The 115343-nt window shown below is 71.2% G+C and carries 93 protein-coding genes, 3 tRNA genes and 1 riboswitch (1 of these 97 running past the window's edge); of the genes, 61 read left to right on the forward strand and 35 right to left on the reverse strand.

Translation table 11 applies throughout. The features are described from left to right. Positions 1-593 precede the first annotated feature (593 nt). On the forward strand, positions 594-2597 hold the full coding sequence (locus HMPREF2833_RS00015; protein WP_070636111.1) for an acetoacetate--CoA ligase: 2004 nt from the start codon (positions 594-596) through the stop codon (positions 2595-2597). Between the two features lie 27 nt (positions 2598-2624). Here the strand turns inward: HMPREF2833_RS00015 and HMPREF2833_RS00020 are convergent, their stop codons facing one another. Both HMPREF2833_RS00020 and HMPREF2833_RS00025 read right to left on the reverse strand, forming a co-directional pair. Next, positions 2625-3458, reverse strand: a complete 834-nt coding sequence (locus tag HMPREF2833_RS00020; RefSeq protein ID WP_083310870.1) for a lysophospholipid acyltransferase family protein — start codon at positions 3456-3458, stop codon at positions 2625-2627. A 4-nt stretch (positions 3459-3462) separates the two neighbouring features. Then, positions 3463-4245 carry an SDR family NAD(P)-dependent oxidoreductase gene (locus HMPREF2833_RS00025; protein WP_070636113.1) on the reverse strand — a complete coding sequence of 261 codons (783 nt, stop codon included), beginning with the start codon at positions 4243-4245 and terminating at the stop codon, positions 3463-3465. 414 nt (positions 4246-4659) lie between these two features. On the opposite strand from HMPREF2833_RS00025, the gene HMPREF2833_RS00030 reads away from it, so the two are divergent. Continuing rightward, positions 4660-5295: a TetR/AcrR family transcriptional regulator gene (locus tag HMPREF2833_RS00030; RefSeq protein ID WP_070636114.1), complete on the forward strand. Its 636-nt coding sequence runs from the start codon at positions 4660-4662 to the stop codon at positions 5293-5295. On the opposite strand, the gene HMPREF2833_RS00035 is transcribed toward HMPREF2833_RS00030, so the two are convergent. From HMPREF2833_RS00035 to HMPREF2833_RS00045, 3 genes are read right to left on the reverse strand one after another with little or no spacing between them, the layout of a single operon-like run. After that, a complete protein-coding gene (locus tag HMPREF2833_RS00035) occupies positions 5292-6566 on the reverse strand; it encodes a DUF4032 domain-containing protein (protein WP_070636404.1) in 1275 nt (424 codons plus the stop codon). The two genes, HMPREF2833_RS00030 and HMPREF2833_RS00035, sit on opposite strands and share 4 nt — an antisense overlap. Before the next feature lies 1 nt (position 6567). Then, entirely contained in the window at positions 6568-7365 is a 798-nt protein-coding gene (gene otsB, locus HMPREF2833_RS00040) for a trehalose-phosphatase (RefSeq protein WP_070636116.1), read from the reverse strand. Next, entirely contained in the window at positions 7358-8881 is a 1524-nt protein-coding gene (locus HMPREF2833_RS00045; protein ID WP_070636118.1) for an alpha,alpha-trehalose-phosphate synthase (UDP-forming), read from the reverse strand. The genes otsB and HMPREF2833_RS00045 overlap by 8 nt, the downstream gene beginning before the upstream one ends. A 189-nt stretch (positions 8882-9070) precedes the next feature. On the opposite strand from HMPREF2833_RS00045, the gene HMPREF2833_RS00050 reads away from it, so the two are divergent. Beyond that, the gene (locus tag HMPREF2833_RS00050) at positions 9071-9943 is read left to right on the forward strand and encodes a DsbA family protein (RefSeq protein ID WP_070636120.1); all 873 of its coding nucleotides are present in this window, start codon (positions 9071-9073) and stop codon (positions 9941-9943) included. Between the two features lie 316 nt (positions 9944-10259). On the opposite strand, the gene HMPREF2833_RS00055 is transcribed toward HMPREF2833_RS00050, so the two are convergent. The 4 genes from HMPREF2833_RS00055 to HMPREF2833_RS00070 all read right to left on the reverse strand — a co-directional run bounded on the left by HMPREF2833_RS00055 (position 10260) and on the right by HMPREF2833_RS00070 (position 14937). Further along, positions 10260-10336: transfer RNA gene (locus HMPREF2833_RS00055), tRNA-Thr, on the reverse strand. A 130-nt stretch (positions 10337-10466) separates the two neighbouring features. Further along, entirely contained in the window at positions 10467-11069 is a 603-nt protein-coding gene (locus tag HMPREF2833_RS00060; RefSeq protein WP_070636122.1) for a TIGR03085 family metal-binding protein, read from the reverse strand. 188 nt (positions 11070-11257) lie between these two features. Continuing rightward, complete coding sequence (locus tag HMPREF2833_RS00065; RefSeq protein ID WP_070636124.1) at positions 11258-13195, reverse strand: ABC transporter ATP-binding protein; 1938 nt, start codon at positions 13193-13195, stop codon at positions 11258-11260. Beyond that, complete coding sequence (locus HMPREF2833_RS00070) at positions 13192-14937, reverse strand: ABC transporter ATP-binding protein (protein ID WP_070636126.1); 1746 nt, start codon at positions 14935-14937, stop codon at positions 13192-13194. The genes HMPREF2833_RS00065 and HMPREF2833_RS00070 overlap by 4 nt, the downstream gene beginning before the upstream one ends. Before the next feature lie 188 nt (positions 14938-15125). Here HMPREF2833_RS00070 and HMPREF2833_RS00075 point away from each other — a divergent pair, with 188 nt between their 5' ends. The 8 genes from HMPREF2833_RS00075 (at position 15126) to HMPREF2833_RS00110 (ending at position 26780) form a co-directional block, all read left to right on the forward strand. Beyond that, positions 15126-15917, forward strand: coding sequence for a DeoR/GlpR family DNA-binding transcription regulator (locus HMPREF2833_RS00075; RefSeq protein WP_070636128.1), 792 nt, complete (start codon positions 15126-15128; stop codon positions 15915-15917). Further along, on the forward strand, positions 15914-17101 hold the full coding sequence (locus HMPREF2833_RS00080) for a 1-phosphofructokinase family hexose kinase (protein ID WP_070636130.1): 1188 nt from the start codon (positions 15914-15916) through the stop codon (positions 17099-17101). Before HMPREF2833_RS00075 ends, HMPREF2833_RS00080 begins: the two co-directional genes overlap by 4 nt. Positions 17102-17147: 46 nt before the next feature. Next, complete coding sequence (locus tag HMPREF2833_RS00085) at positions 17148-19277, forward strand: PTS fructose transporter subunit IIABC (protein ID WP_070636132.1); 2130 nt, start codon at positions 17148-17150, stop codon at positions 19275-19277. A 5-nt stretch (positions 19278-19282) separates the two neighbouring features. After that, the gene (gene ptsP / locus HMPREF2833_RS00090) at positions 19283-21016 is read left to right on the forward strand and encodes a phosphoenolpyruvate--protein phosphotransferase (protein WP_070636134.1); all 1734 of its coding nucleotides are present in this window, start codon (positions 19283-19285) and stop codon (positions 21014-21016) included. A gap of 57 nt (positions 21017-21073) precedes the next feature. Beyond that, complete coding sequence (locus tag HMPREF2833_RS00095; RefSeq protein WP_070636136.1) at positions 21074-21355, forward strand: HPr family phosphocarrier protein; 282 nt, start codon at positions 21074-21076, stop codon at positions 21353-21355. A 101-nt stretch (positions 21356-21456) separates the two neighbouring features. After that, positions 21457-23376 carry an FMN-binding glutamate synthase family protein gene (locus tag HMPREF2833_RS00100; RefSeq protein WP_070636138.1) on the forward strand — a complete coding sequence of 640 codons (1920 nt, stop codon included), beginning with the start codon at positions 21457-21459 and terminating at the stop codon, positions 23374-23376. Between the two features lie 88 nt (positions 23377-23464). Next, positions 23465-24547, forward strand: a complete 1083-nt coding sequence (locus tag HMPREF2833_RS00105) for a lipid II:glycine glycyltransferase FemX (protein WP_039100860.1) — start codon at positions 23465-23467, stop codon at positions 24545-24547. A 121-nt stretch (positions 24548-24668) separates the two neighbouring features. After that, entirely contained in the window at positions 24669-26780 is a 2112-nt protein-coding gene (locus HMPREF2833_RS00110) for a threonine/serine exporter family protein (protein WP_070636140.1), read from the forward strand. Between the two features lie 15 nt (positions 26781-26795). On the opposite strand, the gene HMPREF2833_RS00115 is transcribed toward HMPREF2833_RS00110, so the two are convergent. Both HMPREF2833_RS00115 and HMPREF2833_RS00120 read right to left on the reverse strand, forming a co-directional pair. Next, positions 26796-27650 carry a siderophore-interacting protein gene (locus HMPREF2833_RS00115; RefSeq protein ID WP_070636142.1) on the reverse strand — a complete coding sequence of 285 codons (855 nt, stop codon included), beginning with the start codon at positions 27648-27650 and terminating at the stop codon, positions 26796-26798. Positions 27651-27668: 18 nt separating this feature from the next. Next, positions 27669-28352 carry a uracil-DNA glycosylase gene (locus HMPREF2833_RS00120; RefSeq protein WP_083310872.1) on the reverse strand — a complete coding sequence of 228 codons (684 nt, stop codon included), beginning with the start codon at positions 28350-28352 and terminating at the stop codon, positions 27669-27671. A 62-nt stretch (positions 28353-28414) separates the two neighbouring features. Here HMPREF2833_RS00120 and HMPREF2833_RS00125 point away from each other — a divergent pair, with 62 nt between their 5' ends. From HMPREF2833_RS00125 to HMPREF2833_RS00140, 4 genes are all read left to right on the forward strand, one after another. After that, complete coding sequence (locus HMPREF2833_RS00125; protein ID WP_019310251.1) at positions 28415-28639, forward strand: DUF3263 domain-containing protein; 225 nt, start codon at positions 28415-28417, stop codon at positions 28637-28639. Positions 28640-28796: 157 nt separating this feature from the next. Next, entirely contained in the window at positions 28797-29111 is a 315-nt protein-coding gene (locus HMPREF2833_RS00130) for a hypothetical protein (RefSeq protein WP_070636144.1), read from the forward strand. Between the two features lie 263 nt (positions 29112-29374). Further along, positions 29375-31009: a chaperonin GroEL gene (gene groL, locus HMPREF2833_RS00135; RefSeq protein ID WP_012398905.1), complete on the forward strand. Its 1635-nt coding sequence runs from the start codon at positions 29375-29377 to the stop codon at positions 31007-31009. Between the two features lie 155 nt (positions 31010-31164). Beyond that, positions 31165-32322, forward strand: a complete 1158-nt coding sequence (locus tag HMPREF2833_RS00140) for an RNase H family protein (protein ID WP_070636146.1) — start codon at positions 31165-31167, stop codon at positions 32320-32322. Between the two features lie 7 nt (positions 32323-32329). On the opposite strand, the gene HMPREF2833_RS00145 is transcribed toward HMPREF2833_RS00140, so the two are convergent. The 4 genes from HMPREF2833_RS00145 to HMPREF2833_RS00160 all read right to left on the reverse strand — a co-directional run bounded on the left by HMPREF2833_RS00145 (position 32330) and on the right by HMPREF2833_RS00160 (position 35289). Beyond that, entirely contained in the window at positions 32330-32620 is a 291-nt protein-coding gene (locus tag HMPREF2833_RS00145; protein WP_019310247.1) for a WXG100 family type VII secretion target, read from the reverse strand. 104 nt (positions 32621-32724) lie between these two features. Further along, positions 32725-34197, reverse strand: a complete 1473-nt coding sequence (locus HMPREF2833_RS00150) for a sensor histidine kinase (RefSeq protein WP_180956185.1) — start codon at positions 34195-34197, stop codon at positions 32725-32727. 4 nt (positions 34198-34201) lie between these two features. Continuing rightward, on the reverse strand, positions 34202-34915 hold the full coding sequence (locus tag HMPREF2833_RS00155) for a response regulator transcription factor (protein ID WP_039100866.1): 714 nt from the start codon (positions 34913-34915) through the stop codon (positions 34202-34204). A gap of 113 nt (positions 34916-35028) precedes the next feature. Then, positions 35029-35289, reverse strand: coding sequence for a hypothetical protein (locus tag HMPREF2833_RS00160; protein WP_070636148.1), 261 nt, complete (start codon positions 35287-35289; stop codon positions 35029-35031). A gap of 139 nt (positions 35290-35428) precedes the next feature. Between HMPREF2833_RS00160 and HMPREF2833_RS00165 the strand changes: the two genes are divergently transcribed. Genes HMPREF2833_RS00165 through HMPREF2833_RS00175 form a run of 3 tightly spaced genes read left to right on the forward strand, consistent with a single transcriptional unit; the run spans position 35429 to position 37948 of the window. Beyond that, the gene (locus HMPREF2833_RS00165; protein WP_029603266.1) at positions 35429-35812 is read left to right on the forward strand and encodes a cold-shock protein; all 384 of its coding nucleotides are present in this window, start codon (positions 35429-35431) and stop codon (positions 35810-35812) included. Next, positions 35805-36674: a DUF3027 domain-containing protein gene (locus HMPREF2833_RS12050; RefSeq protein ID WP_083310873.1), complete on the forward strand. Its 870-nt coding sequence runs from the start codon at positions 35805-35807 to the stop codon at positions 36672-36674. The genes HMPREF2833_RS00165 and HMPREF2833_RS12050 overlap by 8 nt, the downstream gene beginning before the upstream one ends. 53 nt (positions 36675-36727) lie before the next feature. Beyond that, complete coding sequence (locus tag HMPREF2833_RS00175; protein WP_070636150.1) at positions 36728-37948, forward strand: MFS transporter; 1221 nt, start codon at positions 36728-36730, stop codon at positions 37946-37948. 39 nt (positions 37949-37987) lie between these two features. Here HMPREF2833_RS00175 and serC read toward each other — a convergent pair whose 3' ends face one another. Next, positions 37988-39109: a phosphoserine transaminase gene (gene serC, locus HMPREF2833_RS00180; protein WP_070636152.1), complete on the reverse strand. Its 1122-nt coding sequence runs from the start codon at positions 39107-39109 to the stop codon at positions 37988-37990. Between the two features lie 199 nt (positions 39110-39308). Here serC and HMPREF2833_RS00185 point away from each other — a divergent pair, with 199 nt between their 5' ends. The 4 genes from HMPREF2833_RS00185 to HMPREF2833_RS00200 all read left to right on the forward strand — a co-directional run bounded on the left by HMPREF2833_RS00185 (position 39309) and on the right by HMPREF2833_RS00200 (position 42919). Next, entirely contained in the window at positions 39309-40004 is a 696-nt protein-coding gene (locus HMPREF2833_RS00185) for a metal-dependent transcriptional regulator (RefSeq protein ID WP_070636154.1), read from the forward strand. A 338-nt stretch (positions 40005-40342) separates the two neighbouring features. Further along, positions 40343-40502: riboswitch (cyclic di-AMP (ydaO/yuaA leader) on the forward strand. Positions 40503-40507: 5 nt separating this feature from the next. Beyond that, positions 40508-41110: a C40 family peptidase gene (locus tag HMPREF2833_RS00190; RefSeq protein WP_070636156.1), complete on the forward strand. Its 603-nt coding sequence runs from the start codon at positions 40508-40510 to the stop codon at positions 41108-41110. A gap of 229 nt (positions 41111-41339) precedes the next feature. Continuing rightward, positions 41340-42317 (forward strand): C40 family peptidase, encoded by a 978-nt coding sequence (locus tag HMPREF2833_RS00195; RefSeq protein WP_070636158.1) that lies wholly within the window; start codon positions 41340-41342, stop codon positions 42315-42317. 284 nt (positions 42318-42601) lie between these two features. After that, the gene (locus HMPREF2833_RS00200; RefSeq protein WP_070636412.1) at positions 42602-42919 is read left to right on the forward strand and encodes a hypothetical protein; all 318 of its coding nucleotides are present in this window, start codon (positions 42602-42604) and stop codon (positions 42917-42919) included. A 182-nt stretch (positions 42920-43101) separates the two neighbouring features. On the opposite strand, the gene HMPREF2833_RS00205 is transcribed toward HMPREF2833_RS00200, so the two are convergent. Next, positions 43102-44130, reverse strand: coding sequence for a DUF4031 domain-containing protein (locus HMPREF2833_RS00205; RefSeq protein WP_246829047.1), 1029 nt, complete (start codon positions 44128-44130; stop codon positions 43102-43104). Between the two features lie 61 nt (positions 44131-44191). Here HMPREF2833_RS00205 and HMPREF2833_RS00210 point away from each other — a divergent pair. Next, positions 44192-44264, forward strand: a tRNA-Arg gene (locus HMPREF2833_RS00210). A gap of 56 nt (positions 44265-44320) precedes the next feature. On the opposite strand, the gene HMPREF2833_RS00215 is transcribed toward HMPREF2833_RS00210, so the two are convergent. Further along, entirely contained in the window at positions 44321-45022 is a 702-nt protein-coding gene (locus tag HMPREF2833_RS00215) for a hypothetical protein (RefSeq protein ID WP_246829048.1), read from the reverse strand. A 111-nt stretch (positions 45023-45133) separates the two neighbouring features. On the opposite strand from HMPREF2833_RS00215, the gene HMPREF2833_RS00220 reads away from it, so the two are divergent. Beyond that, positions 45134-45865, forward strand: a complete 732-nt coding sequence (locus HMPREF2833_RS00220) for an NHL repeat-containing protein (protein WP_083310874.1) — start codon at positions 45134-45136, stop codon at positions 45863-45865. A 123-nt stretch (positions 45866-45988) separates the two neighbouring features. Further along, complete coding sequence (gene pcrA / locus HMPREF2833_RS00225; protein WP_070636170.1) at positions 45989-48454, forward strand: DNA helicase PcrA; 2466 nt, start codon at positions 45989-45991, stop codon at positions 48452-48454. 31 nt (positions 48455-48485) lie between these two features. Here pcrA and HMPREF2833_RS00230 read toward each other — a convergent pair whose 3' ends face one another. Further along, positions 48486-49235: a hypothetical protein gene (locus tag HMPREF2833_RS00230; RefSeq protein WP_070636172.1), complete on the reverse strand. Its 750-nt coding sequence runs from the start codon at positions 49233-49235 to the stop codon at positions 48486-48488. Positions 49236-49447: 212 nt separating this feature from the next. On the opposite strand from HMPREF2833_RS00230, the gene sucC reads away from it, so the two are divergent. Continuing rightward, positions 49448-50617, forward strand: coding sequence for an ADP-forming succinate--CoA ligase subunit beta (gene sucC, locus HMPREF2833_RS00235; RefSeq protein WP_039100878.1), 1170 nt, complete (start codon positions 49448-49450; stop codon positions 50615-50617). 32 nt (positions 50618-50649) lie between these two features. Then, the gene (gene sucD, locus HMPREF2833_RS00240; protein ID WP_039100879.1) at positions 50650-51567 is read left to right on the forward strand and encodes a succinate--CoA ligase subunit alpha; all 918 of its coding nucleotides are present in this window, start codon (positions 50650-50652) and stop codon (positions 51565-51567) included. Positions 51568-51688: 121 nt separating this feature from the next. Here sucD and purU read toward each other — a convergent pair whose 3' ends face one another. The 3 genes from purU to HMPREF2833_RS00255 form a co-directional block, all read right to left on the reverse strand. Further along, positions 51689-52561 carry a formyltetrahydrofolate deformylase gene (purU, locus tag HMPREF2833_RS00245; protein ID WP_039100880.1) on the reverse strand — a complete coding sequence of 291 codons (873 nt, stop codon included), beginning with the start codon at positions 52559-52561 and terminating at the stop codon, positions 51689-51691. Positions 52562-53170: 609 nt separating this feature from the next. Further along, positions 53171-54337: a VIT1/CCC1 transporter family protein gene (locus HMPREF2833_RS00250; RefSeq protein WP_070636174.1), complete on the reverse strand. Its 1167-nt coding sequence runs from the start codon at positions 54335-54337 to the stop codon at positions 53171-53173. A 191-nt stretch (positions 54338-54528) separates the two neighbouring features. Then, positions 54529-57519 (reverse strand): DEAD/DEAH box helicase, encoded by a 2991-nt coding sequence (locus HMPREF2833_RS00255; RefSeq protein WP_070636414.1) that lies wholly within the window; start codon positions 57517-57519, stop codon positions 54529-54531. Between the two features lie 172 nt (positions 57520-57691). Here HMPREF2833_RS00255 and HMPREF2833_RS00260 point away from each other — a divergent pair, with 172 nt between their 5' ends. The 4 genes from HMPREF2833_RS00260 to HMPREF2833_RS00275 all read left to right on the forward strand — a co-directional run bounded on the left by HMPREF2833_RS00260 (position 57692) and on the right by HMPREF2833_RS00275 (position 66342). Further along, the gene (locus HMPREF2833_RS00260; RefSeq protein ID WP_070636176.1) at positions 57692-60811 is read left to right on the forward strand and encodes a hypothetical protein; all 3120 of its coding nucleotides are present in this window, start codon (positions 57692-57694) and stop codon (positions 60809-60811) included. 141 nt (positions 60812-60952) lie between these two features. After that, positions 60953-63094, forward strand: a complete 2142-nt coding sequence (betT, locus tag HMPREF2833_RS00265) for a choline BCCT transporter BetT (protein WP_039100883.1) — start codon at positions 60953-60955, stop codon at positions 63092-63094. After that, positions 63091-64584, forward strand: coding sequence for an aldehyde dehydrogenase family protein (locus tag HMPREF2833_RS00270; protein WP_070636178.1), 1494 nt, complete (start codon positions 63091-63093; stop codon positions 64582-64584). The genes betT and HMPREF2833_RS00270 overlap by 4 nt, the downstream gene beginning before the upstream one ends. A gap of 171 nt (positions 64585-64755) precedes the next feature. Beyond that, complete coding sequence (locus HMPREF2833_RS00275) at positions 64756-66342, forward strand: GMC family oxidoreductase (protein WP_070636180.1); 1587 nt, start codon at positions 64756-64758, stop codon at positions 66340-66342. Between the two features lie 139 nt (positions 66343-66481). On the opposite strand, the gene HMPREF2833_RS00280 is transcribed toward HMPREF2833_RS00275, so the two are convergent. Beyond that, on the reverse strand, positions 66482-66778 hold the full coding sequence (locus HMPREF2833_RS00280; RefSeq protein ID WP_019310221.1) for a hypothetical protein: 297 nt from the start codon (positions 66776-66778) through the stop codon (positions 66482-66484). A gap of 371 nt (positions 66779-67149) precedes the next feature. Then, positions 67150-68334, reverse strand: coding sequence for a glycosyltransferase family 4 protein (locus HMPREF2833_RS00285; RefSeq protein WP_070636415.1), 1185 nt, complete (start codon positions 68332-68334; stop codon positions 67150-67152). A 117-nt stretch (positions 68335-68451) separates the two neighbouring features. Here HMPREF2833_RS00285 and HMPREF2833_RS00290 point away from each other — a divergent pair, with 117 nt between their 5' ends. Then, positions 68452-70350 (forward strand): cell division protein PerM, encoded by a 1899-nt coding sequence (locus HMPREF2833_RS00290; RefSeq protein WP_246829049.1) that lies wholly within the window; start codon positions 68452-68454, stop codon positions 70348-70350. Positions 70351-70387: 37 nt separating this feature from the next. Here the strand turns inward: HMPREF2833_RS00290 and HMPREF2833_RS00295 are convergent, their stop codons facing one another. Further along, positions 70388-70993, reverse strand: a complete 606-nt coding sequence (locus tag HMPREF2833_RS00295) for a hypothetical protein (protein ID WP_101888511.1) — start codon at positions 70991-70993, stop codon at positions 70388-70390. A gap of 75 nt (positions 70994-71068) precedes the next feature. On the opposite strand from HMPREF2833_RS00295, the gene purN reads away from it, so the two are divergent. Both purN and purH read left to right on the forward strand, forming a co-directional pair. Then, a complete protein-coding gene (purN, locus tag HMPREF2833_RS00300) occupies positions 71069-71626 on the forward strand; it encodes a phosphoribosylglycinamide formyltransferase (RefSeq protein ID WP_083310875.1) in 558 nt (185 codons plus the stop codon). A gap of 126 nt (positions 71627-71752) precedes the next feature. After that, positions 71753-73363, forward strand: coding sequence for a bifunctional phosphoribosylaminoimidazolecarboxamide formyltransferase/IMP cyclohydrolase (gene purH, locus HMPREF2833_RS00305; protein ID WP_070636186.1), 1611 nt, complete (start codon positions 71753-71755; stop codon positions 73361-73363). Positions 73364-73446: 83 nt separating this feature from the next. On the opposite strand, the gene HMPREF2833_RS00310 is transcribed toward purH, so the two are convergent. Continuing rightward, entirely contained in the window at positions 73447-74004 is a 558-nt protein-coding gene (locus HMPREF2833_RS00310) for a gamma carbonic anhydrase family protein (protein ID WP_059280826.1), read from the reverse strand. Positions 74005-74167: 163 nt separating this feature from the next. Next, positions 74168-77524: a beta-phosphoglucomutase family hydrolase gene (locus HMPREF2833_RS00315; RefSeq protein ID WP_059280827.1), complete on the reverse strand. Its 3357-nt coding sequence runs from the start codon at positions 77522-77524 to the stop codon at positions 74168-74170. A gap of 312 nt (positions 77525-77836) precedes the next feature. Here HMPREF2833_RS00315 and glyA point away from each other — a divergent pair, with 312 nt between their 5' ends. Both glyA and HMPREF2833_RS00325 read left to right on the forward strand, forming a co-directional pair. Then, positions 77837-79123, forward strand: a complete 1287-nt coding sequence (gene glyA / locus HMPREF2833_RS00320) for a serine hydroxymethyltransferase (RefSeq protein WP_059280828.1) — start codon at positions 77837-77839, stop codon at positions 79121-79123. Between the two features lies 1 nt (position 79124). Then, positions 79125-80015 carry a bifunctional methylenetetrahydrofolate dehydrogenase/methenyltetrahydrofolate cyclohydrolase gene (locus HMPREF2833_RS00325; RefSeq protein ID WP_039100891.1) on the forward strand — a complete coding sequence of 297 codons (891 nt, stop codon included), beginning with the start codon at positions 79125-79127 and terminating at the stop codon, positions 80013-80015. Positions 80016-80109: 94 nt separating this feature from the next. Here HMPREF2833_RS00325 and HMPREF2833_RS00330 read toward each other — a convergent pair whose 3' ends face one another. Continuing rightward, entirely contained in the window at positions 80110-81609 is a 1500-nt protein-coding gene (locus tag HMPREF2833_RS00330) for an MFS transporter (protein ID WP_083310876.1), read from the reverse strand. 108 nt (positions 81610-81717) lie between these two features. Here HMPREF2833_RS00330 and HMPREF2833_RS00335 point away from each other — a divergent pair, with 108 nt between their 5' ends. The 5 genes from HMPREF2833_RS00335 (at position 81718) to HMPREF2833_RS00355 (ending at position 86196) form a co-directional block, all read left to right on the forward strand. Continuing rightward, entirely contained in the window at positions 81718-82248 is a 531-nt protein-coding gene (locus HMPREF2833_RS00335) for a hypothetical protein (protein ID WP_039100892.1), read from the forward strand. A gap of 83 nt (positions 82249-82331) precedes the next feature. Next, positions 82332-83171 (forward strand): exodeoxyribonuclease III, encoded by an 840-nt coding sequence (locus tag HMPREF2833_RS00340; RefSeq protein WP_039100893.1) that lies wholly within the window; start codon positions 82332-82334, stop codon positions 83169-83171. Between the two features lie 209 nt (positions 83172-83380). Continuing rightward, on the forward strand, positions 83381-84409 hold the full coding sequence (gene trpS, locus HMPREF2833_RS00345) for a tryptophan--tRNA ligase (protein WP_039100894.1): 1029 nt from the start codon (positions 83381-83383) through the stop codon (positions 84407-84409). Positions 84410-84467: 58 nt separating this feature from the next. Continuing rightward, positions 84468-85040 (forward strand): 2'-5' RNA ligase family protein, encoded by a 573-nt coding sequence (locus HMPREF2833_RS00350; RefSeq protein ID WP_039100895.1) that lies wholly within the window; start codon positions 84468-84470, stop codon positions 85038-85040. After that, positions 85027-86196 carry a YhjD/YihY/BrkB family envelope integrity protein gene (locus HMPREF2833_RS00355; protein WP_039100896.1) on the forward strand — a complete coding sequence of 390 codons (1170 nt, stop codon included), beginning with the start codon at positions 85027-85029 and terminating at the stop codon, positions 86194-86196. Before HMPREF2833_RS00350 ends, HMPREF2833_RS00355 begins: the two co-directional genes overlap by 14 nt. Before the next feature lie 260 nt (positions 86197-86456). On the opposite strand, the gene HMPREF2833_RS00360 is transcribed toward HMPREF2833_RS00355, so the two are convergent. The 4 genes from HMPREF2833_RS00360 to sdhC all read right to left on the reverse strand — a co-directional run bounded on the left by HMPREF2833_RS00360 (position 86457) and on the right by sdhC (position 89964). Further along, on the reverse strand, positions 86457-87239 hold the full coding sequence (locus HMPREF2833_RS00360; protein WP_039100897.1) for a succinate dehydrogenase iron-sulfur subunit: 783 nt from the start codon (positions 87237-87239) through the stop codon (positions 86457-86459). Beyond that, entirely contained in the window at positions 87239-88990 is a 1752-nt protein-coding gene (sdhA, locus tag HMPREF2833_RS00365) for a succinate dehydrogenase flavoprotein subunit (protein ID WP_019310205.1), read from the reverse strand. The genes HMPREF2833_RS00360 and sdhA overlap by 1 nt, the downstream gene beginning before the upstream one ends. Before the next feature lie 106 nt (positions 88991-89096). After that, a complete protein-coding gene (locus HMPREF2833_RS00370) occupies positions 89097-89582 on the reverse strand; it encodes a succinate dehydrogenase hydrophobic membrane anchor subunit (RefSeq protein WP_039100898.1) in 486 nt (161 codons plus the stop codon). 4 nt (positions 89583-89586) lie between these two features. After that, positions 89587-89964, reverse strand: a complete 378-nt coding sequence (gene sdhC, locus HMPREF2833_RS00375) for a succinate dehydrogenase, cytochrome b556 subunit (RefSeq protein ID WP_082019244.1) — start codon at positions 89962-89964, stop codon at positions 89587-89589. A gap of 458 nt (positions 89965-90422) precedes the next feature. On the opposite strand from sdhC, the gene HMPREF2833_RS00380 reads away from it, so the two are divergent. The 18 genes from HMPREF2833_RS00380 (at position 90423) to HMPREF2833_RS00465 (ending at position 110938) form a co-directional block, all read left to right on the forward strand. Continuing rightward, complete coding sequence (locus tag HMPREF2833_RS00380; protein WP_039100899.1) at positions 90423-91538, forward strand: mannose-1-phosphate guanylyltransferase; 1116 nt, start codon at positions 90423-90425, stop codon at positions 91536-91538. Between the two features lie 256 nt (positions 91539-91794). Beyond that, positions 91795-93054, forward strand: coding sequence for an amidohydrolase (locus HMPREF2833_RS00385; RefSeq protein WP_047978105.1), 1260 nt, complete (start codon positions 91795-91797; stop codon positions 93052-93054). A 144-nt stretch (positions 93055-93198) separates the two neighbouring features. Then, positions 93199-94290 carry a BMP family lipoprotein gene (locus tag HMPREF2833_RS00390; protein WP_019310200.1) on the forward strand — a complete coding sequence of 364 codons (1092 nt, stop codon included), beginning with the start codon at positions 93199-93201 and terminating at the stop codon, positions 94288-94290. Between the two features lie 27 nt (positions 94291-94317). Continuing rightward, positions 94318-96078: an ABC transporter ATP-binding protein gene (locus tag HMPREF2833_RS00395; protein WP_059280832.1), complete on the forward strand. Its 1761-nt coding sequence runs from the start codon at positions 94318-94320 to the stop codon at positions 96076-96078. Continuing rightward, entirely contained in the window at positions 96075-97286 is a 1212-nt protein-coding gene (locus tag HMPREF2833_RS00400; RefSeq protein WP_059280833.1) for an ABC transporter permease, read from the forward strand. The genes HMPREF2833_RS00395 and HMPREF2833_RS00400 overlap by 4 nt, the downstream gene beginning before the upstream one ends. Then, on the forward strand, positions 97283-98605 hold the full coding sequence (locus tag HMPREF2833_RS00405) for an ABC transporter permease (protein WP_059280834.1): 1323 nt from the start codon (positions 97283-97285) through the stop codon (positions 98603-98605). Before HMPREF2833_RS00400 ends, HMPREF2833_RS00405 begins: the two co-directional genes overlap by 4 nt. 136 nt (positions 98606-98741) lie before the next feature. Continuing rightward, entirely contained in the window at positions 98742-99149 is a 408-nt protein-coding gene (locus HMPREF2833_RS00410; RefSeq protein WP_019310196.1) for a cytidine deaminase, read from the forward strand. A 103-nt stretch (positions 99150-99252) separates the two neighbouring features. Then, positions 99253-101154, forward strand: coding sequence for an ICP22 family protein (locus tag HMPREF2833_RS00415; RefSeq protein ID WP_141756148.1), 1902 nt, complete (start codon positions 99253-99255; stop codon positions 101152-101154). A 4-nt stretch (positions 101155-101158) separates the two neighbouring features. Further along, the gene (locus HMPREF2833_RS00420; protein WP_019310195.1) at positions 101159-102370 is read left to right on the forward strand and encodes an adenosine deaminase family protein; all 1212 of its coding nucleotides are present in this window, start codon (positions 101159-101161) and stop codon (positions 102368-102370) included. Continuing rightward, positions 102367-103311, forward strand: a complete 945-nt coding sequence (locus HMPREF2833_RS00425; protein WP_083310877.1) for a nucleoside triphosphate pyrophosphohydrolase — start codon at positions 102367-102369, stop codon at positions 103309-103311. The genes HMPREF2833_RS00420 and HMPREF2833_RS00425 overlap by 4 nt, the downstream gene beginning before the upstream one ends. Before the next feature lie 104 nt (positions 103312-103415). Then, entirely contained in the window at positions 103416-104699 is a 1284-nt protein-coding gene (gene eno / locus HMPREF2833_RS00430) for a phosphopyruvate hydratase (protein ID WP_019310193.1), read from the forward strand. A 139-nt stretch (positions 104700-104838) separates the two neighbouring features. Then, a complete protein-coding gene (locus tag HMPREF2833_RS00435) occupies positions 104839-105414 on the forward strand; it encodes an FtsB family cell division protein (protein WP_070636190.1) in 576 nt (191 codons plus the stop codon). Continuing rightward, positions 105411-105956, forward strand: a complete 546-nt coding sequence (locus HMPREF2833_RS00440) for a DUF501 domain-containing protein (RefSeq protein WP_019310191.1) — start codon at positions 105411-105413, stop codon at positions 105954-105956. Before HMPREF2833_RS00435 ends, HMPREF2833_RS00440 begins: the two co-directional genes overlap by 4 nt. Positions 105957-106000: 44 nt before the next feature. Next, on the forward strand, positions 106001-106951 hold the full coding sequence (locus HMPREF2833_RS00445) for a Ppx/GppA phosphatase family protein (protein ID WP_070636192.1): 951 nt from the start codon (positions 106001-106003) through the stop codon (positions 106949-106951). A gap of 78 nt (positions 106952-107029) precedes the next feature. Further along, a complete protein-coding gene (locus HMPREF2833_RS00450) occupies positions 107030-108388 on the forward strand; it encodes a S8 family serine peptidase (protein WP_070636194.1) in 1359 nt (452 codons plus the stop codon). Between the two features lie 72 nt (positions 108389-108460). Continuing rightward, on the forward strand, positions 108461-109846 hold the full coding sequence (locus HMPREF2833_RS00455; protein ID WP_070636196.1) for an NAD(P)/FAD-dependent oxidoreductase: 1386 nt from the start codon (positions 108461-108463) through the stop codon (positions 109844-109846). Between the two features lie 71 nt (positions 109847-109917). Further along, positions 109918-109991, forward strand: a tRNA-Leu gene (locus HMPREF2833_RS00460). 149 nt (positions 109992-110140) lie between these two features. Next, a complete protein-coding gene (locus tag HMPREF2833_RS00465) occupies positions 110141-110938 on the forward strand; it encodes a Bax inhibitor-1/YccA family protein (protein ID WP_070636198.1) in 798 nt (265 codons plus the stop codon). A 117-nt stretch (positions 110939-111055) separates the two neighbouring features. Here the strand turns inward: HMPREF2833_RS00465 and HMPREF2833_RS00470 are convergent, their stop codons facing one another. Further along, on the reverse strand, positions 111056-111658 hold the full coding sequence (locus HMPREF2833_RS00470) for a nitroreductase family protein (RefSeq protein WP_019310186.1): 603 nt from the start codon (positions 111656-111658) through the stop codon (positions 111056-111058). Positions 111659-111807: 149 nt separating this feature from the next. Between HMPREF2833_RS00470 and HMPREF2833_RS00475 the strand changes: the two genes are divergently transcribed. Further along, complete coding sequence (locus tag HMPREF2833_RS00475; RefSeq protein ID WP_246829050.1) at positions 111808-113103, forward strand: AI-2E family transporter; 1296 nt, start codon at positions 111808-111810, stop codon at positions 113101-113103. Between the two features lie 143 nt (positions 113104-113246). Then, positions 113247-114494, forward strand: a complete 1248-nt coding sequence (gene ilvA / locus HMPREF2833_RS00480; protein WP_039100912.1) for a threonine ammonia-lyase — start codon at positions 113247-113249, stop codon at positions 114492-114494. Positions 114495-114513: 19 nt separating this feature from the next. Here ilvA and HMPREF2833_RS00485 read toward each other — a convergent pair whose 3' ends face one another. Then, positions 114514-114726: a hypothetical protein gene (locus HMPREF2833_RS00485; RefSeq protein ID WP_019310183.1), complete on the reverse strand. Its 213-nt coding sequence runs from the start codon at positions 114724-114726 to the stop codon at positions 114514-114516. A 170-nt stretch (positions 114727-114896) separates the two neighbouring features. Beyond that, positions 114897-115343 carry the 3' portion of a transcription elongation factor GreA gene (greA, locus tag HMPREF2833_RS00490; RefSeq protein WP_019310182.1) on the reverse strand. It continues 51 nt past the right edge of the window, so only the last 447 of its 498 coding nucleotides appear in the window; the start codon falls outside the window, past its right edge — the gene reads right to left on this strand; its stop codon occupies positions 114897-114899.

Here is a 115343-nt window from a genome sequence, read left to right on the forward strand (position 1 = left end):
GTGGGAGAGTAAGTCACCGCCGGAATCAACGTAGGATGGGTTGAGGCCCCACCAGGACCACTCACACCGAGTGGACCAGGTGGGGCCTCCCCACATTTAACAAGCATTCCCCCACCAGCCGCCACTGCGCAGACGCCTCGGGGCCGACAACGGATCGCCGCGATCCCAGGATCCGTGCCCGGACACCGCGGCTCGCCCCAGACTCTCACGCCGCGACCGGCCTCTGGCCGCTACCGCCCCTCGGCATCGGCCCCGAACCGGTTGGTGGCTGGGCCGCCGCCCACGTGCCGCGCACCGTGCCGCGCTCCTCAGGTCCATGGCGTTGCACCGTGCGCCGTGGCTTCACGTGCCGCTGGCGGTCCATGCCGGGCTCCTGCTCCTGACAGTCGTTGCATGTTCCGAGAGCCCGCGTGTCCACCAGAGTGAGCCGACCCGGTGCTTCTCACGGCTTCCCTTGCTGCTCGCCTCTTCGCTCCACCGGCGGTGGGGACGTCTGAAGTTCTGGTCCTCCCGCCTGTGAGACACGCCACCTGGTAGGTTTCGAGCACCATCCCACGTGGTGGGTCACCGTGAGCGAGAGGACTGTTGATCCGATGACGGCACGAGAACGCGAGAACAGCAGAGCCCCCCTGTGGCAGCCTTCGCCGGAGGCGGTTCGTGATTCACGGATGGCGGGCTTTGCCCGGTGGGTCGAGGAATCCCGCGGTCTCAGCCTTCCGGGGTTCACGTCCCTGCACGAGTGGTCCGTCAGCGACCTGGGCGGGTTCTGGCAAGCGGTGTGGGAGCACTTCGACATTGTGGCGTCGTCACCGGGGGAGTGTGCCCTCAGGTCCGATGCCATGTCCGGGGCCGAGTGGTTTCCCGGGGCCCGGTTGAACTATGCCGAGAACAGCCTGCGGTGGGCAAGGGTCTCGCCACATGACGTCGCGGTCATCGGAGAGCACGAGACGCGTCCTCCGGTCGAGTGGACCTGGGCCGATCTGGAAGCCCGAGTTGCCTCGCTCGCGAGCCGCCTGCGGGACCTCGGAGTGGAGCGAGGCGATCGCGTAGCTGGGGTGCTCCCGAACATCCCGGAGACCGTGGTGGCCCTGCTCGCCACGGCGTCCGTGGGTGCCGTGTGGTCGGTGGTGAACACCGATTTCGGGCCGGCGGGGGTGGCAGACCGGTTTGCCCAGATCGAGCCCAAGGTGCTGTTCGTGGTGGACGGCTACGAGTTCGGGGGCACCGTGCGGGACATGACGGGGTCCTACGAGTCGCTGCTGGGTGTCTTGCCCTCGGTAGAGCAATTGATTGTGGTTGACCAGATGGGGGATGGGGATGTGGGACCGCTGCCTGACAGCGCCCTGCGCCTGTCGAACATCCTGGGAGAGCCTGCGGAACCGTGCTACGAGCAGGTTCCTTTCGAGCACCCCCTGTGGATCCTCTACTCCTCGGGGACCACGGGTAAACCAAAAGGGATTGTCCACTCCCACGGGGGAGTGGTGCTGGAGTTCTGCAAGGCACTCGGTCTGCACGCGGGTCTCGGGCCGGATGACGTGGCCTACTACGCCGTGGCCACCACGTGGATGGTGTGGAACATGCTGGTGGGAATCCTCCTGACCGGAGCCCGCATCATCACCTACGACGGGTCACCCACGTTCGGGGGCCCCGAGAAGTCGCTGGAGCTCGCCGCACGGAACCGGGCCACGTTCTTCGGCACCGGCGCAGGGGTGCTGTCCATGGTGCAGAGGGCGGGTGTGGTGCCGAACGTTCGACTGGACTTCTCCGCGCTGCGCTCCATCCTGGTGACGGGATCCCCGTTGCCGGAGGCCACGTGGGACTGGGTGTACGAGTCGGTCTCCTCCACCGTGCGGCTGGGTTCGGACTCCGGGGGAACGGACGTCACCAGCGCGTTCATCGGGACCAACCCGTACCAGCCGGTGTACCGGGGCGAGATCATGGGGCCGTACCTCGGTGTGGCCGCCGAGTCCTGGAACTCCCGCGGTGAGCGTGTGTGGGACGAGGTGGGGGAGCTGGTGATCACCACGCCCATGCCGAGCATGCCCGTGGGGTTCTGGAACGACCCGGACGGCTCGCGTTACCGCGAGGCCTACTTCGACATGTTCCCCGGGGTCTGGCGTCAGGGGGACTGGGTGACCCAGCTGTCCGAGGGGCCGTTCATCGTGCACGGCCGCTCGGACTCCACGATCAACCGCGGAGGCATCCGGATGGGCTCCGCTGATCTCACCCACGTGGTGGACCGCGTGGCGGGCGTTGCGACGTCCATGGTGATCGGTGCCGAACTGGTCGGCGGGGACTACTACATGCCGCTGTTCGTGGTTCCTGAACCGGGCACCCGGCTTACGGAGGATCTGGAGCAGCGCATCGTGGCCGCCATCCGCGAGCAGGTCTCGCCGCGGTACGTGCCGGACGAGATCATCGAGGCGCCGGCGGTGCCGCGCACACGCACGGGCAAGCTGCTGGAGATCCCGGTGAAGAAGCTGTTCCAGGGCGCGGATCCGAGCAGCCTGAACCGGGCCACGGTGGAAGATCCGGCCGTCCTCGACTGGTATGCCGAGACGGCGCGTCGGCACACCTCGCAACGGCCGGGGTCCTGAGGTTCGGCGCGGGCCCAGCTCTGGCCGTCAGTCCCGGATGTGGTGCCGGTTCGCGGCGTACAGCGCCCGCACGGCGGCTTCGATCCGCTCGTTGAAGCCGATGGCGTTCTCGTTGCTCCGCGCGCGCAGCGGTGCGCCCACGGCCACGACCACGGGCGGACGACCGCGGCGCGGCCAGTTGGCCCCCCGGGGCATGGCCTCGTGCGCGCCGATGAGGGCCACGGGCACCACGGGCACCTGGGTGGACAGGGCAAGCGACGCCGCTCCGATCTGGAACGGTGCCATCTTGCCGGTCTTCGAGCGGGTGCCCTCGGGGAAGATCAGCAGGGGGATGCCCGCCGCGAGCAGCTTCTTGGACAGACCTCGATTGGCACCCTCGCCGCGCCGGTCCACGGGAAACGCGTTGAACACGAGCTGGGTGAAGAACTTCTTGTGCCACGCCGTGAAAAAGTAGTCGGCGGCCACGCCCGTGGCCAGGTCGCGGGAGATGTAGTGCGGCACTCCACTCATGACCAGCGGGGCGTCCAGGTGGCTCGAGTGGTTGGCGACCACCACGCACGTGCCCTTGACCCCGTACGCCGCCGGGTCCACCAGGTTGGTGCGGGTGATCGTGCGGTTCACCATGCCGCGGAAGAAGACGGTCTGCGCGACTCTGCGCGCGAGACGCCGCACCGGGTGGGTGTAGTGGGCCGCGGTCAGTTCAGCGGACTCCGCAGGGGGAGCCGGGGGAGGGGGCTCCGGCTGTCCGGCGGAGCCCTCGAGGGAGTCCAGCACCCGGGGGCGGGGCTGCGGTTCCCTGGCCTTTCGGGGGCGTGCCGGCTTGGCGGAGTCGTTCTCGGCAGGTTCCTGGGAACGCGACACGGGATCAGGCCTGGATCTCGCGGCGTCGGATTCCCGAGATCTGACGGGAGACCCAGCGGACAGCGGGACGGGGAAGGTGGCGCATGGTGGTGGCCATGACCTTGTAGCGCAGCGTGGGGATGGAGATGACCTTGCCCCGCGCGATGTCCGCGAGGGCCTCCTCCGCCAGGCGGTCCGCGTCCAGCCACATGAAGTCGGGGATCGAGGAGCCGGCGATGCCCGCGCGGCTGTGGAACTCGGTGCGGACCCATCCCGGCAGCAGGGCAGTGACCTGGACTCCCGTGCCGTGCAGCTCCACGGCCAGGGACTCGGTCATGTTCGTGGCGTAGGCCTTGATTGCGGAGTACTCGCCCATGGTGACGTATCCGGAGACGCTCGACACGTTGACGACCCACCCCGTTCCACGGGCGGTCATCGCGCGGGCCGCCGCGCCGGAGAGGCGCGCCACTGCGGCGCACATGACGTCGAACCCCATCTCGTGCCGGCTGAAGTCCTCGTCCGCGTAGGGAGTCTTGACGGAGAAGCCCGCGTTGTTGACCACCATGTCGACCGGGCGGTCGGGGTCCTCGACGCGCCGCGCGACCCTGGCGAGGTCCTCCGCGACGGCCAGATCGGCCCCCACGGTCTCGACGTGGATGCCGTGCTCGTCAGTGAGGTCGTTCGCCGTGCGGGCGAGGCGGTCCTCGTCCCGTGCGACCAGGATCAGGTTGAAGCCCCTGCGGGCGAGGGAGCGTGCGAACGCGGCACCGATGCCTGACGTCCCACCGGTCACGAGAGCGGTAAGCATGCCCCCAAGATACACTACGGTAGGCGTAGCGTTGAGTGGACCTGCGGGCTGACCTGCGGGGAGCTGCGCGGAGGGGGTCCGCAGTCTGCTGCCCCGGGCCGGGCGGGCCACGCCCTGGACCGGGCGGGCCACGGATGCCCACGAGGTGGCGGCGTCGCCTCCGGCGGGGGTGCGTGGTCGGCCACGTGGTGCGGCGGCGCGCCCGGTGGGCCGGTGCCCGCCGCGCGGGTGGGGTGCGGTGGTCCTGGTGGCCTGCCGTGGCGGACGACGCCGCCCGCTCCCGTCTGCGGCGGAGCGGGCGCTCCCCGAGCCTGCACCGCGTCCCGCCCACGGACCGAGGGCGGGACGCCCACCGCCCGTGAATCACCCGTCCACTGCCTGTGAACCATCCGCACCGACACCCGGAGGAGCCCCGTGACCGACAGCGCCAGTGCTCCAGCATCGCGCCCGTCGCCCCCCGAGCCGGACCCGCAGGCCGTCGCGAGTGAGTCCGTGGACCCCCGCACGGCCCGGACCGACCGCAGGATTGTGACCGGGGCACTGCGCCTGCTCCGGGAGGGTGGTCCGCAGCGGGTGACGATCGAGGCGGTCTCGGCACTCACAGGCGTGGCCAAGACCTCGATCTACCGGCGCTACGACAACAGTCCTCAGCTGCTCGAGGCGGCCCTCAGGCACACGGCCGCGGCGGCGGGCTCCCTGCCGGAGGGCGCCACGTGGGAGCAGGCACTCACGGAGGCGGTGGAGCTGCTGCTGCGGGACATGGGCCTGGGTGTGGCGATCACGCTGCTGCAGGAGCCCGGGTCAGCGACGGCCCAGGTGCTGCGCTCCTCGGTGGTCCGCCCTCGGATGGATGCGCTGCGTTCCCTGCTGCAGCGGGACCGGGACCGCGGGCTGATCCGGGCCTCCGTGGACCTGGACATGGTGGTGGACTTCATCCTGGGTGCGGCGTACGCCCACGTGGCGCGGTACGGATCACTGGACGAGCAGTGGACAGAGCGCGTGCACCGGGCCGTGACCGACCTGATCTGCGTCCCCCCGGACGAGGACTAGAAGACGTCCCGTTCGTCCGGGCGCTGCGCCAGGTAGGACTTCACGTAGTCCTGCGCCGCGGCCGCGGTGGCCACGTCCTCGCCCGCCTTCTCCGACATGAACCAGCGGTGCTCCAGGACCTCGTGGATGATCTGCGCAGGTTCGCGCTTGCGGTGCAGCTCGGCGGGGACAGCGGACATGATGGGCGCGAAGATCTCGCGCATCCACAGCTGCGCCGTGAGGTCCTCGGGAAGACCCGGGTACAGGGCGTGACCGAACTGGTCGATGTCCGTGAGGATCCGCCGGGCCTGGTTCTCCTGGGTGTTCAGTCCCGTGAGGTGCAGGAGCCTGCGGCTGTGGTGCCCGGGCTCCACCACCCTCGGACGCAGGTGCACGCGGCCGGCCTCGTCGGAGTCCAGGGAGGCCTCCTCCACGTCGAATCCGAGGTCGTTGAGCCGCTCCACCCTGGCCTGGACGCGCCAGCGCTCCGCCACGGAGAACACCTCGGTCGCAGTCAGCTCCTCCCACAGGCCGTTGTAGGTCTCCACGAGCCGGTCCGAGACGACGAACGGGTCCACGGACCCGGGGTCCACCCCCTCCTCCGAGAGCCGCTGCTGCATGTGCTCACCGGCCAGCAGGTCCATGATCTCCCCGGCCACGTTGGTGCGGGCGAGGTCGATGTCGTACTCCCGCTGCCCGCGCGTGAGCCGGGGATGCAGCTCACCGGTCTCCGCGTCCACGAGGTAGGCGGCGAACTCCCCGGCGTCCCGGCGGAACAGCGTGTTGGACAGCGAGACGTCCCCCCAGTAGAAGCCGGACAGGTGCAGCTGCACGATCAGCAGGGCCAGCGCGTCCACGAGACGCTCGATGGTCCCGGGGGAGGGAACCTGCTCGAAGATCGCGCGGTAGGGCAGCGAGAAGCTCAGGTGGTCGGTCACGAGGGCCGCCGGCAGCGGCTCACCGTCCGGTGCGCACCGGTCCGTGACGACCGAGTCCGGGACCACCGAGGGGGTTCCCATGCGCTGCAGCCTCCGCAGCAGTCCGTACTCCCGCCGGGCGTAGTGCGCGGTGGTCTCCTTCACCGCCACCACGCGCTCACCCACGCGGGCGAAGCGCACCACGTGACGGGACAGCCCGCGCGGGTACGCGGCGAGCACCTCGGGCGGCCAGTTCTCGAGCGGCACGTCCCACGGCAGCTCGAGCAGCCCGGGATCGGGGAATGCCGTGCTGATGGACACGCCGCGCGGCGGGTGCGCCGGGGCCGAGGTTCCCGGCTGCTGGGTGTCGGCCATGTCAGCCGGCGTGGCCCAGGGCCCGAGCACGACGCCGCACGAGGCCCGCGAGTGCCTCGGCGAGGGTCGCGGGATCCGCCACGCGCCACGGCGCCACGGAGTCCTTGGCGCCCACCTTGATGCCCACGTCGCGAGGGCCCAGGACGGCCAGGGCGTCCTCGTCCGTGTCGTCGTCCCCGGCGAAGACCGTGACGTCCGGGCGCACCGCGGCGCGGATGGCGTCGAGGCCGTCGCCCTTGGTGGCGCTGAGCACCGAGCACTCGACCACCTGCTGCCCCGGGGTCACGCGCAGCCCCGGCACCGCGGCATAGGCGTTCCTCATGTCGGCCAGGGCGCGCTGCGCCACCTCCGGATCGGCGATGGGGCGGGTGTGGAACGCGACGCCCGCGGGCTTGTGCTCGGCCCGCGAGCCCGGGTAGCGCGCCACGATCGCCTCGGTGTCCGCCACGGCACGCGCCAGGAGCTCACGCTGCTGCGGGTCCAGGACGATCTCGGTGCCGCCGTCCGCGCCGGGGGCCGCACCGAGATCCACCTCGGCACCGTGCGATCCCGAGAGCACCATGGCGCGGTCAGGATCCACCACGGTGCGCAGGAAGTCGAGAGGACGCCCCGAGATCACGGCCACCGTGGTGCGGGGCAGCCGTGCCAGGGCATCCAGGGCGTCCCGGGCCGCGGGCAGGGGACGCGAGTCCTCGGGGCGTTCGGTGAACGGAGCCAGGGTGCCGTCGAAGTCCAGTGCCACGAGCAGGCTCTCGGCCTCCGCCGCGGCGTCGAGCGCGTCCTCGACCCCGTCACCCACGGTCGGCTCCGCTCGGGGCGTCACCCGGCCGTGCGGCGTCGTGCTCCGGTCCGCCCGCGCCGCCGGCGTGGGATGCGAGGTCGTCCAGGAAGCGCTGGGACCAGTCCACGACGTCGTGCGTGAGGACCTGGCGGCGCATGGACGCCATCCGCTTGCGGGCCTCGGTCGCGGGCATGTCCCGCGCGTGCAGGATGGCCTCCTTGAGACCGTCGATGTCGTGCGGGTTGACCAGGATGGCCTGCTTCAGCTGCTCGGCCGCACCCGTGAACTCGGACAGCACGAGCGCGCCGGAGCGGTCCCGGCGGGCGGCCACGTACTCCTTGGCCACGAGGTTCATCCCGTCCCGCAGCGCGGTCACGAGCATGACGTCCGCCGCGAGGTACAGCGCCACCATCTCCTCGAACGGGTACCCGTGGTGCAGGTAGCGGATGGCGGTGTGCGAGATGGTGTCGTGCTGGCCGTTGATCCGGCCCACCATGCCCTCCACGAGCTCGCGCAACTGGCGGTAGGAGTCCACGCGCTCGCGGGACGGGCTGGCCACCTGGATCAGCACGGAGTCCTCCACCGTGATCTCGCCGTCGTGCAGCAGCTCCCCGTAGGCCTTGATGCGGTGCCGGATGCCCTTGGTGTAGTCCAGCCGGTCCACTCCCAGGAAGATGGTCTCGGGGTTGCCGAGCTCCTCGCGGATCTCCCGCGCCCGCGCCTGGACCTGGGGATCGTCGGCGAGCTCCTGGATGGAGTCCACGTCGATCGAGATGGGGTAGGACTCGGCGTGCACGGTCCAGGTGGTCCCCTGGCCGTCCGCGGTGTCCTCCGACATCACCGCGGTGCCCTTGGTGAACTGCGCACCCAGGTACTTGCGCGCGCACCGCTGGAAGTTCTGGGCGTCCCCGGGACGCTGGAAGCCGATGAGGTCCGCGCCCGTGAGCCCGTCCAGCACGGCCCGGCGCCACGGCAGCTGGGAGAAGATCTCGGTGGGAGGGAACGGGATGTGGTTGAAGAACCCGATGGTCACGTCCGGGCGCAACCGGCGCAGCATGCGCGGCACGAGCTGCAGCTGGTAGTCCTGCACCCACACGGTGGCGCCCTGCGCGGCCGTCTCGGCGGCCGTGCGCGCGAAGCGCTCGTTGACGCGTCGGTAGGCGTACCACCACGTGCGGTGGAACTCCGGGGGTGCAATCACATCGTGGTACAGCGGCCACAGCGTGGCGTTGGAGAAGCCTTCGTAGTAGCGGGTGACCTCCAGCTCGCTGAGCGTCACCGGAACCAGGTGGAAGACGTCGTGGTCGAACGGCTCCAGGGTCTCGTCCGGGGCGCCGTGCCAGCCGATCCACGCGCCGTCGCGCTGCGCCATGACCGGGGCGAGCGCGCTGACCAGGCCGCCGGGGGAGCGCCGCCAGGTGCTGCTGCCGTCCTCGGCCACGTCCCGGTCCACGGGGAGCCGGTTGGAGACCACGACGAAGTCGTAGCCGTCCCGGGGGACGGCCACCTCTTCCATGGACTGTTCTGCACTCATGCTGGTTCCCTTCCCGCGTACCGGCTGGTTTCCCTCCATCCTAAGTGGGCGTACCACCGCCGGGCAGGGGCGGCGCGTTCCGGGGAGGCCCCTGGGTGCCCGCTGAGTCGTGGGCGACCTCCGGGCCGGGTACCCTGAGGACGAGTTGTCGACACCCCGCCACGCCCCACGGAAGGACACCTGGCCCCCATGGTTTCCAAGAACAACAATGCCGGTTCCTCACCGGCGGACGCCCGAGAGCGGGCCCGGCAGATCGCCGACCGCCAGGCGCGCCGCCACAGCGGTCGACCCCTCGGTCTGATCCTGGGCATCGTGGCCCTGGTGCTGGCCATCGTGCTGATCATCGGGCTGGTGATGTGGCAGAACAGCAAGTCCAAGATCCCCGAGGCCGGCCCCGTGCCCACGAGCGCCAACCAGTACGGCGGCATCACGGTCACCAAGGACGGCATCCCGCAGAACACCTCGGACGTCGAGGAGCGGGACCTCTCCACCCTCCCGCCCGCCCCAGAGGAGCCGGACACCACCAAGACGCCCCCGGGCATCGTGGACGCGGACAAGGCGGCCACCAACGGGGAGCCCGTGCAGCTCGTGGTGTTCCAGGACTACGAGTGCGTGCACTGCGCGGACTTCGAGAAGGAGAACGCGGAGCTCCTCAAGAAGTACGTGGACGCAGGGAAGCTGGACGTGGAGTACCGCAACCTCAACTTCCTGGACAAGGCCACTCCCGACCAGTACTCCTCGCGCGCCGCCAACGCGGCCTACCTGGTGGCCGAGCAGGTCAGTGCGGACCAGTTCCTGGAGTACTCCCAGGAGGTGTTCACCCACCAGGGAACCGGTGGTCTGAGCAACCAGGAGCTCGCGGAGATCGCCGGGAAGCACGGGGCCTCCGTGACCGCCGAGGACATCGACGAGAACACCTACCGCCCCATGGTGGACGTGGCCACCCGCGAGTCCGTGACCAACGGCGTGGCCGGGACCCCCACCATGTTCGTGGACGGCAAGCGCTACGAGGAGGGGGCTTTCGAGGACATGCTCAAGAAGGCCGTCGACGCCAAGAAGTAGGCGCCGCAGCTTCCGTGCCGAACGGGCCCTTTTCCTCCAGGAACGGGGCCCGTTCCCGTGCTCCCGGGAATCATCGGGCGCGGGCTGCGCCCGTCGGAACCGTGCCGGGGCAGGGCAGGGCGGGGCGGCGTCGTGGGTGCGGCCGGGGCCCTGAACGGTGACCGCGCGCCCGCAGGAGGTGCTGGCGATCGGGACGTCGCCCGGTTGCCGAGTGCGGCGGCGTCGTGCGCGCGGCAACCACCCGGCGCGCACCAGGGGGGAACGGCGAAGGGGCACACGGTGTGTTCCGTGTGCCCCTCGTGTGCGCCAGGCGCTGTGGAGCCCCCTGCCGGATTCGAACCGGCGACCCTCTGTTTACAAGACAGATGCTCTGGCCATCTGAGCTAAGGAGGCGCTGCGGCCCCGGTTCGCTGCCGCGAGAACGGGACCGCTCCATGATACTGGACCGCGCCGGGCGGCCCGCGCAGACGACGTCGGCCACGCTCCCCGGGGAGCGTGGCCGACTGTCAGCGAGGCGCGGGGGTCATTCCTCGGAGATCTCCACCGCGGCCTGCTCCCGGCGTCCGAAGGCCCACAGCAGCAGCTCCGAGGGCTCGCCGCGCACGATCTTCACGCGGCGGGCGGACTTCTTGCCGCCGCGCACGGCGCCGAAGCCCGCGGCGAGGAGCACCACGGACTCGGACTCCTTGCGGAGCATGGCCGGACCGCCCAGCTTGAGCATGGCCCACAGGGCCTTCTGCTCGTCGTGGAGCAGCTGACGCGGGTGCCACTGCGGCTGCGCGCGGCGGACGTCCTCGTGGTGCACGAAGAACTCGCCCGTGTTCATGCGCTTGTCCACCGGGGACCAGCGACCGGGGGAGTGCAGCGGGGGACGCTCCACGAGGTCCACGAGGGACTCCCACGGCATGGCGCGGTAGTCCCCGTCCACGGACCTGGTGTGCGAGCCCAGCAGCGGGAGCTTGGGTGCGAACATCCCGGGCACCGCATCCGGGCGCGCATCGCGGATGGCGAGGTGCACGGCGAGGTCGCGGGTGTCCCACCCCTCGCACAGCGTGGGGGCATCAGGGCCGACCCGGCGCAGCAGTGCGGCGAGGTGGCGGCGTTCGACATTGGCGAAGTTTGTCACGGGGACATCCGTTCTGTGGGGTGGACCATCACGACCACGGTAGACGCGCTCGGCCGGGTGCGCCACCGCCCCGGGGCACCCTGGCGCCGAGATCGGGGGTCTGCGCACACCGGCGGAACCGGCACGACGGAGCCACCGGGAAGCCGCCACGAGTGCGTGTGGAGGGGGCGCGGTGCCCCGTCCGGAGATCAGGCGTCCGCGTCGGCACCCACGCCGGGTTCGGGTTCGTTGAACTGGGCCTCGTACAGCTCCGCGTACGCGCCCTGGGCCTCGATGAGCTCCGCGTGGGAGCCCTGCTCCACGATCCGCCCGGAACGCATCACGATGATCGTGTCCGCGTCCCGGATGGTGGACAGCCGGTGGGCGATCACGAAGGACGTGCGCTGCGCCCGCAGAGCCGCCATGGCCTTCTGCACGAGCAGCTCCGTGCGGGTATCCACAGCAGACGTCGCCTCGTCCAGGATCAGCAGGGACGGCTGGGACAGGAAGGCTCGCGCAATCGTGATCAGCTGCTTCTCCCCGGCGGAGACCGAAGACCCCTCCTCACTGATCACGGTGTCGTAGCCGTCCGGCAGGGCTCGCACGAAGCGGTCCACGTACGTGGCCTGCGCCGCCGCGACCACCTCCTCGTCCGTGGCGTCCTGGCGGCCGAAGCGGATGTTCTCCATGATCGTGCCGCTGAACAGCCACGCGTCCTGCAGCACCATGCCCACCTGGGAGCGCAGGTCGTGGCGGGCCAGGTCCCGGATGTCGATGCCGTCCAGGGTGATCCGCCCGCCGTCGATCTCGTAGAAGCGCAGGACCAGGTTCACCAGCGTGGTCTTCCCGGCACCCGTGGGGCCGACGATCGCGACGGTCCGTCCGGGCTCCACGTGCAGGGAGAGGTCCTCGATCATGGGCTTGGCGCCCTGGGCGAGGGCGGCCTTGTCGTAGGAGAAGTCCACGTGCTCGAAGCGCACCTCGCCACGCAGCCGTGCGGGCAGCTGGGCGGTGGGGGTCTCGAGCTCCTGCTCGGGGGCGTCCAGCAGCTCGAAGGTGCGCTCCGCGGACGCGATGCCGGACTGCAGCTGGGTGGCCATGCCTGCCACCTGCGACAGCGGCTGGGTGAACTCGCGCGAGTACTGGATGAACGCGGTGGCGTCCCCCAGGGTCAGCTGCCCGGTGGCCACGCGCAGCCCGCCGAGCACCGCGATGCCCACGTAGGAGAGGTAGGAGATGAACTGCATGACGGGCATGATCGTCCCGGACAGGAACTGGGCGCCGAAGGCGGCGCGGTAGAGCTCCTCGTTGCGCTCGTCGAACTGCGCCTGCATCTCACGCTGACGCCCGTAGGCGTGGACGAGCTCGTGGCCCGAGAAGGACTCCTCGATGTGCCCGTTGAGCTGGCCCGTGGCCTTCCACTGCTCCTTGAACATGCGCTGGGAGCGGGTGCCGATCACGCCGGCTGCCACCGCGGACAGCGGCAGCGCGAGCAGCGCCACCAGGGCGAGCTGCCACGAGACCACGAACATCATGACCACGATGCCCAGCACGGTGAGGACGTCCTGGACCAGCTGCGCGAAGGTCTGCTGCAGCGCGGTCTGGATGTTGTCCACGTCGTTGGTCACCCGCGACATCACGTCCCCGCGCTGGCGGGTGTCGAAGTAGCTCAGCGGCAGGGCGTTGATCTTGCGCTCCACCTCGGCGCGCAGGTCGTACACCACCCGCATCACCACGCGGTTGAGCACGTAGCCCTGCAGCCACATCAGCACGGAGGCCACGGTGTACATGGCGAGGACCGTGAGGATGAGGGTGCCCAGCCTGGTGAAGTCCACGCCCTGGCCGGGGACCAGGGTCATGGCGGAGATCATGTCCGCGGTGGAGTCCTGGCCCTGCGCGCGCAGCCCGGCCTCCACCTGCTCCTGGTCCGCACCGGCGGGCAGGGAGCGGCCGACGACGCCGGCGAAGATCACGTCCATCGCACGTCCCAGCACGCGCGGCGCCCACACGCCCAGGACCACCGAGACCACCACGGCCAGGACCACCACGGTGAGGGCCGCCTTGTGCGGCGTGAGCAGCTTCATGAGCCGCGCGGCCGAGGCCCAGAACTGCTGCGGCTTGCGGGCGGGTTCCTGGGTCTCGCTCACAGTGCGCCTCCGGTGCTCTGGTCTGCCGACAGCTGGGAGGTGACGATCTCCCGGTACGTGGTGCTGCTCGCCACGAGCTCCTCGTGGGTGCCCCGGGCGGTGATGCGGCCCCGTTCGAGGACCAGGATCTCGTCCGCGCCCGTGATGGTGGAGACGCGCTGGGCAACGGTGACCACGGTGGCGTCCCGGGTGACCGGGCGCAGCGCCGCGCGAAGTCGGGCGTCGGTGGCCACGTCCAGTGCGGAGAAGGAGTCGTCGAAGACGTAGACGCTCGGGCGCGCCACGAGGGCACGGGCAATGCTGAGCCGCTGGCGCTGACCGCCCGAGACGTTGGTTCCGCCCTGGGACATGGGGGCGTCGAGACCCTGGGGCATGGCCCGCACGAAGTCCTCCGCCTGCGCCACGCGCAGGGCCTCCCACAGCTCCTCGTCCGTGGCGTCCTCGCGCCCGAAGCGCAGGTTGCTCGCCACGGTGCCCGAGAACAGGAAGGGCCGCTGCGGGACGAGACCCACCCGCCCGGCCAGGTCCTCCGGGGCGTAGTCCGGCAGCGCCAGCCCGTCCAGCAGCACCTCGCCACCCACGGGGTCGATGAGGCGGGGGATCAGGTTGATGAGGGTGCTCTTCCCGGATCCGGTGGCCCCCACGATCGCCACGGTCCGCCCGGGCTCCGCGGTGAAGCAGATGTCGTCCAGCACGGGGGCCTCGGCCCCGGGGTACTGGAAGGTGACGTCCCGGAACTCGAGCCTGCCGCGAGCGCGCGGGGCCGCGGCCGACCGCTGCGGGGGGTGCATGGCGGGGTGGGTGTCCAGCACCTCGGTGATGCGCTCGGCGCTGACCACCGCGCGCGGGACCATCATGAACATGAACGTGGCCATCATGACGGCCATCAGGATCTGGAGCATGTACTGCAGGAACGCCGTGAGGGCGCCCACCTCGATCTGCCCCTGGTCCACGCGCTGGCCGCCGAACCACAGCACGGCCGCGGTGGCCAGGTGCATGACCATGTTGATCACGGGGAACATCAGTACGAACAGTGCGCCGATCTTGAGGGAGATGTCCGTGATGTCCTGGTTGGCGCGGGCGAAGCGCCGCGTCTCGAAGGGTTCCTTCACGAACGCGCGGATCACGCGGATGCCGGTGATCTGCTCGCGCAGCACGCCGTTGATGCCGTCGATGCGCTCCTGCATGGTGCGGAACCACGGCATGAGCCGGGAGACCACGAGCCCCAGCAGCACGCCCATCACGGGGATGGAGACCCACACGAGCCACGACAGCCCGGGGTCCTCCCGCAGGGCCATGATGATCCCGCCCACGCACATGATGGGTGCCATGACCATGAAGTTCAGGGCCATGAGCGTGAGCATCTGGATCTGCTGGACGTCATTGGTGTTGCGGGTGATCAGCGAGGGCGCCCCGAAGCTCCCGACCTCGCGCGCGCTGAACGAGCCGACCCGCAGGAACACGCTGCGGCGCAGGTCCCGACCCACGCCGATCGCGGTGCGAGCGCCGCACCACACGGCGACGACGGCCGAGACCACCTGGACCAGGGCGACCGCCAGCATCACCGCGCCGGTGCTCCAGATGTAGTCGGTGTCCCCCTTGGTCACGCCGTTGTCAATGATCCTGGCGTTGAGACTCGGCAGGGAGAGGGTGGCGATCGTGGAAATCAGCTGGAAGACCAGGACCCCCACCACCCAGGGGAGGTAGGGACGGGCGTGGGTGCGCAGAAGGCGCAGCAGCATGACGGTCGATCCTGACGCAGAGCAGCGCGGCCGGAGCCGATGACGGGCCCAATATACGCGGTCGCCCCGACACGGTTCGGTCGGGGACGACGGGAGAAATGTGGGAAAAAGGGTGGTAAAACCACATAAACAGACATAAGCTCACATCCAACACGCGTGAGACCAGCAGCCCCGTCCGTGAGGTGAGCATGTTCGCTGCAGAACGACACGAGGAGATCGCCCGCACCGTGACCCGCGAGCGCCGGGTGAACGGCGCGGAACTGGCCCGCCGCTTCGAGGTGACCATGGAGACCATCCGACGGGACCTCGCGGTCCTCGAGTCCCAGGGAAGGCTGCGGCGCGTCCACGGGGGAGCCGTGTCCGTGGACCAGTCCACGAGCGGGGAGCAGGGCATGGACTCCCGCCACCGTCTGGCCACCGCGCAGAAGCACAGCATCGCCCTCAAGGCCCTCGAACTGCTGGAGGACGCCGGCGCCGGGGCCGTGGTGCTCGATGCCGGAACCACGGTGGAGGCGCTCGCGGAGCTGATGCTGTCCCGCGACAACCACCTGGAGGGCGGTCAGGAGCAGCTGGTGATCACCCACGCGCTGCACATCGCGGCCAAGCTCGCGGACGCCGAGGGTGTGGGGCTCGAACTCGTGGGCGGACGGATCCGCAAGCTCACGTGGGCGGCCACCGGTTCCCGTGCGGCCCAGCACTACGACCAGCTGCGACCGGACCTCGCGTTCGTGGGCTGCAACGGCGCCCACGCCCGCTTCGGGCTCTCCACCCCGGACCCCATCGAGGCGGTGGTGAAGTCTGCGATCGTGACGGCCGCGCGCCGCGTGGTGGTGCTGTGCGATGCCAGCAAGCAGGACCAGGAGACCCTCACACGATTCTGCTCGCTGGAGCAGATCGACACCTTCATCACCGACAGGGCACCCATGGGGGACCTCGCGCAGGCCCTCGAAGACGCAGACGTGGAAGTGGTCGTCGCATGATCATCACCGTGACCCTCAACCCCTCCGTGGACCGCACGGTGGACCTCTCCGCCCCGCTGGCCCGTGGCCGCGTGCAGCGTGCACACGCCACCCGCCAGGACCCGGGCGGCAAGGGCATCAACATCTCGCGGGCGCTCGCCGCCGGGGGAGCGGCCACGGTGGCCATCGCCCCCGGCGACGACACCGACCCCCTGTTCGCGGGGCTCGACGCCGCCGGGGTGCGCTACGACAACGTGTCCACCGGCGCTTCCATCCGCACGAACATCACCGTGACCGAGCCGGACGGCACAACCACCAAGATCAACGAGCCCGGTCCCGCCCTGGACGAGGGCACCGTGGAGCGGATCGTGGAGCGGATCGTGAGCCGTGCCGCCGGTGCCTCGTGGCTCGTGTTCGCCGGTTCCGTGCCCCCGGGACCCGCCCAGGACGTGTACGCGGTCATCGCGTCCCGGGTGCGCGGGGCGCTCGGGGCCGCGGCGCCGTCGTACGCCCTGGACACCTCCGGGGCCCCGCTGACCGAGGCGCTGGCCCCGGGAGCGACCGTGCTGCCGGACGTCATCAAGCCCAACGGGCACGAGCTCGCCCAGCTGCTCGGCCGCGAGGACGGCGACGCGCTCGAGGCCGACCCCCGGGCCGCGGCCGATGCCGCGCGCATCCTCGTGGAGCGCGGCGTGGGCGCGGTGCTGTGCACGCTGGGCGGGCACGGCGCCGTGCTCGTCACGGCCGACGGCGCGTGGCACGCGGTGCACGAACCGGTCACCGTCCGCTCCACGGTGGGGGCCGGGGACAGTGCGCTGACCGGCTACCTCGTGGCCGCCGAGCGGGGGGACTCCCCGAGCGAGTGCCTGCGCCACGCGGTGGCCCACGGCTCCGCGGCCGCCGCGCTGCCGGGCACCCTGATGCCGAGTTCCGCCCAGACGACCCCCGAGGCCGTGCGCGTGACGGAGCTCGGCCCGTGTGCGGCGTCCCCGCAGGCCTCCAACACCCCGCAGGTCTCCCACACCCCGCGGGGCACGGCCCACGACGCCGCACGGCACCGGGCCGCCGCGACCCAGCCCGCCGTGAAGCAGCCCGCCACGACCCGGCCCGCCGACCCACCGGGGACGGCGTCGGCGCCCGGTCCCGCCGACGACGCCCCGTACGTCCCCGGTCCCGGCCGAGGGCCTGCGGGTCGTCGTCCCTGATCCACCCACTGCGCGCCGCACCGGCCCGTACCCGAGGAGCACCGAGATGTCAGAACTCATCACCCCCGACCTGGTCCTGCTGGACCGGGATCTGGGCGGGGACACCGACAGCGTGATCCGCGCCCTGGCGGCCACCGTCCACCGCGACGGCCGCGCGCGGGACGCCGAGTCGCTCGCGGCGGACGCGCTCGCCCGCGAGGCCAAGAACGCTACCGGGATCCCCGGCGGCATCGGCATCCCGCACTGCCGTTCCGAGGCCGTCACCCGGGCCACCCTCGTGATGGCGCGCCTGGCCCCGGCCGTGGACTTCGGTGCCAAGGACGGCCCGGCGGACATCGTGTTCTTCATCGCGGCTCCGGCGGGCGCGGACCAGGAGCACCTCAAGCTGCTCTCCAAGCTCGCGCGCTCCCTCATGAAGAAGCCGTTCGTGGCCTCCCTGCGCGAGGCCGCCTCCGCGGAGGAGGTCGTGGCCGTCGTGGACGGGGCCCTGGGTCTCGCTCCGGCCGACGACGACGCCGCCGCACGCCCCGCGGGGGACGGCACCTCGTCGGCGGGCTCACCCGCGGCTCCCGCCGCGGGTGCCACCGCGGCCGGTGCGGCGACCGGGGGAGCGGGCGCCGCGGCGTCGTCGTCCCACGGTGAGGACGGTGCGCGGGAGGCCCGTGGCCCGCGTCGGCTCGTGGCCGTGACCGCGTGCCCCACCGGGATCGCGCACACCTACATGGCCGCGGACGCGTTGACCAACACCGCGCAGGAGATGGGGGTGGACCTGCAGGTCGAGACGCAGGGCTCCTCGGGCGCCACCCGCCTGGATCCGCAGGTGATCGCGCGCGCCGAGGCCGTGATCTTCGCGACCGACGTGGATGTCCGCGAGCGCAACCGCTTCGCGGGCCTGCCGTACATCGCCTCGGCCGTGAAGCGGGGGATCGACGAGCCCCGCGAGATGGTCGAGGAGGCGCTCGCCGCCGCGGACGACCCCCGCGCACCGCGCGTCACGGGTGACGGCACGGCCACGGCCGATGCCCTGACCGCGGGCGAGGGCTGGGGCACGCGCATCCGCAAGGCCGTGATGACGGGCGTGAGCTACATGATCCCGTTCGTGGCCGCGGGCGGTCTGCTCATGGCCATCGCGTTCATGATCGCGGACCCGGTGGCCGTGGCCCAGCAGGCGGAGGACGTCCTGGGCACCGCCACCCTGGGCAACCTGGGGGACGTGTCCCTGTCCATGTACCTGGGCGCGGTGCTGTTCACGATCGGCAACCTGTCCATGAGCCTGCTGGTCCCGGCGCTCGCGGGCTACATCGCCTACGGGCTCGCGGACCGGCCGGGCATCGCCCCGGGCTTCACCGCGGGTCTGGTGGCCAACTTCATGGGAGCGGGCTTCATCGGCGGCATCGTGGGTGGCCTGCTCGCGGGCCTGTGCGCGTACTGGCTGAGCCTGCCGCGGCTGCCCCGCTGGCTGGGCTCGCTCATGCCCGTGGTGATCGTCCCGCTGCTGGCCTCGCTCTTCGCGGGCGGGCTGCTGTTCCTGGCGATCGGCGGGCCCATCGCGGCGTTCATGACGTGGCTGACCGGTCTGCTCGCCGGGATGAGCGGGGCGTCCGCCGTGGCGCTCGGGGCGGTGCTGGGTCTCATGATGTGCTCCGACCTGGGCGGCCCCATCAACAAGGTGGCCTACTCGTTCGCCGTGGCCGGGCTGGGCACCGCCACCGCGACCAACACCGCGCCCCAGGAGATCATGGCCACCGTGATCGCGGCGGGCATGGTGCCCCCGCTGGGGCTGGCCCTGGCCTCCACCGTGCTGGGCCGGAAGGACTTCACCCCGGCGGAGCGGGAGAACGGCAAGACGTCGTGGCTGCTCGGGGCGTCCTTCATCTCCGAGGGTGCCATTCCGTTCGCGGCGGCGGACCCCCTGCGGGTGATCCCCGCGTGCATGGCCGGCGGGGTGGTCACCGGAGCCATGACCATGGCCTTCGGCGTCACCTCCGCGGCTCCGCACGGGGGCATCTGGATCTGGCCCGTCATCGGCGGCCTCGGAGCTTTCGTGGGCTCCATCCTGGTGGGAACCGTGATCACCGCTGTCCTGGTGACGCTCCTCAAGCGCGTGGGCGGCGTCGAGAAGCGGGCCGCCGAGACCCCCGGGGTTCCCACCACCCCGCAGACCGTGGAAGCGTGAGAACCATGGACGAGAACCGGACGGGGCAGCAGAGCCCCGAGCAGCAGAGCCTGCACGGCGTGGGTGTGAGCCCGGGGCGGGTCATCGCGCCCCTGGTGCACATGGCCCCGGCCGTCACGGAGCCGCCCGAGGGGGATCCGCTCACGGGCGATCCCGAGGCGGCGGTTGACCGGCTCAAGGCCGCCGCGCTCGCGGTCAAGGCCGAGCTCACCGAGCGCGCCGCCCGCGCCCGGTCCGAATCCGCGGCCGAGGTGCTCAAGGCCACCGCCCTCATGGCGGGGGACCGGGCCCTGACCAAGAACGCCGGCAAGCTCGTGGCAGCGCAGCAGCTGAGCCCCGAGCGCGCGCTGTGGCAGGCCGCCACGGCCTACGCGGACCAGATGCGTGCCATGGGCGGGTACATGGCGGAGCGCGCCGCGGACATCGAGGACGTGCGTGCGCGGATCGTCGCGCAGCTGCGCGGGGAGGACGCCCCCGGCGTGCCCCAGCGCCGTGAGCCGTTCGTGCTCGCCGCAGAGGACCTCGCGCCCGCGGACACGGCGGTGCTCGACCCCGATGTGGTGCTGGCCCTGGTCACCGAGTCCGGCGGTCCTCAGTCCCACACGGCGATCCTCGCCCGCAACCTCGGTCTGCCCGCGGTGGTCGCCGTGGCCGGCGTGCTGGAGCTGCCCGGCGGAACACGTGTGTACGTGGACGGCGCGGCCGGGGCGGTCGTCACCGAACCGGGCGGGACGGAGGAGCAGGCCGTGGCCGCGTGGCGGCGCGCGAGCGAGCAGCTGGCGTCCTTCGACGGGCACGGCGAGCTCGCGGACGGCACGGCGGTCCCCCTGCTGGCCAACGTGGGGACGGGCGACGACGCCCGCGCGGCCGCCGAGGCCGGCGCCCAGGGCGTGGGGCTGCTGCGCACCGAGTTCTGCTTCCTCGGACGGGACACCGAGCCCACCGTGGCCGAGCAGGCCGAGGCCTACGCCGAGGTCTTCGCCGCGTTCCCGAGGCGCAAGGTCGTGGTGCGCACGCTCGACGCCGGCGCGGACAAGCCGCTGCCGTTCCTCACCGACGCGCAGGAGCCCAACCCGGCGCTGGGGGTGCGCGGCTACCGCACCGACTGGAGCACACCGGGTGTTCTCGCCCGGCAGCTGGAGGCCATTGCCGCGGCCGCCGCCGAGAGCTCCGCGGACGTGCGGGTCATGGCCCCCATGATCGCCACGGTGGCCGAGGCCGCCCACTTCCGTGAGCTCGTCCACGCGGCGGGGCTGCCCGTGAGCGGCGTGATGGTCGAGACGCCCGCCGCCGCCATGACCGCCGAGCAGATCCTGGACCGCGTGGACTTCGTGTCCCTGGGCACCAACGACCTCACCCAGTACACGATGGCCGCGGACCGGATGCTCGGCTCGCTGGCCGAGCTGAACTCCCCCTGGCAGCCCGCCGTGCTGCGCATGGTCGAGTGCGTGACGCGCGGGGCGGCGTCGGCCTCGCAGTCGCACGCCACCCCCAAGAACGTGGGAGTGTGCGGAGAAGCCGCGGCAGATCCCGCGCTCGCGGTCGTGCTGGTGGGCCTGGGTGTGGACTCGCTGTCCATGAGCGCCCGTTCGCTCGCCGCGGTGGCCGCGGTGCTGAGGACCGTGGACACGGAGCAGGCCCGGCGGATCGCGCGTCTCGCACTGCGGGCCACGAGTCCGCAGGAGGCGCGGGACACCGTGCGGGCGGAGCTGCCCGTGCTGGCCGAGCTGGGTCTGTGACGGCCCCCGGGGCTGCCCGGAACGAAACCACCCGCAAGACAACGACTAGGAGCTGACATGTCAGAACGCACTGCCACCGTGGCCTCCCGCGTGGGGCTGCACGCCCGACCCGCCGCCATCTTCGCGGAAGCGGCCGGGGAGTACGAGAACCTGGAGATCACCATCCGCGCCGATGGTGAGGATGCCGAAGAGGGCATGGACGCCTCCTCGGTGCTGTCCCTCATGTCCCTGGGCGCCGCCCACGGCGATCGCGTGGTCCTCGCCGCCGAGGGCGAGGGGGCCGAGGAGGCCCTCGAGCACCTCGCGGGCATTATCGAGACGGACCTCGACGCCGACTGACAAACCCCGCGGCGCACCGGATCCCTCCGGGGATCCGGTGCGCCGGTGTCATGCCCGCACACCTCGGGCCGGGCTCCGGACGTGCGGGGTACGGTGTCCCCATGGTGCGTCATCTGATCCTCGCCGGCCTCGCCGTGGCCACCCTCGCCACGGTCCTCGCGGCAGTCCTCGGTCCCTGGGGATGGTGGTTCCCCGCCATCGCCTTCCTCCTCCTGCTGCTCGTGGCCGTGCGCGACGCCACGCAGCGCAAGCACTCGGTGCTGCGCAACTTCCCCGTGCTGGGTCACATGCGGTTCTTCCTGGAGAAGATCCGCCCGGAGATCCAGCAGTACTTCATCGAGCGCAACTACGACGGCAAGCCCTTCGACCGCGACCAGCGCTCGCTCGTGTACTCCCGGGCCAAGGGCTTCAAGGGGGACAAGGCGTTCGGCACCGAGCTGAACGTCAACGAGCCCGGCTACGAGTACTTCGTGCAGTCGGTGGCTCCCAAACCCGCGCCCGAGGACGAGCACCGCGTGCGGCTGGGCGGACCGGACTGCCTCCAGCCCTACGACGCCTCGCTGCTGAACATCTCCGCCATGAGCTTCGGCTCCCTGTCCAAGAACGCCGTGCTGGCCATGAACAAGGGTGCGGCCCTGGGCGGATTCGCGCAGGAGACCGGTGAGGGCGGCCTCACGGAGTACCACCTGGCGCACGGCGCCGACCTCATCTGGGAGTTCGGCTCCGGGTACTTCGGCACCCGGGACGAGCACGGAAACTTTGACCCGGAGGTCTTCCGGGAGAAGTCCCACCTGCCTCAGGTCAAGGCCATCAACATCAAGCTCTCCCAGGGCGCCAAGCCCGGTCTGGGAGGTGTGCTCCCCGGCTCCAAGGTCACCGCGGAGATCGCGGCGGCCCGCGGTGTGCCCGAGGGGCAGACCTGCATCTCCCCGGCCAGCCACTCGGCGTTCACCACCCCGCGCGAGCTGATCCGGTTCGTGGCGCGGCTGCGGGAGCTCTCCGGCGGCAAGCCCATCGGGTTCAAGCTGTGCGTGGGCTCGCGCGTGGAGATCCTCGCCATCTGCAAGGCCATGATCGAGGAGGGGGTGAGCCCGGACTTCATCATCGTGGACGGCGGTGAGGGCGGCACCGGCGCCGCCCCGCTGGAGTACCAGGACCACGTGGGCACGCCCCTCGTGGAGGGCCTGATCCTCATGCACAACGCGCTCGTGGGCTCCGGTCTGCGGGAGCGCATCAAGCTCGGGTGCGCCGGGAAGATCACCTCGGGCCACGACATCGTGCGCCACATCATCCAGGGCGCGGACTTCTGCATGAGCGCCCGAGCCATGATGATGGCGGTCGGGTGCATCCAGGCCCAGGCCTGCCACACCAACAAGTGCCCCGTGGGGGTCACCACCCAGGATCCCAGGCTCTACCGAGCCCTGGACGTGGCGGACAAGGGCGAGCGCGTGGAGCGCTACCACCGCCTGACGGTGGCCGAGGCGGGGCAGATGATCTCCACCATGGGCTGCGAGCACCCCGAGGAGCTCACCCGGGAGATGCTGCGGCGCAAGGTCACGGCCACCCAGTCCACGTCCTACGAGACCCTCTACCAGTGGCTGCGCCCCGGTGAGCTGTTCGAGGGCGTCGAGGGCGGCTGGGGTGAGGACTGGGACTACGCGGACCCGGACCGCTTCTCCGCGGGCCACCCCGGCAAGTACGTGTTCCACGACCGCGGGCCGCTGACCCCGGCCGGCGTGATCCCCGAGGCGGACCGCAGGTACGCGGGCGGCGCCGCCGGCGTGCGCTTCCCGGACGGGCGCCCCGCGGCGTCGTCGTCCCCCTCCGGAGCCCCCGCTGCCGGAGCCCCCGCTGCCGGGGACTCCCGGGAGAACGGCTCCCCGGCGGGTACCGGCAAGCGCCCGGAGGGCGAGCCCGGGACCACGGCGGGCGCCCAGCACACCACGCGGGACCCGGTTCCCGAGCCCGACAACGTGGATCCGCGTGACGACTCCCGCAGCCGCAACCCCGGGATGGCCTGAGCGCGGAGGGATATCATGTGGGACGGCGTCGCCGCGCGGCGTCGCCCACCGTCCGAGCACGACCCGCGGTCGAAGGATTGAGAGAGCCTTGCGAGAATTCACGGCACGATTTGCCACCGCCCAGGAGATCGCCGAGTGGGACTCCCACGTGACGGCCAACCCGGCGGGCGGCAACCTGCTGCAGTCGGAGGCCTTCGCGGAGGTCAAGAAGGACCACGGGTGGACGCCCCGGCACGTGGTCTACGAACCCTCGGACGGCTCGCAGGCGAGCTACAACCTGGTGCTCGAGAAGAAGGTCCCTGCCCTCGGCAGGCTCTGGTACATGATCAAGGGCCCGGACGTGGAGTCCGTTGACGACATGCCGGGCATCGTGGCCGCCAACGAGCGCTTCGTGGCCGGCGCGGCCAAGGGCGTGTTCGCGATCAAGTACGAGCCCGAGATCGTGGCCTCGGACTACGCCGCCGGGGTGCTCGCGCGCTGCGGGCTGGTGAAGTCCTTCGAGATCCAGCCGAACGACTCCACCGCGGTGCTGGACACGGACATGGACGAGAAGGCCCTGCTGAAATCCCTGCACTCCCGCGGCCGCAACGCCGTGCGCCGCGCCACCCGCGAGGGCTGCGAGGTGGCGCAGGTGCCCCTCACTGAGGAGAACATGCGCGCCATGTACACCCTCATGGACTCCGTGGGCCAGGGCCACGCGCACGTGAACCTGCGCTCCTACGAGTACTACCGGGCGTTCTGGACGAACTTCGCCGAACGCGGCCAGGGACGCCTGTACTTCACCTACGAGGACGGCAAGCCCTCCGTGGGTGCCTACGTGATCGCGTACGGCTCCAAGGGAACGTACAAGGACGGCGGCTCCAAGCCCCGCCGCAAGCAGTACGGGGACTCCCACCTGGTGCAGTGGAGCGCGATCACGGACCTGAAGCGGGACCACGGGATCACGCAGTACGACTTCTGCGGCACACCGCCCTCGGACCAGCTCAAGAACAAGGAGCACCACTACTACGGCCTGGGTCTGTTCAAGACGAGCTTCACGAAAACTGTCGTGGACTACGCAGGCGTCTGGGACCAGCCGCTCAGCCGCGCGAAATACGCTGTCTGGACCAACGTGGCGGAGAAGGTCCAGCGTCAGCTGTGGGTGCGCCGCACGGGGCAGCCGTTCTACTGACCGTCCACCCCGCCGCGACACCTGGCGGGTCCACCGCGTCCCGGCCTGAGAGCCGAGGCCCGCACCAGCCACCACACCAGATCTGAGCAGTGCCCGCGGCGGCAGGGAAGGGTCATCCGACGTGAGCGTGAACGAGCAGTTGAGGCACCTGGCGCACCAGGGGTACCCGTCCTCGGGGGAGGCCACGGCCCGCCCCTCGGCCGACGACCAGCCCTTCGGCCCGGGCGGTGACACGGCGCTGCGGGAGGCCGTGCGTTCCACCGCTCCGCGCCGTCGTGCGCGTCCCATGACGCGCCCCACGGAGGAACAGGCGGCCCAGGCCCGTGCGCGCGCCGCCGCGCACCCGCACACGGACCCGCACGCCGCGGCCCCCCGCACCGCCGGGCCGCGAACCCTGCGGACGGGTCAGTCGGCCACCGCCGGATCCACCCGGGTCTCCGCCCTGCCCGTGCTCACCCCCGGACAGATCGCCGCGGACCGCGCGGGGCAGGGACACCGCGGCGGGGTCCCCGCCGCGCTCACCGAGCCGATCGGCACCACGTCCCGACGCAGCAGCACCCCGGCGGCCTCGCCCGTGGAGCGCCCGGAGACGGTCGAGCACGAGATCGCCCCGGCCACCACCGCGATCCCCCGGGCCGTGTACCCGGCCGCCCGGGTGGACCCCCCGAAGGCCCCCCGGTCCCTGTTTCGCTCCCTCGTGCAGGGCGACGCCGCCCCCACGGCCCCCATGCGCGTGGTGGACCGTCTCACCTCCACGCCGTTCCGTCACCTGCGCAAGTTCGGCGACGGCTCCGACCGGCAGGCCCGGCGGACCCTGAACTTCGCCCTGCGCCTCGCGGAGACCATGTTCCACTACGGGGCGGACGCCCTGGACGTGGAGAACGCCATCATCGCGGTGTGCGCCACCTACGGGGTGGAGAACCTCGAGGTGGACATCACCAACCAGTCCGTGACCATCAACTACGTGGCCGAAACCACCGCCACGGGCCAGCTCGCGGCCGCGGGGCTCACCCCGGCCGCCACGGTGGCCGAGAGGGAGGCCGGGGAGAACGCGTCCTCGTTCGCGGGCACCCCCGGCACCACCGGGGAGATCCGCGGCTCGGGGACCACCCGGACGGGGGAGGACCCCTGGGGGGACTCCGCGACCTCCAGCCACACCGTGATGCGCGTGGTGCGCTCGTGGACGGACAACTACTCGGGCCTGGCGGACACCCACCAGCTCGTGATCCGCATCATCGAGGGCGAGATGCCGCTGCGCAGGGCGGAGCGGGAGCTCGCGGAGATCAATGCGCGCCCCAAGCCCTACGCCCGCTGGATGGTCACGGCCGCGACCGTGCTGGTGGCCGGAACCCTGGCGCTGGCCCTTGGGGCGTCCTGGGTGGGGGCGTCGGTGGCCGTGGCCTCGGCCGCCGTGGTGCAGATGGTCACCGCCAAGCTCAGCGCGTGGCGGATCCCTGAGTTCTTCACACTCGCCGCCAACGCCTTCGTGGTCACGCTCGTGGCCATCGTGGTCTCCGCCCTCGGTGTGCCGCTGTCGCCGCCCACGGTGATCGCGGGCGGTCTGATCATGCTGCTGCCCACCACGCGCATGGTCTCCACCATGCAGGACGCCATCAACGGCTTCCCGGTGACCGCGGCGGGGCGGCTGCTCTCCACAGCCATGGCCTTTCTCGGCATCGTCGCGGGCATTGCCCTGGGGGTGTCCCTGACCGTGAACGTGCTCGGGGTGCCTCCCATCGACATCTCCCAGTCGAGCTTCACCCCCACGGGCAAGCTGACGAACATCGCGTTCATGCTCGTCTCCACCGCCCTGATCGCGGTGTCCATGCAGGTCAAACCGCGGCACATCCCCCCGGCCGTGGCCGCGGCCCTCGCGGGGCTGCTGCTGTACCACGGCGTGGGACTCGTGGACGCCGGCAGCCGGATCGCCACGGGCGTGGGGGCGGTGGCCAGCGGGTGCGTGGCCGCCCTGCTGGCCGCCCGCTCCAAGATTCCCCAGGCCGTGCTCGCGATCCCGGCCATGACGTTCCTGCTGCCGGGGCTCACCCTGTTCCGCGGGATGTACGCCATGACGGTGCAGACCGAGGCGCCGGGCCAGGGCATCAACGAGCTGGTCAACGCCATGGCCTCGATCGTGCTGCTGGCCGCCGGCGTGGTGCTGGCCAAGTACCTCATGCGCCCGTTCATCGAGCAGATGCAGCACCTCTCGCAGCGGCGCAACCGCCGCCGCTGACGCTGCGTGCGGACCTCATAGGATCTTGCCCACGGGCAGCTTCTTCTCCGCCTGGAACACGTCCTCGGTGCGCCCCCGCGCCCAGTAGCCGGACAGCGACACCTGTGAGCGGTCGAGTCCCCGGACGTCGAACAGCTCCCGACGGGCGGCCTTCATGGCCTCGCGCTCGCCGTGCACGAACGCCTGCACGCCCGTGAGGTCCTCGGACCACGCGGCCTCCGACAGGCCGACGACGAGCGCCCGCTCACCCGGGCGCTCGTCCGCCCGGTGCACCCACCGCACCCGCACGCCCTCGGGAACGGCCGTGTCCGAGAGGTCGAGCTCGTGGGAGGCGTCCTGGACCTCGAGGACCGCCTCACCGCGCGCGGTGCCCGGCAGGGCCTCGAGGTTCGCGAGCACCGAGGGAACGGCGGCGTCGTCCCCCGCGAAGATGCTCCACGAGGCGGCGGGGTCCGGAACCCACTTCCCGCCGGGGCCCAGGGCCACGATCCGGTCACCGGGCCGGGCGGAGGCGGCCCACGGGCCGGCGTGGCCCTCGCCGCCGTGCAGGGCCACGTCGATCCACAGTGTGGCCGTGGACAGGTCCACCCGGCGCAGGGTCATGTGGCGGGACACCGGCTGCTCGTGGGGTGGCGCGCTCTCCCGGACCGCCCAGTAGTCCGGCAGCTCACCGGGAGCGGTGGCCGCGAGCGTCTGCGGGGAGAAGAAGAGCAGCTTGACGTACTTCTCGGGCGGTGCGACGTCCCGGAAGTCCTCGGGGTTGTCGATGCGGCACACCACACGCGCCATGGCGGGCGCGAGACGGATGCGCTCGAGCACGCTGAGGTTGATCTGGGGCTTGCGGTCCGCGGGCGCTGGAATCCGTGGCATGGCCCCAGCGTAGGGGACCTAACCCGGCAGCTCCCACGAGACGGGCTCCGCCCCCTGCTCCCGCAACAGGTCGTTGACGCGCGAGAAGGGGCGGGAGCCGAAGAACCCTCGGGACGCGGACAGCGGTGAGGGGTGCGCCGACTCCACCGTGGGTGCCCCGCCCAGCCAGTCCTTGGTGGTGCGGGCGTCCCGGCCCCACAGGACGGCAACGAGGGGCTGCTCGCGCGCGCCCAGCGCACGGACGGCGCACTCGGTGACCGCCTCCCAGCCCTTGCCCCGGTGCGACGCCGCCGAGCCCGCCTGCACCGTGAGCACCCTGTTGAGCAGCATGACTCCCTGACCCGCCCACGAGGAGAGGTCCCCGTGAGGGGGCGCCTCGATGCCCAGGTCGGACTTCAGCTCCTTGTAGATGTTCTGCAGGGACCGGGGGACCGGGCGGACATCCGGCGCCACCGAGAACGAGAGCCCCATCGCGTGGCCGGGCGTGGGGTAGGGGTCCTGGCCCACGATCAGCACCTTCACCGCGGACAGCGGCTCCCGGAACGCGCGGAAGATGTTCTCCCCGGCCGGCAGGGTGTGCCGCCCCGCGGCGTGCTCGGCCCGCAGGAACTCGCCCATCTCCCGGATCCGGGGCTCCACGGGCTGGAGTGCGGCGGCCCACTCCGGGTGCATGATCTCGGACAGCGGGCGCGGGGTGCTCACGAGTGGCCTCCTGGTGCGGTGCGGTACGCGCGGCGCAGTCCCCGCGCGCTAGGGTTGACGCCATGTCTACCACGGGGGAGGAGCTCGACGAGCTGGACCGGGCCGTCCTGGAGCTCGAGTCCGAGCACTGGAAGTACCGCGGCGCCAAGGAGTCCGCGATCCGCTCGCGGTTGGGACTGAGCCCGGTGAACTACTACCAGCGTCTGAACGCCCTGATCTCCTCCGAGGCCGCCGCGCGCCACGCGCCGATGCTCATCTCCAGGCTGCGCCGGGCGCGCTCGCGCTGACCGCTCGTGGACACCGGGCGCGTGTTCCCGGGCGCGTGTTCCCGGACGCGGGCAGACCTCCGAGCGGGCACCCGGCCGGCCGTGCGATAGTGGCCACTGACAGCGTTGCGCCCGGAGCACCGCACGGTGCGCGAGCCGGGCCCAGGAGAGCGAGACCATGAGCGAACACCCCCGCGACGAGTTCGACGACGTTCCCGAGGACGGCGCCCGCCAGGGCGCGCACCGCGGCCACAACCCCCGCGCCCGCGAGGGCTCCACGCGACAGTTCCGCACGGTCCTCGTCTCGGGTGTGCTCGCCCTCGTGCTCGGCGCCGTGTGCTTCGTCAACGCGCCACGCACCGCTCAGGAGGCGCAGTCCCTCGGGAGCGCTGCGGTGTCCCCGGCCGCCGTGACCACCGCTTCGCCCGTGCTCGCCGACGCCGCCGCGGCGGGCCCGCGCGCACCGGCCCCGGGCGGCGTCGAGCGCGTCTGAGCCGTCCGGCGTTCAGCCGGGAATGAAACCTGAGCCCACCACGCGCAGGGCGTTTGCGGTTCCGCGCGCGGCAGTGCCACTATGGGATTAGCACTCAGTCGGGTGGACTGCTAACCGGGTCCGGTGGCAGCGCCCCGGCGCACGAGTGGACACCACATCACGGTGAGGTGGTCGCGGCGCGGTGAGGACCGCGGTGCGAGCGCCGTCCGTCGCGGGCATCGTGACCAGTCTCGTTTGTCGACCGTCCAGGAGGGACGAATCACATGGCAAAGATGATCGCATTCGACGAAGAAGCACGCCGCGGCCTCGAGAAGGGTCTCAACACCCTCGCGGACGCCGTCAAGGTCACGCTCGGCCCCCGCGGCCGCAACGTGGTCCTGGAGAAGTCCTGGGGCGCCCCCACCATCACCAACGACGGTGTCTCCATCGCCAAGGAGATCGAGCTCGAGGAGCCGTACGAGAAGATCGGCGCCGAGCTCGTCAAGGAGGTCGCCAAGAAGACCGACGACGTCGCCGGTGACGGCACCACCACGGCCACCGTGCTGGCCCAGGCCCTCGTGAAGGAAGGCCTGCGCAACGTGGCCGCCGGTGCGGACCCGCTGTCCCTCAAGCGCGGCATCGAGAAGGCCGTTGCCTCCGTGACCGAGCAGCTGCTGTCCTCCGCCAAGGAGATCGAGACCGAGGAGGAGATCGCCGCCACCGCGTCCATCTCCGCCGCTGACCCCGAGATCGGCAAGCTGATCGCCGAGGCCATGGAGAAGGTCGGCAAGGAAGGCGTCATCACCGTCGAGGAGTCCAACACCTTCGGGCTGGACCTCGAGCTGACCGAGGGCATGCGCTTCGACAAGGGCTACCTCTCCGGCTACTTCGTCACGGACGCGGACCGCCAGGAGGCCGTCCTGGAGGATCCCTACATCCTCATCGTGAACTCCAAGATCTCCGCCGTGAAGGACCTGGTTCCCGTGCTGGAGAAGGTCATGCAGGCCGGCAAGCCGCTGCTGATCATCGCCGAGGACGTGGACGGCGAGGCCCTGGCCATGCTGGTGCTGAACAAGATGCGCGGCGCCGTGAAGTCCGTGGCCGTCAAGGCTCCCGGCTTCGGCGACCGCCGCAAGGCGCAGCTCGCGGACATCGCGATCCTCACCGGCGGCCAGGTCATCACCGAAGAGGTTGGGCTGTCGCTGGAGTCCGCCACGATCGACCTGCTGGGCCAGGCCCGCAAGGTCGTCGTCACCAAGGACGAGACCACCATCGTGGACGGCGCCGGCACCCAGGAGGAGATCGAGGGCCGCGTGGCGCAGATCCGCGCGGAGATCAACAACTCCGACTCCGACTACGACCGCGAGAAGCTGCAGGAGCGCCTGGCCAAGCTGGCCGGCGGCGTGGCAGTCCTCAAGGCCGGTGCGGCCACCGAGGTGGAGCTCAAGGAGCGCAAGCACCGCATCGAGGACGCCGTGCGCAACGCCAAGGCGGCCGTGGAGGAGGGCATCGTCGCCGGCGGTGGCGTGGCCCTCATCCAGGCCGGTGCCAAGGTGTTCGACTCCCTGAACCTCTCGGGTGACGAGGCCACGGGTGCGAACATCGTCAAGGTCGCCATCGACGCCCCGCTCAAGCAGATCGCCCTCAACGCCGGCATGGAGCCCGGCGTGGTGGTCGACAAGGTGCGCGGGCTCGAGACCGGCTGGGGCCTCAACGCCGCCACCGGCGAGTACGAGGACCTCATGGCCGCGGGCATCAACGACCCCGTCAAGGTGACCCGTTCCGCTCTGCAGAACGCGGCGTCCATCGCCGGGCTGTTCCTCACCACGGAGGCCGTGGTGGCGGACAAGCCGGAGCCCGAGGCCGCCGGTGCGGGCGCGGGTGCCGATCCCATGGGCGGCATGGGCGGCATGATGTGATTCCACTCCACCGAGTGGACTCCCACCCGTTCTGCGGGTGAGACCCGTGAAGGACCCCGGACGCGCACGTCGTGTCCGGGGTCCTTCCATGTCCGGGCGGGGCGGGAAGGCGCCGTGGCGTTCCGCGTGTCGGGACGCTTTGGGAGGATGGGCGCATGACGATCATTGCTTCCGCGGACGGTTCAGCGCTCGGCAACCCGGGGCCGGCCGGCTGGGCCTGGTACATCGACCCCACGTCGTGGCGTGCGGGCGGCTGGGCGCACGGCACCAACAACATGGGCGAGCTCACCGCCGTGCTGGACCTGCTCGAGTGCACGCGCCACCGGCGGGACGAACCGCTCACGGTCTACTGCGACAGCCAGTACGTGATCAACTCGATCACCAAGTGGATGCCGGGCTGGAAGAAGAAGGGCTGGAAGAAGCGGGACGGCAAGCCCGTGCTGAACGTGGACATCATGAAGGCCCTGGACCGGGAACTGTCCGGCCGCTCGGTCACTTTCGAGTGGGTCAAGGGCCACGCCGGTCACGAGCTCAACGAGGCCGCTGACGTGCGTGCCCGGGCGATGGCCACGGCGTACCAGGTGCGCACCGCCCCCGAGGACATGCCGGTGGGTCCGGGCTTCCGGGACGAGGACGTCACCCCCGTCTCCCGTCACGCGTCCGGGGCAGAGCCCTCCGCCACCGACGCCGCCGCACCCGCGTCCAGCGCTGCGACGGCCCCGCCCTCCGCCGAGGGTGGTACGTCCCGCCCCGCGGCCACGGGGCACGCTGCCGCCGGTGGCGGCGCACGTGCCGGACGACCGTCTGCGGCACCGGGGGACGGCATGGTCAGCCAGCCGGATCTCTTCTCCGAGCTGGAGGCCGTGCCGCCGCCGAGCGGGACCCAGGAGTCCGCCGGGGATGGACCCGACGGGTGGTCGGAGCAGTACGTGGTGGATGCCGTGCAACGGGAGCGGGCGGCGGTGTGCACCCCGCCCGGGGCGGCGCACGAGACCGCCGGGGCCTCACCCCGTGCGGCGGCGTCACCCCACGCTGCGGAGCAGGCCACCGCACCGCTGCACCCCGACCTGCAGTGCATCGACGCGGGCGGTGCCGTGGTGACGGTGGCGCAGTTCCCGTTGCGGGCCGTGGCGGAGGGCACCCCTGGTGAGGTGCGGGTGACCGCCCTCGCTGCGGATGCCTACCACGTGAGCTACCGGCTCGAGGAGCCCTCGCACGTGACCCGTCGCAGCTCCGTGTGGGTGCGCGAGGACCAGCACAACGACATGGGCCCCTGGCTGCTGCGCTTCCACCAGGTCACGGCAGAGGACTGAGCCGGACTCACGAGGAGAACATCCGGGCGTTGGCGGCTTCCGTCTCCGCGTACTGCGTTCCGGCGGTCGCGAGGGCCTGGTTGATCTGCGCGACGGCCTGCTCCATCTGGGCCTGCGCCGAGCGCCACGAGCTCAGGGCCTCCTGGAAGCTCGCGGAGGCGGTGCCCGTCCAGGTGCCCTGCAGATCCGTGAGCGTGGCGGTCATGCCGTTGACCTCCGCGCTGAGCCGTTCGATGTGCCCGTGTGCCTGCTGGGACTTGGCGGCAATGGTGTCGCTGTCCACCACGAAGTGAGCCATGATGTTCCTCCTCGGAAAAAGGTGCCGGTGACCGGCGGGTGCCGGTACGGGTCACGCTACGAGGGGGAGGTCCGCGGGGACGCGAGACCGAGGAGACGGTGGACCTAGGAGTCCGATCCCCGGCTGTCCACAGGTTCCGTGTGCGGGATCCGCACGGTGAACGTGGCTCCTCCGCCGTCCGTCTGCTCCAGGCGGACCGTGCCGTCGTGCTGCTCGATGATCGCGGCCACGATGGACAGCCCCAGCCCGGTGCCCCCGGTCTCACGGGTCCGGGAGGAGTCCGCCCGGTAGAACCGTTCGAAGACCCGCTCGGCGTCGGTGCCGTGGATGCCCGGCCCGTGGTCGCGCACCTGCAGCACTGAGGTGGACCGGCCGTCCACGGCGGGTTCGAGACCCACGGCGAGCTCCAGCGGCGAGCCCGCCGGTGTGTAGCGCAGGGCGTTGGTCAGCAGATTGGCCACCACCTGGCGCAGCTTGGACTCGTCCCCGTGGACCCAGGCGGCCTCCGGGGAGGAGTCCTGCAGGCCCACCACCGTCACGGTGCGGTCGGGAGCGGTCGCGTGGGCGTCCGAGGCGGCGTCGTACGCCAGGTGCAGCAGGTCCACCGCGCCCATGGTGGACACCCGGCGCTCGTCCAGGCGGGCCAGGGTCAGGAGGTCCTCCACGAGCTGCGTCATGCGCTTGGACTCCGACTCGATCCGGTCCATGGCCTTGCCCACGTCCTCGGGCGTCTGCAGCGCCCCGTGGCGGTAGAGCTCGGAGTACCCCCGGATGGACACCAGGGGGGTGCGCAGCTCGTGGGAGGCGTCGGCCACGAACCGCCGCAGCTTGGTCTCGGACCGGGTGCGCGCGTCGAAGGCGTCCTCGATGTGGCCGAGCATCGCGTTGAGGGATGCGGAGAGCTGACCGATCTCGGTGTGCGGGTTGTACCCCTCCATGCGCTGGGAGAGGTCGCCGTCCGCGATCCGCGTGGCAGTGGCCTCCACCTGTCGCAGCGGCTGGAAGGCGCGGGTGACCATGACCCACCCCACGGTCATGGCCGCGATCAGGGTGGCCAGTCCGAAGCTGAAGGTCAGCAGGCCCACGCCCGAGATGATCGCGTTCGTGCGGGCCATCGGCTCGGCCACCACCACGGACATGTCGAACATCGTGAGCTTGGCGGGCAGCACCCGCCACGTGTCCTCGTCCGAGCCCACGGACCCCACGGTCTCCGCCTGACCGTCGTGGGCCACCACGTAGTCGAGGGTCATCCTGCTCAGATCTGGATCCGGCGGGTCCTCGGCCGTGGGGGCGCCGCCGTGTGCCGTGGCGATCACGTTGCCCTCGGCGTCCAGGAGGTACCCGTTGGTGGGCACCGGCGAGCTCACGTCACCCTCGAGGGTGCCCGTGAGAGCGGTCGCCACCGCGGGAACGGACTGCCGCAGCTCCTGGTCCAGGCTCGTCACGAGCGAGTCCCGCAGCACCGAGACCGCCACCAGCGTGGTCACCATGATGCTGACCGCGAGCAGCACGCCCGTGAGGGCCATGAGCTGCGAGCGCAGGGACGCGGAGCGGAACCGCCGGGCGAGCACGTTCAAGGGATCAGTGGCGCTTGTCCGCGGAGCGCAGCAGGTAGCCCACGCCGCGCTTGGTGTGGATCAGGGAGGGCTGGTCGGGATCGTTGTCAATCTTGCGGCGCAGGTAGGAGATGTAGGACTCCACGATGGAGGCGTCCCCGTTGAAGTCGTACTCCCACACGTGGTCCAGGATCTGGGCCTTGGACAGCACCCGGTTGGGGTTGAGCATGAGGTAGCGCAGCAGCTTGAACTCCGTGGGGGACAGGTCGATCTCGCGCCCGTCGCGGAAGACCTCGTGGGCGTCGTCGTCCAGGACGAGGTCGTCCACCTTGAGACGGGAGTCCTCCTCCTCGAGGGGCTGGGTCCGGCGCAGCACGGCGCGGATGCGGGCCACGACCTCGTCGAGGCTGAAGGGCTTGGTGACGTAGTCGTCGCCGCCCACGGTCAGCCCGGCCACCTTGTCGTCGGTGTCGTCCTTGGCCGTGAGGAAGAGGATGGGGAAGTGCCGCCCGGCCGCGCGCAGCTTGCGGGTCACGGAGAAGCCGTCGATGTCCGGGAGCATGACGTCCAGCACGGCGAGGTCCGGGTCCTCGGCCTCGGCCTTGAGCAGGGCGTCGCGGCCATTGGCGGCGGTGACGACCTCGAAACCGGCGAACCGCAGGGAGGTGGCGAGCAGCTCGAGGATGTTCGGCTCGTCGTCCACGACGAGCAGTTTCGCTTCTGTGGTTTTCGTGTTCATGCGCTCAGTGTCTCCGAATTTCCTGGATGGAAGCTGTCATGCAGCCCGCGGAAAACTGGGAGGGGTGAGCAGGCGGGGGCACGGGGGCTCCGGGACGACGGCGAGCGGCGCTCTCAGCGGTGCGAGCGGCGTCGTGCACCGCCCCGCACGAGCTCCACGCACAGCAGCAGGAACGCCAGGGGGAAGAGGATCGACGGGATGAAGGTGAACCCGGGCCACAGCACCGTCCCCGCGGCAGAGGCCACGAGCACCGCAATCAGGCAGAGGGCGCTCACGCCAGCCAGCACGAGGGCCACCACGAGCAGCACCGGCAGACCTCCCCCGGTGCGGTGGTCGGCGGCGGCGGCGGTGGTGGGTGCGGTGGATTCAGGCATGCCCACAAGGTAGCAAGCCGGGGTTACGCGCTGGGTTGAACGGGGCCGCGGTCGAGCTCGCGGGGGATAAACTGTGGTGTTCGCAAGGCGCCGCGCAGCGGTGGCCGCAACGAGAAGACGAGAGACTGAGGTGATCCGCGTGCCCACGGGCAAGGTCAAGTGGTTCGACGCAGACAAGGGTTTCGGTTTCCTGGCCACCGACGACGGCCAGGAGGTGTTCCTCCACGCGTCGGCACTGCCCCAGGGGGTGACCACGGTGAAGCCCGGCACCCGCATGGACTTCGGGATCGCGGACGGCAAGCGGGGGGCGCAGGCGCTGTCCGCCACCGTGCTCAGCGCACCGCCGTCGGTCACCCGCAACACCCGCAAGCCGCCGGAGGAAATGGCGGTGCTCACCGAGGACCTGATCCGCCTCCTGGACGGGATGTCCAACGGGCTGCGCCGCGGGCGCTACCCGGACCGCTCCCACGGGCACAAGATCGCGGCCATCCTGCGCACCGTGGCGGATGAGCTCGATGTCTGAGCGCACAGCACGGACCACGGACACCGCCCGCGCGGATGCTGCCGGCCCCCCGGCTCCGGCCGAGCAGATCCCGGACATGCAGACCCCGGACGAGCAGACGGCCACCGGGCAGACCACGGACGAGCAGGCCCAGCAGGAGCAGACCACCGCTGCCCAGAACCCCACCGAGCAGGGCTCTGCCGACCAGACCCCGGGTGGACGGAGTCCCGCCGGGCAGCTCTCGGTGGATGAGGCCTCGACGGAGCAGGACCCGCCGCAGCAGGACCGTGGGGAGGCCCCCGCGGCATCCCGGTCCGCAGCAGCGGTGACCGCCGCCGAGAGCGGTGCGGAACCGTCGTCGGCTCCGTCCCGTGGCGCGGCGAAGCGGCGCTCGGGACCGCGCACCCGCACGCCCAAGCAGGATCCCGTCCTCACGGAGGCCGTGGACCTGGCCCGGGAGGCGGTCGTGGCGGGCGCCCACGAGGATGGCGGCATCGGCGAGCACGTGGGCGTCACCGTCCACGAGGACCGTCTGCTCACGCACCTCTTCGACTGCACGCTCCCGGGGTACCCGGGGTGGACCTGGTACGCCACCGTGTCCCGCGCTCCCCGTTCCAAGCACGTGAGCGTGTGCGAGTCCGGTCTGCTGGCCGGCCCCCGCTCGCTCCTGGCGCCGGCCTGGATCCCGTGGGAGGAGCGCATGAACTCCCTGCACGCGGAGCAGGAGGGCGCCGAGCACGAGGGCACGGAGCAGCCGAGCCCCGAGCAGGCGGAGACCGACCGTCCCGACGACGCCGCGCGCGAGCCCCACGAGGGGTCCGCGGCCGGTGATCCCCCGGCCGCGCAGGACACGATGTCCGCCGAGGGCGGCACGTCATCCTAGGCCGCGGGTCCGGCGCGGCGGAGCGGGGACCGGCGGCACCGGGTGCCACCGGGATGTTCCGATCGCTGCGGATCCGCAACTACCGGCTGTGGTTCACGGGGGCTCTGGTCTCCAACATCGGCACGTGGATGCAGCGCACGGCGCAGTCCTGGCTGGTGTTCGACGAGCTGACGGATCACGACTCCACCGCCATGGGTGTGGTCATGGCGTTGCAGTTCGTCCCGCAGCTGCTCATGGCGCCGTACGCCGGGGTGCTCGCGGACCGCTACGACCGGCGCCGCATCCTGGTGCTCACCCAGGGGATCATGGCACTGCTCGCCGCGGCGCTGGGCACGCTGCTGCTGCTCGACCTCGCGGGGCTGTCCACCGTGTACGTCTTCGCCCTGGCGCTGGGGGTCGTGGCCACGTTCGACGCCCCCGTGCGGCAGACGTTCGTCTCCGAGATGGTCCCGGACACCCACCTGTCCAATGCGGTGGCCCTGAACTCCACCTCGTTCAACTCCGCGCGGTTGATCGGCCCCGCGGTGGCGGGAGTGCTGGTGGCGGCCGTGGGCACCGGGTGGGTGTTCGTGCTCAACACCCTCACGTTCGCCGCCATGATCTGGGCAATCGTGCTGATCGACGCCGGGCGGCTGCGGCCCGCCCCGCGCGCCCGCCGGGGGCGCGGCCAGATCCGGGAGGGCATCGGCTACGTGGCGCACCGCCCGGACATCGTGGCGGTCATGGCCACGATCTTCATGATCGGCACCTTCGGCATGAACTTCGCGGTGTACCTCGCGGCCATGGCGGGTTCGGAGTTCGGGCGCGGCTCGGAGGAGTTCGGTCTCCTGAACTCGATGCTCGCCCTGGGCACCGTGACCGGTGCCCTGCTCTCCGCCCGCCGCGAGCGGGCGCGGCTGCGCTACATCTTCATCGGCTGCGCGGCGTTCGCGGTCTCCTGCCTGGGGGCGGCCACGGCGCCCTCGCTGTGGCTGTTCGCCGTGTGGCTGATCCCGTGCGGCGTGTCCTCGCTGACCATCATGACCACGGCCAACGCCTACGTGCAGAGCACCACGGCCCCCGCCATGCGGGGACGCGTGATGAGCCTGTACATGGCGATCTTCATGGGCGGCACCCCGATCGGCGCCCCCGTGGTGGGGTGGCTCACGGACACGTTCGGAGCACGCTGGGGCATGGGCTCCGCGGTCCTCGCGGGTCTCGTGGGCGCGCTCGTCGGGGCGTGGTTCGCGTGGCGCCACGTCCCCGCCCGCTCCGGGGCGCCCACGCCGGGCTGAACGCGGCAGGACGACGACGCCGCGGCGCCCGCCGCGCGCTCAGGCCAGTTCGCCCACGGCCCAGTCGATGCACCGCAGCAGCGCGCGCACGTCCTCGGGGGGAACGGACGCGAAGGTGGCGATGCGCAACTGGTTGCGTCCGAGCTTGCGGTAGGGCTCCACGTCCAGCACACCGTTGGCCCGCAGGGCGGAGGCCACACGGGCCGCGTCCACGGCGGCGTCGAAGTCCACCGTGCACACCACGGGGGAGCGGTGCGCGGGATCGGCGACGAAGGGCCTCGCGTGCTCGCTGTCCTCGGCCCAGTCGTAGACCAGCCCGGAGGTCTCGGCGGTCCGCGCGGCGGCCCACGGCATGCCGCCCTGCTCGAGCAGCCAGCCGAGCTGCTCGTCCAGCATCACGAGCCCGGCGAGGGCCGGTGTGTTGTAGGTCTGGTGCTTGCGGGAGTTCTCCACGGCGGCGGCCAGCGAGAGCACGTCCGGGACCCAGCGCCCGGAGGCCGAGAGGCGCTCCACGCGCTCGAGGGCTGCGGGGGAGAACGCGGCGAACCAGATCCCGCCGTCGCTGCCGAAGTTCTTCTGCGGGGAGAAGTAGTAGACGTCCGTCTCGGCGATCTCCACGGCCATGCCGCCAGCGGCGGAGGTCGCGTCGACGACCGTGAGGGCGTCGTCGGCCACCACACGGCGCACCGGCATGGCCACGCCCGTGGAGGTCTCGTTCTGCGGCCATGCGTAGACGTCCACGTCCTGCAGAATGCGCGGTCCCTCGGGGCGGGAGCCCGCGGGAGCCTCGAGCACCACGGAGCGTTCCAGGAACGGGGCCCGGTCGGTGACGCTCGCGAACTTGGCGCCGAACTCGCCGAAGGCCAGGTGCTCGGCGCGCGAGCGCACCAGGCCGAACGCGGCGCTGTCCCAGAACACGCTGGCCCCGCCCGTCCCCAGCACGATCTCGTAGCCCGCGGGCAGCCCCAGGAACTCGGCCAGCCGCTCCTGGATCCGGGCCACGAGGTCCTTGACGGGGGCCTGCCGGTGGGAGGTTCCCAGCAGCGTCGTTCCGGCCCGGGCGAGGGCACCCAGCTGCTCCGGGCGCACGCGGGACGGGCCGGCACCGAACCGGCCGTCCTCGGGAAGCAGGTGCGGGGGGATCACGGGCAGATCGGTCACGGTGGGTCCTCCTGGAGGGCGGGACGGTGGTGTGCTCCATTGTGCTCGCCCCGGCCGGTGCTGCGGCGCACGACGACGGCGGGGACGTGACCCGCCTCGTTACAATTATCCTGAATCATTCACACCACGCTGGAGTGCATCCCCCCACCGGGGACCGTTGACACGCGCGCCGCGGTGCGCAGAAATTCGAGGACGGACCATGAGCGGCGACCTGATCGACACCACCGAGATGTATCTGCGCACGGTGCTGGAGCTCGAGGAGGAGGGCATCACGCCCATGCGGGCCCGCATCGTGGAGCGGCTGCACCACTCCGGGCCCACGGTGTCCCAGACGGTCTCCCGCATGGAGCGCGACGGTCTGCTGTCCGTGGCGCCGGACCGGTCCCTGCAGCTCACCCCCGCGGGCCGTGACACGGCCGTGTCCGTGATGCGCAAGCACCGCCTGGCCGAGCGGCTGCTCGCGGACGTGGTGGGACTGGACCTCGCGCACGTGCACGAGGAGGCCTGCCGCTGGGAGCACGTGATGAGCGAGCGCGTGGAGAACCGGCTCGTGGACCTGCTCGGTGACCCCAAGGTCTCCCCGTACGGGACGCCCATTCCCTGTCGGGGCGGGGACGCCCCCGAGGTCTTCGGCGGCCTCACCCTCCTTGACGCCGCAGCGGCGGCCGACGGGGCGCAGTACGGGGTGCGACTGCTGCCCGAGGTGGTGCAGGCAGACCCCGAGCTGATCGAGACGCTCAGCTCCGCCGGCATCCTCACTGGGTCACGTGTCACCGCCGAGATCAACCCTGGTGACGAGCAGCGAGTCGTGGTCACCCATGTGGCATCGGGGGTCTCCCTGGACCTCGACGGAGCCACGGCACGGGCGATCCGGGTGAGCGCGACCGCCTCCTGAGCCCGGCCCGCGGGTGGGACCGTGATCTTTCCGATGTGTGGACAACCACACGGCCACCGGTGTGCCATGCCGCGCCGCACGGTGATCCCCGGGACTGTCTCTGCAGGTCAAGGCTGTGTTCCCGACGGTGACAGGCCCCTGAGGCCTCCTCCTGGTTGATTCACTTTTCCTGAACAAAAGGCCCGACTGATAGCCGTGAGTGCCCGATCTGTGACCGGTTGTAATCAAAACGTGACATTCTCGTGATCTCTCCTGTACAGTCGTTACCGTGCCGATCACTGGTCGGATCCGGCACTCCCGAGCGCTCGCCGAGTTCTGCCATGCGCTTTGGGATCCCGTACACAGAACATCCGCATGGCAGAAGCGGGGGAACCACTTCCCGGATTCGTCACAGCCCGTCGAATCCTTGGGGTCAAGTCAGCGCAGCCCATCGGCTCGTGCGGCCGGATGTCTCCCATCCGAACCCGACAGCTCACCCCGCAGGCGTAGGGAGGAACACACACATGTCTTTCATGAAGCAGAGCTCTGCCCGCCACCGCGCTGAGACCCAGTCCCACGTGGTGCGCAACACCACCGTTGCCACCATCGCGGCCGGCGCGGCCGTGGCCGGCATGACGATGCCCGCTCAGGCATCCAGCGACATCGTGGAGCTGGGCTCCACCTCGTCCTACAGCGCCGACACCTCGCTGGGCGCCTACAACGCTTCCTACACCACCCCGGCCCCGGATGCCATGGCGTCCGGCTCCGGCGTGAGCACGCAGTCGAACCACGCCGCAGGCGGCATCGTGGGCGATGCCTACGCCGGCATCGGTGGCGCGTACGTGTGGGGCGGCACGGGCTTCAAGGCCTGGGACTGCTCTGGCTTCACCCAGTCGGTCTACGCCCAGAACGGGATCAGCATTCCCCGCACCACCTGGGCCCAGTTCGCGGCCGGCACCCCCACCTCCACCCCGCAGCCCGGTGACCTGGTCTCCCAGAACGGCGGCTCGCACGTGGGCATCTACATCGGCAACGGCCAGATGATCTCCGCCCTCAACCCCGCGCAGGGCACGCAGATCCACTCTGTGAACGCCATGCAGCTGGACGGCTACTACACCTTCCGCTGATCGGTGCGCCTGCGGCGCCCTCGGGCGCCGCAGGCACCCATCCAGTGAGAAACACGACACGGCGCATCGGACCGCACCCGGGCGGTGCGCACGTGCTCGCACGAACTGACATCAGAAGACATCGCCAACCCGCCCTCCCTCGGTGAGTTGCGGCAGCACTGCGCTGCCCGACGACCACCGCACATCTTCGTGCCCTGGGCGGACACGAACGTGTTAGGAAACCACACGCATGACGAACGAAACCACCACTCAGTCGGCCAAGGGTCTGTTCGCGGGCAAGGCTCGCACTGTGGCAGCCGTTGCCGCCTTCTCCGGTCTGGCTCTCGCCACCACCGTGTCGGTGCAGGCCACGCAGAACGCGTCCGACGAGCAGGCTCCCGCCGCCGCCGTGTCCGAAGCTCCCGCCTCCGAGAAGACCGTCTCCGCCGAGCCGGCCGCCAAGGCTGACAAGGCCGAGAAGGCTGAGAAGGCTCCCGCCAAGAAGGCCGAGCCCGCCAAGGCTCCCGCCCAGCCCGCCGTGGTGCAGGCCGCCCCCGTCGCCGAGGTGACCCCGGTCGAGGCGCCCGCCGCTCCCCAGGTGGCTCCCGCCGCTCAGACCGTGGCCCCGGTCGCGGAGCAGGCTCCGGCTCCGGCCCAGGGCCGCCACGCCGCGCAGCCCACCCAGCAGACGCTGCAGGCCGAGGCCGCCGCCGAGCAGGGCAACGCCATCTACAACTACGGCGCCCCCCAGACCGGCAACACCACTCAGGTCGGCTACACCGCTCAGGCCGGCTACACCGCTCAGACCGGGTACGACACCACCGCCAATACCGGCAAGGTGACCACTCAGTCCAGCACCGCCCCCAAGCAGGCCAAGGCCGCGTCCAGCACCCCGGCTTCCGGCCAGGGCCAGGCCATCCTGAGCGCCGCTGAGGGCCAGATCGGCGTCAACCAGGACTGCACCGCCCTGGTGAGCAACGCACTGGCAGCGGTGGGCATCAACCACCACGGCTGGCCCGCCAGCTACAAGTCCCTCGGCACCCCGGTCTCCGCCGCTGAGGCCCAGGCCGGCGACATCGCCTACTACGCCGACGGCGGCGCCGGCGTGGCCCACGTGGCCATCTACGCCGGCAACGGCCAGGCCATCCACGGCGGCTGGAACGGCAACCAGACCGTGAAGACCACCGCGAACGTTGGCTCCGGCCCGGAGTACATCCGCGTCGGCTGAGCTCTCCCGAGTTCGGCACCGCGCTGATCGGCGCGGTGCCACACCTCGCATCGAGTCGGGACCGGTTGTGTACCCGCTCCCGACGAGGACGAGATGAATGCGTACGGACCCTGATGACCACAGGGTCCGTACGTTTTTCTCGTCTCTGCATCCCTCTGCATCCCTCCACGTCACTGCCGGGCAGTGCGCGCCGGCCACGGGACCAATCATCCTGTTCGTCCACCGCGGGCCGTCGGGGCCGGCGTGCGGGTGACGTCCAGGGGCCGGGATCTAGAATGGACGCCATGTCCACCGATTTCTCGAGCGCAGCCAGAACCCCCCAGGACCAGGAATTCACCTACTACGCCGTGGGGATGGTGGCCGGCGCAGTTCCCGGCATCGTCGTGGGATTCATCGTGGCGGCCTTCGCCGGCCACGCGGCCATGTGGCTGTCCGTGTTCGGCGGTCTCGGGATCATCGTGGGTCTCGTGCTGGCGGCGCTCATCTTCCGCCGCCGCCGTGCCTCCGCCCCCGACCCGGTGGAATCCGGGGCATCCGCTCCGGACTCGTTCGAGCAGTCCGGCGCAGACTCCGCTGCGACGCCGCCGAACCACCGCTCCTGACGTCGACCACGCGGAGCCGTAACCAGCCGCGTACCCTCACTTCGGCGGAACAGCGCGACCCGCGTGCCCTCACCTCGTAGGAATGATGCGACCCGGGTGCACTCACCTCGGCAGAGTGATGCCAGCCGGGTGAACAGTGGGTCGGCCACGAATCCCCTCGGCGCGCCGCCCTTCCCCGTTGCTCACTGCCCGGTGAGCAACTGGATCTCCCGTGCCACGTTGCGCCGGGCCTGCGCCTCCCACAGCGCCACCGCAGTGCCGTGGTGGAACAGACGAGGACTGGACAGCAGGTTCTGCAGCACCTCGGCGCGGGCGGCCCGGAACTGGCTCTCGGGGACGTCTGCGTACTCCCGGCGCACATCCGCGCGGTAGCGCTCGTACTCCTCCACGGTGCCCCCGAGCACGGCAAGATCCGCGTCCACGAGCACACAGGCGTCCCGGTCCGTGGGATCCGGCCGGTGCGCCACGGTGACCATGACGAGCTCTGCGACCCTGTCGGCAAGGCCGACCGGCCACGACTCCGCAGCTCCTGGACCCCGTCCTTCGCGCGGGGCCGTCCGAACCCCGGACCCGGGGGCGGCGTCGCCCTCCCCGCTGCCCCCCAGGGCGGGGGACCGCCCCGCCCTGCCGCGGCCGGCCGCCGGGGGTGAATCCGGCGCCCACCCGTCGGGGCCCAGCAGCTGCCGGGCGAGGGCCGCCGAGTCCTTCTCGTCCTCGCCGGCCCGCCCCCGGTGCACGGCGTCGTGGAACCACGCCGCCAGCACGAGCTCCTGGGACGGGCGCCCGTCCGTGAGCAGGTCCACCGCCTCGAGCACCTTCAGCAGGTGGGCGGGGCCGTGGTAGGCACGGTGCGGTTCGAGCCAGCGCTCCAGCAGGTGCGAGCCCAGGTCGGGATGCCCCGGAACGTGCCGCTCCCAGCGGCGGGTGAGCGCCGGGGCCAGCTTGGCCGGGCGGCGTCGTGCGGGGACCCGCAGGCCGCTGCGGATCAGGATCCGCGCGAGGTCCTTGCCCTCCACCGCGACCGCGCCGAGGGCCAGGGCGTCTGCGTGGCGGCGCGCGGGAATGTCGTAGTGGTCCTGGTCGAACGCACGCACGGACACGCCCAGGCGCGAGGCGAACTCGTGCAGCTCGGCCAGGGACTGGTCCGAGACGAGGTGGGAGAACACGGTCCCGTGGGCGGGCCAGCGCGGGGGATCGATGTAGAGCGTCATGGTGACCATTGTGCGCCTGACTCGCGGGGCGGGTCCCCCGCGGATAAGCTGGTGCAGTGTTGCCCTCGTAGCTCAGGGGATAGAGCACGGCTCTCCTAAAGCCGGTGTCGTTGGTTCGAATCCAATCGAGGGCACGAACGATGCCCTGCCCGGTCCCGGGCGGGGCATCCGTCGTTCGGCGGTGGAGCAGTCAGCCCCGTGGACGCTGGCCGGGCAGCTGGCCCTCGGAGAAGGCGTTGATCTTGCGGCGCACCACGGAGATGCTCACGAGCGCCGCGATGAGCAGCAGGAGCGCGGTCAGCACCCAGCGGGTGACCACCAGGCCGGAGGCGAGCGCCACGGCGCCGCTGTCCTCGGGGTGAGCCACAGCGGCGTCGAGCGCGGCGTTGCCCGCCAGGAAGACCACGGCGTACGCCAGGACCACGGACCAGTAGAGCCACTTCCGGGCTCGCTGCGGGGTGTTGAGACCGGTGAACAGCAGCCATCCCAGGCTCAGCAGCAGGGGAGTGAACAGTCCGGTGGTCGCGTGCACGCCCTCGTAGGAGGCGAGGCCCTCCGCGCCCAGTCCGCGCGCGAAGGCGGCGATGTGCTGGGAGTCGAAGCCGCCGGGCATCAGCTCGGGAGCGGTCACCCCTCCGGCCAGGTTCCCGGACACGCCCTGCAGGACGAGCAGGTGGTAGTACAGCCAGAGCGCGACTCCCACGAAGGACGCGACCCCCACGAGGATTCCGGCGGAGGAGCCCTTGGTGGGGTCCGCGGCGAGCTGCCCGTCCCGCATCTCGTGGACGCTCACGGGGCGCACGGAGTCTCCCTGGGCGCTCGTGGATCCGGCCGGGGCAGCACCCGCGGCCTCCCCGTGCTTCCTGGCCTTCTGCGCTCTGGTCATACCCATGGCTCCATTATCCCCCGGGGGCGTACTGTGAATCGAAGACGGGTACCCACTCTCGACGACGAGGTGGAGGACAGGTGCCCCCGGCGGGCACCGCGAAAGGTGGTGACGGTCATGGAGCTCTCCATCGGCCTTCCGGACGGTCTGCTCATGAACGCGGGTGACGGCTCGGAGCTCACGCTGTACGAGGCCGACCACTGCACGGTGCGCCGCAGGATCGACTGCTCCGTCCTCGAGGGCGCCCGCATGGCCGACATCGTCTGGTCCCACAAGCTCTCCGCCGTGGTCGCGGCGGTCCCCGAACGCCACCGGCTCTACCGCTGGGACGCCTACACGGACGAGCTCCAGGAGTGGGCGGGCACGGGAGAGCCCGGCCGCAGGGACGGCACGCTCGGCCAGGCCACGTTCGCGGCCACCGTGTCCATCACGGAGGCCGGGGACGGCACACTCTGGTTCGTGGACCGGGACTCCTCCTCGCTGCGGCGCATTGACATCAACACGGACCGGCCCGACGGCGCGCCCCACGTGGTCACGGTCGTCGGCAGGCACGGGGCCGGGTACCGGGACGGTGCGGCGTCCGAGGCCGCGCTCGACCATCCCCAGGACCTGCAGATCCTCTACGACGGCTCCGTGGTGGTGGCCGACACCGGCAACCACGCCCTGCGGCACGTGGACACCTCCGACGGCGAGGTCACGACCATCTTCGGGGGCCCGGAGCAGGTGCTCGACGAGCTGAGCGACGACGACCTCGTGCTGGAGGCTCCCGTGCGGGTCACCGTGGCGGACTCCCACCTCTGGGTCGAGGACGCGAACGGCCGCCACCAGGTGGAACCCCGGTACGTCTGACGGGCTGGCAGTCGTGCGGTGCCGGACACCGGGGCCCGGCACCGGCTGCCCGTCGCCGGTGAGGCCACCGTGCGGGTCCGCGCCCGGCTGCGCGTCCGAGCCGCTGGATAGACTGGGCGCACCATGGACTACCTCTCTGACAACTCCCTGCTCTCTGCCTCGTCCGTGCGCTCCCCGGCCGGTGGCGTCTCTGCCGAGCCGTCCGACGCCGCGGCGTCCCCGGAGCAGCTCGTGGCGGGGCTCAACGACCCGCAGCGCGCGGCGGTCGAGCACTCGGGTTCAGCCCTGCTGATCGTCGCGGGCGCGGGGTCGGGCAAGACGAGGGTGCTGACCCACCGGATCGCGCACCTGCTGGCCACCGGTCGGGCCGGCCGCGGTGAGATCCTGGCCATCACGTTCACCAACAAGGCCGCGGCGGAGATGCGCGAGCGGATCGTGGACCTGGTGGGGGACTCCGCCCGTTCCATGTGGATCTCCACGTTCCACTCGCTGTGCGTGCGGATCCTGCGCCGCGAGGCCAAGACCCTGGGACTGAGCACGAACTTCTCGATCTACGACTCCGCGGACTCGCTGCGGCTGATCACCCAGGTGGCCAAGCAGCACGAGCTGGACCCCAAGCGCTTCGCGCCGAAGGCCATTCAGCACAAGATCTCCGCGCTGAAGAACGAGCTCGTGGACGACGAGACGTACCTGGCGCGGGCCAGCTCCACGGACCCCTTCGAGTCCGCGGTCGCGCAGGTGTACCGGGGGTACACCCAGCGGCTGCGCGCGGCCAACGCCATGGACTTCGACGACCTGATCGGCGAGACCGTGCACATGTTCCGCGCGTTCCCCCAGGTCCTCGAGTACTACCGGCGGCGGTTCCGCCACGTGCTGGTGGACGAGTACCAGGACACCAACCACGCCCAGTACGCCCTGGTCCGGGAGCTCGTGGGAGGGAACTCTCCCGGTCACACGGACGAGTCCGGGATCCCCGCGGCCGAGCTCACGGTGGTGGGCGACTCCGACCAGTCCATCTACGCGTTCCGAGGGGCGGACATCCGCAACATCACGGACTTCGAACGGGACTTCCCGTCCGCGCGCACCATCCTGCTGGAGCAGAACTACCGCTCCACCCAGAACATCCTCTCCGCGGCCAACGCGGTGATCTCGCAGAACGCGGACCGCCGGGACAAGAAGCTGTGGACGGCCGAGGGTGACGGCGCACCCATCGTGGGCTACGCGGCGGAGAACGAGCACGAGGAGGCGCGGTTCATCGCGGAGGAGATCGACCGCCTCCAGGACGAGCACGGGATCCGCCCCGGGGACGTGGCCGTGTTCTACCGCACCAACGCCCAGTCCCGCTCCCTGGAGGAGATCCTCATGCGGGTGGGGCTGCCGTACAAGGTGGTCGGGGGCACGCGCTTCTACGAGCGCAAGGAGATCAAGGACGCCATCTCCTACCTGCGGGCGATCGCCAACCCCTCGGACGACATCACCGTGCGCCGGATCATCAACGAGCCCAAGCGCGGGATCGGCGACCGCGCCCAGGGGTCGATCTCCGCGCTCGCCGAGCGCGAGGGGATCTCGTTCTCCGCGGCCATGCACCGGCTGGACGAGGCCCCGGCCCTGGCCACCCGTTCCGCCAACGCGATCCGCTCGTTCTCCCAGCTCATGGACGACCTTGCCGAACTGGCCGAGGGGGCGTCCGTAACCACGGTGCTGGAGGCCGTGCTGGAGCAGTCCGGCTACCTCGAGGCCCTGCGCACGTCCACGGATCCCCAGGACGAGTCCCGGGTGGAGAACCTCGCCGAGCTCGTGGCCGTGGTGCGCGAGTTCGAGAAGGACCACCCGGACGCGGGGCTCGGCCAGTTCCTCGAGCACGTGGCCCTCGTGGCGGACGCGGACCAGATCCCCTCCCGGCCGGACACCGCCGGGGAGGGGGCGGCCAGCGCCCAGCAGATCGCGGCGGAGGTGGAGGAGGCCAGGTCCCTGGGGGTGGTCACCCTCATGACCCTGCACACCGCCAAGGGGCTGGAGTTCCCCGTGGTGTTCCTGACCGGCATGGAGCACGGGATCTTCCCGCACCAGCGCAGCTTCGCGGATCCCTCCAGCATGGAGGAGGAGCGTCGGCTCGCGTACGTGGGCATCACCCGTGCCCGGCAGCGGCTCTACATCACCAGGGCGGAGTCCCGCTCCATGTGGGGCCAGTCCCAGTTCAACCCGGCCAGCCCGTTCCTGGACGAGATCCCCTCCCACCTCATCGACTGGAAGCGGGAGGGCTCCGCCGCGGCGGGAGGCTGGGGGTCACCCGTGCACTCCGGGGGCCCGTCCGGTTCCCGGGATCCGCTGCGGGGGTCCTCGTGGGGGGCCGCCGCCGGTTCCGGAGCCACGTTCCGTCGCCTCTCACCGGCCTCGGCGGGCAGGGTGCAGCCGCAGAAGGAGATCCCGTCCCTGAGCGTGGGGGACACCGTGGAGCACAAGGCCTTCGGCCGCGGATCGGTGGTCGCGGTGGAGGGCGGCGGGGACAAGACCGTGGCCAAGGTGCGCTTCGGGGCCGAGGAGAAACGGCTCCTGCTGCGCTACGCACCCATGTCCAAGGTCTCGTGACGGACTCCCCGCGCGGGGGTCCGGTGCCGCGTCAGATGAGGGCGTAGACCAGGACCGTGAACGGTGCCGTCACGCGCAGGGACTCCCCGGAGCGCACGTGGAGCATGCCCAGGAGCACGCTGGCCACGAGCGTGCTCAGCCCCGCGGCCTGTCCCCGGGACAGCAGGGCCACGGTGCCCAGGCACACCCCGGTGACCAGCCCGCCCCACGGGATCCACCGCGCGCCCCGGAACGTGGCCACGCCGAGCACGGCCCGGTGGGAGTACGCCAGCAGCCCGGCCACTACGAGGCAGCGCCCCACGAGGTACACGAGCCACGCGGCCATCGCGAGCCAGGCGCCGCCACCGTACTGCGCGTAGAGGTCCAGGAACCGGTCCACCGGGGGGAAGCCCCACGGCAGCCCCACCACGGCGGGCAGCGCGATCGCGGTGACGACGGCGGCCGCGAAGTACCCGAGGACGGCTCGCCAGGCGCGGTGGTCCGGCCCGTCCGCCCGCTCACCCGCGGTCCGGTCCGGGGACAGGGGGTCCAGACCGCGGCGTCGGCACCAGAGCACGAGGGCGCGCGCCAGCAGCAGCCACACCGCGCCGAGCCCCACCCAGGTCAGGCACTGCCAGCCGAGGGGGTAGAGCGACGGGACGTCACCCGTGAGGGTCAGGTACGTGCCGTCGACCACGAGCTCGAGTCCCAGCGCCACGAACGAGAACGTGGCGAGCGAGGCCATGAACCCGTGGTCCGCTTCCCGGGCGTCCCAGACGTCCGGCAGTCCGATCCATTGCATGGACCCAGTCAACCAGGCGATCCCGGGTGGCAGCGCATCGTGGGCTGTGGGTTCACGCAGGCCCCGGTGGGGCGAATCGCCGCGCCATGGACTAAAATCACAGTGAGGGCACTGTGAGCGCAGCGCTGCGCCGCATCCCCCCACATCAGGTCGCTCCAGCCGGGGGTTCCCGGCGCGGAACGACACACCTCGACGCAGAAGGACACTTATCCGTGGACCTGTTTGAGTACCAGGCACGCGACCTGTTCGAGAAGCACGGAGTCCCCGTGCTGGCCGGCATCGTCGCCACTACCCCAGAAGAAGCCAAGGCAGCTGCTGAGAAGATCGGCGGCGTGACCGTCGTCAAGGCCCAGGTCAAGGTGGGCGGACGCGGCAAGGCGGGCGGCGTCAAGGTCGCGAAGTCCCCCGAGGAGGCCTTCGAGTACGCCCAGCAGATCCTGGGCATGGACATCAAGGGCCACACCGTGCACCGCGTGATGATCGCGCAGGGCGCGGACATCGCCGAGGAGTACTACTTCTCCGTCCTGCTGGACCGCGCCAACCGCTCCTACCTGGCCATGTGTTCGGTCGAGGGCGGCATGGAGATCGAGCAGCTGGCCGTGGAGCGTCCGGAGGCCCTGGCCCGCGTGGACGTGAACCCCGCCGAGGGCATCACCGAGGCCAAGGCCCGCGAGATCGTGGAGCAGGCCAAGTTCGACGCCGAGACCGCTGCCAAGGTCGTGCCCGTGCTGGTCAAGCTGGGCGAGGTCTACGCCAAGGAGGACGCCACCCTGGTGGAGGTCAACCCCCTGGTCAAGACCGGTGACGGGGAGATCCTCGCGCTGGACGGCAAGGTGTCCCTGGACGACAACGCCGAGTTCCGCCACGAGGACCACGCCGCGCTCGCGGACAAGACCACGGCCGATCCCCTGGAGGAGAAGGCCAAGGAGAACGACCTCAACTACGTCAAGCTGGACGGCGAGGTCGGGATCATCGGCAACGGCGCCGGCCTCGTGATGTCCACCCTGGACGTCGTGGCCTACGCCGGCGAGAAGCACGGTGACGTGAAGCCCGCCAACTTCCTGGACATCGGCGGCGGCGCCTCGGCCGAGGTCATGGCCGCGGGCCTGGACGTCATCCTGGGCGACCCCCAGGTGAAGTCCGTGTTCGTCAACGTCTTCGGCGGCATCACCGCGTGCGACGCCGTGGCCAACGGCATCGTCAAGGCCCTGGAGATCCTCGGCGACTCCGCAACCAAGCCCATCGTGGTGCGGCTGGACGGCAACAACGTGGACGAGGGTCGCGCGATCCTCCGCGAGGCCAACCACCCGCTGATCACCACCGCGGACACCATGGACGCCGGCGCCGACAAGGCCGCCGAGCTCGCCCACTCCGCCAAGTAACCGCCCACGAGCAGAGCTACCAGGAAGAAGACATGTCGATCTTTTTGAACAAGGACTCCAAGGTCATCGTTCAGGGCATCACCGGCGGCGAGGGCACCAAGCACACCGCGCGCATGCTCGCGGCCGGGACCCAGGTCATGGGCGGCGTCAACGCCCGCAAGGCCGGGACCACCGTGAACCACCAGGACAAGGACGGCAACGCCGTCGAGCTGCCGGTCTTCGGCTCCGTGGCCGAGGCCATGAAGGAGACCGGTGCGAACGCGTCGATCGTCTTCGTGCCGCCGGCCTTCTGCAAGGACGCCGTGATCGAGGCCATCGACGCCGAGATCCCGCTGGTCGTGGTGATCACCGAGGGCATCCCCGTGCAGGACTCCGCCGAGTTCTGGGCCCACTCCCAGGCGAACACCGGTGCGGACGGCAAGCCCAAGACCCGCATCATCGGCCCCAACTGCCCGGGCATCATCTCCCCGGAGGAGTCGCTGCTGGGCATCACGCCCGCGAACATCACCGGCAAGGGCAAGCTGGGCCTGGTGTCCAAGTCCGGCACCCTGACCTATCAGATGATGTACGAGCTGCGTGACCTGGGCTTCACCACCGCCATCGGCATCGGCGGTGACCCGGTCATCGGCACCACCCACATCGACGCCCTCGAGGCGTTCGAGGCGGACCCCGAGACCGAGGCCATCGTGATGATCGGTGAGATCGGCGGCGACGCCGAGGAGCGCGCCGCGGACTTCATCAAGGCCAACGTCACCAAGCCCGTGGTGGGCTACGTGGCGGGCTTCACCGCTCCCGAGGGCAAGACCATGGGCCACGCCGGCGCCATCGTCTCCGGCTCCTCCGGAACGGCCCAGGCCAAGAAGGAGGCCCTCGAGGCCGCCGGGGTCAAGGTCGGCAAGACCCCCTCGGAGACCGCGCAGCTCATGCGGGAGATCTTCGAGACCAAGTGAGTCGCGCCCGGCTCCGTCCGGGACCCGCGCTGAGAACGACGCCGCTTGCCCACCTCGGTGGGGGAGCGGCGTCGTTCTCGTTGCGGGCGGGTGGTCGCTCCGGGGGCGGGCCGGTCGGGTCTCAGGCCAGCACGATGGTGCGGTTGCCGGAGACCACCACCCGGCCCTCCGCGTGCCACTTCACCGCCCGGGACAGCGTCTGTGCCTCGGCGTCCGACCCCACGGCCACAAGATCCGCGGGGGTGTGGGCGTGGTTCACGGGAATCACGTCCTGCGCGATGATCGGGCCCTCGTCCAGGTCCGGGGTGACGTAGTGGGCGGTGGCCCCCACCATCTTCACGCCGCGCTCGTAGGCCTGGTGGTAGGGCTTGGCCCCCTTGAAGGACGGCAGGAACGAGTGGTGGATGTTGATGCAGCGTCCCGCGAGCTCCCTCGTGAGCTCGTCCGAGAGGATCTGCATGTAGCGGGCCAGCACCACGAGCTCGGTGTCGTGGGCTGCCACGAGGCGCAGCAGCTCCGCCTCGGCCTGGGGCTTGGTGTCCCGGGTGACGGGCACGTGGTGGAAGGGCACGCCGTAGAAGTCCACGAGCGGGCGCAGATCCGTGTGGTTGGAGACCACGGCCACGATCTCCACGGGCAGCGAGCCCACGTGCGCCCGGTGCAGCAGGTCCGCCAGGCAGTGGGAGATCTTGGAGACCATCACCAGCACCCGGGTCTTCTTGCGGGCGTCCACCAGCCGGAAGCGCATGTCGTGCTCCTGGGCCACCGGGCGGAAGCCCTCGATCAGCGACTCGGTGGTCACGGTGCCCGGCGCGCTGATGGTGTGGCAGCGGATGAAGAACCGGTCGTCGTGGCGGTCGGAGAAGTGCTTGACGTCGAAGATGTCGCAGCCCTGGCTGGTGAGGTTGGAGGCCACCGCGCTCACGAGGCCGTAGGCCTCGGGGCAGTGGGCGGTGAGGACGTGCTCGTCGGGCGTGGAGGGCTGGGCCGACATGAAGGGGATGCTCCTGGGGTCACGGGACGGATCGGTGGTCCGCGGGGCGGCAGGGCCGCGGCACCGTGGACCGGCGTCGATTTTATCGCCGGGACAGGGGCGTTATCGACCGGTAGCCGCGTGAGCGGACGGTAGGAGCCCGTCCGGCGCGGGGAGAGGTGCGCCTCTGTGAGAGAACCAGCGGCCACCGGCAGGCGATAACGCCTCAACGGGATCGAGCCGTGGGCTGAGCGGCTACCGACGCACAGCACCGGCCACAGTGCACCCCCCAGTGCAGGTGTGGCGGTTTCCCTGTGCGAAGTCTCCCGTTGCAGTGGTTCAGCGAACCACGAGTCCAGAATATCCGAATTTCACAGATGGCTCGGAGGCTGTGCAGATTCAAAGAACCGCTTTACCTACACGGGTACCCCCGCCCTCCGCGGGTGCGGGCGGGCCGGGCGTCGAAAATCCTGCTGTGACTAGGGGAAACGCAGAAAGTAAATGATATCCCTACTATTTACCTCTGCGAATTGCCATATTTCTCGAGCCAAGTCGATTCACTTGTGGGCCCTAGAGGGGACAATACTTTTCGTGGACTGCGGCGATGCGCTTCGGGCCCGCGCGAGCGGGTCAGGCCACCCCGGTGTTGAACACGAGCCCCAGCAGGTAGGTGGCCACGGCCGCGCCGTAACCGATGCCCAGCTGCCGCAGGCCCCGCTTGAGCGGGGAGGCACCGGAGAGCAGACCCACGAAGCCACCCGTGACCAGCAGGGCCATTCCCACCAGGACCATGCCCACGACCATGGCGACTCCGCCCGTGAGCCCGAAGATGTAGGGCAGGATCGGGATGACCGCTCCCGAGGCGAAGAAGCAGAAGCTGGACGCCGCCGCGCCCAGATCCGTGCCGAGGGCCTCGTGCTCGCCGGAGCCCGCGGCGTCGTCGTCGCTCTCCTGTCCAGGGTCCGCGGCACGGCGGGCCTTCTCGTCCTGGAACGAGAGCGAGGGGTCGCAGTCGCAGTCGTAGTGGCCGAGTCGCTCCGCGGCACGGTGCTCCGCGGCCTCCTCGCTCATGCCGCGGGCCCGGTAGATGAGGGTGAGCTCGTTCTCGTCCAGGTCCAGGGACGGGGCGACCCGGAGGGTCACCTGGGTGGGCTGCGAGGCGTCCAGCAGCTCGCGCTGGGAGCGCACGGACACGTATTCGCCCGCCCCCATGGACAGCGCGCCCGCGAGCAGCCCGGCGATGCCCGAGAACAGCACCATCGAGCTGGACGTGCCGGTGGCCCCCACGCCCATGACGAGTGCGAGGTTGGACACCAGGCCGTCGTTGGCGCCGAACACCGCGGCGCGGAAGTTCCCCGAGAGCCGGGTGCGGCCGTCGGTGGCCAGCGCCCGGATGATCTCCTCGTGCACGGCCTCGTCCGCGGCCATGGCGGCGGTGGCGTCGGGGTCCTCCCGGTACGGGGAGCGGGACTCGGCGCGCTGCAGCAGCGCCAGGACAAAGACCGAGCTGACGTGCTTGGCCAGGAACATGAGGATGCGCGCCTCGAGACCGGGGTGGACCGTGCGCTGCGCGTGGGGCCCCAGGAGCCGGCGCCAGTGCTCCGCGTGGCGCCCCTCGCCCTCGGCCACCCGGTGCAGGATCTCCGCGTGGCGCCCGGTGCTGTGACGGGCCAGGTGCTCGTAGGTCTGCGCCTCGGCAAGCTCGTCCGCGAGGTAGTGGCGCCACCTGCGGATCTGGGCGGGGGTCGGTTCGGCGGTTCCGGGCACGGGGGAGTGCGTGCTGGTGGGCTCAGGCATGTCTCCGGATCATACGCACGAGCCGGCACGGGTGATTTCGGGGCCCCGAAGCTCGGGTCGAGACGCGCGCAGTGGCCGCCACCGGCACCAGGGGCCCGGTTCCCCTGATCACGGGCGCCGGGGAGTCGGGGCGCCGGACCCACGCTCTGCCTGCAGTGCCAACTCGCTGTGTGGTGCCGGTGGTGCGGCCCTCAGGGCTCCACGAGCGAGCGGATGTCCTGCGCGTCGAGGCTCGCGGAGAACACGCGGTCGTCGTCGAGCACCGCGGAGAAGAGGTCCGCCTTGCGGGTCTTCAGCTCCATGACCTTCTCCTCGATGGTGCCCTGCGCGACCATGCGGTAGACCATGACCTTCTGGGTCTGCCCGATCCGGTGGGTGCGGTCCACGGCCTGGTTCTCGGCGGCGGGGTTCCACCACGGGTCCAGGAGGAAGCAGTAGTCGGCCTCCGTGAGGTTGATGCCGAAGCCGCCGGCCTTAAGGCTCACCAGGAACACCGGGGCCTTCCCGCTGCGGAACGTGTCGAGGGCCGCGGCGCGGTCCCGGGTGCTGCCGTCCAGGTAGGCGTAGGCGATCCCGGCCTCGTCCAGCCGCCGGGCCACGATCTTGAGGAAGCTCGTGAACTGGCTGAACACCAGGGGGCGGTGGCCCTCCTGCAGCAGCTGGGGGAGCTGCTCGAAGAGGACGTCCAGCTTGGAGGAGGCCGCGGTGGCCTCGGGGTCCACCAGGGCGGGGTCCAGGGCGAGCATGCGCAGCGTGGTGAGGGACTGGAAGATCGTGAAGCGGTTCCTGTCGAAGTCGCGCAGCAGCCCCAGGATCTTGGCACGCTCGCGCTGCAGCCTGCGGTCGTACGCGGCGCGGTGCTCGGGGTTGAGCCCCACGGCCAGCACGTGCTCGAGCTTGGGTGGCAGCTGCAGGTCCACGTCCGCCTTGGAGCGGCGCAGCATGAACGGCCTCATGCGGGAGCGCAGCCGGGCCAGGGCGTCCGAGTCCATCGCGCGTTCGATGGGCCGCTGGTAGTGCTCGGTGAAGCGCTTCTTGGACGGGAACAGCCCCGGTGCGGTGAGGGACAGCAGCGACCACAGCTCCGTGAGGCTGTTCTCCATGGGGGTGCCGGTGATGGCCAGGCGGGTGCGGGCCCTCAGGTTCTTCACGGCGCGGTAGGCCTTGGTCCGCGGGTTCTTCACGAACTGCGCCTCGTCCATGACCACGCCGGCCCACTCGACGCCGCGGTAGGCATCCGCGTCGAGACGGAGCAGGGCGTAGGAGGTCAGCACCACGTGCGAGTCCCGCGCGGCGTTGGCCACCGAGTCCTTGGTGCTGGTCAGCACGGTGGTCCGCAGCGACGGCGCGAAGCGCGTGAGCTCGGCCGACCAGTTGGCCACCACGGAGGTGGGGGCGATCACCAGGAACGGTGGCAGCCGGGGATCGCGGGCCACGGCGCGCAGCATGGCGGCGATGGTCTGCACGGTCTTGCCCAGCCCCATGTCGTCCGCGAGGATCCCACCGAGGTCGTGCTCCCACAGGAAGCTCAGCCACCGGAACCCCTCGTACTGGTAGGGGCGCAGGGTGGCCTGCAGGGCCTCGGGCACGGAGGGCGACGGGATCTCGTCCAGGTGCGCCAGCGCGCGGACGCCCGTGCGCCACTGCTCCGCCTGCTGCGTGTCCGTGGCGAGGTCCTCGAACTGCTCCCAGAGGCTGGTCTGGTACCGGTTCAGGGCCAGGGGCGCGCTCTTGTCCTCCTGCAGGGTGCGGGCCTCGGCGATCAGCTCGCGCAGCCGGACGAACTCCGGGCGGTCCAGGGAGAACCAGGACCCGTCCCGCAGCAGCATGACGTCCTGGCCGCGGTCCAGGGCCTGGAAGATCTCCGAGAAGGGCAGGTAGTGCTCACCCACCCTCACGGTGACTCCCAGCCCGAACCAGTCGTGGTGCTCGGTGGGCGCGGTGGAGACGGTGATCTCGGTGGGCTCGGAGACCTCTCGGTAGGCGGGGGCGCCACCGGTCTCCTCGATCCGCAGGTCCGGGATGCCGCGCAGCCGCGGCAGCCACTCCCGCAGCAGCGTGAGGGCGTCCTGGGCGGCGTAGGAGCTGCGTTTGACGTCCAGCTCCGGGACACGGCGGTGCACGGCCTGGACCATGGAGGACTCCCAGCGGGACTCCCGCGCCACGACCTCGTCCCCGAGCGGGTCCAGGGGCCGGAACGGCAGGCGCACGCGCTCCCTGCCCTTCTGGTACTCCCACTCCCACTCCACGCGCTCGGTGAGGTCGTCGTGGTGGACGGTCAGCACCAGCTCGGGATCCGCCACCTGCGGCAGCACCAGGGAGTCCTCCCCGGCGGTCACGTGCATGCTCTGGTGCAGCCGGGGGAAGTACGTCTCGAAGAACTCCTCCACCCCGTCCTGCGGGACCGTGAGGTCCTCCGCGCGGTCCAGGAAGGAGCGCTGCTGCTGGTTGAGGCGGGTCCCCAGAGCCACCAGGTGCAGGGGGAAGCGGTTGAGGTCCTCGGCGTCCTCGAGCGCCGCTGGGGAGGCCTCGGGGTAGAACAGCCCGTGACCGGGCTGACCGATGATGTGGGCCCAGCGCAGGGGCACCTCGTGCTCGCCCACGATCAGCTGCGGGCGCAGGCTCAGCTCCCCGTGCTCGCCCGGGTCCACCCGCACCTCGAAGCGCCCCTCGTGCTCCAGCACCACGGGGGCTCCCGAGCCGCGGGACACGAGGGGGATGCCCAGGGCGTCGGCGCGCGACAGGATGGGCCACAGCAGGGGAGAGGTGTAGCGCTCCACGTGCAGCTGGTGGCGTTCGGCGGCGTAGCTGCCCCGGTGGGACTCGGACAGGGCGCGCAGCTCCTCGAACCAGTCCAGCTGCTCGGGGCCCAGCCGTCCCGCGCGGGCGTGGGAGGCCAGGTTCCCCCAGTCGATGCCGCTCTGCACCCAGCCGCGGCGCCCGCGCAGCACAGGCCGTGCGGTCAGTGCGAGGGGCAGTTCTCCGAGTGAGCTCCGCCACGCCCTGGGGGCGCGGTTCTGAACGCGGGAGAGGTCCAGTTCGAGCGCGACGCCCGGGGCGTCGTCGGGGTCGGAGACCACGCGCTCGGAGGCGGTGCCGGGGACGATGCGGGAGAGTTCGCTGCGCCAGTCCGGGCCCCCACCCGGCATGCGGGCATCGGGGAACTGCGCGGCGTCACTCATGCGCACTACGGTACCGCCCGGTACGGACACGGCTGCGCGAGGGCCCGCGCGGAGGCGGTCCGGCGGCGTCGTGGGAGTCTCCGCCCGGGCACCCGTGGGACGGCACGGCCCGGACTCCTATACTCGAGGTGACTGTGACGACTTAAGCGCCCACGGCGCAGACGGAGGATTTGTGGCTGACGCTGCCGGTTTCCGCACGGGAGACCACGCGATTGCATCCGGACCCCAGGAAGTCGAGTACCTGCGCTGGAACGACGCCGTGGCGCGTGCGTTCTTCGGTCCCCGCGCGGCGGGGGAGCTCGTCCAGCTGGACCTGGACGAGAAGATGCTCGAGCAGATCGGTTCCGAATTCGGCCTGGACGGGCCGTCCACCCTGCGGGCGCTCGCGGACTCCGTGACGCCGCTGCTGGTCACGGACGGCTCCCGCCGCTCGATGTTCGACGCGTTCAACAAGCTCACCGAGGTCTGGTACCGGATGTCCCGGCGCCAGCTCGAGGACCTCACGAAGATTGGCCCGCCGCCGATCGTGGCGCTGCTGGCCCTGCTGTCCCTCGCGGGACGGCACATGTCCGCGCTCGCGGCCCGCACGGGCAAGAAGTCCGTGTCCACGTTCTACCTCCCGCTCGCGGTGCTGCTGCAGGCGGGGCAGGACAACGCCAAGGCCCTGGAGTCCTCGGTGCGCAAGGACTCGGAGACCTACTGGGACGCCCTGCGCTACTGGCTCGAGGCCTTCGACGGGCAGCTGGGGCTGCCCTCCGCCTACGCCGTGAACCACCGGCCGGTGGGCCTGGCGCTGTCCCAGACGCTGTTCGGCCCCTCGGAGCTGCGCCAGCTGCACCAGATGTTCGAGGACCTGGAGCTCACCACGGCGCAGGGCATGAGCGCGCAGGAACTCGGGATCTACATCGACTTCTGGCTGGACATCGCGGACACGGACGCCTCCAAGTCCATGCGCAGCATCTGGTCCAACCCGCTCACCCGCGACCCTGCGCTGCAGGTGGCACTCGCCCAGCTCGCGGCGTGGGAGTCCTCCCCGGACGACGACGCCGCCGCGGCCACCCGAGGCTCACGGCACCTGGGCTCGCGCAGCCCGGGCCTGTCCCTCACGGACGGCACGGACTACGTGGGCAACCCGGTCTACGAGCTGGGCTTCGTGGTGCCCAAGCGGCTGGTCCCCGGCCGTGAGGTGGACCTGGCCACCACCGCCGGTCCGCGGACCATGTTCCTGAACTACATCGGGGACGCGTTCCTGGGGATCTCCGCCTACAGCGCCCGCATGACCAGCGACACCCTGCTCTCGGGCCAGCTGACCGTGACCGCGGGGGAGCTCACGCTCACCCGCAACCCGCGGCCCGTGGTGGTCTTCGCCAAGGACGCGTACTCGGACACCTTCCTGTCCGTGGACCACGTCCCCACGGCGTGGCCGTGCCGCATCATGGTCCGCAACGAGCCCGAGTGGGTCGAGCAGGTCCGTGCCATCCTGGACGACTCCGCCTCCCCGGACTACCGCGTGGTGGGGCCGGGGGAGAACGGCGTGGCCGAGGGGTGGGTGCTCTTCGACGACGTCCAGGTGCTGCGCGCGGGCGATCCCGCCCTCACGGTCAACGACAACTTCTCCGCCCTGGTGCCCCGCCTGGTGCCGGCCATGACGCTGTCCGGCGGGCTGCGCATCCCGGGGGACGTGGAGCGGTTCTCGGCGCTGCGCCCGCCGCAGCTCACCGTGACCTCCGACAGCGACGACCCCCTGAGCGTGGAGTGCGAGTGGCGCAATCCGCACTCGTTCAAGCTCACGAGCACCAAGCTGACCGCACCGCGCGTTCCCCCGTTCCAGGTGAGCCTGGGCGCCACCGAGCTGGCCACCGAGCACGGTCACCTCAAGCCCAACGACTACACGCTGGTGCTGCGCTCCGGGCGCACCGTCAAGCAGCGGCTCGAGTTCCGGGTCCGGGACAGCTCCTACTACATCACGCAGCGCTCCCTGGGCTACGAGGGTGAGATGGTGCACGTGGCCGAGGAGACCCTGTGGCCCGTCACCGCCGTCACCCGGGACGAGATCCCGGACGAGTACGTCCAGGGCTCGTTCGACAACATGACCCCCCACGAGGCCGAGCTGCCGGAGGCCGAGGTGCCCGAGGTGGCGGGCTGGGAGTCCGCGGAGGGGCAGATGTTCCCCGAGCGCAGCAACGAGCTGCCCACCGCACCGGACGTCTCCTGCATGGTCACGGGCAAGCACAAGGTGATCCTGCCGCCCATGGACCCCAAGGCCAAGGCGCCCTGGGTGTTCGGGCGGTGCACGTTCTGCGGGCTCACCAAGCGCTACCCCGGCCGCCTCACCAAGCTCTCCGCGGTGGGGCAGACCGGTTCGGTGGAGGCCCTGCAGTTCATCGGCCCCGAGGAGGGGGAGTACCCCGGTTCGTGGGCGCCCTTCAAGGACATGCTCACGTTCCTGGGCGGTGGCAAGCGCTCGAGCCTGTCGATCGTGGCGCGCCAGCTGGAGGACTCCGAGCGGTTCGAGGAGTGGTTCGTGGGCCACCTCCAGGCCCTGGGGTTCCTGGAAACCATCCGGGACGAGAACTGGACGGTGCGCCGCTGGCAGGTCTGCTCCCCGGCCCTGACCCAGCTGGTGGACGGCTCCGTGCTGCTCACGGGCGGGTGGAAGACCGAGCAGGAGGAAGCCGTGACCCGCGCCGTTGCGGCCCAGGGCGGTGAGGTGGTCGTGCTCTCGCCCGAGGACCACGCCACCACCATGCTGGTGGACGTGGACCTCGAGGCCCTGGGGCGGATGCTGCCCGAGGGGATGTGCGACGTGGTGTACGACGCCGGGCCGGTCATGCTCGACACCCTCCCGCCGCTGTCCTCGGTGGTGGCCGGGCTGCCGCTGCGCGAGATGCAGTACAACGGGGTGGCGGAGAAGTTCGTGCCCGCAGACGCCACGTGGGAGGCCACAGAGGACCGCAACACCCCCGGGCTGTACCGGATCAACCACCACCACAAGACGCGCTACGTGTTCCGCACGGCGGAGGACGTGGAGTCCGGCCACGGCCGGCAGGTGTCCTCGGGGCTGGGCAAGCACCTGGCCGCCCGGGAGCTGGGGGCCGCCCTGGTCAGCCACGACCCCGAGCTGCGGCTGCTCTCCGTTCCGATCGGAGCCGCCCTGCCGGGGCTGTACGCCCGCGCCGCGGTGCTGTGCTCCGGTCTGCTGCCCACGCTCGTGGACGAGGACTTCTCCCTGAACTACGGGGACGTCTCCGAGGAGTTCGCGAGCGCGCTCGTGGCCAAGCTGCTCGGATGACGGAGACCGGGCGGGGGCGCGGATGTGCCCTCGCCCGAGGCCTGTCCTAAGGTGGGAGGGCCGAAAATTTGCTACTTATCGGTAACACGACGCATCGACCCCGGGTCGCCCATCGTCCGACCCAGACGTGAGTTCGTTCCCATGAGTGAGTCCTCGACCCCGCCCTCGTCCGCAGCCGGCGCCACGCCGGTCACGTCCGCAGCCAGCTCCGGCACCGCCCGGCTGCCCGTCAACTGGCGTGTCCTGATCGCGGCGGCCGTGGTCATCATCGGCCTGTCCGCGTGGGCCATTGCCGCCCCTGAGCAGGCCGACGCCGTGATCGGCGGCGTCGTCGCGTGGGTGGCCTCCCGCCTGGGGTGGTTCTACGTCCTCACCGCCACGGTCGTGATCGGTTTCGTGATCATGGTGGCCGCGAGCCGCGGCGGCAAGGTCCGCATGGGCCCCGACCACGCGCGGCCGCAGTTCAACATGTTCACGTGGACCGCGATGCTCTTTGCTGCGGGCATCGGCGTGGACCTCATGTTCTTCTCGGTCTCCGAGCCCGTCAGCCAGTACTTCGCGCCGCCCTCGGGGGAGGGCGAGAGCCTGGAGGCGGCACGTCAGGCGGTCGTGTGGACCCTGTTCCACTACGGCATCACCGGCTGGGCCATGTACGCCCTGATGGGCATGGCCTTCGGCTACTTCGCGTACCGCTTCGGCATGCCGCTCAGCATCCGCTCCGCGCTCTACCCGATCCTGGGCAAGCGCATCCACGGCGTGGCCGGCGACGCCGTGGACACCGCCGCGCTGCTGGGCACCGTCTTCGGCGTGGCCACCTCCCTGGGAATCGGCGTGGTGCAGCTGAACTACGGGCTGAAGTCCCTGTTCGGCGTTCCCGAGAACCTCGCCGTGCAGGCGGCCCTGATCGCGGTGGGCGTGGGCATGGCCGTGGTCTCGTGCGTGTCCGGCGTGGACAAGGGGATCCGGCGGCTGTCCGAGCTGAACATCGTGCTGGCGATCGGTCTCATGCTCTACGTCCTGCTCGCGGGCCGCACGTCGTTCCTGCTGGACGCCATCGTGATGAACGTGGGGGACTTCATCTCGAGCTTCCCGGGCATGACCCTGGACACGTTCGCCTACGAGGCGCCGCAGGAGTGGATGAGCGCCTGGACCCTGTTCTTCTGGGCGTGGTGGATTGCCTGGGCGCCCTTCGTGGGGCTGTTCCTGGCCCGGATCTCCCGCGGCCGCACCCTGCGCCAGTTCGTGGTGGGCACCATGACCGTGCCGTTCACGTTCATCCTGCTCTGGATCTCGATCTTCGGGAACTCGGCACTGGACCTCGTGGTGGGCGGCAACACGGAGTTCGGCGAGGTGGCCATGAACACCCCCGAGCGCGCGTTCTACTCGCTGCTGGAGCAGTACCCCGGTGCCACGCTCGCCGCCTCGATCGCCACCTTCACGGGCCTGCTCTTCTACGTGACGTCCGCGGACTCCGGGGCGCTCGTGATGAGCAACTTCACGTCCCGCATCGACGACCCCAACCAGGACGGCCCCAAGTGGCTGCGGGTGTTCTGGGCCGTGGGCACGGGTGTGCTGACCCTGGCCATGCTCCTGGTGGGCGGTGTGACCACGCTGCAGAACGCCACCCTGATCATGGGCCTGCCGTTCTCCGTGGTGATGTACCTGATCATGGTGGGGCTGTGGCGGGCCCTGCGCGTGGAGGTCAGCACCGCCGAGTCCGGTGCGGTGGCCAGCCGCTCGGCCGTGGCCGGGCGCACCGGCCGGGACACGCACTGGCGGGCCCGGCTGTCCCGGCTGGGCAGCTATCCCGGCGCCCGCGCCGCCCAGCGGTACGTCAAGGACGTGGCCGCTCCCGCGCTGGACACGCTCGCCGCGGAGCTGCGCGGGTCCGGGGCCGCGGTCACCGTGGTCACCGACCCGGTCGAGGAGAACCCGTCCCTGCAGCAGGTGTGCCTGTCGGTGGACCTGGCCCCGGAGCGGGACTTCGTCTACCGGGTGCACCCGGTGGCGTTCCCCACCCCCGGCTTCGGCGGGTTCCGCACCAATCCGGACTCGGACCGCTACTACCGCCTGGAGGTCTTCACGGCCACGGGCTCCCTGGGCTACGACGTCCTGGGCTACACCGCCGAGCAGCTCATCAACGACGCACTGGACTGCTACGAGCGTCACCTGGAATTCATCCGGCTCAACCACGAGCACCCGGGCAGCACCCAGATCGGCCTTCCCGCGGCCGAGACCGGCGCCCCGGTGGACAGCTCCCCGACCAAGGAGGACAACGCATGAGCACCACCCTGTACATCGACGGCCAGTGGGTCCCCGCCCAGCAGGGCGGCACCCGCACGATCACGTGCCCCGCGGACGGAACCGAGGTGGCCGTCGTCGCCGAGGCCACCCGCGAGGACACCGAGCGCGCGATCGCCGCGGCCCGCGTGGCCTTCGACGACGGCCGCTGGTCCGGCGTCCCCGCCCCCGAGCGCGGCGCGTTCCTGCTGCGCGTGGCCACCCGGCTGCGAGAGCGCGCGGACGAGTTCGCCCGGGCCGAGTCCCTCGACACCGGCAAGCGGATCGAGGAGTCCCAGCAGGACATGGTGGACATCGCCAACTGCTTCGACCACTTCGGCAGGATCGCCGCGGACGACGCCGGGCGCGTCGTCGACGCCGGGGACCCGGACGTGGTGAGCCGCGTGGTCCACGAGCCCGTGGGCGTGTGCGGTCTCATCACCCCGTGGAACTACCCCCTGCTGCAGGCCGCGTGGAAGATCGCGCCGGCGCTCGCGGCGGGCAACACGTTCGTGCTCAAGCCCGCGGAGCTCACCCCGCACACCGCCATTCTCATGATGCAGGTGCTCGAGGAGCTGGAGCTGCCGGCGGGCGTGGCCAACCTCGTGCTGGGCGCCGGAGCGGAGGCGGGCGCGCCGCTGTCCTCGGATCCCCGCGTGGATCTCGTGTCCTTCACCGGCGGTCTCGTCACGGGCCGCGTGATCGCCCGCGAGGCCGCGGCCACCGTCAAGAAGGTGGCCCTGGAGCTGGGCGGGAAGAACCCCAACGTGGTCTTCGCGGACGCGGACTACGACGCCGCCCTGGACAACGCGCTGAACGCGGCGTTCGTGCACTCGGGCCAGGTGTGCTCCGCGGGGGCGCGGCTGGTGGTCGAGGAGTCCATCGCGCAGCGCTTCGTGGACGACCTCGTGGCGCGTGCCGAGGGCATCCGACTGGGCGGCCCGTTCGACGAGAAAGCCGAGACCGGCGCGCTGATCTCCGCCGCGCACCGTGACAAGGTGCACGCCTACGTGGAGCACGCCCGGGAACAGGGCGCGCGGGTCCGGTGCGGTGGCTCGTTCGCCGAGGGCCCCTCCGCGGACGGCTCCCTGCAGCTGGAGGACGGCTTCTTCTACCTGCCCACGGTGATCGACCAGTGCACCCCGGACATGGACTGCGTGCACGACGAGGCCTTCGGGCCCACCGTGACCGTGGAGACCTTCCGGACCGAGGAGGAGGCCGTGGCGATCGCCAACGACACCCACTACGGCCTGGCCGGTGCGGTGTGGTCCCAGGACGCCGGCAAGTCCCAGCGCGTGGCCGGGAAGCTGCGCCACGGCACCGTGTGGATCAACGACTTCCACCCCTACCTGCCCCAGGCGGAGTGGGGCGGCATGAAGCAGTCCGGCGTGGGGCGAGAGCTCGGCCACGACGGGCTGGGGGAGTACCAGGAGACCAAGCACGTCTACCAGAACGTCCGCCCCGCCGTCACCGGCTGGTTCGCACAGCACTGAGCGCACCGCGGGCCCGCCCGGGGCACGACGCCGCCACGGCGCAGGTGCGCCCGTACGGAACCTCGGCGCGCTGAGCCGCCCGCTGGGCGGTCTCGCGCGCCCGAACACCTCACCGGCACCGACGCCGCGGTCCCGCACCGCGGCGTCGGGCACCCACCGAAGGGAGAAGGCATGACCGAGAAGAACACCATCGCCGAGTACGACTACGTGGTCGTGGGCGCAGGATCCGCAGGGGCGGTCGTCGCCGCCCGGCTGAGCGAGGACCCGGACGTCACCGTGGCCCTGCTCGAGGCCGGCGACCACGACGCCGGGTACCCGGAGGTCCTGCAGCTCAACCGCTGGATGGAGCTGCTGGAGTCCGGCCACGACTGGGACTACCCGCTGGAGGAGCAGGAGAACGGCAACTCCTTCATGCGCATGGCCCGTGCCAAGGTGCTGGGCGGCTGCTCGTCCCACAACTCGTGCATCGCGTTCTGGGCCCCGTCCGAGGACCTGGACGAGTGGGAGTCGAAGCACGGCGCGCAGGGCTGGAACTCCGAGCTGGCGTTCCGGCTGTACCAGAAGCTCGAGAACAACGAGGACCCGGGCGCCCACCACGGCCACGACGGGCCCGTGCGGCTGCGCAACGTGCCCCCGGCGGATCCGAGCGGCGTCGCCCTGCTGGACGCCGCCGAGCAGGCGGGGATCCCGCGCGCGGACTTCAACACCGGCAAGACCGTGACCCAGGGCGCCAACTTCTTCCAGATCAGCGCCCGGGAGGACGGCACCCGCTCGTCCTCCTCCGTGAGCTACCTGCACCCCGCGCAGGACCGGGAGAACCTCACGATCCTCACCGGCACGCAGGTCAAGCGCGTGCTGTTCGACGAGGACCGCCGTGCGACCGGCGTGGAGGTCACCGACAACGCGTTCGGCAAGGCGCACACCATTTCGGCGCGCCGCGAGGTGGTCGTCTCCGCCGGGGCGATCGACACTCCCAAGCTGCTCATGCTCTCGGGCATCGGACCCGCGGAGCACCTGCGCGAGGTGGGCGTGGACGTGCTCGTGGACTCCCCGGGCGTGGGCTCGCACCTACAGGACCACCCGGAGGCGGTGATCCAGTGGGAGGCGAAGAAGCCCATGGTGGAGGACTCCACCCAGTGGTGGGAGATCGGCGTCTTCGACCAGGTGGACGAGGGCCTGGACCGCCCGGACCTGATGATGCACTACGGCAGCGTGAACTTCGACATGCACACCTACCGGCAGGGCTACCCCACGGCGGACAACGCGTTCTGCCTGACCCCGAACGTCACGCACGCCCGCTCCCGCGGCACCGTGCGGCTGCGCACGCGGGACTTCCGCGACAAGCCGCGCGTGGATCCCCGCTACTTCACGGATCCCGAGGGCTACGACATGCGGATCATGACGGCGGGCATCCGCCGGGCCCGCGAGATCGTGGCCCAGCAGGGCATGTCCGAGTGGGCCGGGAGGGAGCTCTTCCCGGGCGAGGACGTGCAGAGCGACGAGGAGATCGCCGACTACATCCGCCGCACCCACAACACGGTGTACCACCCTGCGGGCTCGTGCCGCATGGGCCCGGTGGAGGACGCGGACTCGCCGCTGGACCCCCAGCTGCGGGTCAAGGGCGTCACCGGACTGCGTGTGGCGGACGCCTCCGTGATGCCGGAGCTCGTGACCGTGAACCCCAACATCACGGTCTACATGATCGGTGAGCGCGCCGCGGAGCTGATCGACGAGGACCGGCAGGGCACCGGGCGCTGATCCGTCCGCTACCGGACACCACTGGGGCCCGGCACCGTGCGCGGTTCGCGCGTGGTGCCGGGCCCCAGTGGTGATCGAGTGCTGGTGCTGTTCAGGTGGCAGCCGTCCGCCGGAGCGCCCTTGCCCCGGTGGGGGCGGCTCAGGCCGGCAGCGGCTCCAGCTTGAAGAAGGGCATGCCGCCGGTCACCCGGGACGCTCCCGGCACGAGGAGGCGACGGTACTTGGCGCACCACTGTCCCCGGCCGCGCGTGTGCTGGGTGGCGAGCGCGAGTTCACGGACGTCCTCGGTGCGGAACGAGCGCTCGTGCCCGTCCGCCCCGGTGAGGGAGACGAGCTGGTGGGCGACGTCTGCGCGGACGGTGACGTCCACCCACTGCTCGCGGGACTCGGTCCCGGCGTCGGTGCCGTGCGATGGTCGCTGTGCTGTGCTGTTCATGGTGTGTGGCCTTCTGTGCTTTCTGGCTGCTTGCCGGAGCCACGCGTGTGACCCGGCCTCTTCGTCATCCAATCCACCCCTGGACCGAGGGTTGGCGTGCGCCGAGTTGGAGCTCGGGGTGCGCAGGGGCGTGTCCGCCCTCGCGCAGGCGCATCTCGTGAAGATGGTTCGAGCGTAGCCAGGCGGTCCGGGCGCGAGCCAGGGACCGGCCGGGAATGTCATCAAAACTTAACCAATGCACCCCGTGAGACCCGGATCACGGGGTGCTGGGATACAGATGTGGTCGACATCACCGCAATTGCGGTCTGCGAGGGGTCTTCGGGGCGCACGTGCGGCACCGGGGGGGGGCATCTGCCGTGCCCCGGGGAGGCTCACTGCAAACCGGCGGGTCCCGTCCGTTCGAGCCTGGATCCGGCACGTGCCCGCAGCCGGCGGGCGTTGACCGTGCGGGCCCGTTCGTAGTGCTCGACCAGCTGGTCGCACACCCCGGCCCACGTGCGCGGCTGGACCGTGCGGTGGGCGGTGCGCGCGAACGCGAGGCGCTTGGCGTCGTCGCCCACGAGGTCCCGGACGCGCTCGCGCAGCTGCTCGGTGTCCCCGGGGCGGTAGAGCCACCCGGTGCGGGAGGAGTCCACGAGGTCCAGGGGACCGCCGCGGCCCACGGCCACCACGGGCACGCCGGAGGCCATGGCCTCCTGGATGGTCTGGCAGAAGGTCTCGTGCTCGCCCGGGTGGACGAACACGTCCAGGGAGGCCATGGCGGTGGCGAGCTCCGTGCCTGCGAGGAAGCCCTCGAAGTGGGCGTTGGGCAGCAGCGTGCGCAGGGACTCCTTCTCCGGGCCCGAGCCGATGACGACCACGCGGGTGTCCGGCAGCGAGTCCAGCACCACCAGGTCCGAGACCTGCTTCTCCGGGGCGAGCCGGCCCACGTAGCCCACGAGGCGCCGGCCGCCGCCCACGCGCTCCCGCCACGCGTGGTCCCGCAGCTCGGGACGGAAGCGGGCCGTGTCCACGCCGCGGCGCCACATGTGCACCCGCTGGACCCCGTGCTCGTGGAGCGCGGCGATGGATGCCGTGGAGGGCGCCAGGGTGAGCGTGGCGGTGTTGTGCATGGTGCGCACGTGGGACCACATGGCCTTCTCCAGCACCGGGGCCCCGTAGCGCGCGGCGTAGCCGGGGACGTCCGTCTGGTACACGGCCACGCACGGAAGGCCGAGGCCGTTGGCGGCCTGGATGGCCTGCCAGCCCAGGATGAAGGGGGAGGCCACGTGCACGACGTCCGGCGCGAACCGGTTCAGGATGCGCTGCATGCGGGCGACGCTGCAGCTGGCCACCCGGACCTCCGGGTACCCCGCCAGGGGCAGGGACGGGATGCGCTCGATGCGCACGCCGTCCACGTGGTCCACGGAGCCCAGGAAGAGGGTCTTCTCGTACGAGGGGGCGATCACCATGGCCTCGTGGCCGCGGTCGCGGAGGTGCTCCAGGACGCGGAGGACGGAGTGCGTGACGCCGTTGACGTGGGGGAGGAACTGTTCGGCCACCAGTGCGATTCTCACGGTTCCCACGGTGGGGGCCGCGCCCCACCGCAGCGTCACCCCACGGTGGCCCGCGGGTGAAATCCGGGCGAACAACGCTGCCCTGGCGGACGGCGCGGGCGTGGGAGGATGGGAGGGATGAAACTTCCCTCTGTGCCCGGCGCCGTCTCGGGCGTACGCGACCGCTGGCGGGCCCGCGGCTCCTCCGCCGCGCAGGACCCGACCGAGCCCCGCCCCGGACGCGGGGACGACGGCATCCCCATGCCCCTCCCGCTGCAGGGGGTCATCGAACTCCTGGTGGTGGCCGCGGTGAGCCTGCTGCTGGGTGCCCTCCTGCTCGGCGCCGTCTGGGCCGCGGGCGGCTCGGACACCCTCGGGGCCGGGGGCAGCCTGCGGCTCGCGGGCCAGGTGTGGCTGCTGTCCCACGGGGCTCCGCTGTCCATCCAGGCCGTCGAGGGTCTGTCGCTCGCGGGCGGCACCGTCACACTGGTGCCGCTGGGCCTCACCCTGATCCCGTTCGGCCTCTCGGTGGTTGCCGGACGACGGATCGCCCGGGCGTGCTGGCGCGGCCAGTTCCTGCTGCCGTTCGCCGCGGGCATGGTCGGCTACGCGGTGTTCGGCGCACTCGTGGGGCTGCTCAGCCGCACGGAGGAGGCCTCGGTGGACCTCGTGGCCGCGGCCTTCTGCCCCCTCGTTCCCGTGGCGCTGGGAACCCTGGTGGGTGGCTGGAGCGTCTCCCGTTCCCTCGCGGCCGTCCTCGGAGCCGACGCCGCGTCCTGGCTGCAGCGCACGAGCCAGTACTCCCGGTGGGCCGGTTCCTACGTGTGGGCCGTGATCCGCGCGGGCTTCCTGGCCGCCGTGGCCGCCGTGGCAGGGGGCGCGCTGCTGCTCGCGGCGGCCCTCGCCTGGAACTGGGACGCCGTCATCGCCGTCTACCAGGACCTCGGCACGGATCCCGCGGGGGACACCGCCCTGACCGCGCTGCAGCTGGGGTACCTGCCCAACATGGTGGTCTGGGCGCTCGCCTGGGCCACGGGCGCGGGATTCTCGCTGGGGGCGGGGACCACCACGTCCCCGTTCCAGACCGCGCTGGGCCCTCTTCCCGAGGTGCCCGTGCTCGCGGCCGTGCCCACCGGCGACCCGTGGGCCTTCGCCCCGGGGGTGCTGGCCATTCCGGTGGTCGCCGGTCTGCTCGCGGGCTGGTGGTTCTGCCGGGAGGGGGAGAACCACCTGGACGACTGGATGGCCATCCGCCTGCCCCTGCGCTGGATCACGTTCCTGCTCTCCACCGTGCTGACCGTCGTGTTCATTGCGGCGGTGGGCGCCGGGCTGGTCTCGGTGCTCGCATGGCTGTCCCACGGCTCGCTGGGGATCGGCCGGCTCACGGACGTCGGCCCGCACGCCGGGTCCGTCTTCCTGTGGCTGGGCGCCGAGCTCGCCGTGGGCGCCGCCGTGGGCTACCTGCTCGGGCCCTGGCTGGAGCACGAGGGCTACCGCTCCCGGGCGCGGGCCACCGCGGACGACGACGCCGCCCCGGCCCCCGACGATCCGCACCGTGCCGGCACCCCGACCACGGACCCCCTGGACCCCACGGGTGCGGACGGAGCGTCCGAAGAGCCCTTGGGCGCGCCCGCCGCAACCGGAGCACGACGCTGGCGCCTGGGGGGACGCGGGAACCCGGTGCAACCCACCTCGCAGGACCACGCGGCCTCGGGCGCGGCCGGCGGGGAGGACGCGGACGTCACCGCGGGACGCGCTCCCGCCGGCTCCTCGGAGCCTCGTGGACGCGACCCCCGGCAGCCCGTGACCGCAACGGCGCCCCGGAAGCTGTCTGCCACGGCCGGCCGGTCCGGGGAGGAGCCACCACGTGCCGGGCGCCCGACCGGCGGGTCCACTGCGGTGTCGCTGGGTGCCGGGCCCGAGGACCGGCCCGCGGTGTCCGCGCGGGAGGAGGCCAAGCGGCGTCGTGCCGAGCGCCGGTCCGCCAAGCGCAAGGCCGCGCGGCTTGCCGCGATGGACCGGGAGAACGAGCGCTAGCTCCCCGCAGGAAGGACGGACCGCCCTGCCGGGTGCCTCAGGTCGAGGGTGTGCCGGTCGGTGTGCCCGACGCCGCGCTCGACGGGGCGGCGGTGGGGGACCCGGTGCCGGTGGTCGTCGCGGACGGCGAGGGCGAGGGCGAGGCGGACGCGGACGGATCGGGCGAGGGCTGCTGCGTGGGGAAGCCGGTCTCCACGGGATCGCCCGAGAGGTGGCGCCACACGTTGTCGGTGAGCTGCTGCTGGCACTGGGACGTGGAGGACAGCGTGAGCGCCCGGTCCGTGCACTCCTGGAACGCCTCGGACGCCGGCCACACAAGCAGCCGGCTGCCGCCGCCGAAGGCGTTGAGCGTGCCCCACAGGATCGCGATGACCGACAGGGAGATCACCAGGGCCCGGACCGCGGAACCCCGCAGCCGCGAGAGGGCCACGATGCCCAGGACCACACCCGCGACGGCCAGGACGATCCCGAGCACCGTGGCCCAGACGTCACCGCTCACGAAGGCGGAGGCCAGCACGGCCAGCCCGGCCGCGGTGGCGGCGAGCTTCACGCGCGCGGAGTCCGCCGCAGAACGGCCCGAGGGATCGGGGGAGCCGGGGGTGCGGTCGTGGGGCGGCGTGCCGCGGTGGGGCGAATCCTGCATGCCCACCACTGTAGGCGAGGCGCGGGGGTGCCCCCGCCGGGGTCCGCGGCCCGGCCCGGCCGTTAGCATGGGCCCATGCGCATAGTGGTTCTGGTCTCGGGGTCCGGCACGAATCTGCAGGCGGTCATCGACGACCTGCACCACGGGGAGGCCCCCGTGGAGATCGTCGCGGTGGGCGCCGACCGGCCGTGCACGGGGCTCGAACGGGCTGAGGCCGCCGGGATCACCACGTTCCTGGTGCGCCCCGCGGACCACCCCGACCGGGCGCAGTGGAACCGCGCACTGGAGCGCGCGGTGGCCTCCCACCACCCCGACCGGGTGGTGTTCGCGGGCTTCATGCGCATCGTGGACGCCGAGTTCGTGGCCGCGTTCCCCGGGCTCGTGGTCAACACGCACCCGTCGCTGCTGCCGTCGTTCCCGGGGGCGCACGCGGTGCGCGACGCCCTGGCCTACGGTGTGAAGCTCACGGGGGCCACCGTGCACGAGGTGGTCGCGGACGTGGACGCCGGGCCGATCCTCGCCCAGGTCGCCGTGGCCGTGGAGGACCAGGACACCGAGGACACCCTGCACGAGCGCATCAAGACGGCCGAGCGGCAGCTGCTCGTGGACTGCCTGGCCGACCTCGCCCGCTGAGCAGGCCCGCCGCACAGGGCTGCGCCGGCGACCGCGGCCTTAGACTGGACCGGGCGCTGTCCTGCGGTGCCCCGCACCGTCGCCGCCGCGCCGGACCACACGTCCCCACGTCTTCCTGGAGAGTCCGTGAACACTTCCGACCTGAACCGTGTGCCGCTCAAGCGTGCCCTGATCTCCGTGTACGACAAGACCGGCCTCGAGGAGCTCGCCCGCGGGCTGCACGAGGCCGGCGTGGACATCGTCTCCACCGGCTCCACCGCGAAGACCATCCAGGCCGCCGGGGTCCCCGTGACCGAGGTGGCCGAGGTCACCGGCTTCCAGGAGTGCCTGGACGGGCGGGTCAAGACCCTGCACCCGCGCGTGCACGCCGGGATCCTCGCGGACCGCCGCAAGCCGGAGCACGTGCAGCAGCTGTCGGAGCTGGAGATCGAGCCCTTCGACCTGGTGGTGGTGAACCTGTACCCGTTCCAGGACACGGTGCGTTCGGGCGCCGGCCAGGACGACGTGGTGGAGCAGATCGACATCGGCGGGCCCTCCATGGTGCGGGCCGCCGCCAAGAACCACGCCGCCGTCTCCGTGGTCGTGGACCCCGCCGGCTACCCCGACGTGGTGCGCGCCGCCCAGGAGGGCGGCTACGACCTCGCCGCCCGCCGCAGGCTCGCTGCGGCCGCCTTCGCCCACACCGCGGCCTACGACACCGCCGTGGCCACGTGGACGGCGCAGCAGTTCGACCACGACCTGGAGGCCAACTTCTGGCCGCCCTACGCCGGACTGGCCCTGCAGCGCGCCGAGTCCCTGCGCTACGGCGAGAACCCGCACCAGAAGGCCGCGCTCTACACGGACGACGCCGCCTCGCCGGGCATTGCGCAGGCCGAGCAGCTGCACGGCAAGGCCATGTCCTACAACAACTACGTGGACGCGGACGCCGCACTGCGCGCCGCCTACGACTACGACCAGCCGGCAGTGGCCGTGGTCAAGCACAACAACCCGTGCGGCGTGGCCGTGGCCACCCCCGGTGCCGCGGACCCGATCGCGGACGCCCACCTCAAGGCGCACGCGTGCGACCCGCTCTCCGCCTACGGGGGAGTGGTGGCCGCCAACCGCCCCGTGACGGCGGAGATGGCCCGGAACCTCAAGCCCGTGTTCACGGAGGTGGTCGTGGCACCGGAGTTCGAGCCCGAGGCCCTGGAGATCCTCTCCGCCAAGAAGAACATCCGCCTGCTCGTCCTGCCCGAGGGCTTCGACCGGGATCCCCTCGAGGTGCGCGGGGTGTCCGGTGGTGCGCTGATCCAGCAGGCGGACCGCCTCGACGCCCCCGGCGACGACCCCGCGAACTGGACCCTGGTCGCGGGTGAGCCCGCGGACGAGCAGACCCTCGCGGACCTCGAGTTCGCGTGGCGCTCCCTGCGCGCCGTGAAGTCCAACGCGATCCTGCTCGCGGACCACGGCGCCTCGGTGGGCATCGGCATGGGCCAGGTCAACCGCGTGGACTCGTGCCGGCTGTCCGTGGAGCGTGCCAACACGCTCGCCGAGGACGGTGCGCAGCGCGCCCGCGGTGCCGTGGCGGCGTCGGACGCGTTCTTCCCGTTCGCGGACGGGCTGCAGGTGCTGCTGGACGCCGGCGTGCGCGCCGTGGTCCAGCCCGGCGGCTCCATCCGGGACGAGGAGGTCGTTGAGGCGGCCCAGGCCGCCGGCGTGACCATGTACCTCACGGGAGCGCGCCACTTCTTCCACTGAGCTGCGCCCGCTGGAAGCCGGCGGGCACGGCGGCGGCCCGGACTCCACGAGTCCGGGCCGCCGTGGTGCCCGGGGGTTCCCCGTCAGGAGTTCAGCGCGCGGTGCTCCCGGGAGAGCACGATGTAGTGCTGGGCGTTGCGGCTCACCGCACGACGCTCCTCGCCCGTGAGCTCGCGGCGCACCTTCCCCGGCACACCGGCCACGAGGGAGCCCGGCGGCACCTCGGTCCCCTCCAGGACCACGGCGCCCGCCGCGATGAGGCTGCCGCTTCCCACCACGGCGCCGTTGAGCACGGTGGCGTTCATGCCCACCAGGACGTCGTCCTCCAGCGTGCAGCCGTGGACCACCGCGCCGTGGCCCACGCTCACGCGCTCGCCGATCGTGGTGGGGTGCTCCGGGTCCGAGTGGACGGTCACGTTGTCCTGCAGGTTCGAGTTCGCCCCGATCCGCAGCGGGGAGCGGTCCCCGCGCACCACGGCGCCGTAGAAGATCCCCGCGCCCGCCCCCACCGAGACGTCCCCCACCAGGGTCGCGTTCGGAGCCACGAACGCGGTCTCGGACACCACGGGGCGGCTCTGGCCGTAGGAGAGGACGAGCGGTCCGCGGGCGGCGTCGGACGCGGAGGAAGCACTGTGTGTCATGCGGCACAGTCTAGTGCGGCCCGGCCCGGCGTGCGGTGGGCTGCGCTCCCCGGGGCGGGGACCGCAGCGGTCCGCAGCCTCGTGGCAGTGCCGGGCGCGGGCCCCGGGCTCGGGCCCCGGGTGACGCCGCCGTGCCCGGCCCGGTGGCGTCACCCGCCGTGCCTCAGGACTCGCCGGCGTCCGAGATGAACCGGCGGCGCAGGGCCGCGGTGGCCTTCTCCGGGCGGCGCGACTCGCGGTGGCGCAGTGCCACGGAGATCTTCTGGCCGCCCTTGAGCACGTACTCGGCGTCGTTGACGTGGATGGTCACCGGATCCGCCTTCACGGAGCTGCCCTCCAGCTCCAGGATGTCGTGGTCCAGGGAGACCTCGATGACCTGCCCGTAGTACAGGACGGTGAAGTCCACGGCTTCGATCTCACGCGGCAGCGCGGGCTGGAACTCGAGCCAGTCGCCGCGCACGCGCAGCCCGGCGTAGGCGCGGGTGACCACGTCCACCGACCCGGCCATGGCACCCAGGTGGATGCCCTCTCCCGTGGTGCCGCCCTGGGTGTCGTCCAGGTCGACCATCAGGGCGTCCTGGAAGGAGCCCCACGAGCGGTCCGGGTCCAGCCACGCGAGCACCGCGGCGTTGACCACGCGGGACAGGGACGAGCCGTTCGAGGAGCGGGCGATGTAGTGGTCCACGGTCCGCTGCACGGCGTCCAGGTCTGTGGTGTAGCCCATGCGGGCGAGCTCCTCGATCACACCCTCCGGACCCAGCAGGTAGACCAGCATGATGGTGTCCGCCTGCTTGGTCAGCTTGTAGTTGTTGGTCATGTCCCCCTCGTTCTCGAGGAGGAGGTCCAGGCGGCCGATGTTGCGGTACTTGTTCCGGTAGAAGTCCCAGTCCAGTTCCGCGAGCTCGTCGTAGCCCTCGAACTGGGCGATCGTGCCGTCCGCGTTGAACGGGACGTACATGTTCTTGGCCATGTTCAGCCAGGTCTGGACCTCCTGCGGGGAGATCTCGAAGCGGGACTCCAGGTACTCGCGCTGGTGCTCCACCATGTCGTTGAAGATGTGGGCGGAGTGGCGGAACAGCCACGAGGCGAGCACGTTGGTGTAGGCGTTGTCCTTCAGGCCGCCGCCGTGCTGGCCCGCGGGGCCGTCGTGGTACTCGTCCGGGCCCATGACCCCGGCGATGTGGTACCGCCCGTCGTGGGAGTCGTACTCCGCCAGGGACGCGAACAGGCGGGTGATCCCGATGATCAGCTCGGCACCCTGGCCGGAGAGCCAGTCCATGTCACCCGTGGACTCGTAGTACACCCACGCGTTGTAGGCGATCGCGAGCCCCACGTGGAACTGCCGCCAGGAGTTGTCCGGCAGCCAGCGGCGGGAGTGGTGGTTGTACAGCTCCGGGGGAGTCTCCTCCCGGCCGTCGGAACCGGACTGCCACGGGAATGCCGCACCGTAGAGGCCGATCTCCTGGGCCCGCTGCTGGGCCATGGCCAGGCGGCGCCAGCGGTAGGAGAGCAGGGAGCGGGTCACGTGCGGCTGGCGCATGTTGATCACCGGCAGGATGAACAGCTCGTCCCAGAAGATGTGGCCGCGGTAGCCCTCGCCGTGCAGACCGCGGGCGGGGACACCGGCGTCGCGCAGGGTCAGGTGCGGGGCCAGGGTCTGTGCGGCGTGGAACAGGTGCGTGCGCATGGCGAGCTGGGTGCTCAGGTGCTCCGGGGTGTCCTCCGTGGACTCCAGGGTGACCTCGTAGCGGTCCCAGAACCGGGCCCACTCGATCTCGTGGGACGCGAGCAGCTTGCGCACCCCGAACGGCGTGCGGTTGAGCTCTGCGAGCGCCCCGTCCCGCGGCGAGCCGATCGCGGCGTCGCGGCTGGTGACCACGGCGGTGGTGCTGTCCACGAGCACGGGGCTCCACGGCGTCACCTGCACGGTGTGGCGGCGGAACTCGATGCCACCGGGGCGCACCTCGCGGCGCTCGGTCACCGCACCCTCGCACTCGATGCGGGTGCGCTGGGCCATGGCGATCTCGATCTTGGACTGGGACGTGCGCACGAGGGACAGCAGGGTCTCGTGCTCGTCCGGCAGCGTGGTGGAGTCCAGCAGCAGGAGGTGGTGGGAGTTGAGCTCGCGGTACTCGGCCACCCCGCTGTTGGTCACCGCCGGGTCCACGCCCGTGCGCACGTGCAGCCGCCCCTGGTAGCCGCGCGAGACGATGCGCGTCTCTTGCGCGCCCAGGTGGCGGTAGCGCAGGGACACCAGGCGGCGCTGCTCGATCTCCAGGCTGCGCTCGGGCTCCGGGTCCGCGGGGTCGGCCTCGGTGTCCGTGAGCACGAGCGTGCGGATGAGCACACCCCGGCGCAGATCCAGCTCCACACGCTCCTGCGACGCGCGCAGCCCGCCCTCGGACCACCAGCGGCCGTCCGAGAACCGCAGGTCCAGGTGGAGCCAGTTGGGGGCGTTGACCATGGACTCGTGCTCCACGTCCCGCCCGTTGACGTGGCTCAGCACGCGGTTGAACACGCCGGCCAGGTAGGTGCCGGGGTAGTGCACGCCGTTGGCGGGGAACTCGCACGCCGCGCCGCGCACGCCCATGTAGCCGTTGGCCAGCGTCAGCAGCGCCTCGCGGCGGGCCTCGGTGGCGGGGTCGAAGCCGTCAAAGACGAGCCGCCAGGTGTCGTCCCGGCGGGCCCCCAGGTCCAGCTCGGAGACGTCGTTGAGCACCACGTGGGCACCGGCACGGTAGAGGCGCTCGCGGGCGCCGTCGCGGTTGACTCCCACCACCAGGCCGAAGCCACCCGCGGCACCGGCCTGGACACCGGCCACGGCGTCCTCCACGACCACCGCGTCCGCGGGGTCCACCCCGAGCAGCCGGGCGCACTCCAGGAAGGTGTCCGGCGCGGGTTTTCCGGGCAGGCCGTTCTCCGCGGCCCAGTTGCCGTCCACGATCCGGTCGAAGGAGTCCTGCAGCCCGGCGGCCGCGAGCACCACACCGCTGTTGCGGCTCGCGGTCACGAGTCCCACCGGCACGCCGCTGTCCCGCAGGCGTCCGATCAGCGCCACGGTGCCGTCGAAGACACGGACCCCGTGCTCGGCGAGCTCCTCGTGGAAGAACCCGTCCTTGGCGCTCGCCTGCCCCTGCACGGTCCAGTCCCCGGGCTGCGGGTCTGCGTGGCCGTCCGCCTCCGGGAGGGCCGCCCCGCGGGCGGCGAGCAGTGCACGCACACCGTCCTCGCGGCGTCGTCCGTCCACGTGGGCGCGGTACTCGCCGGCCATGTCGAAGGGTTCGCGCTCCACCCGGCCGCCCGGCTCCGCGGGCTCGAGCCGGGGATCCTGCAGCAGCTGGTCGAACAGCTTCTTCCACGCCCGGGCGTGCACGCCGGCGGTGTCCGTGACCACGCCGTCCATGTCGAAGATCACGGCGGCGTAGCGGGTGCGCAGCACGTCCACGGGTTCCGACGGCGCGTGGCCGTCCGACACGCGGGGCATGGCGGCGGTGAACGGGGCAGTGGGAAGGACGTTCACGGCGCGGGTACTCCTAGCACAGGCAACGGGTGGAAGGGATGGTGCGGATGCTCGCAACCTCCAGGGACAACGGCGGCCCGGCGTGCGTCGACCGCGCGAGTGCTCCGCGAGCGGTTCGGGCACACACGTTACCGGCATTCGTCCCCCGCGTACCACACCGGGCTCCACCCCACCGGTACGCGGCCGGACCCGCGGGCGGGGGAGGGGGACGCGCGCCCGGTCCGGCGGGAAGCCGTGTGACGCACCGGACAGCAGCTGGGCGGCGCACGGATATGCTGGTGCGGACCCTACCGACGACGAAGAAGGTGGAGCATGACGCCGACCCCGGCAGACTCCGTGACCAACCAGCCGCTCTCCCAGGTGGATCCTGACGTGGCGCGCGCGATCGACGACGAGCTGGGCCGCCAGCGCTCCACGCTCGAGATGATCGCCTCCGAGAACTTCGCACCGCGCGCCGTGCTCGAGGCGCAGGGCTCCGTGCTGACCAACAAGTACGCCGAGGGCTACCCCGGGCGCCGCTACTACGGCGGCTGCGAGCACGTGGACGTGGTGGAGAACCTGGCCCGCGACCGCGCGTGCGAGCTGTTCGGGGCCGAGCACGCGAACGTGCAGCCACACTCCGGCGCGCAGGCCAACACCGCCGTGATGGCCGCGCTCATGCAGCCCGGTGACACCCTCATGGGCCTCTCACTGGCCCACGGTGGACACCTCACCCACGGCATGAAGATCAACGTCTCGGGCAAGCTCTACAACATCGCGGCCTACGAGGTGGACCCGGACAGCTACCGGATCGACATGGACAAGGTGCGTGCGCAGGCCCTGGAGGCCCGCCCGAACGTGATCGTGGCCGGCTGGTCCGCGTACTCGCGCCAGCTGGACTTCGAGGCCTTCCGCTCCATCGCGGACGAGGTGGGCGCCAAGCTGTGGGTGGACATGGCCCACTTCGCCGGACTGGTGGCCGCGGGCCTGCACCCCAACCCGGTGCCGTACGCCCACGTGACCACCTCCACGGTGCACAAGACCCTGGCGGGCCCGCGCTCCGGCGTGATCCTGTGCGAGGCGGACCTGAAGAAGAAGATCGACTCCGCGGTGTTCCCGGGGCAGCAGGGCGGACCGCTCATGCACGCGATCGCGGGCAAGGCCGTGGCGTTCAAGATCGCGGCCTCCGAGGGCTTCGCCGAGCGCCAGCAGCGCACGATCGAGGGCGCCCAGATCCTCGCCGAGCGGCTCACCGCACCCGACCTCGCCGAGCACGGGGTCTCCGTGCTGACTGGCGGCACGGACGTGCACCTGGTGCTCGTGGACCTGCGGGACTCCGAGCTGGACGGCAAGCAGGCCGAGGACCTGCTGCACCGCGCGGGCATCACCGTGAACCGCAACGCGGTGCCGTGGGACCCCCGCCCGCCCATGGTCACATCGGGGCTGCGGATCGGCACCCCCGCGCTGGCCACCCGCGGCTTCGGGGCCACGGAGTTCACCGAGGTCGCGGACGTGATCGCGCAGGCCCTCAAGCCCGGTGCGGACATCGACGGGCTGCGCTCCCGGGTGGACGCGCTCACCGAGCAGTTCCCGCTGTACCCCGGCCTCGAGGAGTGGTGAGGTGACGGCCAGGATCCTCGACGGCAGGGCCACGGCGGCCCAGATCAAGGACGAGCTGACCGAGCGGGTCGGGAGGCTGCGGGAGTGCGGCGCGGTCCCCGGACTGGGCACCGTGCTTGTGGGCGACGATCCCGGATCGCGCTCGTACGTGGCGGGCAAGCACCGCGACTGCGAGCAGGTGGGTCTGGCCTCGATCCGCAGGGAGCTTCCGGCGGACGCGTCCCAGGAGGAGCTCGAGCGCGTCATCGACGAGCTCAACGAGGACCCGCAGTGCACCGGCTACATCGTGCAGCTCCCGCTGCCCGAGCACATGGACACCAACGCGATCCTGGAGCGCATCGACCCCGCCAAGGACGCGGACGGGCTGCACCCCACCAATCTGGGGCGCCTGGTCCTCAACGTCAGCGAGCCCATGACCTCCCCGCTGCCGTGCACGCCGCACGGGATCGTGGAGCTGCTCACCCGCCACGGGGTGGAGCTCGCGGGGCGTGAGGTGCTCGTGATCGGCCGCGGCGTGACCGTGGGCCGTCCCATGGGCCTGCTGCTCACCCGGCGAGAGATCAACGCCACGGTCACGCTCGCGCACACGGGCACGCAGAACCTGCCCGAGTTGCTCGCCCGGGCGGACGTGGTGGTGGCCGCGGCGGGCCGCCCGCACATGGTCACCGCGGAGCAGGTCAAGCCCGGCGCGGTGCTGCTGGACGTGGGCGTCTCCCGCGTGCCGGATCCGGAGACGGGCAAGGGCAGGCTCACGGGTGACATCGACCCCGCGGCCGCCGAGGTCGCGTCCTGGATGTCCCCCAACCCCGGCGGTGTGGGTCCCATGACGCGCGCCATGCTGCTGGTCAACGTGGTCGAGTCCTGCGAACGGCAGGTCGCCGGTGAGGCCTGAGTCCTCCGCCGTCCACGACGCCGCCCGGCCGCCTCCTCCGCGGGGCCGCCGGGCGGCGTCGTCCCATCTCTGGCCGCGGCGCCGGGTCCGTGGGTCAGGTGCGGGAGGCGGCCGTGCGGCGTCGCCCGTCCGCCACGGCCACGGCCATGGCGAGCAGGACCACCAGGGCGATCACCCCGAAAGCGGCCGCGAACGCGGTGTTCCAGTCCGCGAGCTCCAGCACCGCGAACGTGACGGCCGTGATCAGGGCGGTGCCGATCGCGGTGCCCATGCGCTGACCCGTCTGCAGCACCCCGCCCGCGGCTCCGGCGAACTTCAGGGGCACGTCCGCGAAGCTCAGGGTCTGGTTGGGGGCCATCACGGCGCCCTGCCCCGCGCCGATGAACGCGAGCGAGGCGTAGAAGCACGCGATGGGCCAGCCCCAGTGGCTCATGCCGTGGGCCACGAGCACCGACAGCAGGATCCCGGACAGCGCCACGCCCATGCCGACGACCACCACGGTGCGTCCCCAGCGCAGCACGGCGCGTCCGGAGAGCGGGGCGATGACGGCGGAGAGGACGGACGCGGGCAGACCCAGGGTCCCGGCCTCAAGTGCCGTGCGTCCCAGCCCCTGCTGGGCGTACATGGCCACGACGATCCACACGCTCGTCACGCCCAGGAAGTAGATGGAGATCAGCAGGCTCCCGTAGCTGAAGCTCGCGGTGCGGAACAGTTCCAGGTCCACCATGGGGGAGCCGCCCGCGGTCTTGTACCGGCGCTCCCAGCGCACCCAGGCACAGAGCAGGAGCAGGCCCGCGGGCAGCGACAGCCAGATCCAGGGGCTCACCCGAGCCTCCACGAAGGGCAGCAGCAGGGCGAGCACCGCGACGCCGAACACGCCCACCCCCACGGGGTCCATGTCCACGCGGCCGGGGCGGCGGCGCTGACGGGGCAGCCACAGCAGGGCGAGCACGATCGCGAGCACCGCGATCGGGACGTTCACCAGGAACGCCGCGCGCCACCCCGTGCCGGGGCCCAGCACCTGGATGAGCAGACCGCCCAGCGTGGGCCCGATCGCCACCGCGACCCCCACCACGGAGCCGAACAGGCCGAAGGCGCGGGCGCGTTCCCGGCCCCGGAAGTACTGCTGGATCATGCCCACGGTCTGCGGGTTGAGCATGCCGGAGCCCAGCCCCTGGACCACGCGCCCGATGTTGAGCACCGTGGTGCTCGGTGCCAGTCCGCACAGCAGGGACGCGCCCGCGAACACGGCGATGCCCCCGACGAACAGCTTGCGGCGTCCGAACACGTCCCCGGCCCGCCCGCTGGCCACCAGCAGGACGCCGAAGGCCAGGGCGTAGCCGGTGAGCACCCACTGCAGGGCGGAGGCGCTCGCGTGCAGGTCCTGCTGGATGGAGCTCAGGGTCACGTTCACGATGGACACGCTGCTCAGGGACATGAACAGCGGCACCAGCAGCACCCCGAGGATGCGACGGCGCGCGGCGTCGCTCAGCTCCTCCGGCTCGCCCCCGGAGGCATCGGGACTCGGGGAGTGCTGGGAGGTCGTGGTGGCGGCGTCGTCGGAGCGCGAGGAAGGTGCGGGGTCGTGACTCACCCTCCTTTGATACTCCTGTCCGGGGGCGAGCGCCACGGGCACGACGCCGCCGCGCGGCCCGGTCCTGCGCGATTCGGCACGCACAGCCGGGTTTGAGACAATGACCCCATGCAGCCCATCGGATCTCCCGCCGCCCACCCCGCCGACCCCGACCGCTCACCCCGCTCGGGGCGCACAGCGCTGTGGGGCACCCTGATCGGGCTGGCCGTGCTCGTGGTGATCTTCGTGGTCGCCCTGATCGAGGCGGCCAACGCCAACACGCTGCTGGGCTGGATCCTCGCGGGCATCGCCCTGGGCTGGCTCATGCTCGCTGTGTGGGCGCTGTCCATGGTGCGCAAGGCCGCCGTGTTCGGACGGGAGCAGGTGCGTCAGGCCCAGGAGCAGTTCCAGGCCCAGCACGGCCGAGCCCCCGCCACGTCCGCGGCGGGCGAGGGACGATCGCTGCGGGACGAGAAGCTCGCCCACGGCATGCAGGTCATCCTGGTGCAGTCCAAGGTGGTCAAGGAGCAGCTCTCCTCCCCGGAGGCGGATCCCGAGCAGGTCCGGCGGGCCCTGGAGACCATCGACATGACCGCGGCCAACGGGCTGCGCAGCCTCCGCGACTCCGGCACCCCGGTGAGCGGTACGGTGGTGGACTGATCCTGCGGGACGGGGCCCGGCGGCGTCGTCCCTGCGCGTCAGGGACGCACGAGACATCATGGACGACCGAGGAGACTCAACGGATGGCTGACTCAGGGCAGACGGTACGCATTGCCACGGTGAACGTGAACGGCATCCGGGCCGCCTACCGGCGCGGGATGGCCGAGTGGCTGGCGCCTCGGGGCGTGGACCTGCTGTGCCTGCAGGAGGTGCGCGCACCGGACAAGATCACGCGCGAGCTGCTGGACGAGGACGTCTGGGACGTGCGGCACGCCGAGGCCGCGGCCAAGGGCCGGGCGGGCGTGGCGATCGCCACCCGCCGGGACGCGTTCGACGGCGCCCTGCTGCCCACCGCTTCACGCGTGGGGATCGGCGAGGAGTACTTCGACGACTCCGGGCGCTGGATCGAGAACGACCTCACCCTCCCCAACGGGGAGACGCTCACCCTGGTCTCCGCGTACGTGCACTCCGGCGAGGTGGACACACCCAAGCAGGCGGACAAGTACCGCTTCATGGACGCCATGCTCACGCGCCTGCCGCAGCTTGCGGAGGGCTCCGACCACGTGCTCGTGGTGGGGGATCTCAACGTGGGCCACACCGAGCGGGACATCAAGAACTGGAAGGGCAACGTCAAGAACGCCGGCTTCCTGCCCGAGGAGCGCGCGTACTTCGACCGCTTCTTCGGGGACGTGGGCTACGTGGACGTGGCCCGCAGCCTGGCCGGGGACGTCTCCGGCCCGTACACGTGGTGGTCCTACCGCGGCAAGGCGTTCGACACGGACGCCGGGTGGCGCATCGACTACCACATGGCCACCCCCGGGCTGGCCGCGCGCGCCGAGAGCGCCACGGTGGACCGGGCCGTGAGCTACGACGTCCGGTTCTCGGACCACGCCCCGCTCGTGGTGGACTACCGGCTCGCCTGAGCCGCGGCACCGGTTCGACGCCGCGGGGCTCCTGCTCCGCAGCGGCCCGCGGCCGGTTCCGCACTCGACGCGCCGGTGCCGTCTGCGCTCCGGCCACCACGACCTCCCGCACTCCCGACCACGACGCCGCCGCCCGCACGCGGCGCGTCACCCGCACCTTCACGCACCGCGGCCCTGCGCGGCCCGCACGAACGAAAGAAGACAGCCCCGTGAGCGAACAGAGCACCCCCGTGAACCAGATCCCGCGCGTGGTCTCCGGCGTCCAGCCCTCCGCGGACTCCCTGCACCTGGGCAACTACGTGGGGGCCCTGCGCAACTGGGTGGACATGCAGGACGACAACGACTGCGTGTTCTTCGTGGCGGACCTGCACTCCATCACCACAGGGCAGGACCCGGCCACGATGTCCGAGCGCACCCGGGTCACGGCCGCGCAGTACATTGCCGCGGGCATCGACCCGGAGCGCTCCACGCTGCTGATCCAGTCCCAGGTCCCCGAGCACACGCAGCTGGCGTGGGTGCTCAACTGCATCACCGGCTACGGCGAGGCGGCGCGTATGACCCAGTTCAAGGACAAGTCCGTGAAGCAGGGGGCGGAGAACACCACGGTGGGGCTGTTCACCTACCCGGTGCTGATGGCCGCGGACATCCTGGTCTACCAGGCCCAGCAGGTCCCGGTGGGAGAGGACCAGCGCCAGCACCTGGAGCTGACCCGCACCCTCGCGCAGCGCTTCAACTCCCGGTTCGGCGAGACCTTCACCGTGCCGGACGCCAAGATCCTGGAGAACTCCGCCAAGGTCTACGACCTGCAGAACCCCACGGCCAAGATGTCCAAGTCCGCTCCCTCGGATTCGGGACTGGTCCGGCTGCTGGATCCCGCCAAGGTCAACGCCAAGAAGATCAAGTCCGCGGTCACGGACGACGGCACCGAGGTGCGCTTCGACCGCCAGGCCAAGCCGGGTGTCTCCAACCTGCTCACCATCTACTCGTCCCTGACGGGTACGCCCGTGGACGCCCTGGTGGCCGAGTACGAGGGCAAGATGTACGGCCACCTCAAGGTGGACCTCGCCGAGGTGGTCACCCAGACCCTGGACCCCATCCAGAAGCGCGCCCAGGAGCTGCTCGACGACCCCGCCGAGCTCGACCGGCTGCTGGCCCGGGGTGCCCGGAAGGGCAGGGACATCGCGTCCCGCACCCTGGCCGAGGTGTACGGGCGGATGGGCTTCCTCCCCGGAGCCTGAGGCACCGCGCGGAACACGGTGGGATAGTCTGGAACGCGGCCGAGTCGAGGAGGATCGCGTGAGCGAGCAGCAGACCTCACCCACCGTGCGCCCGGGACACGTCTACGCCGGTGTGGTCATCCGGCTGCCCGAGCCCACGGGCCAGGAGCTGCAGGACTGGCGGGCCTCGTTCGAGGACTCCCCGGCCGCGGGCGTCTCCCCGCACATCACCCTCATGATCTCGGAGTCCCGAGGCGAGTGGGACCGGCTCGTGGAGCACGTCCGCCAGGTGCTGGCCGAGTGGGAGCCGTTCCACCTGGAGATCCACGGCACCGGCACGTTCCGGCCCGTGACCCCCGTGGTCTACCTGGACGTGGAACGCGGCCGCGAGCAGTGCCTCGCCCTGCACCGGGCCCTGCGCGGCAGCGGAATGGACTCCGCCTCCCCCTTCGAGTACCACCCGCACGTCACCCTGGCCCACGGGCTCGACGACGAGGCCCTGGACCGGGCGCAGGAGATGCTGCGCACCTACCGCGCCGGCTTCCTCGTGGACCGCGTGCACGTGTACGAGGGCGACGAGCACGGCCAGTGGCACGTGCGGGAGACCGTCCGCTTCGGCCAGCGGGGTGCGGACGAGCGTGGCTCGCACTGACCCACCCCCGGTGGTTCCCGCCCTCGTGGACCGCGCCGGGCTGACCGCCGAGCACCGTCGACTCCGCGCCGTGCGCCGGGACCTGGCCTCCCACGGCGCCCCCGCGGGACGACGCCTCGGCGCGTTCTTCGCGTGGGCCTTCGCCCGAACGATGGCCCTGTTCCCGGTGCGCACCGTGGGCCACTACACGTTCCACGGCGGCCCCCTCATGGCGGCGGGTCTGGCATACCAGCTGCTGTTCGCCTCCACCGCCCTGCTGGTGATCTTCTTCGCGGCACTCGCCACGTTCCTGGGGACCAACTCGCCGCTGCAGCAGAACCTGGTGGCGGGGCTGACGGAGAAGATCCCCGGGCTGCTGGACGTGGGGGACGGACACGGGGGAGTGATCCCCCTGGAGCTGCTCGAGAACACCGGCCCCTTCTCCGTGGCCTCCACCGTGGCCGGGGTGGTGCTGCTCTACACAGCGTGGCGCTGGGTGGCCGGCGTGCGCCTGGCGACCCGCCGGATGTTCGAGGTGCCCCCGGCGCCCGGCGCTCCGCTGGCGGCCGTGGCCCGGGACCTCGGTTGGCTCGTGGTCGTCGGACTGCTGCTGCTGGCCTCCGCGACCGTGAGCATCTTCGCCTCGGGCGCGGTGGACGGCATCATCGGGTGGCTCGGGGACATCGGGCTCACCACCCTGCAGCCCTGGCTCGACGGTGGGGTGAAGTCCACTATCACCTTCGGCGTGGGCTTGCTCGTGGACTGCCTGATGAGCTTCACCCTGGTGCGCGGCGTGGCCCAGCTCAAGCTGCACCGCAAGGCGCTCACGGTCACCGTGGTGATCGGCGGCCTGGGCTCCCAGCTGCTGCGCTACGGCGGCAGCGAGATCATCGGCCGCGCGGGGGAGAACCCCTACCTGCTGTCCGTGGCCGTGCTGGTGGGTGTGCTGCTGTGGTTCAACGTCTACGGCCAGGTGCTGCTGTTCTCCGCCGCCGCCGGGGCCGTGGTGCAGGCCGACATCCGCGGCGCCCGCGCCCAGCCCGAGCGCGAGGACCGGGCCGTGGCCGCCGTGGCGGCATCCGCCCTTCCCGACGCCGCACGGGGACTCGGTCACGAGGCGCCCGTCGACGTCGGGCGCGCCTCGGGCAGCAACCCCGAACCCACCGACGCGCGGTAGGACCCTTCTTCACTCCGGCCCCGGCCCGCGAACTCGTTCCGCACCCACTGACGCGCGGCCGGACCGCAGACCGTGCACGGCGGTCCTGGGAACACTCGCCAACCACCGCGGGGGCCGGCGGGTGCGTCGCGGTCGTGAAGGCCGGCCGGCGCGTGGCTGTGGTGAGGCGCCCGTTGGGAATCCTCACGGCGCACTCGCGGCAACGACGAAGGCCCCGGGATCCAGAACGGATCCCGGGGCCTGTCGGCTGCGCCAGAAGGTCACAGGGCGGAGGCGAAGACCGCCTTCTTGACCTCGGCGATGGCCTTGGTGACCTGAATGCCGCGGGGGCACGCCTCGGTGCAGTTGAAGGTGGTGCGGCAGCGCCACACGCCTTCCTTGTCGTTGAGGATCTCCAGACGCATGTCACCCGCCTGGTCGCGCGAGTCGAAGATGAAGCGGTGCGCGTTGACGATCGCGGCGGGCCCGAAGTACTGCCCGTCCGTCCAGAACACGGGGCACGAGGACGTGCACGCCGCGCACAGGATGCACTTGGTGGTGTCGTCGAAGCGCTCGCGGTCCTCCTGGGACTGGAACCGCTCCCCGGTGGGGGTGTGGTCCTCGTTCACCAGGAACGGCATGATCTCGCGGTAGGACTGGAAGAACGGCTCCATGTCCACGATCAGATCCTTCTCGCACGGAAGACCCTTGATGGGCTCCACGAGGATGGGCTTGGACAGGTCCAGGTCCTTCAGCAGGGTCTTGCAGGCCAGGCGGTTGCGGCCGTTGATGCGCATGGCATCGGAGCCGCACACGCCGTGGGCGCACGAGCGCCGGAAGGACAGCGAGCCGTCCAGCTCCCACTTGACCTTGTGCAGGGCGTCCAGCACACGGTCGGTGCCGTACATGGTGAGGGGCCACTCGTCCCAGTGCGCCTCGGTCTCGAACTCGGGGTTGTAGCGGCGGACCCGCAGCACCACGTCGTACGTGGGGATGGCCTCTTCGCCCTCGGTATCGGGCTTCTGGGCGTCCTGGTTCTGGTTCTCGGTCACTGCAGTGGACATCAGTACTTACGCTCCATCGGCTCGTAGCGGGTCATGACCACCGGCTTGGTCTCCTGCCGGATGCCCGCGGTGGCTGACGACGGGTCCTCGTAGACCATGGAGTGGACCATGAAGTTCTCATCGTCACGATCAGGGAAGTCCTCGCGGAAGTGTCCGCCGCGGGACTCCTCACGGTGCAGGGCCGCCACGGACATCACCTTGGCGAGCTCCAGCAGGAAGCCCAGCTCCACGGCTTCCAGCAGGTCCAGGTTGAAGCGCTTGCCCTGGTCCTGGATGGAGATGTTCGCGTAGCGCTCCTCGAGAGCGGCGATGTCCGTGAGCGCCTGCTGGATGGTCTCGGCCGTGCGGAACACCTGCATGTTGAGGTCCATGGTGTCCTGCAGGTCCTTGCGGATGGCGGCGACCTTCTCGCTGCCGTGGGGGCTGCGGGCGTTGTCCAGCAGCGCCTCGGTGCGGGCCACGGCGTCGTCGGGGATTGGCAGGAACTCGGCGGTCTGCGCGTACTCCGCCGCGAAGATCCCGGCGCGCTTGCCGAACACGTTGATGTCCAGCAGGGAGTTGGTGCCCAGGCGGTTGGAACCGTGCACGGACACGCACGCCACCTCACCCGCGGCGTACAGGCCGGGGATCGTGGTCTCGGAGTCCTGGAAGACCTCACCCTTGATGTCGGTGGGGATGCCACCCATGCAGTAGTGCGCCGTGGGGAACACGGGCACCGGCTCGGTGTAGGGCTCCACGCCCAAGTAGGTGCGGGCGAACTCCGTGATGTCCGGGAGCTTGGCGTCGATGTGCGCGGGCTCCAGGTGCGTGAGGTCCAGCAGGACGTAGTCCTTGTTGGGACCGCAGCCGCGGCCCTCGCGCACCTCGTTGGCCATGGACCGGGCCACGATGTCGCGCGGCGCGAGGTCCTTGATGGTGGGGGCGTAGCGCTCCATGAAGCGCTCGCCGTCCGCGTTGCGCAGGATGCCGCCCTCGCCGCGGGCGGCCTCCGACACGAGGATGCCCAGACCGGCGAGTCCCGTGGGGTGGAACTGGACGAATTCCATGTCCTCCAGCGGCAGGCCGTTGCGGAACGCGATGGCCATGCCGTCACCGGTGAGGGTGTGGGCGTTGGAGGTGGTCTTGAAGACCTTGCCCGCACCGCCCGAGGCGAAGACCACGGACTTGGCCTGGAACACGTGCAGCTCGCCGGTGGCGAGGTCGTAGGCCACCACACCGGCGGAGCGACGCCCCTCGGGGGTGTCCACCATGATGAGGTCCAGCACGTAGAACTCGTTGAAGAACTCCACGTTGTGCTTGATGCACGTCTGGTAGAGGGTCTGCAGGATCATGTGGCCCGTGCGGTCCGCGGCGTAGCACGCGCGGCGCACCGGGCTCTTGCCGTGGTCACGGGTGTGGCCGCCGAAGCGGCGCTGGTCGATCTTGCCCTCGGGCGTGCGGTTGAAGGGCAGACCCATGTGCTCCAGGTCGAGCACCGCGTCGATGGCCTCCTTGGCCATGACCTCGGCGGCGTCCTGGTCCACCAGGTAGTCACCACCCTTGACGGTGTCGAAGGTGTGCCACTCCCAGTTGTCCTCTTCGACGTTGGCGAGGGCCGCGCACATGCCACCCTGTGCCGCGCCCGTGTGGGAGCGGGTGGGGTAGAGCTTGGTCAGTACGGCAGTGCGGGCGCGCTGGCCGGACTCAATGGCGGCACGCATGCCGGCGCCGCCGGCGCCGACGATTACCACATCGTACTTGTGAACCTGCATACCAGATGTTCTTTCTACGTGGGTGAGTGGGAGAAGTGTGGGGTCCGGAGGCGTGGTCCGGAACGACCGCGAACGGCGGGGCCCGCGGGCCCCGCCGTTCACCGGGTCACTGCGCGGGGCAGAAGGACGGCAGCAGCGACGGATCGGCGCCGGCCGGGCAGGGATCGAAGGTGAAGATCACCATGGTGCCCAGCAGGATCACGAACGCCGAGGCCACGAAGAGCAGCACCTTGAGCCAGAAGCGCGTGGTGCTGCGGGCGGCGTAGTCGTCGATGATGGTCCGCATGCCGTTGGTGCCGTGGAGCATGGCCAGCCACAGCATGACCAGGTCCCAGACCTGCCAGAACGGGTTGGCCCACTTGCCGCCCACGAAGCCGAAGTCCACGGCGTGGACGCCCTCGCCCACCATGAGGTTGACGAAGAGGTGGCCGAAGACGAGGACGATCAGCAGCACGCCGGACATGCGCATGAACAGCCACGCGAACATCTCGAAGCTGCTGCGGGAGGAGGAGGCACGGTTGTACTTGACGCCGTCCACCTCGAGGTCCCGGCTGCGGGGGACCTGGATCTTGGTCTTGAGAGGAGTGCTCATGGGATCAACCCCCGAAAACGATCGACAGGTGGCGGATGAGGAAGGGGATCATCACGATGACCCACAGGGCGATGACTCCCCAGAGGAGACCCTTCTGGTTCTTGGTCCCGCCCTTCCAGAAGTCGATCAGGATGATGCGCAGCCCATTGAAGGCGTGGTACACGATCGCGGCCACCAGGCCGGTCTCGCCCAGACCCATGATGGGGTTCTTGTAGGTGGCAATCACTGCGTTGTACGCCTCGGGGGATACACGCACGAGTGCGGTGTCGAGGACGTGGACCAGCAGGAAGAAGAAGATGGCCACGCCGGTAATACGGTGGGCAACCCAGGACCACATGCCGTACTGGCCGCGGTAAAGGGTGCCCCTGGATGAGTTCGCCACGGAATGTCCTCCCTGTGTCGCTCGTCGTCGTGCGCACTGGTGATCGGTGAGATTCGGTAGCGGTCTCGCGCGGGTGCACGGCGAAGGCGGAGCTCTGGCTGGCTCTGTCATGGATGATGCGGTAGTTCTCGTCAAAGATACCAGCCTCCCGGGAGTTCACTGACAACGTGTCGCCATCCCGAAAACCGCGCGGGGCCGGGGAATTAGCACAGTTGGGCATTCCCGAATCGCGGCCCTCGGAGGCAGCCCTGGATGGTGTTCCGCGGTGTTCCCGGGGGCGGCGTCGGGCGGGGCCCCGGCGCGTGGGCCGGACGCGGCGGCGTCGTGCCCCGGGGTGTGCACGGGGCGGGAAGGCCGACGGCAGCGGCGTCCCCCGGGCGGGGGATGCCGTTCGTCCGGGCGAGATCACAGGCGCAAGATCCGCCGAGCAGCGCGGGTCTGGCCGTACACTGACGGGCGTGACTTCGCCATTGCAACGATTCCATCCGTTCATCCCGGCGGGCGGCGTGGGCTCCCGGCTGTGGCCCCTGTCCCGCGCGGACGCCCCCAAGTTCCTGCTGGACCTCACCGGCTCGGGCTCGTCCCTGCTGCGCGCCACGTACGATCGGCTGGCCGCGCTGACGGGCGGACCCATCATGGTGGTCACGGGACGCTCGCACGCGGGAGCGGTGCAGGAGCAGCTGCCGGAACTCACGGACGGGGACCTCGTGCTGGAGCCGTCGCCGAAGGACTCGGCGGCGGCCATCGGGCTGGCGTGCACGCTCATCGCGCGGCGCGATCCCACCGCGATCATCGGCTCGTTCGCCGCGGACCACGTGGTGGAGCCCGCGGAGGCGTTCCAGGAGGTGGTCCGCGAGGCGGTACAGGCGGCGGACACCGGACGGATCGTGACCATCGGCATCACCCCGTCGTCCCCGGCCACGGGCTTCGGCTACATCAAGGCGGGGGAGTCCCTGGGGCTCGAGGGGGCGCCCCACGCGCTCGCGGTCGAGCAGTTCGTGGAGAAGCCGGACGAGGAGACCGCCCGGCAGTACGTGGCCAGCGGCCGCTACACGTGGAACGCTGGGATGTTCGTGGCACCGGTGGGTCTCATGCTCGAGTACCTGCGCGAGAGCGAGCCCGAGCTGGCCAGGGGGCTGGACCGGATCGCCGACGCCTGGGACACCCCCGAGCGCGACGCCGTGGTGGACGAAGTCTGGCCCACCCTGACCAAGACCGCGATCGACTACGCCGTGGCGGAGCCCGCGGCCGCCGCGGGTGCCGTGGCCATGGTCCCCGGGGACTTCACGTGGGAGGACGTGGGGGACTTCGCCGCGATCAACCGCCTCAACAAGGTGGACCCGCAGACCGATTCCCAGGTGTCCATCCTGGGGCAGAACAACCGGGTGCTCGCGGACGAGTCCTCCGGGATCGTGGTCTCGGACACCGGGCGGCTCATCGCGCTGATCGGTGTGGAGGACATCGTGGTGGTGGACACCCCGGATGCCCTTCTCGTCACCACCGCGGAGCACGCCCAGCGCGTGAAGAACGCCGTGGACTCCCTCAAGCGCAACGGGGACACGGACGTCCTCTGACAACCGGCCGCCGGCCCGTCCCGGCTGCGGCGCCCGCGGCCTACTCCCGCCCCGGGGTGGCCCAGGATCACGCGCCCGGGCACGGTTGCGGTGACCGCCGCCCGCCCCGGCACCTGTGACCACCACCTTCCCCGCCGCGGACGACGCCGCCCGCGCGCCACCGTGCCGCGTGCCGCCGCGCGCGGTGGTGGCCACCCCGGGGAGGGGCACCCGGGTGCGATCCGCGTCACTGCGCCGCGGCGGTACTCTGGCTCTCATGTTGGATCTGCCGCTGCCCTCCGCCGACGACGTGGGCCTGCCCCCCGCGATCGGACCCCTGCTCTCCCACTACCTCCCGGACCTGATCCGCTTCCGGCGCGACGTGCACCGCCACCCGGAACTGTCCTACGAGGAGTACCGCACCACCGAGCGGATCGTGAACGCCCTGGAGGCCTCCGGTCTGCGCCCCGTGCGGTTCGAGCGCACCGGCTGCTACGTGGACGTGGGTCGCGGGCCCGTGATGGTGGGGCTGCGTGCGGACATCGACGCCCTGCCGATCCTGGAGGACACGGGGCTGGAGTACGCGTCCATCCACGAGGGCGTGATGCACGCGTGCGGACACGACATCCACACCACCGTGATGCTCGGGGTGGCCCGGGTGCTCGCGGACCTGCACCGCTCCTCGCCGTTCGCGGGCACCGTGCGGATCGTGTTCCAGCCCGCGGAGGAGAAGCTGCCGGGCGGGGCGCTGAGCATCATCAAGCAGAACGTGCTGGCAGGCGTGCCGCGGATGTTCGCCCTGCACTGCGAGCCCAAGCTGGACGTGGGGCAGGTGGGCACCAGGATCGGGGCCATCACCTCGGCGTCCGACACCATCCGGATCGAGCTGTCCGGGCGCGGCGGGCACACGTCCCGCCCGCACCTCACGGAGGACCTGGTCTACGCCATGAGCCAGATCGCGATCGACGTGCCCGCGGTGCTCTCCCGGCGCGTGGACGTGCGCTCGGGCGTGGCCGTGGTGTGGGGGCAGATCCACGCGGGGGTGGCCCCCAACGCCATTCCCATGTCCGGGTTCATGGCCGGGACCATGCGCTGCCTGGACGCGGATGCCTGGTACCAGGCCGGGGAGATGCTCGACGAGGTCGTCGGCCAGGTGGCGGCCCCCTACGGGGTGAACGTGGACCTCGAGCACATCCGCGGCGTGCCGCCCGTGGTCAACGGCGAGACCGAGACCACCCTGCTGGAGATCGCCGCCCGCGCGGAGCTGGGGGAGGAGAGCATCCTGCTCGTGGAGCAGTCCATGGGCGGGGAGGACTTCGCGTGGTTCCTGCAGCACGTGCCCGGCGCCATGATGCGCCTGGGCACCCGTGAGCCGGGAGGACGCACGTACGACCTGCACCAGTCCGACTACGCCCCGCAGGAGGAGGCCATCCGGTGCGGCGTGCAGGTCATGGCGTCCGCCGCGCTGCGGGCGGTCCGGCTGCGGGTGCGCGAGCTGACAGACGCGGCACAGGTTCCGGAACGGTCCGAGGGCTGACACGCCGACACTCGGTGCACTGCCAGGGATTCATGGGGCTACACTGAGCGGACCTATGATCCGGGTCACGTCCTTCTCGCGGTTCCACCGCGGTGCGAGGACCCGGTTCTGCGCGCCCCCAGCCCGATCCCACCGGAGGACCCCATGACCACTCGACGTTTCCGCGCTCTCGGCGCCCTCGGACTGGCCGGGCTGACCGGCCTCACCCTGGCAGGCTGCGGTGCCGCACCGGACAGCTCCGGGGACAGCAGCGCACAGGCGTCCGACTTCAAGGGCTGCATCGTCTCCGACGACGGCGGCTTCCAGGACCGCTCGTTCAACCAGAGCTCCTACGAGGGCCTCAAGGCAGCGGAGGAGCACAAGGGCATCAAGATCAGCCAGGCCGAGTCCCAGTCCGAGACGGAGTTCGAGCCCAACCTGACCTCCATGGCGCAGCAGGGCTGCAACCTCACCGTGTCGGTGGGCTTCCTCCTCGCGGACACCACCAAGAAGGTCGCGGAGGCCAACCCCGACAAGCACTTCGCGATCGTGGACGACAACTCGATCAAGGCCGACAACGTCAAGCCGATCGTGTACAACACCGCGGAGGCGGCCTTCCTGGCCGGCTACCTCGCGGCCGGCAGCTCCGAGACCGGCAAGGTGGCCACCTACGGGGGCATGGACATCCCCACCGTGACCGTGTTCATGGACGGTTTCTCGGACGGCGTGAAGTACTACAACGAGAAGAACAAGAAGGACGTCAAGGTCCTCGGGTGGAACAAGGACTCGCAGAACGGCACGTTCCTGAGCTCCTTCCAGGACTCCTCCAAGGCCAAGACCGTGACCCAGAACCTCGTCGGTGACGGCGCCGACGTCGTGCTCCCGGTCGCGGGCCAGGCCGCCCAGGGCACCGTGGACGCGGTGGTCGAGGCGAACAAGGGCAACAAGAACGTGCGGCTGATCTGGCCGGACACGGACGGCTACGAGACCCTCGACTCCGGCAAGGAGTTCCTGCTCACCTCGGTGCTGAAGGAGATGACCACCTCCGTGGAGGACGTGGTCACCCAGGCCGCGGACGGCAAGTTCGACAACAGCCAGTACGTGGGCACCCTCGAGAACGGCGGGGTGGGTCTCGCGCCGTACCACGACCAGGAGTCGAAGGTGGGGGAGGACCTTGACAAGGAGGTCCAGCAGCTGAAGCAGGACATCATCGACGGCAAGGTCACGGTGGAGTCCGAGAACGCCCCCAAGTCCTGACCGAGCGCGCAGGCAGGAGCTAACGACGTGCAGCTGAAACTCACGGACGTCACCAAGAAGTTCGGTGACTTCACCGCCAACAACCGTGTGAACCTGACCGTGGAACCCCACCAGATCCACTGTCTGCTCGGGGAGAACGGAGCGGGCAAGTCCACGCTCATGAACGTCCTCTACGGTCTCTACGAACCCACGTCCGGGAGCGTGGAGATCGACGGTGAACCCGTGAGGTTCAGCGGCCCCGGCGACGCCATGGCGGCCGGGATCGGCATGGTGCACCAGCACTTCATGCTCGTCCCGGTCTTCACGGTGGCCGAGAACGTGGCGCTGGGGCACGAGAGCACCCGGGGCGTGTCCCTGGACCTGGAGACCACGCGGGCCAGGATCCGGGAGATCTCCCGGCGCTACGGCTTCGACGTGGACCCCGACGCCGTGGTCGAGGACCTGCCCGTGGGCGTGCAGCAGCGCGTGGAGATCATCAAGGCGCTCGTGCGCGACGCGCGGGTGCTGATCCTGGACGAGCCCACGGCCGTGCTGACCCCACGGGAGACGGACGAGCTGCTGCAGATCATGCGCCAGCTGCGGGATGGCGGCACCTCCATCGTGTTCATCTCGCACAAGCTGCGGGAGGTGCGGGCCGTCTCGGACGTGATCACCGTGATCCGCCGTGGCGAGGTGGTGGGGCACGTGGGCCCCGAGGCGTCCACGGAGGAGCTCGCGGCCCTGATGGTGGGCCGGAAGGTCTCCCTCACGGTGGAGAAGGAGCCGGTCCTGCCGAGCGGTGCCGCACTCGAGGTGCGCGACCTCACGGTCGTCGGGGACAACGGTCTCGTGGTGCTGGACGGCGTGAGCTTCGACGTGGCCCCCGGGGAGATCCTCGCCGTGGCCGGCGTGCAGGGCAACGGCCAGACCGAGCTGACCCAGGCGCTCGTGGGGCTCGAGGACCGCGTGACGGGGTCCGCGCGCCTGGACGGCCACGAGCTCGTGGGGCTGCGCACGCGCGAGGTGCTGGCCCGTGGCGTCGGATTCGTGCCCGAGGACCGGTCCACGGACGGCCTCGTGAGCCCGTTCTCCGTGGCCGAGAACCTCGTGCTGGACCGCTACCGGGACCGCGAGTTCGCGGCGGGACCCTCGCTGCGGCTGGGCGCCATCGGCGAGAACGCCCGCTCCGCCGTGTCCGAGTACGACATCCGCACGGGATCCGTGGACTCCGCGGTGGTCACGCTGTCCGGCGGCAACCAGCAGAAGGTGGTGATCGCCCGCGAGCTCGGGCGCCCCCTCACGCTGTTCATCGCCTCCCAGCCCACGCGCGGTGTGGACGTGGGCTCGATCGAGTTCATCCACCGCCGCATCGTGGCGGAGCGGGACCGGGGCACCGCGGTGCTGATCGTCTCCACCGAGCTCGACGAGGTCTACGCGCTCGCGGACCGCATCGCGGTCTTCTTCCACGGTCGGCTGATGGGCATCGTGGGCCCGGAGACCCCGCGCGAGGCGCTCGGGCGCATGATGGCCGGCGAGCCCGCCGAGTCCGTGCTCCCCGCGGCCCCCTGGGACCACTCCGACGTCGCCTCGTCCCAGCAGGCCGACGGCGCCCACGTACCCGACGACGCCCACGCCGCAGCTGACGACGCCCACGCGACATCCGCCCACTCCGACGACACCGGCGCGGGCGCCACGCCCGCCGACGACGCCGCCCACCACGCGGTCCCCGGCGCGGCCTCTGACGCGCACCGGGGAAGCAGCGCGGCCGACCCGACCGACGACCGACCCGAGGGGGACCGCACGGCATGAGCGCGACCACCACACCGGCGCAGACCGACCAGGTGTCGGCGCCGCCACCGACCGAACTCGCCGCGGGCAGCCACCGCCGCACCCTGCTGGGCTCCACGCTCCAGTCGGTACTGGCCGTGGTGGTGGCGCTGATCCTGGGCGGACTGCTGATCGCGGTCACCAACGAGGACGTCCGGGAGGCTGCGGGGTACTTCTTCGCGCGCCCCGGCGACACGCTGACCGCCATGTGGCAGGCCGCCTCGAGCGCCTACGTGGCCATGTTCCACGGTGCGGTGTACAACCCCGCCGGGGCCACGCTCGCCGACAAGCTCTACCCGCTGACGGAGACCCTCACCGTGGCCACCCCCCTGATCCTCGCGGGTCTCGGCGTGGCGCTCGCGTTCCGCGCGGGCCTGTTCAACATCGGTGCGCAGGGCCAGATCCTGATCGGGGCCACGCTGGCCGCGTGGGTGGGGTTCTCGTGGCACCTGCCCGCCGGGATCCACCTGCTCGCCGTGATGGCGGCCGGCGCCCTGGGCGGTGCCCTGTGGGGCGGGATCGTGGGGCTCATCAAGGCCCGCACGGGCGCCCACGAGGTCATCCTCACGATCATGCTCAACTACGTGGCGCTCAACCTGGTGGCGTGGCTGCTGACGCTGCCGGGCTTCCAGCGCGAGGGCTCGTCCAACCCCATCAGCCCTCCCGTGGACCAGACCGCCATGTTCCCCAAGCTGCTCGGGGACCAGTTCCGGCTGCACTGGGGCTTCGTGCTCGCGGTCCTGGCCACCGTGGCCGTGTCCTGGCTGCTCAACCGCTCCACCGTGGGCTTCGAGCTGCGGGCCGTGGGGGCCACCCCCCGCGCGGCGCGGACCGCGGGCATCTCCGTGACCCGCGGCTTCGTCGTCGTCATGCTGCTAGCGGGTCTGCTGGCGGGTCTCGCCGGCACCGCGCAGGTCTCCGGCACCGAGCACTCGCTCACGGCGGGCATTGCGGCCTCCTTCGGCTTCGACGCCATCACCGTGGCCCTGCTGGGCCGGTCCACACCGTGGGGCACGTTCTTCGCGGGGATCCTCTACGGGGCGTTCCGCGCGGGCGGGGTGACCATGCAGTCGATGACCGGCACCAACGTGGACATCGTGCTGGTCGTGCAGTCGCTCATCGTGCTGTTCGTGGCGCTGCCACCCCTGTTCACCTTCGCCACCCGTCGCTCGCAGGAGGTCGCCGCGTGAGCACCGCCACCGCTTCCCCCCACCTGGACGGCCCGGACGGCTCCGTGCCCGAGGCCGATCTGCCCACCTCCGCGGTGCTGCGCGACGTGGGCGTGCGGACCCTGCGACCCGCGGTCGGCCTGGCCGTGCTCGCGCTCGTGGCCCTCGTGGTCTTCGCCCTGAACGCCTCCGGGCAGTCGGTGCAGTTCCGCTTCTCCGGCGAGAACGACGCCGTGCGCCTGCCCGACGTCTCCGTGGCCTCGACACTGTGCGGCTGGGTGGTGACGGCCGTGCTGGCCGTGCTGGCCGGCTACGCCGCGGTACGGGCCCGCGCCCTGCCCCGCTGGGCCTCGCTCGTGGCCGGTTTCTTCTTCGTCACCGGATTCCTCGTGTGGATCGTGGGCACGGCCCAGACCCCCAGCATCTCCGTGACCGCACTGCTCGCGGGCTCCGTGGCCCTCGCCACGCCGCTGGTCTTCGGCTCCCTCGGGGGTCTGCTGTGCGAGCGCTCGGGCGTGGTGAACATCGCGATCGAGGCCCAGTTGCTCTTCGGTGCGTTCTCCGCGGCGGTCGTCGCAACGATCGCGGGCAGCGCCTGGGCGGGCCTGCTCGCGGCCGTCCTCGGTTCGGTGCTCGTGTCGGTGGTGCTCGCGGTCTTCGCCATCCGCTACCGCGTGAACCAGGTGATCGTGGGCGTGGTGCTCAACGTCCTGGTCTCCGGGCTCACGGGCTTCCTGTTCGCCACCGTGCTGGAGCCCAACGCGGCCGCGTTCAACTCCCCGGAGCGGCTGCCGCACGTGCGGATCCCGGTGCTGGCCGAGATCCCCGTGGTGGGGCCGGTGCTCTTCGACCAGTCCGTGATCGGATACATCATGTACGCCACCGTGGCCGTGGTGTGGTTCGCGCTGTACCGCACGCGGTGGGGCCTGCGGACCCGAGCGGTGGGCGAGCACCCCAAGGCCGCAGACACCCTGGGCATCCCCGTCAACGCCCTGCGCGTGCGCAACGTGCTGCTGGGCGGTGCGGTGGCCGGGCTGGGCGGTGCGTTCTACACGCTCGTGTCGGTGTCCGCGTTCACCCGGGACATGACGGCGGGCTCCGGCTACATTGCGCTGGCGGCCCTGATCTTCGGGCGGTGGAACCCCGTGGGGGCGCTGCTGGCCTCGCTGCTGTTCGGCTTCGCGTCCAACCTGGAGTCGATCCTCTCCTTCCTGGGCACCCCGGTGCCCAGCCAGTTCCTGGCCATGCTCCCGTACGTGGTCACCATCCTCGCGGTGGCGGGCCTCGTGGGCCGGTCACGGGGGCCGGCCGCCTCGGGTGAGCCCTACCTCAAGGAGTGACCACCCCGCCCGGCGAGCGCCTCGACGGCGTAGCGTCGGGGGTGGACCTCCCGCGCGGTGGCCCGCTGAGCGGCGTCGCCGGGAGAATCCGCACAAGGACCCGCACGAGAACCCAGGACCAGGAGCGCACGACACCATGACCGAGAACCAGCAGATTGTGGACGAGTCCACCTGGCAGCGGCTGCAGCGGGCGGCCACCGAGGCCCTCGAGCACTCCTACTCCCCGTACTCCCGCTTCCCCGTGGGAGCGGCGGCACTCGTGGACGATGGCCGCGTGGTCACCGGGGCCAACATCGAGAACGCCTCCTACGGTGTGACCCTGTGCGCGGAGTGCTCGCTCGTGAGCGCGCTGTTCATGTCCGGCGGCGGCAAGCTTGTGGCCTTCGTGTGCGTGGACGGGCACGGGGAGGTGCTGATGCCGTGCGGGCGCTGCCGGCAGCTGCTGTACGAGCACCGCGCTCCCGGGCTGCAGCTGCTCACCGTGAGCGGTGTTCGCAGCATGGACCAGGTGCTGCCGGACGCGTTCGGGCCCGAGAACCTGTGACCCGCCGAGCCGCCGGGGGAGCGTCCGGCTCCCGGGTGGCTCCCGAGCGGCCCGCCTATACTGAGCACCAGACCGAGCCCGGCTTTCGAAGGGAAACATTCACGTGGGTTTGAGAGATCTGTTCCGCAGCAAGAACACCACCCCGACACCCCAGCCGTCGCCCGGCGCCGCGCCGTCAGACCCCGCGGCGGGACCCGTGTCCGGCCAGGCGACGCCGCCCGAGGCAGTGCAGAGCACCGCCGGGGATCACCACGAGCACCCGCGCCAGGAGCCGACCGCCGAGCCGCTGCCGCAGGACGGGGCGCTGCAGCACCTCGTGGAGCTCCTGCTGGCCCGGGGTGCGGACCGTGCCCGGCTGACCCTCGTGCAGTCCGGGAACATCATGACGCACCAGACGCGCCAGGCCGTGGGGGAGGCGCCGGACGAGGTGGAGAACGGGACCGTGGACCAGGGATCGCCCCTGTTCGACGACGTCGCAGACCTCTACACGCAGGCCATGAGCACCCCGGTGGGGCCGTGGCGCCAGCTGGACCTCGTGGTCTCGGCGTCCCACCACGCGGCGCACGAGATCACGGTGACCTACGACTACCCCACCGGGGAGTCGCGCACCGAGCACTACAGCCACCCCGGTGGTGGTTCCGTCCAGCAGCACCACGGTGCCTCCGACGAGTCGCGCACGGCCACGCCGGCGCACCACGAGGAGCAGCACCAGGCCAGCTCGGACGACCGCACGGAGGCCACGGACCGCGTCCAGGACCACCACGGAACCCCGGCGGGCCACGGCTCCGACGACCGGGCCGGTGCCCCCGGGCACGTGGACGCCGCGGGCGCGGGGACGGTGGCCGGCGGTGCGGCTGGGCTCGCCGCCGCGGGCACCTCGGGGGACCAGGGTGACCACATTGCCGATGCTCACCGTTCCGAGCAGGGCCACGCCCCCGGCGAGGCCGCAGAGCAGGTGCACACGGGCGCTCCGCAGGACTCCGACGCCGTGCGTGTGGTCTCCGACGGCCACACCGAGCCGGCCACGGACGGCGACGTCCTGGCCGCGGGCCAGGCGTCACCGGTGCTCGCGTCCGGCGAGCAGAGCTCCGCGGAGCGCGCCGAGGACGGCTCCCCGGCGGTGCCCGCCGAGGAACGGTCCGTGGATCCGGAGCGCGCCTTCGACGCACAGGACGGAGGATTCCCGGACGGCGCCGCAGGGTCGGAGGAGGACGAGCACTTCGACCAGGGCCTGGGCGAGGACCCCCGCATCCTGGGCGGTGGGCCCACCCATGACGGCGCGCGCGGTGCGCAGCCCGGAGCGGAGCACGCCGCTGCCACGGACACCCAGGACGCCCGGTCCTCGGAGGACCTGCCCGCCCACGTGGACGAGTCGGCGTTCGGCACGGAGTCCGAGGACACGCTGGTGCCCGCGCCCGTGCGCGCGGCGGTGGACGGCGACGACGATCCGGCCGGTGCGCCGCAGGTGGCCACTGCCACGGACGTGTCCCCGTCCTACCGGGCCCCTGCCCCGGAGCAGGACGTGGACCCCGATGCCCTCGCGACCGGCAACCTCGCGCTCACCGTGGGTGACGTCACGGCCCGCCTCGCGGATGCGCAGCGGCACCTGTTCGGACCGGAGGGCACCGCCCGTGAGGTCTCCACCGTGCTGATCCGCGTGCGCGCTCTCGGCACCTACTACGACGCCCTGACCCACGTGCGCCTCAACGGGTTCTGGGACCAGCGCCCCACCTTCGACCTGGTGCCCGAGGACCAGCTCAAGGTCCAGGAGCTCAAGGACGACTCGTACGTGGAGGGCTCCGGCGCCCCGCTGGCCATGATGTTCCGCTTCCGTCCGGGCGTTCCCCCCGAGGTCGCGTTCGACTACTCGGACGAGGAGGCGTTCGTGCGCTACGAGCAGCGCCTCCCGGGGCAGAACTACCTGGAGGAGCTGCGCATGTATCCGCGCACCGGCTCCAACATCCCCCAGCACGTCAACGACGCACTGCAGGACTGGAACTACTGACGCCATGAGCACTCGAACGACCCCCGAGGGCCCCGTCCGCACCACGGACGGGGCCCTCGGGCCACACGGACTGATCTCGCTGCACGACCACCTGGACGGCGCACTGCGCCCCGCCACCGTCGTGGATCTCGCGGCGCAGGTGGGCCACGAGCTGCCCACCACGGACCCGGCATCCCTGGGTCAGTGGTTCCGCGACAGCGCCGACTCCGGGAGCCTGCCGCGGTACCTGGAGACCTTCGCGCACACCGTGGCGGTGATGCAGACGGCACCGGCCCTGCGGCGCGTGGCCCGCGAGTACGTGGCGGACTGCGCAGCGGACGGCCTGGTCCACGCCGAGGTGCGCTGGGCACCGGAGCAGCACGTGGCCGGGGGACTCACTCTGGACCAGGCCGTGGACGCGGTGCAGAGCGGTCTCGCGGAGGGTGTCGCCGAGGTCAAGGCCGCAGGCGGGCACGTCTCGGTGGTCCAGATCTTGTGCGCCATGCGCCACCTGGACCGCTCCCGGGAGATCGCCGAGCTCGTGGTGCGGCGGCTGCGGGCGGCGTCGTCCCCGTCCGGGAACCCTGACGAGGCAGTCACCGGCGGCACGCCGGCCACGGACGTCGGCGCGCACACCCCCACGACGACGGCGGACGGCCAGGTTCCCGGGGAACCGGTGCCGGGATCCGTGGTGGGCTTCGACCTGGCGGGCCCGGAGGACGGCTTCCCCGCCTCGGCCCACCGGGACGCCCTGGAGCTTCTCGCGGCGGAGCACGTCCCCGTGACGCTGCACGCGGGGGAGGCCGCCGGCGCGGAGTCCATGGCCGACGCCCTCCGCTCGGGCCGGGCCCTGCGACTGGGGCACGGCGTGCGGCTGCTGGACGAGGACCGGGAGATGACCGCACCGCTGACCCGCTGGATCCGGGACCGGCGGATCGCGCTCGAGGTCTGCCCGTGCTCCAACCTGCAGACCGGAGCGAGCGCGGCGTGGGGCGCCACCGTTGCCGAGCACCCGGTGACGCGCCTGCTGCGGGCCGGATTCGCGGTGACGGTCTCTCCCGACAACCGCCTCATGAGCGGGACCTCCGTGACGCACGAACTGGACCGGCTGCGCTCCGAGGCGGGGTGGAGCTCCGAGGACGTGCTGCGGGTCCAGCGCACGGCGGCGCGCGCGGCCTTCGTGCCGGTGGCCTACCAGCAGTGGCTCGAGCAGCGCATCACGGGGGAGACCTCGTGAGCCCGGAGAGCACAGGACCCGCCGAGCGTTCGCACGGCGACGCGTTGCAGACCTCGGAGAGCGCCGGGGCCTCATCGCACCGCGATGCGCGGTGGGCCCCGGAGGGCGCGGGGAGCCTGGCCCCTCGTCACGCCGCGACCAGCACGGCCGCGCACGGTGCGGAGAGCACTGCGGGCGAGCAGTTCGAACGGCTGCTGGCGGTCATGGACCGGCTGCGCTCTCCGGGGGGCTGCCCGTGGGACGCGGAGCAGACCCACGAGTCGCTGCTGCGCTACCTCGTGGAGGAGGCCTACGAGGTGGTGGAGGCCGTGGAGACCCTCGAACCCTCGAGCCGCCGCCGGGACGAGCTCGTGGAGGAGCTCGGGGACGTGCTGCTGCAGGTGGTCTTCCACGCGCGGATCGGCCAGGAGCACCCGGCCCCGCAGGGCTTCGACGTCACGGACGTGATCTCCGCCGTGACGGACAAGCTCGTGCGCCGCCACCCGGCGGTGTTCGGCGGGGGCGCGGGGACCACCCTGATGGCCACCGGGAACACCCTGCTGGGTGAGGACAACGCGGACGGCCAGGCGGCGTGGTCGGACGAGATCGCCGCCGCGGGGGAGCAGCCGAGCACCGCCGAGCTCGCCGCGCGCTGGGACGCCGTCAAACGGGACGAGAAACCGCAGCGCACGCGCATCTTCGACGGGATCCCCCCGGCGCTGCCCGCCCTGGCCCGCGCCGAGAAGGCGCTGTCCAAGGCCCGCCGGCACGCGGTCCCCGGGGTCGGACCCGTGGGCCCGGAGCTGCCGGAGGAGCAGCGCGAGGACGAGGAGCGCGAGCTGGGGGAGCGGCTGCTGCGCCAGGTGACGGAGGCCTCCGCACGCGGTCTGGACGCCGAACGGGCCCTGTGCACGGCGGTGCGCCGCTTCGTGCAGGAGCACGACGGCCCGCTGCCCGGGTGAGCACCGTCATCCCGGGGCGTATCGCCGGGACACAGGCGCGCTCGGTAGGCTGGGACCCGGGGCCGGAACCGCCCCACGGGTCGACGACCGACAAGGAGATTTTCATGGCAATGATCATTGCGCTGCAAGCCCGCCAGATCCTGGATTCCCGCGGCAACCCCACGGTCGAGGTGGAGGCCCTGCTGGACGACGGCAGCTTCGGCCGCGCGGCCGTCCCCTCGGGTGCGTCAACGGGTGAGTTCGAGGCCGTGGAGCGCCGCGACGGCGACAAGAAGGTCTACCTGGGCAAGGGCGTCCTGGACGCCGTGCACGCCGTGGACGAGGAGCTGGAGCAGGCCGTCGTGGGTCTGGACGCGTCCGACCAGCGTGCGGTGGATCAGGCCATGCTCGAGCTGGACGGCACCGACAACAAGGCCAAGCTGGGCGCCAACGCGATCCTGGGTGCCTCCATGGCGATCGCCCGTGCGGCCGCGAGCTCCGCGGACCTGCCCCTCTACAAGTACCTGGGCGGCCCGAACGCCCACGTGCTGCCCGTGCCCATGATGAACATCCTCAACGGCGGCTCCCACGCGGACTCCAACGTGGACATCCAGGAGTTCATGATCGCCCCGATCGGCGCCCCCACGTTCTCCGAGGCCCTGCGCTGGGGCGTGGAGGTCTACCACAGCCTCAAGTCCGTGCTGAAGGACCGCGGCCTGTCCACGGGCCTGGGGGACGAGGGCGGCTTCGCCCCGAACCTGGACTCCAACTCGGCGGCACTGGATCTCATCCTCGAGGCCATCACGAAGGCCGGCTACAAGCCCGGCCGGGACATCGCCCTGGCCCTGGACGTGGCCTCGTCCGAGTTCTTCGAGAAGGGCAAGTACACCTTCGAGGGCAAGAAGCGCTCCGCGGAGGAGATGTCCGCGTACTTCGAGGACCTCGTGAAGAAGTACCCGCTCGTGTCCATCGAGGACCCCCTGGACGAGGACGACTGGAAGGGCTGGGCCACGCTCACCGAGCACATCGGTGACAAGGTGCAGCTCGTGGGCGACGACCTCTTCGTGACCAACCCGGAGCGGCTGGCCCGCGGCATCCAGGAGGACGTGGCCAACTCCCTGCTGGTCAAGGTCAACCAGATCGGCTCGCTGACCGAGACCTTCGACGCCGTGGAGCTCGCCCAGCGCAACGGCTACCGCTGCATGATCTCCCACCGTTCCGGTGAGACCGAGGACACCACCATCGCGGACATCGCGGTGGCCGTGAACGCGGGCCAGATCAAGACCGGTGCCCCGGCACGCTCCGAGCGCGTGGCCAAGTACAACCAGCTGCTGCGCATCGAGGAGGAGCTCGGCGACGCCGCGGTCTATGCGGGTGCCTCGGCCTTCCCGCGCTTCACCGCCAAGTAGGCCCGCCGCGCGGCGTCTCCGGACGCCCCGCCCGGCCACGACGACGCCGCCCGGTCCCGCCCAGGGGACCGGGCGGCGTCGTGCTGCGGGTAGACTGGCCGAGCACGATCCGCCCCACGACGTCACCCGGGAGGTACGCATGGTCGGTCCCCGCCCCCGGATCCCCCGACGCACACCGCGCCCCGCGCAGCAGGCCCCTCGGGCCGAGCGACCGGACCCGCGCCGCGACGCCGCACCGCGTCCCGAGCGCTCCGCGGGAGGCTCGTCCACGCTGGCGGCGCCCACTCCCGCGCACTCGTTCAACGGGCGCCTGGTGGCCCTGGTCGTCGTGGCCACGCTGATCGTGTTCCTGGCCGCGCCCACCGCCAAGATCTTCCTGGACCAGCGGGCGCAGATCTCCGAGCTGCAGGCGAGCATCGCCCACGAGGAACAGCGCCAGCAGGAGCTCAAGCGCGAGGAGCAGCTCTGGGGGGACGACGCCTACGTGGAGCAGCAGGCCCGGGAGCGGATGTCCTACGTGAAGCCCGGTGAGAGCGCCTACGTGGTGCTCGGCGGGCAGCAGGAGCTGCACCAGGCCCCGGAGTCCTCGGCCGAGCAGGTCGAGGCCGGCAAGCCCGCGTGGGCTGACGGGCTCTGGCAGTCGGTGCTCGACTCCGCCTACCCCCAGGAGGACATCACCCTGGAACCGCAACCGGACGAAAGCAGTGAGAAGTGACCGCACCGCACGACCCGACCGTCACGCCACAGGACCTCACCGTGGTGGGAGCCCAGCTCGGGAGGCCGGCCCGGGACGTCGTGGAGATCGCGGCGCGCTGCGTGTGCGGCAACCCCCTCGTGGTGGCCACGGCCCCGCGGCTGAGCAACGGCACCCCGTTCCCCACGGTCTTCTACCTGACCCACCCGGTGGTCACCGCCGCCGTGTCCCGGCTCGAGGCGGAGGGCGCCATGTACGCGATGTCCGACCGCGTGGCCCAGGACCCGGAGCTCGCCGAGCAGCACCGCGCTGCGCACGAGGACTACCTTGCCCAGCGGCGTCGTGTGGGCGAGCTCGCGGGCACCGGTGACGTCCCGGAGATCGAGGGGATCTCGGCCGGTGGGATGCCCACCCGGGTGAAGTGCCTGCACGTGCTCGTGGGCCACAGCCTGGCCGCGGGCCCCGGTGTGAACCCGCTCGGGGACGAGACCCTCGAGACCATCTCCGGGACGTGGACGCCGCAGCGCTGCGCGTGCGACCCCGCGTGGCGCGACGCAGCCTGACGCGCCGGACCCCTGCCCCCTTCGACACGAGGATCTCTGCTGCCATGCGCGTTGCTGCCATCGACTGCGGTACCAACTCCATCCGACTGCTCATCGCCGACGTGGTGACCCGCGAGCACCACCCCGCCCTGAAGGACGTGGTGCGCGAGATGCGCATCGTGCGCCTGGGTCAGGGTGTGGACGCCACGGGGTGGCTCGCCGAGGCCGCTCTCGAGCGCACGTTCGCCGCCGTGGACGAGTACGCCGCCCTGATCACCGAGCACGGTGCGGACAGGGTGCGTTTCGTGGCCACCTCCGCCACCCGGGACGCCGGCAACCGGGACGTGTTCGTGGCGGGCATCCGCTCCCGGCTGGGCGTGGTTCCTGAGGTCGTCAGCGGCGACGAGGAGGCCGCCCTGTCCTTCCGGGGCGCACTCAACGCGGCCCCGGGCCTGGACCCCGCGGACCGGGTGCTCGTGGTGGACGTGGGCGGCGGTTCCACGGAGTGCGTGCTGGGCACCCCCCGCGAGGTGCTGGCCGCCCGCAGCGTGGACGTGGGGTGCGTGCGCATGACGGAGCGCCACCTGGGCTCCAACCCTCCCACCGAGGAGCAGCAGGCCCACGTGCTCCGGGACGTCGACGAGGCCATGGACGTGGTGGCACGCACGGTCCCCCTGGAGCAGACCACCCGCCTGGTGGGAGTGGCGGGCACCGTCACCACCGTCACGGCCATGGCCATGGGTCTCAAGCACTACGACCCCGACCGCATCAACGGGACGGTGCTGGACGTCGCGGACGTGGACCGCGCGTGCCGGGAGCTCACCGCCATGACCCGCAAGCAGCGGGCACGCCTGGGCTTCATGCACGAGGGCCGGGTGGACGTGATCGGGGCCGGAGCGCTCGTGTGGCGCCGCGTCGTCGAGCGCGTGGCCCGGGCAACGGACGGCCGGGTCGACACCGTGACCGCGAGCGAGCACGACATCCTGGACGGCATCGGCCTGTCGCTGGTGTCCTGACACCCGACACCTGACACCCGGCACCGCCGGGACCACCCGCGGCACGGACGGCGGGACACACGAGGAGACACGACGGACATGACCGGTGGATCGAGAACGCGCCGCGCGCTCGCGGGGTCGGCGGCGGCGCTGCTGCTCTCGGGAGCCACGCTCGCTCCCGCGCTGGCACAGGACCCCGCGGTCCCCGCGCCAGCACCGTCCGTCCCGGTGGAGACCCCGGTGCAGCCCCCGCCCGCCGGTGGCAAGCCCCCGGTGGACGGGGCGGACATCCAGCAGAGCGAGTACTGGCTGGACGACTACGGGGTGCGCGACGCCTGGAAGCAGTCCACGGGCAAGGGCGTGAAGATCGCGGTGATCGACACGGGCGTGGACGGTGGCCACCAGGACCTCGCCGGCGGCGTGCTGCCGGGTGCGGACGCGTCCGCCGCCGGCCAGTCCGACGGCCAGAAGGGCCTCGGTGCCGAGCCCGAGCACGGAACCCTCGTCTCGTCCCTCGCGGCCGGACGCGGTCACGGGGCCCCGAACGAGAACGGCCCGGGCCACCAGGAGGGAATCCTCGGGGTGGCTCCAGACGCGGAGATCCTGCCGGTCTCCCTGTGGCTCGGCAACGAGCAGCCCGGTGTCAAGGACGTCAACGAGCAGATCCCCGAGGCCGTCCGGTGGGCCGTGGACCACGGCGCGGACGTGATCAACATGTCCGTGGGCTCCGACTCCACCTCCTGGCCGCAGTCCTGGGACTCCGCGTTCGCGTACGCGGAGGAGAAGGACGTGCTGGTGGTCGCCGCGGCGGGCAACAGGGGCTCCGGACTGAACCAGGTGGGCGCACCGGCCACCATCCCGGGCGTGGTGTCCGTGGGGGGCGTAGACCGTTCGGGCAGGGCCAGCTGGGACTCGTCCTCCCAGGGCATCTCGATCGCCGTGGCCGGTCCCAGTGAGGACATGGTGGGCGCGATGCCCGGTGACGGCTACGCGCAGTGGTCCGGCACCTCCGCCACCGCACCCCTCGTGGCGGGAACGGCGGCTCTGGTCATGGAGCAGCACCCGGAGCTCACGGCCGAGCAGGTCACGCAGCGCATCGTGAAGACCGCGCACGACGCGGGGGAGAAGGGCAAGGACCCGATCTACGGCTACGGGGTGCTGGACGTGCGCGCGGCCGTGCTCGACGACGTCGAGACCCCGGACGAGAACCCCATGGGCAGCGTGCGGCACTGGATCGACCAGAACCGTCCGCGCAGCGGCTCTGCCGCACCCACGGCCACCTCCGGCACCACGGACGGGGACACCCGGCAGGTCACCCAGGAGGCCACCCCGCCGGTCGCACAGGCACCGCTCAACGAGACCGGGGCGCTGCCGGTCGTGGTGCTCGCGTCCTTTGGGCTGGTGGTGACCGCTCTGACCGTGGCCGCCGTCCTGCACATCCGCCGGCTCTCCCGCTGATTTCACGATCAGCACACTTCCCGGCCGTCACACCGCCAGCGAAAGCCCGGCACCGTGGGTAAACTCGGGGGCATGGCTTTCAATCAACTTGCTAAGGACCGACCGCGCCTTCTCATCGTGGGTGGCGGCTACGTCGGCTTCACCCTCGCCCAGAAGCTGCAGACTCGCATCAAGGAGTCGGGCGGCGTGGTCACGGTGGTGGACCCCAACCCGTACATGACCTACCTCCCGTTCCTGCCGGAGGTTGCGGCGGGCAACATCGACGCCCGTTCCGCCGTCATCTCCCACCGCCAGCACCTCGGTGACTGCGAGCTGGTCGGCGGCCGCGTGGAGCACATCGACCACGCCTCGCACACGGTCACCGTGCGCGGGATCGACGAGGGCCCGGAGTTCCAGCTGCCCTACGACGAGATCGTGATCGCCGGTGGCTCCACCACCCGCACGTTCCCCATCCCGGGGCTCGCGGAGAAGGCCATTGGCATGAAGACCATCGAAGAGGCCGTGTCGGTGCGCAACTGGGTGCTCGAGCGCATCGAGGTCGCCTCCCTCACCGACAGCGAGGAGGAGAAGCGCAAGGCGCTGACCTTCATCGTGGTGGGCGGCGGATACGCCGGCTCGGAGTCCATCGCGGAGCTCGAGGACATGGCCCGCACCGCCGTGGAGCGCAACGACCGCCTGCGCGTCTCTGACCTGCGCTTCGTGCTCGTGGAGGCCATGGGCCGGATCATGCCTGAGGTCTCCAAGGACCGCGCCGAGAAGGTCGTCGCCGAGATGCGCGCCCGCGGCATCGAGGTCCTCCTCAACACCTCCATCTCCGAGGTGGACGGGGACGTCGTGAAGCTCATCAACATGGGCGACAAGTCCCCGGCCGGCGAGGTGGCCACCGACACCCTGATCTGGTGTGCCGGAGTGGCGGCCTCCGGCTTCGCCAAGAACAGCGACCTCCCGGTGGACGAGCGCGGCCGCGTGCGCGTGGGCGCGGACCTGCGGGTCACCGGTGACGACGGGCCCCTCGAGGGTGCCTGGGCCGCCGGCGACATCGCCGCCGTCCCGGACCTCACGGGCTCCGGCCCCGGCGGGTTCTGCGTCCCGAACGCCCAGCACGCCGTGCGTCAGGCCGCCACCATGGCCAAGAACATCATGGCGGCCCACCAGGGCGAGGCGCTGGAGGACTACTACCACGAGAACCTCGGTTCCGTGGCGGGGCTGGGCCTCTACAAGGGGGCGGCCACCATCCGCGGCGTGGACCTCGGCGGGCTGCCCGCCTGGACCATGCACCGGCTCTACCACGGCTACGCGATCCCCACCGTGGAGCGCAAGGTCCGTGTGTTCACGGAGTGGGGCATCAACATGCTCTTCGGCCGCGACACCACCGCTCTGCGCCACCTGCGGGAGCCGCGCAGCGCGTTCCTCCAGGCCGCAGGCAAGCGCGAGTCCGCGGGGAAGGCCCAGCTCTAGGGATCTTCCGCACGGAAGCAGACGTTCAGCGGTGGGGTCGCACTCGAGGCGACCCCACCGCCGTCGTTGCCGCCCCCATAGCCCAACCGGCAGAGGCAGCGGACTTAAAATCCGCTCAGTGTGGGTTCGAATCCCACTGGGGGCACCCGACCGCCGGTCCCGACCAGCCCGCGCGGCTCTGGACCTGGCAGCTGGCCCTGAACCTGGTGATCCTGCGCTGAAGCGCGCAGTGGCGCGCAGGTGCCGCTGATAGCCTGGGGCAACAGCTCGACTACGCCCTCGAAAGGACGTCACATGGCCGGCGGAAACCCCCTCCTGCGCGACTTCGACAGGAAGAACGCGACCACCCCGGGGTCCTACCAGGATTCCCGCTACTCACCCGAGCAGCTCGAGCGCATGTACAACGCGCCCGCTGCGGGACCCGCGCAGACGGGACGCATGAGCTACGACGACGTCGTGATGCGCACCTCGCTCGTGCTGGCGTGCGTGATCGCCGGTGCGGCGGCGGGCTGGTTCATGCCTGTCCTGTCCTTCCCCGGCGCACTGGTGGGCCTGGTGCTCGGTCTGGTCAACTCGTTCAAGCGCGAGCCCAGCCCCGTGCTCATCATCCTCTACGCCCTGGCCGAGGGCATGTTCCTGGGCGGGTTCTCCATGATGATGGAGGCCGCGTACCCGGGGATCGTGGTGCAGGCAGTGATCGGCACCCTGGCCGTGTTCGTCTCCGTCCTGGTGCTCTACAAGGTCGGTGTGCTGCGGTCGTCCCCGCGCGTGACCAAGTTCTTCATGGTCGCCCTCATGGCCTACGCCATCTTCGCGCTGGTCAACCTGGGCACGAGCCTCATCGGCGGCTTCGACATGCGCTCCGAGGTCTCCATCATGGGCATCCCGCTGGGGCTGGTCGTGGGGGCCGTGGCCATCCTGCTGGCGGCCTACAGCTTCGTGCTGGACTTCGAGAACATCAGCGACGGCGTCTCCCGCGGGATCCCCCAGAAGGCCGCGTGGACCGCGGCTTTCGGGCTGACCGTGACCCTGATCTGGGCGTACGTGGAGATCCTGCGCGTGCTCTCGATCATCCGCTCCATGAGCGACTGACCTCGCAACAGGACTCGGAGCCGCCGCTGCGGATCTGAGCCACCACAGACCACGGCGGCCCGGTGCACTCCAGCACCGGGCCGCCGTGGTCTTGTCGTGGGTTCCGTCCGTGGCGGCTCAGATCCAGCTGATCTCCAGCTCGCGCGGCGGCAGGTTGATGGCCCTGGCCGGCACGCTGTCGGATGCCGCGCGGCCCACGAACAGCCAGCCGAGCACCTCCTCGTGCTCGTCCAGCGAGTAGAAGTCACGGATCAGCTCGCGGTCGAAGGGTTCACGCTGGGACCACATGGTGGCCCAGCCCTGCGCGTAGAACGCGGCTTCCAGCACACCGCGTGCCGCGTGGACCTGACCCCGCTGGTCCTTCTTGGACTCCGGGAGCTCGGGATGGTGCCGGAAGATCAGCGCCAGGGCCACCCCGCCCCGGGACGCCCACTGCAGGCTGCCGCGGTAGGCGGCGAGCACGCGGATCTTCTTGCCCTTCAACCGGGGCACCGGGCCGGTGAGGTTGGGCACCGAGGTGAGCCCGGCCATCGCGGCGGCCAGCAGGGAGGCTGACCTGCGGTTGGTCACGGCCACCCGCCACCCCGTGGGGCGGTCGTCGTACTTGGCGCCGGCAGCGGCTCTCAGCACGGCCTCGAGGTCCTCGGGCCGGGGACTCTCCTGGGTGAGCAGACTCGCGGGGCGGCGCTGGGCCAGGACACGCAGCAGTGTGGTGGACATGACAGCCATCTTGTCATCCTCGGTTCTTGTTCGCGTGTATCTGGGGCGCGCGCAATGGTGCGATGATAGTGCGCATGTCATCCAGTGTTCCGACGTCGCACGCGGGCTCACCCCCGGGCCGCGCCTCAGACGTCCCCCAGTCGAATCCCGTGCCCATCGCCGATGCCGAGACCATGGTCACCACGCCCGTTCGGATCGCCGCGGCGTGGTCCTGGCGCGTCCTGCTGATCATCGCCGGGGTGGGTGTGATCGGCTGGCTGCTGAGCCACGTGACCACCGTCCTGATCCCGGTTCTGCTGGCGGCACTGGCCGCCGGGCTGCTGTCGCCCGCCGTGCGGTGGCTGCGCTCCAAGGGGATCCCGGCGGCGTTCGCGGCCATCACGGTGGAGCTGGGCCTCATCCTGCTGGTCCTGGGGCTGCTGACGCTCGCGGGTCAGCAGATCATCGTGGGCTTCGCGCAGCTCTCCAGCAACGTGGTGGCGGGCTTCCAGCAGCTCATGGGCATGCTCGAGGACAGCCGCCTGAACATCTCCACCGACACCATCAACCAGTGGTTCTCGGAGCTCGGCAGCACCCTGCAGGCCAACTCGGACGCGATCCTCTCCGGGGCCATGAGGTTCGGCTCCACCGCGAGCAACATCGTGACCGGCACCGTCATCGCGCTGTTCGTGCTGCTGTTCTTCCTCATGGACGGGGAGAGCATCTGGCTCTTCCTGGTGAAGCTCTTCCCGCGTCGGGCCCGTCCGGCCGTCAACGGGGCGGGCCGCAAGGGCTGGATCTCCCTGGCGCAGTACGTGCGGATCCAGGTGTTCGTGGCCTTCGTGGACGCCGTGGGCATCGGCCTCGGAGCGTTCCTGCTGCACGTGCCCCTGGCGCTGCCGATCGGCGTCCTGGTGTTCCTGGCCTCGTTCATCCCCATCGTGGGTGCGGTGCTGACCGGAGCCGTGGCGGTCCTGGTGGCGCTCGTGGCGGTCAGCCCCGGTATCGCCCTGGCCATGCTGCTGGTGGTCCTGGCCGTGCAGCAGATCGAGTCCAACATCCTGCAGCCCCTGGTGATGGGCAAGGCGGTCTCGCTGCACCCCGTGGCGGTCTTCCTGGCGGTGGCCGCCGGCAGCGTGCTCTTCGGGATCATCGGCGCCCTGTTCGCCGTGCCGCTGATGGCCATCCTCAACACGATCATCCGCTACCTGGCCGGCCGGGCGTGGGAGCACGACGACGAGATCGCCTGGGAGCCGTTCCTGTACCCGCGTGAGATCAAGAAGGCCGCCAGGAAGAAGAACCTCTCCAGCGAGCAGATCATGGCGCAGCTGCAGCGGTTCCGCGGCAAGCGCCACCGTGAGCGCGAGAGCGAGGAGCGCAAGCGCGAGGAGAAGCACAAGAAGGAGACCGAGCACAACGCGAGCATCGAGCAGCGTTCTCCGGGTGAGGACCAGCCGCTGCGCTGACGCACCGGTGCCATAGCATGGAACGCGGCGTCCCCATCTGCGGGCGCCGCGTTCTGCGTTCCTCCACGACGCCGCCCGCCGCGATCCGGCCGCGCGCGGGGAGCGGCAAGCCTCACGAACCGGCAACGACGAAGGAATTCCCTGTGGGCCACAATGCACTGCCCGTTTCCGCCACGGACGTCCACGACGCCGCGCAGCTGCTGGACGGCATCATCGAGCGCACCCCGCTGGCCCACTCCCGCGCCCTGTCGCGCATGCTGGGCTCCGAGGTGTACCTCAAGTGCGAGAACCTGCAGCGCGCGGGCTCGTTCAAGGCGCGGGGCGCCTACGTGCGCATGGCGCAGCTCAGCGAGGACGAGAAGCGCAGGGGTGTGGTGGCGGCGTCGGCGGGCAACCACGCGCAGGGAGTGGCGCTCGCCGCGGCCAAACTGGGGATCACCGCGCGGATCTACATGCCCCGCGGAGCGGCCCTGCCCAAGATCGCGGCCACGCAGGACCACGGCGCGGAGGTGGTCCTGCACGGCTCCTCCGTGGACGAGGCCCTCGCGGAGGCGCAGCGCTTCGCGGACGAGACCGGTGCGGTGTTCGTCCACCCGTTCGACCACGTGGACATCATCGCCGGACAGGGCACCATCGGGCTGGAGATCCTGGACCAGCTGCCCACGGTGGACACGGTGATCGCCGGGGTTGGGGGCGGTGGCCTGCTGGCCGGGCTGTCCGTGGCCGTCAAGGCGAAGGCCGAGCAGCAGGGGAGGAACATCCGGGTGATCGGGGTCCAGGCGGAGAACGCCGCGGCCTATCCGCCGTCCCTCGCGGGAGACGCGATCGTGACACTGTCCAAGGTGTCCACGATCGCGGACGGCATCGCGGTGGGTCGCCCCGGCCAGTTGCCGTTCCGGATCATCCGGGAGCTCGCGGACGACGTGGTCACGGTGTCCGAGGACTCCCTCTCCCAGGCCCTGATCTTCATGCTCGAGCGCAACAAGATGGTGGTGGAGCCGGCCGGTGCCGTGGGCGTGGCGGCCATCCTCGAGGGCGAGCTGAAGCGGACCCACCCAGAGCTCGGAACCACCGTGGTGCTGCTCTCCGGGGGCAACATCGACCCCATGCTCATGCTCAAGGTGATCCAGCGCGGACTGTCCGCGGCCGGACGCTACATGACCATCAAGATGATGCTCACGGACCGCCCCGGCGAGCTCGCCCAGATCTCCAAGATCATCGCGGACATGGATGCCAACGTCACCGGTGTGAACCACACGCGGATCGGGGGATCACTGTCCATGGGGGACGTGTCCATCACCATCGACATGGAGACCAAGGGGCACGCGCACTGCGACCAGGTGATCGCGGCCCTCGAGACGCACGGGTACCACCCGGTCATCGTGCACTGACGCGCCCGGTGGGGGAGCGCTAGCGGCGTCGCCCCCGCGCGGTGAAGAACGTGAGCAGGGCGGACGCGAACGTGGCCACGAAGAGGATGTTGCGCAGACCGCCCGTGGCGTTGAGCGAGGGATTGCCCTGGCCCAGGACGTGGACGACGATTGCCGCCACGGCCAGCAGCGCCGTGAGGACGATCAACGGCGTGGTCCAGGGTGCCGGGCTGCGATTCCAGTGGGTGACCACGGTCGGGCTCCTCTCGGGGACGTGACAGGTGATGGCACGATCCTACGGGGCGCGCCTGCGGGAACCGTGGGAACCGGGGCGTGGTGGGCGGCGGCACCACCCGGGTACGCGAAAGGCCACCCCGCCGTGGCGAGGTGGCCTCCGGGGACCCGCGGAGGGGTCGGGGTGGCTCAGCGGCTGAAGGGCTTGGCCTTGAGGATCTTCACCGTGATGTCCTTGCCGTTGGGGGCCTGGTAGCTCACGGTCTCACCCACCTTGTGGCCGTTGATCGCGGCACCCATGGGGGAGCGCTCGGAGAAGACCTCCAGGTCCTCGCCGCCGGTGAGGTCCTCGGCGACCTCGCGGGATCCCATGAGGAAGGTCATCTCGTCCCCGGCGATCTCGGCGGTCACGACCATCCCGGCCTCGATGATGCCGTCGTCTGCGGGGGCCTCGCCCACCTGGGCGTTCTCGAGCAGCTGGGTCAGCTGCACGATGCGGCCCTCGTTCTTGCCCTGCTCCTCACGGGCGGCGTGGTAGCCGCCGTTCTCCTTGAGGTCTCCCTCGGAGCGCGCCTGTTCGATCCGGTCCACGATCTCCTGGCGGTAGGGCCCGGCGATGTAGTCGAGCTCCTTCTT

This window comes from Kocuria sp. HMSC066H03, from assembly GCF_001812045.1.
Lineage (GTDB): Bacteria > Actinomycetota > Actinomycetes > Actinomycetales > Micrococcaceae > Kocuria > Kocuria rhizophila.

Bases quoted from the DNA above. Each gene is read 5' to 3' on its own strand.
- HMPREF2833_RS00360 (WP_039100897.1), bottom strand. From the start codon at position 87,239: ATGTCCACTGCAGTGACCGAGAACCAGAACCAGGACGCCCAGAAGCCC.
- HMPREF2833_RS00215 (WP_246829048.1), bottom strand. From the start codon at position 45,022: ATGGGTATGACCAGAGCGCAGAAGGCCAGGAAGCACGGGGAGGCCGCG.
- pcrA (WP_070636170.1), top strand. From the start codon at position 45,989: ATGGACTACCTCTCTGACAACTCCCTGCTCTCTGCCTCGTCCGTGCGC.
- HMPREF2833_RS00025 (WP_070636113.1), bottom strand. From the start codon at position 4,245: ATGCTTACCGCTCTCGTGACCGGTGGGACGTCAGGCATCGGTGCCGCG.
- HMPREF2833_RS00205 (WP_246829047.1), bottom strand. From the start codon at position 44,130: ATGACGCTCTACATCGATCCCCCGCGCTGGCCCGCCCACGGGACCGTG.
- HMPREF2833_RS00145 (WP_019310247.1), bottom strand. From the start codon at position 32,620: ATGGCTCACTTCGTGGTGGACAGCGACACCATTGCCGCCAAGTCCCAG.
- HMPREF2833_RS00335 (WP_039100892.1), top strand. From the start codon at position 81,718: ATGCAGCCCATCGGATCTCCCGCCGCCCACCCCGCCGACCCCGACCGC.
- HMPREF2833_RS00015 (WP_070636111.1), top strand. From the start codon at position 594: ATGACGGCACGAGAACGCGAGAACAGCAGAGCCCCCCTGTGGCAGCCT.
- purU (WP_039100880.1), bottom strand. From the start codon at position 52,561: ATGTCGGCCCAGCCCTCCACGCCCGACGAGCACGTCCTCACCGCCCAC.
- ptsP (WP_070636134.1), top strand. From the start codon at position 19,283: ATGGACGAGAACCGGACGGGGCAGCAGAGCCCCGAGCAGCAGAGCCTG.
- HMPREF2833_RS00410 (WP_019310196.1), top strand. From the start codon at position 98,742: ATGACCGAGAACCAGCAGATTGTGGACGAGTCCACCTGGCAGCGGCTG.
- HMPREF2833_RS00080 (WP_070636130.1), top strand. From the start codon at position 15,914: ATGATCATCACCGTGACCCTCAACCCCTCCGTGGACCGCACGGTGGAC.
- HMPREF2833_RS00250 (WP_070636174.1), bottom strand. From the start codon at position 54,337: ATGCCTGAGCCCACCAGCACGCACTCCCCCGTGCCCGGAACCGCCGAA.
- purN (WP_083310875.1), top strand. From the start codon at position 71,069: ATGCGCATAGTGGTTCTGGTCTCGGGGTCCGGCACGAATCTGCAGGCG.
- HMPREF2833_RS00035 (WP_070636404.1), bottom strand. From the start codon at position 6,566: ATGGCCGACACCCAGCAGCCGGGAACCTCGGCCCCGGCGCACCCGCCG.
- HMPREF2833_RS00220 (WP_083310874.1), top strand. From the start codon at position 45,134: ATGGAGCTCTCCATCGGCCTTCCGGACGGTCTGCTCATGAACGCGGGT.
- HMPREF2833_RS00435 (WP_070636190.1), top strand. From the start codon at position 104,839: ATGGTCGGTCCCCGCCCCCGGATCCCCCGACGCACACCGCGCCCCGCG.
- HMPREF2833_RS00470 (WP_019310186.1), bottom strand. From the start codon at position 111,658: ATGTCCACCACACTGCTGCGTGTCCTGGCCCAGCGCCGCCCCGCGAGT.
- HMPREF2833_RS00340 (WP_039100893.1), top strand. From the start codon at position 82,332: ATGGCTGACTCAGGGCAGACGGTACGCATTGCCACGGTGAACGTGAAC.
- HMPREF2833_RS00295 (WP_101888511.1), bottom strand. From the start codon at position 70,993: ATGCAGGATTCGCCCCACCGCGGCACGCCGCCCCACGACCGCACCCCC.
- HMPREF2833_RS00045 (WP_070636118.1), bottom strand. From the start codon at position 8,881: ATGAGTGCAGAACAGTCCATGGAAGAGGTGGCCGTCCCCCGGGACGGC.
- HMPREF2833_RS00175 (WP_070636150.1), top strand. From the start codon at position 36,728: ATGTTCCGATCGCTGCGGATCCGCAACTACCGGCTGTGGTTCACGGGG.
- HMPREF2833_RS00370 (WP_039100898.1), bottom strand. From the start codon at position 89,582: ATGAGCACTCCTCTCAAGACCAAGATCCAGGTCCCCCGCAGCCGGGAC.
- glyA (WP_059280828.1), top strand. From the start codon at position 77,837: ATGACGCCGACCCCGGCAGACTCCGTGACCAACCAGCCGCTCTCCCAG.
- HMPREF2833_RS00465 (WP_070636198.1), top strand. From the start codon at position 110,141: ATGGCCGGCGGAAACCCCCTCCTGCGCGACTTCGACAGGAAGAACGCG.
- HMPREF2833_RS00445 (WP_070636192.1), top strand. From the start codon at position 106,001: ATGCGCGTTGCTGCCATCGACTGCGGTACCAACTCCATCCGACTGCTC.
- sucD (WP_039100879.1), top strand. From the start codon at position 50,650: ATGTCGATCTTTTTGAACAAGGACTCCAAGGTCATCGTTCAGGGCATC.
- HMPREF2833_RS00400 (WP_059280833.1), top strand. From the start codon at position 96,075: ATGAGCGCGACCACCACACCGGCGCAGACCGACCAGGTGTCGGCGCCG.
- HMPREF2833_RS00385 (WP_047978105.1), top strand. From the start codon at position 91,795: ATGTTGGATCTGCCGCTGCCCTCCGCCGACGACGTGGGCCTGCCCCCC.
- HMPREF2833_RS00160 (WP_070636148.1), bottom strand. From the start codon at position 35,289: ATGCCTGAATCCACCGCACCCACCACCGCCGCCGCCGCCGACCACCGC.
- HMPREF2833_RS00230 (WP_070636172.1), bottom strand. From the start codon at position 49,235: ATGCAATGGATCGGACTGCCGGACGTCTGGGACGCCCGGGAAGCGGAC.
- HMPREF2833_RS12050 (WP_083310873.1), top strand. From the start codon at position 35,805: ATGTCTGAGCGCACAGCACGGACCACGGACACCGCCCGCGCGGATGCT.
- HMPREF2833_RS00310 (WP_059280826.1), bottom strand. From the start codon at position 74,004: ATGACACACAGTGCTTCCTCCGCGTCCGACGCCGCCCGCGGACCGCTC.
- sdhA (WP_019310205.1), bottom strand. From the start codon at position 88,990: ATGCAGGTTCACAAGTACGATGTGGTAATCGTCGGCGCCGGCGGCGCC.
- HMPREF2833_RS00155 (WP_039100866.1), bottom strand. From the start codon at position 34,915: ATGAACACGAAAACCACAGAAGCGAAACTGCTCGTCGTGGACGACGAG.
- HMPREF2833_RS00075 (WP_070636128.1), top strand. From the start codon at position 15,126: ATGTTCGCTGCAGAACGACACGAGGAGATCGCCCGCACCGTGACCCGC.
- HMPREF2833_RS00200 (WP_070636412.1), top strand. From the start codon at position 42,602: ATGTCCACCGATTTCTCGAGCGCAGCCAGAACCCCCCAGGACCAGGAA.
- HMPREF2833_RS00130 (WP_070636144.1), top strand. From the start codon at position 28,797: ATGAGCGAACACCCCCGCGACGAGTTCGACGACGTTCCCGAGGACGGC.
- HMPREF2833_RS00185 (WP_070636154.1), top strand. From the start codon at position 39,309: ATGAGCGGCGACCTGATCGACACCACCGAGATGTATCTGCGCACGGTG.
- HMPREF2833_RS00390 (WP_019310200.1), top strand. From the start codon at position 93,199: ATGACCACTCGACGTTTCCGCGCTCTCGGCGCCCTCGGACTGGCCGGG.
- HMPREF2833_RS00050 (WP_070636120.1), top strand. From the start codon at position 9,071: ATGGTTTCCAAGAACAACAATGCCGGTTCCTCACCGGCGGACGCCCGA.
- HMPREF2833_RS00280 (WP_019310221.1), bottom strand. From the start codon at position 66,778: ATGAACAGCACAGCACAGCGACCATCGCACGGCACCGACGCCGGGACC.
- HMPREF2833_RS00070 (WP_070636126.1), bottom strand. From the start codon at position 14,937: ATGCTGCTGCGCCTTCTGCGCACCCACGCCCGTCCCTACCTCCCCTGG.
- HMPREF2833_RS00085 (WP_070636132.1), top strand. From the start codon at position 17,148: ATGTCAGAACTCATCACCCCCGACCTGGTCCTGCTGGACCGGGATCTG.
- HMPREF2833_RS00100 (WP_070636138.1), top strand. From the start codon at position 21,457: ATGGTGCGTCATCTGATCCTCGCCGGCCTCGCCGTGGCCACCCTCGCC.
- HMPREF2833_RS00270 (WP_070636178.1), top strand. From the start codon at position 63,091: ATGAGCACCACCCTGTACATCGACGGCCAGTGGGTCCCCGCCCAGCAG.
- HMPREF2833_RS00275 (WP_070636180.1), top strand. From the start codon at position 64,756: ATGACCGAGAAGAACACCATCGCCGAGTACGACTACGTGGTCGTGGGC.
- eno (WP_019310193.1), top strand. From the start codon at position 103,416: ATGGCAATGATCATTGCGCTGCAAGCCCGCCAGATCCTGGATTCCCGC.
- HMPREF2833_RS00195 (WP_070636158.1), top strand. From the start codon at position 41,340: ATGACGAACGAAACCACCACTCAGTCGGCCAAGGGTCTGTTCGCGGGC.
- HMPREF2833_RS00125 (WP_019310251.1), top strand. From the start codon at position 28,415: ATGTCTACCACGGGGGAGGAGCTCGACGAGCTGGACCGGGCCGTCCTG.
- groL (WP_012398905.1), top strand. From the start codon at position 29,375: ATGGCAAAGATGATCGCATTCGACGAAGAAGCACGCCGCGGCCTCGAG.
- HMPREF2833_RS00455 (WP_070636196.1), top strand. From the start codon at position 108,461: ATGGCTTTCAATCAACTTGCTAAGGACCGACCGCGCCTTCTCATCGTG.
- HMPREF2833_RS00255 (WP_070636414.1), bottom strand. From the start codon at position 57,519: ATGAGTGACGCCGCGCAGTTCCCCGATGCCCGCATGCCGGGTGGGGGC.
- HMPREF2833_RS00450 (WP_070636194.1), top strand. From the start codon at position 107,030: ATGACCGGTGGATCGAGAACGCGCCGCGCGCTCGCGGGGTCGGCGGCG.
- HMPREF2833_RS00420 (WP_019310195.1), top strand. From the start codon at position 101,159: ATGAGCACTCGAACGACCCCCGAGGGCCCCGTCCGCACCACGGACGGG.
- HMPREF2833_RS00095 (WP_070636136.1), top strand. From the start codon at position 21,074: ATGTCAGAACGCACTGCCACCGTGGCCTCCCGCGTGGGGCTGCACGCC.
- HMPREF2833_RS00290 (WP_246829049.1), top strand. From the start codon at position 68,452: ATGAAACTTCCCTCTGTGCCCGGCGCCGTCTCGGGCGTACGCGACCGC.
- HMPREF2833_RS00140 (WP_070636146.1), top strand. From the start codon at position 31,165: ATGACGATCATTGCTTCCGCGGACGGTTCAGCGCTCGGCAACCCGGGG.
- HMPREF2833_RS00190 (WP_070636156.1), top strand. From the start codon at position 40,508: ATGTCTTTCATGAAGCAGAGCTCTGCCCGCCACCGCGCTGAGACCCAG.
- betT (WP_039100883.1), top strand. From the start codon at position 60,953: ATGAGTGAGTCCTCGACCCCGCCCTCGTCCGCAGCCGGCGCCACGCCG.
- HMPREF2833_RS00115 (WP_070636142.1), bottom strand. From the start codon at position 27,650: ATGCCACGGATTCCAGCGCCCGCGGACCGCAAGCCCCAGATCAACCTC.